Here is a 115,343-nt window from a genome sequence, read left to right on the forward strand (position 1 = left end):
CATCCAATTGATCTCCGCCAATTCTGATTGAATTGCAGGAAACCACGCCGCCATAAGAAATGATTGCGACTTCAGTCGTTCCGCCGCCGATATCAACGATGACATTGGCAACGGGCTCTTCGACAGGCAGGCCCGCACCTATTGCTGCCGCTACCGGTTCCTCGATAAGGTGGACCTGTTTCGCTCCGCAGCTTTTGACTGCATCCTGAATGGCCCTTCTCTCAACCGAAGTGGAACCTGATGGTGTACAGACCACTACACTAGGTTTGCGAATCGATAAACCTAGGGCCTTGCTTGCTTTTTTCATGATTTCCTTAAGCATTTGCGCGGTCACATTAAAATCCGCAATGACACCATCCTTAAGCGGACGGATTGCCACGATATTGCCGGGTGTTTTCCCGATCATGTTTTTTGCATCAACACCGACTGCCAATACTTTATTAGTCTCTATATCAATGGCCACCACAGATGGCTCATTAAATACGATTCCTTTATTTTTACTGTAAACTAGCGTATTTGCAGTTCCTAAGTCAATGCCTATTTCTGTATTTGATAACATCTAGTCACCCCTCCATAAGAGTTTGACCCCCTATATATATTATTCTACCTTTTATTGCGAGTTTGTGGGGGTGGGAAATCTAGTAAATGGTGGAAGTGCCATGCTGTTTCTTTTCATGGAGCGAAAACATGATTAAATATAAAAAATTGCACTGGAGAAGGTATCACTGCTGCGCTCCTCGCTCCAGTCGAAAACAAGCGTGGATGACAGCTTTGAACCAACTTATTTTATGTTAAGATATAGATGAAAAACCGCTTAGATAAAGAAGGTAATTTTGTGAGTGCAAATTTAATCGAGAGTAAGAGTTTTAGAATCATTTTTACAGCTTTTCTAGCATTCCTGGGTGGTTACGCGTTTAATAGCCTTGGCATATACCTGCCATGGATGCTAGGACCATTATTCGTCGTGATGATTGCGAAAGTGAAGTTAAGGAAGTACTTATATTGGTCCAAAACCTTTAGAAGTACTGGATTGGTCATTCTAGGTTTACAATTGGGCAGTTCATTCACGAAACAATCGTTAAATGAGATGATTGAATATCTGCCTGTAATGCTTTTTACCACAATCGCAATCATTTCATTTACAGTGTTGACTGGCTGGTTTATCGGAAAACGAATGAACTTATCCTTGGGCACATCCATGCTCGGCAGTTTCCCGGGTGGTCTTTCCCAGATGGTGGTCTTAAGTGAGGAAATGAAGGATAGTGATGAAACGGTTGTAGGTTTCATGCAAACACTGCGGGTCATCCTGGTAATTTCCATTGTCCCTTGGATTGTGACTCATGTAATGTCAGTTGAACCAGGTGCGGTAATGGCCGTAACGGAGCGGCCGTTTTTCTTTTTTGAATATGATGGGAAATTAGCAATCATGATGTTGTTAACCTTGATAGTGTTCATTTTCATCACAAAGAAAGCAAATTTTCCGCTGCCTTTTTTGCTAGGACCTCTCATGGCCGCAGCACTATTCAATTTAGCAGGCCCAGGTGCCCCGCAGATTCCTGACTTTTGGTTGAACCTGTCGCAATTGTTGATCGGCGCACATTTAGGCTACACACTGAAGGTAGATAATCCCCGACTTTTCAGAAAGATGTTCGGAGCCGTATTCGTCAGTAATGTCCTATTGATTGGATTTTGCTATTATCTTTCCATTCAGTTTGCCCCGACCCTATCTTTAAAGGCAAATGAACTTTTTTTGAGCATGGCCCCAGGCGGCGTCGCCGAAATGGCAGTCACAGCCATGTCTGTGCATGTGGATTTATCCGTTGTCACAAGCTTTCATTTATTCAGGATCTTATTCATTTTATTTTTTCTGTCCCCCATCATAAAATGGCTGGCCGGAAGAAATCATGGAAAACAAGAACAGGGACAAAGCTGACAGGCTTTGTCCTTTTCTTTCGGAAAAACAGAAGAGTGAGAAAAAATGTCAGCGATATGCGGAATCACGAGTAAAAGCATGAAACTCACGAGTAAAAGCGTGAAACTCACGAGTAAAAGCACGAAACCCACGAGTAAAAGCGTGAAACTCACGAGTAAAAGCACGAAACCCACGAGTAAAAGTGTGAAACTCACGAATAAAAGCGTGAAGACAACGAGTAAAAGTGTGAAACTCACGAATAAATGCGTGAAAACAACGAGTAAATGAGTATATTCCAGATGTTATGAGAAAATCATGTACGGAACATGCTTGAGGTTCCATTCTTGAAGGAATATTTTGTGCTGTTGATAAGCTCATGCAGGCAATAAGGTGGTGGATTTTGTGATGATTTAATGAAAATTGAAACTGAATAGTAAAATAATCCTCACTTTTTTTGAACTTCATCCGATATAAGGAGGAGACGAGACTTTAAATGAATGGGTGAGTATTATGGATATAACATCAGTTTTGGGCGTAGTTCTTGGTATTGTGGCCATCTTAGTCGGAATGGTGTTGAAAGGTGTTAGTGTAACGGCGCTGATTAATCCGGCGGCTATTTTGATCATCATTGTAGGGACGATAGCTGCTGTCGTAACGGCTTTCCCTTTGTCGGAATTAAAAAGACTGCCAAAAATATTCAAGATTTTATTCTTTGAACAAAAATTGGCAAAGCCGGAAGATTTAATAAAGACCTTTTCGGAATGGGCGGTCATTGCCAGGAAGCAAGGCTTATTGGCCTTGGAAAGCATTTCGGATCAGGTGGATAATGCCTTTTTGAAAAATGGCTTGAACCTTGCAGTCGAAGGTCAGAGTGCCGATTATATTCGTGATATTTTAGCAGAGGAAATAGACGCGATGGAAGAACGTCATTTAAGTGCGGCGGCGATTTTCAGTCAAGCCGGTACATACGCACCGACGCTTGGCGTATTGGGTGCCGTAATCGGGCTGATTGCTGCATTGGGGAATATGGCTGACACAGAGGCATTGGGACATGCCATATCTGCAGCGTTCGTCGCGACCTTGATGGGGATTTACACGGGGTATGTGTTATGGCATCCATTTGCCAATAAGCTCAAACGGAAATCACAGCAGGAAGTCAGGATCAAAGAAATGATGATTGAAGGGATTTTATCGATCATCGAAGGGGAAGCGCCGAGAACGATCGAACAGAAATTAACATCATATTTGCCTGCTGGAGATCGTAAAAAGTGGTTGGAAGGCGATGTGAGAGATAATGGCTAGGCGCAAAAAGAAACAAAGGCATGAAGAGCATATCGATGAATCATGGCTGGTTCCCTATGCCGATATCTTAACATTGCTTCTTGCGCTTTTTATCGTCTTGTTCGCTTCAAGTTCGGTTGATGCAGTAAGGTTCCAGCAATTGTCCAATGTATTTAACCAGGTTTTTACAAGCGGAACGGGTTTTATGGATTTTCCTAGTGATTCCCCCAGCAATGAGCCGACGTCGCCCGAACAAAGAACAGGTGCAGAAGATCTTGAGAAGCTAGGGAAAAACGAGCAGGAAGAACTTACGGAAGTTCAGGAGCGCGTAAATGCCTATATCGAAAAAAATGATTTAACGGATAAATTGGGAACGAACCTTACGGATGAGGGTATGTTGATTTCAATTAGGGAAAACGTGCTGTTCGAATCGGGTGTGGCTGAGGTGAGAAGTGAAAACCGTAAAATGGCTAAAGAAATCTCGGGGTTACTGGTCATGGACTTACCCAGAAACATCATCGTAAGCGGACATACCGATAATATTCCTATTAAAAATTCCAAGTATGAATCCAACTGGGACCTGAGTGTGATGCGATCCGTGAATTTTATGAAACTTCTCCTCGAAAATAAGGATTTGGATCCCGAAATGTTCAGTGCTAAAGGACATGGGGAATTCAAGCCGGTTGCTTCCAATGAAACGAAAAAAGGAAGGGCGAAAAACCGGAGAGTTGAAATCCTAATTGTTCCACGGACAGTGATAAATGAGTGAAAACCTGTCAGGAATTGATGGGTTTTTCTTTTTGAAGGAGAATATATGGAAAGAGAATACACAAATGTGATGGAAGAAATCGTTGTGACATGGGTGCAGGTTTTAATGTCAGGTATAGAATACCAAACATTTTGTTCGTGCAGGAAATGTAAAAATGACATCATCACATTATCATTGAATAACCTGCCTAATTACTATGTAACCACGGAAGTAGGTCGGATTAGGATATTTGGGAATTTGAATACAGAAGAAAACAGGAAATGGATCAATAAAAGAATCATCAATGCGATACACGTTGTTGGCCAGTATCCTAAACATTGATTCGCGGTATTTTACTCATGGACAAAGGGTCAACTATTAATTATGTGTTTTATTTATCGTGTAAGAGGGAACATAAATAAAGTGCAAAGTAGGTTCATTCGATCAAAAATTGAGGAGATGAATGATTATGGGTAAAAAAATCGCATGTGTAGTAACGAATATGTTTGAGGACTCGGAGTATAGTGAACCGGCAAAAGCATTTGAAGAAGCTGGCCATAAGGTAACGACGATTGAAATGGTGAAAGGGAAAACGGTTAAAGGGAAACAAGGGGAGGTGGAAGTCGAGATTGATGAAAGCATCGACTCGGTGAAACCGGAAAGTTTCGATGCGTTATTCATCCCCGGTGGGTTCTCGCCTGATCAACTGCGTGCTGACGAACGCTTCGTATCTTTCGCAAAATCGTTCATGGATGATAAAAAACCTGTATTTGCGATCTGTCATGGACCGCAGTTGCTGATTACGGCCAAAACACTTGAAGGACGCCACGCAACAGGGTATACATCCATTAAAGTCGATATGGAGTATGCAGGTGCCACATATTTGGACAAAGAGGTTGTGGTTTGCGGCAACCAGCTTGTAACCAGCAGGACTCCTGAAGATCTACCGGCATTTAACCGGGAATCGCTCAATCTATTGAAATAATGAAAAATCCCGGCGGCTGCCGGGATTTTTCATTTTAAAGGATTCATATACTTCAATCTTTGCAGTAAAATAAAAGGAGAGACGAATAAAAAAGGAAGTGTCACGATTGATCGTATTAAAATCTGCACGTGAAATTCAAGCGATGCATGAATCGGGTAAAATTTTGGCAGCTTGTCATAGGGAGATTGCAAAGTTGATTGTTCCTGGTGTGACAACATGGGAAATAGAAGAATTTGTTGAAGGATTCTTAAAGAAACATGGTGCGAAGCCGGAACAAAAGGGTTACAAAGGGTATGAGTATGCGACATGTGCCAGCATAAATGAAGAAATCTGTCATGGTTTCCCTCGTAAGACCCCTTTGAAAAACGGAGATATCGTAACGATTGATATGGTCGTCAATTATAATGGGGCCCTTGCTGACTCTGCTTGGACGTATACGGTCGGTAAGGTTTCAAAGGAAACCGAACATTTAGTGAATGTGACGAAGGAATCTTTATATAAGGCAATTGAAGTATGTGTGGAAGGCAATCGGATTGGAGATATAGGTCATGCCATACAAACATATGTCGAAGCGGAAGGCTTCTCTGTCGTTCGTGATTTCATCGGACACGGGATAGGGAATGTCATTCATGAAGAGCCTCAGGTTCCGCATTATGGACTGCCGAATAAAGGTCCACGTCTTAAGGAAGGAATGGTATTCACCATCGAGCCAATGGTAAACGTAGGTACATATAAAGCAAGCCGGAATCCGAATGGATGGACGGCATCCACAGCAGATGGGAAATACTCGGCTCAATATGAGCATACGATTGCCATAACGAAAAACGGTCCGTTGATTCTAACCGAACAGTGAACATTAAAAAACAGCATCGTTTATGATGCTGTTTTTCATTTTAATCAATGGGGCGTTCCAATGAATACAAATCCTCTTCGATATTTCCTAATCTGTCCTCCATGACTTTTTTAGCATCTTTGATCCCTTCATTGTAAATAAAGGGAGCGATATTTTCGAAAATGAACTGCAAGTGATTTTCAGCAGCAATTTCACCGATTTCCTTCCCATGTTCCTGATAAACATATTCTTGGATACTTTCGATCATTTTACGGCGTTTTTCTATGGGGAATTGAATGAACATTGTCCCACTCCTTCATATTTGTTCTAAAAACCATGTAATGAATTGATCCGAATCCAAAGGGAAGACAGGTACTGAAGCATGATTCCTGGTTCGCTCAAGACATTCGGGCCAAGCCACCGCTGCCTTGACATTGGTAAGCCGTTCCAATAACAGGAGGTCACTTTCTTCCTTGATTAAAATGACCTTGGGAAAATCCTCTTGCTTATACCCTTCAATTAAAATCACATCAGGGAGAAATAGACACAGTAATTGAATCAGCTCAGTGATAGGGGCGCTCCCCCTGAATTTGCCGAGCAGCTCGATTGTTCCATCTCCTTCAACAAGTGAAGCGGCCGCCCCGGCAAGAAAGTGTTTATTGGAATCCTTCGTGCCTGTAACATCTGGTTTTCCGCCATGTCCATGATGTTTTAAAACGGCTGTCTCTAATTTTGCTTCGCGCAGCTTTTTGATTAAATTCGTTATGAAGGTCGTTTTTCCTCTATTTTGGTAGCCAACCACCTGAAAAATAAAGGGCTTCACCAAGGCCATTTGGAACCTTCCTGATCATCGAGGAGCAGGATGTCCACGAAGTCTCCCGTTTGGAAACCACGTGTCCCCCCAGGTAAGACGGTCAGTGAATTGGCACCTGCCAAGCTTGTTGTAATATTCGATTTATCCACACCGCTTGGAATTACCTTTAACTGGCCGGATTCGTAAAATAATCTGGTGCGAAGCAGACGTGAGAATGGATTGGGTTTTAAGAAGTCCTCTGCCAATTGGGCCGTTTCTTTTCTTAAATGCGGATATTCCGAGAACAGCATGGTGCGGATGATCGGTCTTGCAAATAGTTCAAAGCCGACATAACTGGCGGATGGATTGCCGGATAAACCGAATAAAAATTTGTCATGATATACCGCTACGGTCGTCACGCTGCCGGGGCGCATGGCCACTTTGTTGAATAATACATCGGCGCCAATCTTTTGATAAATATCCGGGAGAAGGTCAAAATCACCGACAGAAACTCCTCCTGTTGTAATGAGCAGATCCACTTCCTCCAACGCAGTTGAAATGGCCTCGTAGCTTAATTCGAATTCGTCCTTAAGCTTTCCATAAAAACGGACTTCCCCCCCGGCCCTCCGAATTTGGGCGGAGATGGCATGTGAGTTGCTGTTGCGGATTTTCCCAGGCTGCAACGGTTCATGAACATCAAGCAGTTCCGATCCCGTAGCGAAAAATCCGACGACAGGCTTCCTGGCAACTGGCACTTCGGCATAACCGAATGTTGCCAGCAAGCCGATGATCCCTGGATTGATCGCTGTTCCTTTTTTTACAAGAACATCGCCTTTCTTTGCATCCTCGCCTTGAAAAGAAACGTTTTCGCCTTCCTTAAGTGAGCGTTTAAATGATATGTACTTCTTTCCGTCCTTTTCGAATTCCTTCGTAAGTTCAAGCATGATTACGGCATCACACTCAGCTGGCATTTGGGCTCCAGTCATGATTCTTGCCACTTGATTTTTTTGAACGGGAATAGTCGATACCATACCCGCAGCCAACTCTTCCACCACTTCGAACTCGAGGGGGTTATTTATGGAACCTTCAGAAGTATCCTTGGACCTGAGGGCGAATCCATCATATGGGGAGCGGTTAAAATGCGGAACATCATTTGTAGCTACAATATCCTGAGCCAAAAAGCGATCTTGGCTGTCCTCGAGGGGAATCAGTTCCACATGTCCTGTTAATTTATGCTTCATCACTTTTTCCACTGCTTCTGCGATGCTAATGGGCGTTCTTCTTTCTACCATGCCTACAACTCCTGTCCGTTTTCAATTTCTATATCAAATGTAGCAGAATTTTTTTGAAAATGAAAAAAATCCTCACCGGTATGGGAGGATTTGAATGTTACTTATTACGCAGTCTTCCAAGTTCTTCAGCGATCGCTTCCATTTCACGGACACTGAAATTCGTTTTTTTCATCACCATTGTATAAATATCGTGCAGTTCTTCGTACATTTCAATATCAAAATGAGTTGATTTGATTGCACCGAAGTTCATTACTTTTAATTTATCCTTGATTGCCTCGATCATAAACTCGACACTTTCGGCTGTGTTTTGTCTTAAATCCATTTCCTTCATCCTTTCATACGTTCCTAAATTATTTTCATCTTTGCATGATTACCGCTGGAAGTCAATGAGTATTCGGGTGGGATATGAAGCTTGACCCCCAATAATCTTGGTGATCTTTGCGTTTTAAAGTGAGAGAGTTTGGGAAAAGATAGGAAAAAACTTTTTTAAACATTGTATAATGGAGAGAGCTACCATTATCCATCAACTAATATATGACGAGGAGGAGAATATATGAGCAACATTCGAGAAGAATATAAGTGTGCCAAGAAAAGTAAGTTTATGCAAGCGGTCTTTATTGGGGCGTTAGCTGGGGCGGCAATAAGCCTTTTTGACAAGCAAACGCGTTATTCTGTATTGGAAAACAGCAAAAGCTGCATGAGTAATATGAAGGAATTCGTGAAGAATCCCAATGGGGTGCTTACACAAGTAAGTGAAACATCATCCAAGGTCCGTTCCACTGTTGAAAAAATCTCCGAAGATGTATCCTTCATTTCCCAAAAGGTTGAGGAAATGAAAGATATTCCATCACAAGTTGCCCAAGTGGTGATGGAGACGAAGGAAGTTTTTACTGCAGAGGAAGAAGAGCCGTCTTCTAGAAACCATGAACGAATTTCCTTAAATTAGAAAATGGGGTGGGGGTATGGCCAATAAAAAAGAATGGCTGAAAGGCTCATTCTTCAAGACTTTGGTAAAACGGTTACAGGTCGATGATGTGTCGGGGCTTGCCGCACAGCTGTCTTATTTCTTCTTACTTTCCCTGTTTCCGTTGCTTATTTTTTTATTCACTTTATTGGCCTATCTGCCATTTTCACAAGAAGATATATTAAATACCGTCCGTACATATGCACCTGACGATTCGATGAAAATTATTGAAGCTAACCTATCGGAAGTGTTGGAAGCGAATGGGACTTTATTGTCGTTTGGTGTCATAGGAACGATATGGTCGGCATCGAATGGGATGAATGCAATCATTAAAGCATTTAACCATGCATATGGTGTAAAAGAAAGTCGAACTTTCTTTATTTCCCGGGGAATGTCGATTCTTCTCACTTTAGCGATGATTTTTGTTTTTATTGTCGTTTTATTGCTGCCGGTATTCGGAAAACAGATCGGAGTGTTCCTATTTGCCGAAATTGGACAATCCGATGAGTTTCTTACGATTTGGAACCAACTTCGCTGGGTGGTCAGTACGCTTGTATTTTTAATTGTATTCACCATCCTTTATTGGATTGCGCCCAACATTAAGCTAAAGTGCATAACCGTACTGCCTGGTGCAATCTTTGCAACGGCAGGATGGAGCCTGGCTTCTTTTTTGTTTTCATTTTATGTGGAGAACTTCGCTAATTATTCCGCAACATATGGAAGTCTTGGAGGGATAATCGTATTAATGGTCTGGTTTTATTTATCGGGCCTTATCATCATACTGGGCGGGGAAATAAATGCGCTCATTAGTGAAAGGAAAAAGCCAGAATGTGCATGAGCTTCCTGGAGTTTCCGTAATAGCGGATTATCATGCTGCGGATACTATTCAAGAAATGACCACTTTTAAAGAGGAGGAGTTCTTTCATGAGTAAAAAGGATGGCGGCACAAAACAAAAAGGAAAAAATAAAGGATCGAACCATAAAACATCAGGTTCTGCAAACGGTAAGAACGGATATCATTAAATGAACATAAAAAAGGGAGCCTTGGATGGCTCCTTTTTCATGGTTTAGTTTCTCAAAAGTCTTAAGCTGTTCAGTATAACGAGGATTGTGCTTCCTTCATGGCCAATGACGCCATATGGGAGGTCCAGGAATTGAAGGAAATTGGATGCTATCAGGATCATGATGACCGAAATGGAAAAGATGACGTTTTGTTTGATGATCCGATTCATCTTCTTGGATAATTTGACTGCTTCCGCGATGCGCGGCAGGTCATTCTTCATCAGAACGACATCCGCTGTTTCCAAGGCAACATCCGTTCCTTCACCCATTGCAATTCCAACAGATGCTGTTGCCAGAGCAGGTGCATCATTGATGCCATCCCCAACCATCGCTACAGTGCCAAAATGTTCTTTAAGCTTTTTCACTTCAGTCACTTTCGTTTCTGGCAGGCATTCGGCAATATATGCATCAATATGGCTCTCCAAGGCAATAGCTTTAGCCGTTTTTTCACCATCGCCTGTCAGCATGACGGTATGGATGCCCTCATTCCTCAAAGCTTCGATGGCTGTTACGGTTTCATCACGCACGACATCTTTCAAAGTGAGTATACCGGCAATTCCGTGATCATCTTTAGCATACACGATTGTCTTACCTTGTTCAGCCAATGTCAGCGAAATGCCATTTTGGAATCGTTCTGCTTCACTGCGACCGACGAAATCAGCTTTTCCGACTTGCCAAAGCACGCCATTGATGTATGCTTGAACCCCATTACCTGAGATATCTTCCATGTTAACCGGTTTAATGATATCTCTTTGCAATTTCGTTTTGGCATAACGAACGATCGAAGTTGCCAAAGGGTGGTTCGAATAATTTTCAACAGATGCAATGTGAAATAAGAAATCTTCTTCGTTTAAATCTTCGCGGATAATGACATCCGTTACCTCTGGTTTTCCTTTTGTCAATGTACCGGTTTTATCCAAAGCAATTGCCTGAAGGTTACCTAGATTCTCAAGATGGATGCCGCCTTTAAACAAAATGCCATGACGAGCACCATTTGAAATGGCTGAAAGTGTAGCAGGCATAATAGAGGCCACAAGGGCGCAAGGAGAAGCGACAACGAGCAGGATCATCGCTCTGTAGAATGTTTCGGTCCAGCTCCACTCCAATAGGAAATGGGGTACGAACATCATCAAACCGACGATCGTCAATACCACTTTTACATAAGTTCCTTCAAACCGTTCAATGAACAGCTGGGAAGGCGACTTTTCACTTTGTGCGGATTGAACGAGAGTGATTATTTTTTGAAATAAAGTTTCACTTGCCGGTTTGGTGATTTCCACGGTAATCGTACCACGGAGATTAACCGTTCCAGCGAAAACTTCATCATCCAATGATTTACTGACTGGTATGGATTCGCCTGTAATGGCGGCTTCATCGATATTGGTACGTCCGTCCGTGATTTTTCCATCTGAAGGAACTCTTTCTCCTGGTTTCACTAAAATCAGATCCCCGACATGCAGTTGGGAAACGGACACGGTTTCTTCATATCCGTTAGTTACGCGCAGTGCTTCTTCAGGCTGTAAGTCCATAAGTGCCGAAATTTCTTTATGGCTCTTATTCATCGTGTATGTCTCAAGGGCGCCGCTTAAAGCGAAGATGAAAATCAATATGGCACCTTCCGTCCAATATCCGATGACCGCAGAACCGATGGCCGCAAAAATCATCAGCATCTCAACATTCAACTCCCGGTCGGCAATCGTATCTTCTATGCCTTCTTTTGCCTTGGCATATCCGCCAATCAAGAAAGAGGCTAAGTAAATGACGATGGAGGCGGACTCCATTCCGTTCTTTGAAAGGGCCCAGCCCAAAACTATTAATAAACCGCTGAATAATGCAGCAATAAGTTCTAAATGAGGTTTTGCTTTTTCCAACCAAGTGGTTTTGCATGTAGCCGGTTGGGTTAAATGTTTAGTATCTGTAGTCATAAGATTCCCTCCCACATTCTTCTCTATTTGTGTAAATGATATAGATTATCATTTACTTTATATCTAATTGAGAAAGATAATCAACGTCATTTCTCTGGATAAAATATGAAAGCTGCCACCGTAATTGCGATGACAGCAATGTTTTCAAAGGTTTATTAAGGTGATGTCCCTTTTGTTAATATTATATTACCACATATCCTATTCAGAAATAAAGAAGAATGATTCTAATCTAGTAAAAAATATAAAGTATCGAATCTCCATTATACAGGCACTTTTGATAAATCCGTTCAAATTGAATAATAAAAGAAGTAGTCCAGATAATAAACTATATTACATAACTGAAGCAGGCATTTTCTCCTTAAACATGGCCAATGAAATGAAGACAAGGATAAGCATGATGCTGATCATGTAGAAAAAATTCCCGCCTTTGATATGTTCAATGACCAGGCCGCCAAAAAATGGACCGCCGATGCTGCCGAGACTAAAGAAAATACTGCATAATAAATTTCCTGCAGGTAATAGGTTTCGAGGCAAAAGATCTGCCATATAACTGATTCCCAGCGAGAAAGTCGAACCAACCATCATTCCGCCAAACATAAAGCAGATGAGTAGACCAAGCACTGAATCGGAATAAATCCCTGCAAGCGTGAATATCGCAAACCCTGAAAAAAGGATCGTCAGCAAGGTCTTTCGCCGGCCAAAACGGTCACTGATCATCCCTAAGGGAATCTGGGTAAGCAGGGTCCCTGCGGAAAATGCCGGAATGATGATGGAAACTGCCGTTAAATCGATTCCGGAGCGCAGGGCGAATACAGGGAAATTGCTATTCAATGATGCCTCAAGCACGCCAAATGTGAACGGAAGTAAAAATGCGACCCAAGCTATGCGGCTTACTTTCGTAAACCTTTGGAGTGTGCCCATGAATGATGTGCTTTCAGAATCATCCTGTTCAGGAAGTTCATTTCTAATAAGGAAAACAGCAGACCAGGCGAGAAGGCTAAGTATGGATGTGATGATGAAAGGCAAAGACTGATTAATCTCGAGAAGCTTCGTCATCAGCGGGCCTACCATGAAGCCAAGACTGAAGAAAAGTCCATAAATGGCAAGATTCCTTCCGCGCTTCTTTATTGGTGAAATGGCAGTGATCCATGTCTGGGTAGCAAAGTGAAGTGTATGATCCCCGATACCAATGAAGAAACGAAGGACAAACCAAAACCAGAATGATTTCCAAACAGGAAATAAGGCAAGCGATAGAATGACCGTTATCCCGCCAAATATGATCAATGGCTTATAGCCGTATTTGCGGAGCGGTGCTTCCATAAAAGGGGAAATCAACAGAATTCCAATATAAAGCGAGGCTGCATGAAACCCGTTCAGTGATGAGCTAATTCCGTCATTTTCAAAAATGATGGCAATGATCGGCAGAAGCATCCCTTGAGAAAACCCCGATATGCCGACAATTAAGATTAAAACGCTAAAAAGCAATTTGTTATTCATAAAATCATGTCTCCTAAGAAATGTATACCTTCTTGATGTTACATCTTAGGAAGAGGATTAAGCAATAGAAATTTGGGTAAATATTGACAAGAAGAGAGAAGATGATAAAATTTTCCTTTGTCATCGCCCGAAGATTTTGTTTGATAGTTTTTGTTACATAAAAAGAACTATAGATTGTGAGGAGAAGTATCGTGAATAAAATATTTTTGGGACTTGTCCTGCTGGGCGTCCCTATATCAGTCATCGGGTCATTATTGCATTGGCCGAGTGTGATCATGTTCATCGTATATTGCTTAACAATCGTCGCGCTTGCAGGCTTCATGGGCCGGGCGACTGAAAGCTTAGCGATCGTCATGGGACCAAGGATTGGCGGTCTTTTGAATGCAACCTTTGGCAATGCGGTGGAATTGATCATATCCATCTTTTCATTAAAGGCGGGGCTTGTTGGGGTCGTGTTGGCTTCTTTGACTGGTTCGGTATTAGGGAACTTATTGTTGGTGGCAGGTCTTTCATTCTTTGTCGGAGGGACTAAATACAAACGGCAGAAGTTTAATGTATTCGATGCGAGGCATAATGCCGGTCTATTGATTTTTGCGGTTATTGTAGCCTTTGTCATACCGGAAGTATTCACACAAGACATGAGTGAATCAAGCACGATGTCGTTAAGTGTAGGAATTTCCATTATCTTGATCTTATTATACCTTGCTGCATTATTCTTTAAGTTGGTTACTCACCGAGGGGTATATCAGCATACGGAGAAACCCGAGGAACATGAAAAGGAGGTACCGGAGTGGAGCAGGAAAAAGGCAATTATAATACTTGCTGCCGCTACATTGGCCGTTGCGTACGTATCGGAAAAACTCGTCCATACGTTCAGCGAAGTGGGGGAAACCTTCGGATGGTCGGAGTTATTCATCGGTGTCATTATCGTTGCAATCGTAGGTAACGCGGCAGAGCATGCGTCCGCCGTCATGATGGCCTATAAAAACAAAATGGATGTCGCAGTGGAGATAGCCGTCGGTTCCACGCTTCAAGTAGCGATGTTCGTAGCTCCTGTACTCGTACTTATTTCGTTAATGTATCCAACGCATATGCCGCTCGTCTTCACACTGCCAGAACTGATTTCCATGGTTACAGCAGTCTTCTTGATGATCATGATTTCCAATGACGGGGAAACGAACTGGTTTGAAGGTCTTACCTTATTGGCCGCTTACTTCATTATGGGAATTGGATTTTATTTATTATAAGAAAGCAGGCCTTCCGATGTGGAAGGTCTTTCTTTTAATAAAATAAAAATGACTCTGCTCAGGTTAGATTTAGCAGAGTCATTTCTATATTAGTAAATTACCATTCATAAGTTATTCCAAAATTTTTCATCATGCTTTTGTAAAAGTTGAGAAAATATTCTAGAGTGTCACACCATCCTTTTACATCAGATTTAAGTATTGGCGAATTCGTTTTCTGTCATCCTTTAAAAGGGTGTCATGGATTGTTCGATAAGCATACCTCCTGAAGGTTTAATAGGTATGAACGATTTCGCCTCCTTTTTATAATGTAAATTAAGTATAACCGATTTGAAAAGAAAAGTAAATATTCTGAACTTTACAAATTCATTACAAAGTTGAAATCTGAATGAAATGTATAGAATGTTGGCTAAAAACAAAATCTATAAACAAATGATTGAACCCCTCAAAAGGAGTGCGACAGCATGAGAAGAACTATTCTTATTACGATGATTGCCCTAATTGCCTTCATACAGGCGAATGTAAGTTTTGCAGCAGATATACCAGAAGTCAAAGCAAATCCGAATAAGGTGAATATTCCTCCTTCCGTATTGAATATTGCAAAGGAGAATACGTATCCGAACCCGACCCAGGATCTTCCGATGCTACAGCCAAGTAATCTTGCCGAACAATTGATCGAATCGTCGGATATCAAGATTGAAAATCCAGAACTCATCCAAATGTTGAATGAATCCGCAATTGCAAAGGCCCCGCTTGCTTTTGGATACAGGGCGACCATTTACCTTGGTCATTGGGCCTTGAATTATGAGTCTTCGGAAACGGCACCAAACTGGGAATACCAAAAAATCAATACGAATTACTATGATAATCGCGGCGGTGAAGTTCCATATAAGATCCGTTATGTCCAGGAAAGTCAGAAGGCAGTAAGTGGCGGTCTGACGGCGAAAATTCCTAAGGCTGAGGATGTTCAAAAGATGATGCTGTTAAAAGCCACCGAGAAAACGAATTTGCCTTTGGCTTTTGAAACGATCATTGGAGCTGGTACGAAAAAAGATCAAGTATACAATGTTGCGTCAAATAGGATTGGTTACTTATCCAGTTTTGCTTCCGCCGTAAATGAAAAAGGCAAGGTCACATATGGGGAAGTGTATTTGAACCTAAAAGGAAATAAAAGAACCATTACGATAAAGAACATCACTTCCCAAGGCATCGGTGCATGGATACCGGTTCAGGACCATGTTTCCTTCAGTTTTACAGTCTCACAGCAACCCAGGTAAATTGAAAAACTCGCCGGATTGGCGAGTTTTTCTTCATATGGTTGACTTTCTGATCCTGAAGTCCTCTTTCGGGTAGTATGCATTTTTGACGAGTACATTCGGGCCAAGACATTTGACTGCCGGGCAGTGGCAATTCAATTCATTGGCCAGTTTCGAGTTCATCCATGTTTCATAGGATTCGGTCAAGGGCTGATCTTTGATATTCCCTAATGTAGGCGCGTCCCCAAAATCGGTCACGATCACTTCCCCGGTGAAAATATTGATGTTCAACCGTGATCGTCCATCAGGATCATTTCGCACAGTCACTTTATGTGAACCATAAAGGCGTTGAAGCAGCTTAATATCCTCTATACTGTTATTGCAAGGATAAAATGGCAGGGTACCGAAAAGCATCCAAACATTTTCATCTCGGATATCAAGCAAATGATGAATCGCTTCACGCATTTTGTCCAGTGATAAAGTTTCAAGTGCCGAAGCGAAATCGCTTGGATACATCGGATGAATTTCATGCCTTTGACATCCCATTTCATCGACGATCTGCCTGTGTATATGCTCAAGATGAGGCAATGTACGTTTATTAAGCATCGTTTCCGCAGATACCAGTACACCAGCCTTTGTCAGGGCACGGGAATTTTCGATCATTTTATCAAATAATTTCTTTCGCTGTTCCCGGGATGGTTTTCGGTCCATCATGGCAAAGCCGATATCAATGAATTCATCGATCGTTCCCCAATTATGGGAAATGTGGAGAACATCCAAATAAGGAATGATTTCCTCATACCGTTCCAAGTCAAGGGTCAAATTGGAATTGATTTGTGTCCGGACCCCGCGACTACGGGCATATTTCAATAGAGGCAAAACATAACTCTTCACTTGTTTTCTTGAAAGCATCGGTTCCCCGCCAGTAATGCTGAGCGAGCGAAGCAAAGGGATCTCATCAAGGCGCTGGATCAGTAATTCCAGAGGCAGTGCATCCGGGTCCTTGGGCTGGAGTGTGTAACCGACGGCACAATGCTCACAACGCATATTGCAAAGGGTGGTGGTGGTGAACTCCACATTGGTAAGGCTGAGTTTTCCATATTGTTCAACGTCCATATATGCTTCCCAAGGATCATACTTGGGTGTAATTGGTGTTAAAAGATCTTGCTTGATTATTGACATATTTAAAACTCCTTACGTAATAATGCACTAACCCATTATGAACAATGGGGACAAAAATTGTCAAATGGCGAAGAGCTGCATTTATAGCTTGCCATTGCACTTTCAAGCAGATTTCGTTACGATGAAAGAAGAACGGAAGGAGAGTGCCTCATGGGAAAATCCATTACAGGTAAAAACGAACAATTAACATACTTAAAAGAACGCCTCACGATGTTCATGGAAGTTCTTGATCATATCGAACCGGAAAATACGGAGTTGGAAGATATAGACCGTTTAATCGGCATGATAGATGATTTGGAAGGTAAAGTGGAACAATTCAAAACCCGCGAAGACTAATATCTGTTTCGATAGTATGATTTTTTCAATGTTAATATTCATGAAGGGATGACGAGAAACTTCGTCGTCCTTTTTTGATGGAAATGTTTGGTGATTAAATTTAACATATGGGCTATTTCTGGCGCTTTACTCATTTCTCTCTAAATTGCTGTTCATTAAGAAAAATAATTACTTGTTTTCGAAAGATTATGTTAGATGTATAATAAAACGGGTGTGAATCATTCACTATTTATAGAGAAGCAGGGAAATGATTAAATCTAATCTAGGGGAAATAAGAGGGGGAAGAGAAATTTGGATATTCAAAAATTCCAAGAAAGTATGTACAGTCTTATCGTTGAAACTTCAACGAATCTTCCAAAGGATGTTCGTCGTGCGGTCAAAAGTGCAAAACAACGTGAAAATGCAGGTACTCGTTCTGCATTGAGCCTGACCACCATCACGAATAATATTACAATGGCTGACGACAATGTATCACCGATTTGCCAGGATACTGGTCTGCCGACTTTCAAAATAAAAACTCCAGTTGGCGTGAACCAACTTGAAATAAAAAAAGCAATTCGAAATGCAATCATTTTAGCGACAAAAGGCGGAAAACTTCGTCCAAACGCAGTTGATTCTTTATCGGGTGAAAATAGCGGGGATAACCTTGGGGAAGGTCTTCCTGTCATTAAATTCGATCAATGGGAAAAAGACTATATTGATGTTCGTCTCATCTTAAAAGGCGGCGGCTGTGAAAATAAAAACATCCAATACAGTCTGCCTATGGAACTTGAAGGATTGGGAAAAGCGGGCCGTGATTTGGACGGAATCCGTAAATGTATCCTTCACTCTGTCTACCAAGCACAAGGACAAGGCTGCAGTGCCGGCTTCATCGGCGTGGGTATCGGAGGGGACCGTTCATCCGGATATGATCTGGCTAAGGCTCAACTTTTCCGCAGTAATGAAGATGTGAATCCGAATGAAGATCTTCGTCAACTTGAAGATTACATCATGAAGACTGCTAATGAATTGGGCATCGGCACAATGGGCTTTGGCGGCGAAACTACACTGCTTGGATGTAAAATCGGTGTCATGCACCGTATTCCGGCAAGCTTTTTCGTATCCGTTGCTTACAACTGCTGGGCGTTCCGCCGTTTAGGAGTGAAAGTCAATCCTGAAACGGGCGAAATCAATGAGTGGTTGTATCAAGAAGGCGAGAAAATCGACTTTGCTCTGGAAGCAGAAAAAGCAGCGAAGGATGAAGTGGCAGCCGCTGCAGAATCGGACGTTGAAGCTTCCCGTGAAATCACCCTGCAAGCACCAATCACGGAAGAACAAATCCGTGAATTAAAAGTGGGTGACGTAGTTCATATTAATGGCAGAATGTATACAGGCCGTGACGCTATCCACAAGCACTTATCTGAAAATCCTGCACCAATCGACCTGGATGGACAAATCATCTATCACTGTGGACCAGTTATGCTGAAGGATGAAGAGGGCAAATGGCATGTGAAGGCCGCCGGACCAACAACAAGTATTCGTGAAGAACCATACCAAGGCGATATCATGAAGCGATTCGGCATCCGTGCAGTTATCGGTAAAGGCGGAATGGGACCAAAAACACTAGAAGCATTAAGTGAACACGGCGGCGTTTATCTAAATGCAATCGGCGGGGCTGCTCAATATTATGCAGACTGCATCAAATCCGTCGAGGGTGTGAACTTCACTGAATTTGGTATTCCAGAAGCAATGTGGCATCTGAATGTTGAAGGATTCACTGCAGTAGTTACCATGGATTCACATGGAAACAGTCTGCATAAAGACGTTCAGCAATCTTCATTGGAAAAATTGGCACAATTCAAAGAACCGGTATTTAAATAAATGTTTGGCAAAAGACGCTCACCAAAGGTTGAGCGTCTTTTGCATATCTTACTCTTTGATTTCCGGCAGTGGATCGATCCTTGATGAATCCTCCAAATTCAATCCGCTTTTCACAAAATGAACAAACACTCCACCACTTAAACCAAGACAACCAACAAAGCCAAGAGTGATAACCCATTCCAGCATTACATTCCCCCCTTGGTACATGTATATGAAAAAAAAGGCGAAAATTACCTCAGAAAAGTACAATCTTTTGGAATGGTCGCACATACATTAGAAGAGAAAGGAGGGATTTTCATGCAGAATAACTACATCTTATTCTTTTTCGCCATGATAACTGGTTTTGCTTTCATCCAACTTCCTGTGGCAAACACGATTTTCTCCGGTCTTGAAACATTCCTTGACGTAGTCGGAATTGTAATCGTTCTCATTTTCGCTATCGCCATTATTTGGAAGGCGGCACAAGCGTTATTTAAAGGATAAACAAAACATGGAGGCCTATCCTTTTCGGAGGAAGGGCCTTTTTTTGTTTTGCGGAAGGAATTCGACCTTCACAATATCATGCATATAAATCTCCATGTTCCAAACAATAAGAAAAAAGACATGGGGGATGTTCCAATGAAAAAAATGGTGATTTTATCCGCTTTTATATGCTTGATATGCTCTTTGGCCAGTCCAGCTTTTGCAGAATCCTATAATTGGGGATTCAATAAAGGGAAAAATGGTACACCTGCCGATGCCGGAAAAAAATTCAATGAAATGCTGCCTGAATATGAAGCGATTTATAAGGGGGATACAAAGAAAAAAGTCGTTTATTTAACCTTTGATAACGGTTATGAAAATGGCTATACGGCCCAGATTTTAGATGTTCTGAAGAAACATGGTGCTCCTGGAGCTTTTTTTGTCACGGGTCATTACTTAAAAACGGCACCTGAGCTTGTTGTCCGTATGGCCAATGAGGGGCATATCGTAGGAAACCATTCATGGAACCATCCGGATATGACCAGCGTGACGGACGATGTGATCCGCACCGAACTTGAGCGGGTAAAAGAAGCAACGGAAAAATTAACGGGGCAAAAGGGAATGAACTATTTAAGGCCGCCTCGTGGCGTATTTAATGAGAGAACAATGAGGGTCGCAAAAAAAGAAGGATATTACCACATCTTCTGGTCACTGGCATATAGGGACTGGATTGTAGATCAACAAAAGGGTGCTGCTTTTGCACATGATGAAGTGCTTAAGCAGATTCATCCCGGCGCGATTTTATTATTGCATACCGTATCGAAGGATAATGCGGAAGCATTGGACTCAATTCTGACGGATCTTGAAAAACAGGGGTACACCTTTGGTAGCCTTGATGAATTAATGATTGAGAAACAGTTGCCGAACCGAATGCTTTATTAAAGTGAGAAGCGGGTCCTGTCGTAATATTTCAGGTCCCGCTTTTATCCATTCTTCTCAATTTCAAGTAATATTTCAGGAAACATGCTATAATACGTGGAAAACTGCTAAAGGATGGATCGCTTGTGTGGACAGAAAAATTACAGGTTCAAGGACCCTATAATTTCGATCTTGTTCTCGAACGATTATCGTTAGACCCACTTCAGGTAGTTGATTTTACTAACAGGACGGTAAAAGTTCCGCTATATATAGAAAAAGAACCGATCGTTTTGCAGGTTCAGGCAATAGGAAATATCGATGAACCATCTTTTATCATCAAAGGTCAATCAGAGGTGTACAAGTCAAAATCAATCGAACGGTTAAAAAAGGTTTTTCATTGGCATGAGCCATTGGAAGGCGTTTCCCGGCACTTCCGGGAATCCGATTTGCGGGAAATCTTCGAAGAGCACCGCGGTACTGCCATCGTCTTGGACTTCGATTACTACAGTTGCCTCGTGAAATGCATCATACATCAGCAATTGAACTTATCTTTTGCCCATACGCTCACGGAACGATTCGTTAAAACCTTCGGCTTCCAGATGGAAGGCGCCTGGTTTTATCCGACACCGGAAACAACCGCCCAACTACAAATCGAGCAATTAAGAGCCATTCAATTCAGTGGCCGGAAAGCGGAATACGTCATCGGACTTTCCGAGCAGATCATTCAGGGCCATCTCAACCTTGATATAATGGAAAAGCTATCCGATCAAGAGGTTATGGATACACTAATAAAAATACGCGGTATCGGTAGATGGACGGCTGAAAACTTCCTGCTTTTTGGACTTGGCCGGCCGAACCTATTTCCTAAAGCCGACATTGGCATTCAAAATGCCTTGAAAATATTATATGGCTTACCGCAAAAGCCAACCCAAGAAGAAATGGAGTTCTATAGTGTGAAATGGGCTCCATATCTAAGCTACGCTTCCCTCTATTTGTGGAGAAGTATTGAAAAACGGAGTGAAAAGAAATGACAAACATTCAAGATACAAAACTAGAAGTGAATCAAACCCTTCCCCTTACGATTAAACGGCTGGGAATTAACGGAGAGGGAGTCGGTTATTTCAAAAAGAAAGTCGTCTTCGTCCCTGGAGCATTACCTGGTGAGGAAATTGTAGCTTTGGTTACAAAGGTTCAGCCAAACTTCACCGAGGCGAAAATAAAAACCATCCGTAAAGAATCACCGCATCGCATTGCTGCGCCATGTCCGGTTTACGCTGAATGCGGCGGTTGTCAGTTGCAGCATTTGAGCTATGACCAGCAGCTTGTTGAAAAACGCGATATCGTCATTCAAGCGATGGAACGTCATTCGAAATTCCCAGTTTCTTCATTAAATATAAAAGAAACGATCGGCATGGAAGATCCTTGGAATTATCGCAATAAAAGTCAGTACCAAGTCGGCCAAAAAGATGGCAAGTTGATTGCAGGCCTTTATGGCATGAATTCCCATACACTGATCGATATCCCGAATTGCCTTGTACAGCATAAGGCAACGAATAAGGTAACTCGTACAGTGAAAAAGATACTGAAGAACCTGAACATCTCGATTTATAACGAAAGAAAAAGAAAAGGTGTCATCCGTACTGTCATTACACGGGTAGGATTTGAAACAGGTGAAGTCCAGGTTGTCCTTGTTACGGGAGCGGAGGAAATTCCACAAAAAGATCAGTTGCTAAAACAAATTCGTGACCAATTGCCAGAAGTGAAATCGGTCGTACAAAACATCAATAACCGGGACACATCACTAATCTTTGGCGAAAAAACGATTCACCTGGCAGGCGAAAAAGTCATCAACGAAACATTGGGTGACCTATCATACGAACTATCAGCCCGTACATTCTTCCAGCTTAACCCGGTTCAAACTGTTCGCTTATATGATGAAGTGAAAAAAGCAGCAGCCTTAACCGGCACGGAAAAAGTGGTTGACGCTTATTGCGGTGTTGGAACCATTGGGCTATGGCTATCTGAAAACGCCAAGGAAGTCAGAGGAATGGACGTCATCAAAGAATCCATTGAGGACGCCAAGAAAAATGCCAAAAAACATAAACGCAACAATGTATACTATGAAACAGGCAAAGCCGAGAATATCCTTCCACGCTGGACCAAAGAAGGCTGGAAACCGGACGTACTGGTCGTCGACCCGCCAAGATCCGGCTGTGACCAATCTTTACTGCAGACAATCTTGAAAGTTAAACCGAAAACCATAGTGTACGTATCATGCAACCCGTCCACATTGGCGAAGGACTTACAAGAACTGGGTTCATCATATCGAGTGGAGGCCATGCAGCCCGTGGACATGTTCCCGCAAACGAGCCATGTGGAAGTAGTAACGTCATTGAAGCTGATTAAAGAATAAGCAGAGTGATCCGGGAATCTGTAAAAGGTTCTCGGATTTTAATCTGCGTTTATTTCCAACCATTTGTGAAATAATGAAAGTACTGTGAAAATCGAGAAATACATAGGAGGGTTTTGGATGCATAATCATGATATATTAATTCGATTAAGATATGCGTTGGATATTAAAAATAAAGATATGGTTGAGATATTTAAACTTGGGGAGATCGAAGTGACAATGGAAGAAGTCATGCAGATGCTCACAAAACCAAAAGATGATTATTATGATGAATATGAAGAATATGATGATTTGGATGAAGCTGATGATGGGGTAAACTGCAATAACATGATGCTAGAGTCCTTTTTAAATGGTTTGATCATTTTTAAAAGAGGGAGACAAGAGCCAAAACCTGGTCAGCCTCAAAGTCAGGCACCGGCTGTAAAGCATAAGGAAAGTGTGAATAATATCCTTCTGAAGAAACTGAAAATAGCATTATCATTAACCAGTGAGGATATGATTGATATTTTGGAAGAAGCAGGAGTCATGATAACCAAAGGGGAATTAAGCGCTATATTAAGAAAAGTGGGTCATAGGAATTATAAAGAGTGCGGAGATCGATACGCCAGGAATTTCTTAAAAGGATTAACTTTGAGGTATAGGGGATAAGGGTTCGTTACTGTTTTTATCGTGCACATCATGATATTTAGGCCTTGATTTCGTGAAAAGTACTTTTCCGATTTCAGGGTCTTTTTCTATTCGAAGACATTAGGAAGTGAGAATTCATTTAAAAACAGAAGGCACCCCCAGGACACCCTCTGCATAGTAAATACGAGTTCATTAGCCTCTTAAAAAGTCTGGTTTTGCGAAATTGGGGTTAGGATATTTATAGAAGCCTTCTCCTGCTTCTCTTCCGATTTTCCCTTTATCGATATACTCCGTTTTCAATAGGTTAGCCAGCTTTTCAACTTCTGGATCACCTGTCGCTTTCGCTTTTGCAAGTGAAATATTATAAGCGGTATTGATTCCTACCACATCTATAATGGCGAAAGGTCCAAGAGGTGCTCCTGTTGCGACCATCCACGTTTTATCGATGGTTTCCGTATCAGCCACTCCTTTTAATAAGAGCATTTGGGCAGCATCCAAAAGAGGAACCAATAAGGAATTCAATATATAGCCTGGCTGCTCTTTATGTAAAGGCAGAGGAACCATTCCAATCGCTTTTGCAAATTCAATCACTTCCTCGAACACTTCATTATCCGTTCCAGGATGTTTCATGATTTCTGCGGTATTGTTTTTCCAGATTTCATTAGCGAAGTGTAAAGCCAGGAATTTTTTTGGGCGGCCTGTCGCTTCGGCAAATTGGCTTGGTAATAATGTAGAAGAGTTTGTAGCGAAAATTGTTTTTTCAGGAGCGACTTTTCCTAACTCTGTGTAAAAATCCGTTTTGATTTGAACCACTTCCGGAATCGCTTCAATCACAAGGTCAGCTTTGGCAACTGCCGTAGATAAATCACTGTGGAAAGATATGCGGGCATAAGCAGTATTAAGATTTTCCTCTGTAGCTCCTATGTCTTCTTTATAGTATGGCTTCAAATTAGTGATCCTATCTTTTGCACGTTCCAATGCTTCATCATTGATGTCATATACTGACACGTTGAACCCTTTGAATGCAGTTTGAAATGCGATCTGACTTCCTAAAACGCCGCTGCCGGCAATCGTGATATTTTTATCATGCATGGCCATTTCTCCTTTATTTCTCTGAATATCTCTTCTTGTTAATTATGCACTTAACTTGAATATAGATGCAGGAATAAACTTGAAATAGTTTTTTCCCCCTTTTAAAAGAACGGATAAACACGCATATAGGCAGACCATTTTAAATGGTTTTTACCATTCGTTTATGGGAAGAAGAGACATAGAGAAACTTGATGAATGAAAGATGGGTAAAACAATTTTCATTACTGGAGCGGGCAGCGGGCTTGGAAGAGGAGCTGCACTCGGGTTAGCAAAGCTGGGGCACCGTGTAATTGCCACAACGGAAATCACTTCCTAGAAAACGGATCTTATGAGGGAGGAGCGGGAACGGGGCTTGGATATGGAAGTCTTCAAATTGGATATTACAAATGAACGTGATCGAGCAAGAATTGATAATCATGACTTTGATGTATTTGTTGCAAATGCGGCGATCAATGAAGGAGGGCCGCTCGGAGAAATGCCGATGGACCGATTCAGGGCGATCTTCGAAGTGAATGTTTTCGCTACACTAGAATCCGTTCAGTTTGCTGCAAGAAAGATGGTCAAAAAAGGAAAAGGGAAAATCGTGTTCTTAAGTTCAATGGCTGGGATCATAACGACACCTTACGGCGGCCCGTATGCAGCAACCAAACATGCCATCGAGGGAATGGCATTAACTTTAAAGGATGAGCTGGAGGAGTTTGGGGTGCAGGTTGCGACCATCAATCCGGGTGCATACAATACCGGTTTTAACGACAGGGCAGCTGAGGAAAAATGGAAATGGTACGATGGAGAAAAGAATTTTACAAGAGCAGAGGATATGAAAAAGCAAGAAAAGGGATTAAAAAACCAATTCGATCCGGAAGATATGATAGAAAAGATGATCGAAATCATCCCGGCTGACCACCATAAATTCCGTACTGTTCATCCCGAGAAAACGGAAAAACAGATGAAGGAGGCCGAAAAGGAACGGTGGGACATGGAAATCTGATTTATGGGGAGCATTATTGTCATAGGATTAGTGCAGTAGAGGAGTAATTTTGTTAGTTATGCATCGATTGTGGACAAGGAAGAGAAATAGGCAAAATCCTTTTTCTTAGCGCCTTTATCCCATTCTTTTGCATGACTTTTTTGTTTTTTGGACGTGAGATTCAATTCAATATCCGAGCTGATCATCAGCTCATTTTGTATTGTTGTAATGGACTTAAGCGTCCATTAGTACAATGTAAAACAGACAAAAAAGAGGATAATTAATCCCCTTGCTGACTATGGACGAATTGGAAGAACTCGGGTTTGCCTGCGGTTTTTATCTTTAAAAACCAATCCAGTTGATTAGAGCGGGTGAACGGGACTCCTGCTTAAAAAAGCGACCCCTCAGGGCAAAGCCCCCGAGGAAAGCGATTGCCTGGAGAGGGAAATAAGCCCCAGTTCATGATCAGGAATGAACCATTCTGAACTTCCTTTTGTCAACAAACTGAAAGTGGATTTCTCCCCTTGGTTTACTTGTCTTCATTTGTTTGTTCATCAGGTTTTTGGATGATTTCTTTTAATTCTCCAATGTCACCTTTTGCATTGATAATCTCAAAAATCTCATTTAGGCCTTCTGAGGTTTTTTCATCTTCCGTTTTCACTATACCCCTCCTTAATTAGGTTAATGGTTAAGGTCTCCAAAAAACCAGTAGATATAACATCGTTTGCTTTGGAAAATTGATGAAATTCTCTTCGTGTTTTCATTGATATAAACGCATTTTAGACGGATGTTGATTGTAAGAACTACAAAAATTCAAATTTTTTTGTCCACACAATATGGACAACATTAAAATTATCCATTATTATGAGTGTTATAACACTTAGTATAAAGGGATTTGCACTAATACTGTGTGTGTTTTTGGAGAAGACACGTGTATTTTTGGAAAAAAGGGAAAAAATACAATATTTTTAAAATAGGTGTAAAATATAAAAAAATCCTGCATTTATTCCAACCATCAATAAGGGGGTATATTAAATGTCAAGTGAAATATTAAATGAATTTTTGAAAGAAAATTTGGAAGATTTAAAAGAAAAGGGACTTTACAACGTTATTGATCCAGTGGAAGGTGCTAATGGTCCGGTTATCACGATTGCGGGCAGGGAGCTAATTAATTTATCATCCAATAATTATTTAGGTTTAGCAACAGATAGACGATTAATAGAGGCTTGCATAGAAGCGACGAAAACATATGGCGTCGGTGCAGGTGCCGTTCGTACGATCAACGGAACGTTAGATATTCATGTCAAATTAGAAGAAAAGCTCGCCGAGTTTAAGCATACAGAAGCAGCCATTGCTTATCAATCTGGATTTAACTGTAATATGGCAGCGATTTCAGGAGTGATGGATAAAAATGATGCCATTCTTTCAGATGAACTGAATCATGCTTCAATCATTGATGGATGCCGACTTTCCAAGGCAAAAATCATTCCCTTTATCCATTCCGACATGGATGATTTACGGACAAAAGCACGTCAAGCAAAGGAGTCCGGATTGTATAACAAGATCATGATCATTACCGACGGAGTGTTCTCGATGGATGGGGATATAGCCAAACTTCCTGAAATTGTGAAGATTGCCGAAGAGTTCGACTTAATTACGTATGTTGATGATGCGCATGGTTCGGGTGTATTAGGTAATGGTGCAGGAACGGTTAAGCATTTTGGGTTATCGGATAAAGTGGATTTCCAAATTGGGACATTATCCAAAGCCATTGGTGTTGTGGGGGGCTATGTAGCAGGAAAGAAAGATTTGATTGATTGGTTAAAGGTGAGAAGCCGTCCATTTTTATTTTCAACGGCTGCCACACCGGGAGCAGTTGCAGCTAGCATAGAAGCCATCAATATTTTGATGAATAGCTCAGAACTTCAAAATAAGCTTTGGGAAAATAGCGATTACTTGAAAAAAGGCCTAAAAGAAATAGGGTTTGATATCGGGGAGAGCGAAACACCGATCACGCCTTGCATTATAGGTGATGAAGCAAAAACGCAGCAATTCAGCAAGAGGCTGAATGAAGAAGGTGTGTATGCTAAATCCATCGTATTCCCTACCGTTCCAAAAGGTACAGGAAGAGTGAGGAATATGCCTACTGCGGCTCATACAAAAGAGATGTTGGATAGCGCATTGGCCATTTATAAAAAAGTAGGAAAAGAGATGTCGATCATATAAGTAGATTGCTTGTTTCGGAGTTTAAAACATGGGGAGGGATTTTTGATGAAAAAGGTCTTGGTAACGGGAGCTTTAGGTCAAATTGGTTCAGAACTGACGCTAAAAATGAGAGAGGTTTATGGAGCTGACAATATCATTGCGACAGATATCCGAAAAACGGACAGCGATGTTGCTCAATCAGGTCCATTTGAAGTTTTGGATGTTACGGATGAAAAAGCGATGTTTAACATGGCAAAAAAACATGAAGTGGATACGATCATACATTTGGCCGCTTTATTGTCGGCAACAGCTGAAAAGAAGCCGCTTTTAGCTTGGCATTTAAACATGGGCGGATTGGTCAATGCTTTGGAAACGGCACGAGAACTCGATTGCCAATTATTCACACCTAGTTCCATTGGTGCGTTTGGTCCAACCACTCCTAAAGATTGGACACCGCAAGACATCATTCAACGGCCGAATACGATGTACGGCGTGAATAAAGTATCCGGAGAGTTATTATGTGATTATTATCATCATAAATTTGGGGTTGATACGAGGGGGCTTCGATTCCCGGGACTGATTTCGTATGTCACACCTCCTGGCGGCGGAACTACCGACTATGCAGTTGAAATTTACTATGAAGCGATTAAAAACAAGCGATATACTTCTTACATTGATAAGGGAACGTCTATGGACATGATGTATATGCCGGACGCTTTAGCTGCCATCATTGCTTTAATGGAGGCAGATGCTTCAAAATTGAAACATCGGAATTCTTTCAATGTTTCTGCCATGAGCTTTGATCCGGAGCAAATTGCTGCCGAAATTAAAAAGCATATACCGGAATTTGTCATGAATTATGAAGTCGATCCTGTAAGACAGTCCATTGCAGACAGTTGGCCAAATACAATTGATTCAACATGTGCAAAGGAAGAGTGGGGATTCAAGGCGGAATATGATTTGGAGAAAATGACCAATGATATGTTGTTAAAGCTGAGATTAAAGTCCCTTTTGGTAACAGCGTAATAAACCTGCAAGCCGAATAAAAGAGTTGCAAAACTCTTTTATTCGAGTTATTTTATACAGGGGAATTTTTACGTTTAAGGGGTGAACTTGTTATACCGGTAAAAAGTAAGCGCTTTCTATGGCACCTCGGACAGAATAAAGAATTAACATGAAAATGGATAGTAATCTTTCCAACTGTCAGGAATGCTTAAAAGTGAAGAGTGATTTTATGAGGCGGCTTTAAGAAAGATTAAATAAAGTGGTGCCTTCTATATCATTTCTATACTAAATAGGGAGTGTAATAAGCATCTTGCATAAAATTTCGACTATTAGTAGTGTAGGGGGAAATGGAATGGCAAACAAAGATTTGAATAGGGACTTGAAAGGTCGTCATATTCAGATGATCGCTTTGGGCGGAACGATTGGTGTCGGTTTATTCATGGGTTCAGCCAGCACGATTCAATGGACAGGTCCGTCTGTAATGTTAGCTTATGCGATCTCTGGTTTATTTATATTCTTGATCATGCGCGCAATGGGGGAAATGTTGTACTTAGAGCCAAGTACAGGGTCATTTGCAACATTTGGTTATAAGTACATTCATCCATTGGCAGGGTATATGACAGCTTGGAGTAACTGGTTCCAGTGGGTTATCGTCGGGATGGCAGAAATTATTGCAGTGGGGACGTACATGCAGTATTGGTACCCTGATCTCCCTGCTTGGATTCCAGGTTTAATTGCAATGGTGATTCTTGGAGTAGCGAACTTAATTTCCGTTAAGTCCTTTGGGGAAATTGAATTTTGGTTTGCACTGATTAAAATCGTAACGATTATTTTAATGATCGTTGCAGGGTTTGGACTGATTTTCTTTGGGATCGGTAACGGTGGGGAAGCTTTAGGGTTATCGAATCTTTGGGAACATGGCGGTTTATTTACAGGCGGCTGGAAGGGCTTCTTCTTTGCTCTCTCACTTGTGGTTGCCGCTTATCAAGGTGTAGAATTAATCGGGATTACGGCTGGTGAAGCAAAAGATCCGCAAAAAACGATAACCAAAGCGATTCAAAGTACCATTTGGCGTATTTTAATCTTCTATATCGGTGCGATCTTCATTATTGTAACCGTTTACCCTTGGGATCAATTAAGTTCGATTGGCAGTCCATTTGTTGCGACCTTTGCGAAGGTTGGTATCACGGCAGCAGCCGGAATCATTAATTTTGTCGTAATCACGGCTGCAATGTCTGGCTGCAATAGTGGTATTTACAGTGCAGGACGCATGCTTTACACATTAGGGGTGAATGGGCAAGCGCCAAAGTTCTTTGCAAAAGTATCTAATAGCGGTGTCCCTTTATTCGGTACGTTCGGAGTGATCGTCGGTTTAGCGATTGGGGTTGTTTTAAGTTATATTGCACCAGAAAATTTATTTGTGCATGTATACAGTGCGAGTGTACTTCCTGGAATGATTCCATGGTTTGTCATTCTGATCAGTCAAATTAAATTCAGGAAGGTCAAAAAAGCTGAAATGCACAATCATCCATTCAAGATGCCGTTTGCACCTGTTACAAACTACCTGACCATCGCTTTTTTGATCATGGTATTGATCGGTATGTGGTTTAATGATGACACACGTATATCTCTTATGGTTGGAATAGGTTTTCTGGCTATCGTAGCAATCAGTTATTTCGCTTTTGGAATAGACAAGCGTGTACAAGCAAATGCTCAAACAGAGGCTAAGAAGGAGGACAAAGTGGGTTAATCCATCATTCACTTTGCGTTTTGCAAAGGGTTGCTGCGGCAGCCCTTTTCCAATGAAATTAATGATAAAATGGATTAAAATGGTTGCTTCATTGTGAAGGGTGAACTTTTTATGTTTGGACTTAAAATTCAGAAGAAAAGGAGAAATTGACAATGACCACTTCAAAGAAGAATTTGAGGACTTGCGAAAAGGGACACAAATACTATAAATCCAGCGACTGTCCGACCTGCCCTGAATGTGAGCAGGAACGAAAACCTGATACAGGATTCCTTTCAGTGCTCTCGGCACCTGCCAGACGTGCATTGGAAAGCAATGGGGTAACCTCTTTACAACAGCTATCAGCATATAGTGAAAAAGAGATTTTGAAATTCCACGGTATGGGACCAGCTTCTTTACCGAAACTTAGGGAAGCTTTGGAGACAGGTGGGTTATCATTCAAAGCTTAATCAATTTAGTGAATAAGGGATCAGGAACTTCTTTTTTATGGACATCATCCTTGTTAAACTGATAGTAACTCTAAAAAGTGAGGTAACGAAAAATCATGAGTTCCTATACTCCCTATTTTGAATTCAATCGAAAAAAGTGGGCATCTTTGCGAAACCATACCCCTCTTCCTTTAACAGAAGAAGAATTGGATAACTTAAAAGGAATAAATGAAGAAATATCCATTCAGGAAGTGGAAGAGGTTTATTTGCCCTTGACCCGTTTGATCAATTTACATGTTGAGGCATCTCAGCAGCTTAACACAGCCACTTCTTCATTTCTAAAAACTGATGCTAAAAAAGTACCTTATATCATTGGGATTGCAGGGAGTGTTGCTGTAGGAAAGAGTACGACTGCAAGGTTGCTTCAGACTTTATTATCCAGATGGGATAATCACAGAAACGTAGGTCTTGTCACTACCGACGGTTTTTTGTACCCAAATGATCTTTTAGAAGAAAAAGGATTGATGAAAAGAAAAGGGTTTCCTGAAAGTTATGATACCCAAAAATTAATCAATCTTATCGGAGATGTAAAAGCGGGAAAAAATAAATTGGAAGTTCCAATCTACTCACATTTGAAGTATGACATTTTGCCAAATGAAGTGCAGACGATCTGTAATCCGGATATTTTAATAGTGGAAGGTGTTAATGTTCTTCAAGTTGACAAGGAAAATCAAGTATTCGTCAGTGACTTTTTTGATTTCTCACTCTATGTAGATGCAGATGTTAACGACATAGAGCGGTGGTATGTCGAAAGGTTCCTTTTACTTCAAAAGACTGCATTTCAAAGTCCCGAATCCTATTTCCATCGTTATATTGACTTTTCTAAAGAACAGGCCATAAAAAAAGCGACTCAAATTTGGGAAGAAATTAATTTGAAAAATTTACATGAAAATATACTGCCGACAAAAGGACGGGCAAAACTCATCTTGAAAAAAGGGTCGGAACATAAAGTTGAAAATATCTTTTTGCGAAAATAAGAGAAATAATGTTTTTTTGTAATAGCAATAAGTTAAGAAATTATATTAATGAGGGACTATGAGATAAGTCTTAAAATTAAGAATATTACCGGTGATATTACCTTATACTGGTTTAATTTTCAGTAATTATTGGTATTGTTATAATATCTAATAATTGGGTGGAATTTATGATACTAGTTAAAAAGTTAAGAGTTTAGCAATTTCAGGAAGTCCCTAGTTTTTTAGGGAAATGGTTACAGAAAGTTCTAATTTTCCTTCTGTTTTTGTCAATAAATGTGTATTTTCCTGGCTTTTTCGAATCTGTCAATATTATTTCACTAACAGTTTCTTCCTTCAATGATGGGGAGTTACTGAAGAAATCTTTTAATGCGACTATCGGGGCGGATAAGTTTAAGCTAATTTCTTTTCAAAATCAACATTTTAACAAAAAAAGTAATAGTAGAATATTTTAATCTATGAAATAATAATAATAGATTATGATATAGTTATAAGGAGACAGAAAAGGTGTGTTCCTAGTTCGTGCCGGGCTTTTTTTGACACCTAAGCAGGAGCGCCTACATCTTTTTTGCAAATATAGGGGATAAGGAAGGTTATAATGAGCAACATACAGAAACAAACAGACGTTATCTTAATTGGCGGCGGAGTCATGAGCGCGACTTTGGGATCATTACTGAAAGAGTTAGCACCGGAATGGGAAATCAAAGTATTTGAGAAGCTTGCAAACGCAGGAGAAGAAAGCTCTAACGAATGGAATAATGCGGGTACGGGACATTCTGCGCTGTGCGAGCTTAACTATACATCCGAAAAAGCTGACGGATCTATAGATATTAGCAAAGCAATTAAAATAAATGAACAGTTCCAAGTTTCATTGCAGTTTTGGTCGTATCTTGTAAACTGTAAGCTGATTGATAATCCGCAAGACTTTATCATGCCATTGCCTCATATGAGTATGGTGCAAGGGGATAACAATGTAGCGTTCTTAAAGAAACGTTTTGAAGCGCTGTCCAAAAATCCTCTGTTCCAAGGTATGGAGTATTCCGATGACCCAGCAAAACTGATGGAATGGATTCCACTTATTATGCAAGACCGTCCATCGAATGAATCTATAGCGGCAACAAAAATTGATTACGGTACAGACGTTAACTTCGGTGCTCTGACACGCATGTTGTTTGACCACTTAAAGGCTCAAAACGTCGATATCAAATATAAACATAGTGTTGATAATGTTAAACGTGCCAGTGATGGCTCATGGGAATTAAAAGTGCGTAATGTCGATACCGGTAGCGTAGAACGTCATAATGCTAAATTCGTCTTTATCGGAGGCGGGGGCGGAAGCTTGCATTTATTGCAAAAATCCGGCATTCCTGAAGGGAAACATATCGGAGGATTCCCGGTAAGTGGATACTTCATGGTATGTAATAATCCGGAAGTTGTTGCACAGCATCATGGGAAAGTATACGGAAAAGCTAAAGTTGGTGCACCACCAATGTCTGTTCCGCATCTTGATACACGTTTTATCGACAATAAAAAATCGTTGCTATTTGGACCATTTGCGGGCTTCTCACCGAAGTTCTTAAAAACAGGTTCAATGTTCGATTTAATAACTTCCGTAAAACCGAATAATGTTTTAACTATGTTGGCGGCAGGTGCAAAAGAGATGCCATTGACAAAATACTTGATCCAGCAAGTTATGTTATCGAAAGAACAGCGCATGGAAGAGTTACGAGAGTTCATCCCGAACGCTAAGAGCGAGGATTGGGATTTAGTAGTAGCTGGCCAACGTGTACAAGTTATCAAAGATACTGCTGAAGGCGGCAAAGGTACACTTCAATTTGGTACGGAAGTTGTAAGTGCATCCGATGGCTCTATTGCAGCATTGCTAGGTGCTTCTCCAGGGGCTTCTACTGCTGTTCACGTTATGCTTGAGGTAATTAATAAATGCTTCCCGCAACGCATGAAAGAGTGGGAACCGAAAATTAAAGAAATGATTCCTTCTTATGGAGAATCACTAATGGAAAATACAGAGCTTTTGCACGAAATTCAAACTTCAACATCAGAGACGCTTGGTCTGAGCAAAAAAAAAGAGCTAGTTTATAGTTAATTTTTGGATATCAAAGCATCAATGAAATTAAAAACAACAGAACCTTTAATCGATCTTTGATTGAAGGTTCTTTTTTTGTTTTGGCTCTTTTCGTAAAGATTGTTGTTTTTAAAACAAAACTATTTTAGGTTGATTGGAGCGGAAGTGCGAGACTCCTGCGGGAGCAGCGGGACAGGTGAGACCCCACAGGCGTTTACGCCGAGGAGGCTCACCGCCCGCACCAAGGAAAGCGAGCACCTGGAGGGGAAATCAACCACACTGCACTACTTCGTAAATAGCAACAAAATATGCGAAAACAGCCTTTGTTTTAAAGCTTATTCATTTAAGGATGCATATTTGCAGGCAAGTTGATTGGGAACGAGATGCACTCGCTTTTCTAAGCAGGAGGCCCGAACACCCGCTCCAATCAACTTAGTTTTAACTTTAGATAAAACCCTTTTGCCTACAAACTGAGGGATGCTATTATAGCATCCCTAAAGATTCCTGATTCTAATGTATTTTTGAATTTATTTTGGAAATGGTCTCTTTATCGCAAATAATGAAAAGCTGTGCATCATCAGGAATTCGTGCATCTAATTTTTGGTTTATGTTAAGATCACCACGATCTGCTACCAGTGTGGCCCCTTTATTAAGAAGGTACATGAATGCATCACGATAGGTTCGCCATTCATCTTGTTTAGAAATCTCATACATCGCCTCTTCATACTTTGAGCTCATGAGTTCTGAATACATGTGAGTGACTCCATGAGAAAATAATGATCGTACTGCTGCGTGGGAGATCATTTCTTGTGTAGGAATAAACTCATCCACCTTTACACGCTCAAATAAACGAATATGCTTTTGATTGATTACCTCAGCGGTGACGTGTATTGGCGTATTGGTTTTTTCTTCAATGGACGTTATGGCAGTGGCAACTAATAATGTCTTTCCATCGACAAGTAACGGATCCTTTGTAGCATAATTATCTTGTGTTATTTGGTCAGCAAAAATGATAACGCCTTTTGCTTTAGGCAGATTTGCACGGAGTAATGTTTCTTCATCGGTGGCATCCCCGCGAACATAAAACAGACGCTCCTCCATCATGGGTGATTTTTCCAGGTTATCAATGATAACAATATCAATGGTTTCATCAGATTTAAAAATTTCTTGAATAGCTGATTTTGACTTTTCACTCCATCCAATCAGAATGATATGATTTTTACCTGTATATTTCATTTTTCCACCAACTTTACGTTTTTCGATAAGATATACAGATTTAATGATTTTTCCAATAAAAAGACTAACAAGCCCAATACCCGTTATGTATAGACCGATGGTAAATGCTTTTCCAAGATCGGTGACCGGTGCATAGTCACCAAAACCAACCGTAGCAAGCGTTGTAAGAACCCAGTAAACTGAAGTTAAATATGATTCGAACGTCTTTGGCTCTATAGAAAAAGCAATATATGCTGCAACTAATATGTATAAAATGGCAAATGGTATAAAGATTTTCCCTCTTAATTTAATCAGGTAATATATTATTTTTTTTACCTTAATTCTCATCATACCCATCCTAGTTATAAAGTCATCGTCGATTGAATTATATTTCCCCAATTTAACAGATAATTAAACGTAAGTGTATGAACTATTTATTCCCAAGTTGGGAGCAAAAAAGCATATAAAAGAAAGTTTGGTTGGATGTGTGACGTTTAGCTCTGTTTCTTATGCACAAAAGGGGCAGGAACACTCCTGCTAAATCAGCAACCATATCAACAGCTGAACGCCCCGGCGTTTTAAATATCGGCCTCATGATCGGCTGCATCAGTACACCTGAAAATTCGAGAAGCCCGTATCCAATGAGCAGCGCCAAAAGGAACGACAAGACCTACAGGTATGAGCTATTCCATTGGTATGCTTATTACGAATCGACTATATAAAGAAGGAAAATACACCCTTGAAGAAGCAGCTATTATTGCAACTGGCTTTTCAACGGTTTCAGCAACGTTTATGATCGTTGTAGCAAAAACCCTCGGGCTTATGGACCTATGGTCGCTTTTCTTTTGGGTTTCTTTAGCGATCACGTACCTTGCCATTACCGTACGTTTTTGTCCAATAAATAAAATGAGCGACGAATATTATTCGGATAATGTGGACCCAGAAGAAGTTTTCAAAGAAGGACTTTTCCGAAGTGTCTGGAACAGTGCGATGGTAGGAGCAAATAATTAAGTAAGTCTTGGCAGAAATTCATGGAAAAACTTAAAGGACGGTTTTCTTATGACAATGAGCCATTCTGCCGTCCATTTTATCCGTTGGTCTCATCAGCATTGTATTAGCGGAGTACACTTCAGTATTTAATTTACTTGGCTATCTTTTACCCATTTACCTGGGCATTGCAAATACCTGAACCATTTTTGGCTGCAAAAGCTTCAGCTATAGGAATTGCAGAAATGTTCCTGCCGGCGCGCTTCTTGTAGTTGATGCACCACTGGTAACTAAGTTCATCATTGCCGTGGTTTCTGTTTCATCCATATTGTTCTTTTCAGCGGCGATACCTTGTATATCCTATCAACCGAAAGTCCCGATCAGCATTACGAAGTTGATTGTTATCCGGTTTGAACGGACACTCATCACGTTAATTATTATGCCACCCATCGCAATATTGCTGCTTTAGTGCAAATCAATGAATCTTAATTCGATCACAAATCGAACGGATGCGTTCGTATTATAAGGTCGACCAGTAAAAATTACTGGTTGGCCTTTTTTGATAGAAGTAGACATGGGAGGACTCACGGTTGCGTGGGACATTTGAAGCAGGGGGAGTGGAAGGAGGAAAAATAATTCTAGCATCCAAAAGTTAATTGATTTAGGTTTTTTCTTATCCAACTTATTAGGGATGCTAACGGACCCTGGTGAATACCACCTTCCAATGGTCTTGTTTTACAGGTATTGATGACATGATCGGCTATTTTTATCGAGAAGGATCCCATAGCCTTTTTGTGTTTTCCATCACTGTAACAATAATAGGAAAAACGTCCATAAAAATTATTTAAAGAAAATAATATTTATTCTAAAAATTCATATTATAATACTTTATTCTTATGCTATATTATAGGGAGAATTATTTATTATCACGTATAATTAAGAATTGGAGTGATTTAAATGAAGAAACTTGGTTTATTGAGTATGTTTTTGATTTTAACTATCTTTATCTCGGCTTGTGGAACCAATGAAGGAAAAAATGCAGGTGAGGAAAAGAAACCTGAAAAGGTATATAAAGTTGGTGTGGATACGACTTATCCTCCTTTTGAATTTAAAGAGGGGAACGACTATAAAGGTATCGATATCGAATTGATCAATGCAATCGCGAAAGACCAGGATTTCAAAATCAAATTGTCTCCAATGGATTTCGGTGGAATCATTCCGGCTATGCAAGCCAATCAGCTTGATGTGGCCATTGCAGGAATGAGCATTACAGAGGAAAGAAAAAAGGTAGTGGATTTCTCAACACCGTATTTTGATGCAGGGTTAACAATAGTTGTTAAGAAAGATAATACAAGCACTAAAAACGTTAAGGATCTTAAAGGAAAAACCATTGCAGTGAAAAAAGGAACAACAGGTGCTAAATATGCACAGGATAATGCTACGAAACTAGGAATCAAAGTTGTTCAATTTAATGATAGTCCAGCGATGTTCCAGGAAGTGGCCAACGGTAATGCGGATGCTCTTATAGAAGATTATCCTGTCATCTCATATGCAATCGCCCAAAAAGATCTTGGGTTGAAAATCGTAGGTGACCGTTTGAATGGTGACCAATATGGAATTGCTGTATTGAAAGGGCAAAACGGGGATTTATTGAAAAAAATAAATGATGGTCTTGCCAATCTTAAAAAAGACGGCACATATGATGAAATTATAAAAACGTATCTTGGTGAATAAGGTTAATAAACAATAGATTAAAGCTCATTAGGCGCGCTTATGGCGCGCTTTCTTTTTCAAAGGGGTGAAAGAAATGGATATAATTGTTGCGGCGTTGCCACTTTTATTAAAAGGACTTCAGGTGACACTTTATATCTTTGTGATTGCCATTATCCTAGGTTTTTTGATTGGTTTACTTGTCGCATTGCTGCGACTTGCCCCCATCAAAATCTTGAATTGGATTGCAAAGGTTTATGTGGATGCAATACGAGGGACACCGTTCATCGTTCAGTTATTTTTTATCTATTTTGGTGTGAATTCATTGAATTTGATTTCTTTGGACAGTACAACAGCTGGAATAATTACCGTTGCAATCAATGCAGGGGCATATTTTGCTGAAATAATAAGGGCGGGGATACAATCAATCGATAAAGGGCAAACGGAGGCGGCAAGATCCATCGGGTTCACTGGAGCTCAGACAATGAGATATGTCGTGCTTCCGCAAGCCTTTAGAAGGATGCTCCCTACCATTACGAATCAATCGATCATCAGCTTGAAGGACACTTCTCTATTATCCGTAATTGGTATAGCCGATTTAACCCAGCAAGGTCAGATTCAAGCTTCGGCAACCTTTGAAGCATTCAAGGTTTGGCTGGCCGTGGGTGTAATTTACTTTATCATCATCTATTTGTTAACCCTAATTGCTAATTTCATAGAAAGGAGGGTACAAGTTCGATGAGCATCATTACAGTAAAAAACCTAAGAAAATCTTTTGGAACTGTCGAGGTTTTAAAAGATATAAATGCAGAAGTGCAGGAAAAGGAAGTAATTTGCGTAATAGGCCCTTCTGGATCTGGAAAGAGTACATTCCTGCGTTGCCTGAACCTCCTTGAGGAAGTTACCGGCGGCGAGGTGGTCATTAACGGACATGATATTACCGATCCTAAAAGGAAAATCAATATAAACAAAGTCCGGCAAGAAGTTGGAATGGTTTTTCAACATTTTAATCTATTTCCACATAAGACCGTTTTGGAGAACATAACCTTGGGCCCAATTAAAATTCGTGCCACCGATAAAGCGGAAGCAGGAAGATTAGCGCTTGAGTTATTGGATAAGGTTGGTCTAAAGGAAAAAGCAAATAGCTATCCGGGGGAACTTTCCGGCGGACAAAAACAGCGGGTCGCCATCGCAAGGGCATTGGCGATGAATCCGAAGATCATGCTATTTGATGAACCGACTTCTGCCCTTGACCCTGAAATGGTCGGTGATGTTTTGGAGGTAATGAAACAACTTGCTAAAGAAGGAATGACAATGGTCGTCGTTACGCATGAAATGGGCTTTGCCCGGGAAGTCGGGGACCGGGTGATATTCATGGATGGAGGGTATATCGTGGAAGAAAATGAGCCGAATGAATTATTCGGTAACCCTCAGCACGAAAGAACCAAAGCATTCTTGAGCAAAGTGCTTTAACGGGCTGCTTTTAAGATCGTAAATCATGAATGAAGTTGTGCATAAAGTGTGGACAAAGCAATGCGGGAAATGAGGGGAAACCTCAAACGCATGAGCCTTTCCCTCATCTTTGTGCATAACTTTTTTTGTTTTTAGAGCAGGAACCTATCAGTCAGGAGATGTTTTTATTCATATAGCTTCAATCGGGCAAACGTCACAGAAAAGAAACCTATGCATTTAACACATGCATAGGTTTCTTTTTATTTATTTGGTACCGTAACTAATCAAGTTCGTCATGATTCGATATCCGCCTGGAACCTGGCCTTGAATTTGCCTGTATAGGACAAGGTTGGTATAGAGGTATGTGCCATTACCGTATTTAGCCATAAGGATACCGCCATCAAATGGTTCTTCATTCGGATCAGCCATGGAAATGAATGTTTCATACCGTTCATCCCATTCCATTGGGAAATACAATCCTCTTTCTTGGACCCAATTGCTCCAGTCATCACTTGTTATTTTATTTGGATAGGTAAAAAGCGCCGATTCTGGTTTCGACACGTTTACTGTGGCTCTTTCATCGGTTACCCGCCAGCGAATCGAAGGATTCCCGAGGGTAAGAGGATATGGAGCCGTCTTCAATGCATCCCATCCATCACCCGGTTTATGGTATTGCACGACGAGATGTCCGCCGTTTTCCACATACTCAAGTAAGCGCGCGTTATATGCCTTTAAATCTTCCCTCGATAGATAGGCACGGATGCCTGTAACGATCGTGTCATATTGACTTAAATCACCTTCAGCTAAATCAGCTGCAGTTAACTTCGTAATGTCCAGCCCTGCATTGCTTAAATAATCTGCCACTTTATCGAATCCGCTTTCAATGTACCCCACTTTTAATGAAGCTGGCTTCAAAAGCTCAAATGAAACGGTATTGATAGCTGCTGGGTATTGGTAATAGAATGTTCCGATATGGTCATAGGAAATCTCCTGAATGGTCGAATCAAAGGTTTTCCCATTGACAGTGGCAGTAGCCTTCACCTGATATTCGCCTTTTTGGATGGCCTTTGGCGGTCTGAGGGTGAACTTCACTTGTTTTTCTTCTGATTTTTCATTAAATGATACAGTGGCATTTTGGGGATGGACTCCCCAATTTTCAGGGACTTTTAAAGCGACCTTTGCAGATGCTTTTCCTTCTGTATAGTTTTTCAAGGTCACCGCCACTGGGATTTCCTCTTTTACATCTGCTGTATTTACGACGATATCTTCAGGAGATAAGGTAAGGGCAACGTCGGGAAGGACGGCGATCGTTCCATCCAATTCTTCCTTGATGGAAGTTTTTGTGCTCCCGTATTTATAAGAAATGCTGGTCGTAATGGTTGATTCATCATAGGCATGGTAATAAGCTGCATCTTCAGGGACTTCAACCAGGTAGGTCATTGTCGCAGATTTATTAGGTGCCAGATTGACATCTTTTGATTTTATTTTTGTCTTCCATCCTTTAGGCACGTTCAATGCAGCAGCGACTTTTTTCAATGTTTGTTTCCCGTTATTCTTCATGGTTATGGTTACGTACGTATTTTGACCTTTAGTAAGAATCTTTGAAGCTGCTTCAGCTTGAACCTCGAGCCCTGAGGAGACATAACTGACGTTTTGCAATTGCTCTTCTTTTAATGAGAGCTTATGAAGCAAGTCGTTTTTGATGCCAGGGCTTAGCTTTGCCTTTTTGACTTGCGCAGTCATTGAACGAACATTGGAAAGAGCTTTTTGGGATGTTGAAAAAACACGTTTAGCATGGGGATAAGACTCAATAACAGCGTCCAGATTCCGTTGCAGGTACCTAAATTCACCTTTTAATTTTGAAGCTGAGCGAGGGAGTTTTTCAGCCCATTCAGTAAAATTGTAAGGTACACCTGCAAAAAGGTCCGACTCGCTTTTTGTATCAACCGCGCTTTGCTTCAAATCCAAATGGATCTGGCGCGGTGCTGCAGGGATATCAGAACCCATGCCTTGGCTTTTGTGCAGATAGCGGGATTGTTCTCCAAGCTGTGGGTAAGTCATTTTGTATATTGGGTCATATTTACCGATTTCTATCGAAGTGGTTGCTTGATCTGCCGAGGAAACGGGCAAATATAACTTTTTCACTTGCCATACCGATAGACCTTGTTCCAATTGTTGTGGAAACACAGTTGGGTCGGCGGCATCCGTAAAGGCACGTTCACTTAGGATTGTCATTGTTCGATGATGTCCATGCTGGGTATCATCATTTTGAAAGGATGGCATCAATATATCTGGCTGATACGTCCGAATAAAGCGGATAAGCCGTTCATATGTGAGTTCCTCGCCCCATTTTTGTAATGTTTCCTCTGGTGTTTTAGAGAAACCGAAATCATAAATGGGGTCAGAGGTGGTTTCGCTTAGATGATAGGCTTTAACCCCGGTGATTTTTGCAGCTTCTATCATTTCCCTAGAACGGATGATTCCAAGAGCGTTGTCCAGTTCATCCCCAATTTCATTTTGTCCTCCCTCACCACGGTTTGCAATCAGGCTGGATGTTTTCACCCCTAACCCTCTCGATAGATAAGAGAGAAAGTCACTGCGTTCATCATCGGGATGGGCACCGCTGTTCAAGAATGTCACAGTCGTTTCGAGCGGCTTGACCGCATTCCATAATTCGACGTTGGTATCATCAGCATTTGCAGCGCTGCCTCCAAGCGGCAATGATGCAAGAACCAACAAAAGGGAAAACAACGATAACAAAGCTTTTTTCATTCTTCTTTTAACCCCCTTCAACTTTTATAAAAAAAATGTGGGTTAGTAATGTTTTCTAACTAACCAGATAAAAAAACCTATCTAATAAATAGCACCAATGGTTATAAATGTAAATAATTCGAAGTAACTATTAAAAATCGAACATTTTAAATGTTCCGAAAAAAACTTGTGCGTTGAAATTATTTAAGTTATATTTTTACTTAATTAGGAAGATTTACTAACCAAATAATGTAAGGCCGTGATGTGATGAGTTTTAAAAGGACACCCAGTCATCAAAAATATGTAAATAAAAAAAGAATTATTCAATGCATCCAAGAATGTTCACCCATTTCAAGAGCTGAAATCGCCGTTAAGCTTCAGCTAAGTAAACCAACTGTTTCTCAGGCTGTGGATGAACTTATACAGGAGAAATGGGTATTCGAGAAAGGAATAGGAGTATCCTCATCTCAAGGCGGGAGGAGGCCCATCCAGCTCTTTTTTAATGAAAAGGCTGCCTATATCATCGGTGTCGATATAGGCGGGACGAAAGTGAAAATCGTTTTAAGCGATTTAAGCGGCAACATCCTTGCTGACACTAGTTTTTCAACAAACATTTATTTAAATTCAGGGCTGCTTAAACAAATGGCGATTGAAACGGAGCGGTTAATTGCAAAGAATCAGATTGCGAAGGAAAGGATATTGGGGATGGGAGTCGGGATCCCTGGCATTACGCAAACGGCAAGCGGATTAGTAATAGAGGCACCGAGTTTAGGCTGGGTACAATATCCATTTATAGCAGAAGCGAAGCGTTATTTTGATTTCCCCATCTTTCTGGACAATGATGTAAACGCGGCTGCACTAGGTGAACAGTGGCTGGGTAATGCACAAAATAAGCGGAATTTACTGTTCATTGCGGTTGGCACGGGAATCGGAAGCGGCATCATCTTGAATAACCAGTTATACAGAGGAGCTTCCAGTGCCGCTGGGGAAATGGGATATATGGTGACGGACAAAGAGGATATAAAACGTGAATTCAAGCCGATTTTCCATAGATACGGCTATTTGGAAAGTGTCGCAGGAGGCAAGTCGATTGGCGGTCACTTCACCAGGGAGGTCCTCAAGGATCCTCACCATTTTTTATTCGAACGGGCCAAATCTTCCGAACTATCGGGGGAGGATGCTTTTTTGGCAGCAAAAAAAGGAGACACTGCAGCTATGGCCATCATAAATGAAGCCATCGAACATTTAGCCTGCGGAATTGTCAATGCGGCTAGTTTGCTAAATCCGGAGGTGATCATTTTAGGAGGTGGTGTATTAAATTCTGCTGAATACATTTTACCTAGAATTCGGGAGGTCGTTGATCGATATCTTCCAAGTTTAGTAGAAATGAAAACTTCACAACTGGGAGAAAACGCAGGGGTGCTTGGAGCGGTTTCCCTATTTTTAAGGGAACATGATGGCATTTTGAATTTTCGCGATGAGGGGGAATATTAATGAAAAATAGGAAAAAGTCGCTTGTTTCAGTACTGACCTTATCGGCAGCACTATTAATTTCGGGATGTAACGGTACAGATACGAAAACGAATTCGGATGCTGGCGAAAAGGGCGAGCTCGAAGATAAAATCGTTGTTTATTCACCGCATGGCAAAGATATTTTATCAAAATTCGAAAAGCAGTTCGAAGATAAGTATGGTATTGATGTTGAGTGGCTTGATATGGGGTCTCAGGAAATCCTTGACCGTGTTCGTTCAGAGAAAAGTAATCCGCAGGCAGACGTTTGGTGGGGTGCACCTTCCACGAACTTCAATCAAGCAAAGGATGATGGGCTGCTGGCCGCTTATAAGCCTAGCTATTCCGATAGTCTCGATGAAGGATTCCGCGATCCGGAATGGTATTGGACAGGGACGAGCCAGACACCGGAAGTCATCATGTATAACAGCAAAGAATTATCAAAAGACGAGGTACCGAAAGATTGGGATGAGCTGCTTGATCCGAAATGGAAAGACGAAATCATCATCCGCTATCCGTTAGCCTCGGGAACGATGAGGACAATTTTTTCTGCGATGATCTATCGTACGTATAAGGATACAAATGATCCGAAAGAAGGGTATGACTGGTTAAAGAAGCTCGACCAAAACACGAAGGAATATTCCGCGAATCCGGAAATGATGTATAACAAGGTAGCCAAAGGAGAGGGCTCACTTTCCGTTTGGGCAATGCCGGATGTCGTCATGCTGAAGGAAAATAAAAATTATCCATTTGAGTTCGTCATTCCAGAAAGCGGAACGCCAGTATTGACAGAAGGTATCGCCATCGTTGAAGGTGCCAAGCATCCAAAAGCGGCTGAAGCCTTTTATGAATTCGTGAATTCACAAGAAGCCGCAAAAACTTTGGCAGAAGAATTTTACAGGATTCCGACCAGAAGTGATGTGAAGGGTTTACCTGAATGGATCACGGAAACGGAAATTAAAGAGATGGATATTGATTGGAATGCATTCCAGGAAAAAGGTGACGAGTGGATGAAATACTGGGACGAAAATATTAAAAGTGGAGATAAAGAAATTAAAGAATAAGGAAGTGTCGTTTGGATGGCGTCAATAAAAATAGAGAATGTCCAAAAAGCCTTCGGGAAAACGATAGCTGTTGACCAGTTAAATCTGGACATCAAAGAAGGCGAGTTTTTTACCTTTCTTGGTCCAAGCGGCTGCGGTAAAACGACAACACTTCGGATGATTGCCGGTTTTTATTATCCAACTAAAGGTGTCGTCCGATTTGGCGACAAAGATATGACGCGTGTACCTCCGGAGAAAAGAAATACAGGCATGGTTTTTCAAAACTATGCCCTCTTTCCCCATATGACTGTTTTTGAAAATGTAGCGTTTGGCTTACGTGTGAGAAAGGTTTCTTCTGCTGACTTAAAGAAGAGAGTGCTGGATGCCCTCCAAAAGGTCAGGCTGGAGAGCTACTCGGATCGTCAAGTGAGCCAGTTAAGCGGAGGACAGCAGCAGCGGGTGGCCCTTGCGAGAGCACTGGTCATTGAACCGGAAATATTACTGCTGGATGAACCATTAAGTAATCTGGATGCCAAGCTTCGTGATGAAATGAGAGTGGAAATCTTAAGGCTGCAGCGTGATTATAAGATTACCACCATTTATGTCACTCATGATCAGGCTGAGGCATTATCCATGAGTGATCGAATCGCTGTGTTCAATTATGGTGTATGTCACCAGGTCGGGACGCCAACAGAAATTTATAATCGGCCGGCCAATGATTTTGTGGCGAGTTTTATAGGCGAGATTAATCTTTTGCCCGTTCAAGTTGAAAAAGTTCAACAAGATAATATAGAGATTGTCCTTAAGACTAGTGAAAAACCGATTAAATTGAAGGTGGAAAATCAAGCTAGGGACGGAATTTCAATCATACAGAGTGATGCTGACCTTGCTGTTTCGATTCGTCCTGAAGCAATCAGGATTCTGGATGTGATCGAAGAAGGAACGAATATCTTTAAAGGTAAAATAAATTCCGTCCAATTCTTTGGATCTGTTGTGAATGTCATGGTGGATGTTCAAGACGTGTTACTAAGGGTCGACGTATTTAACACCCATGATTTTGGATACTTTTATCAAGGAAAGGAAGTGTATGTCCAGCTTCCCGAGAAACAGCTGCGTCTTATCCCTGTCATAAGCGGTGATGCGCCATGATTAAAAATCGTGATACGAGATTGACGGTTTGGCTCCTTATACCAGTTGTATTGGTGCTCATAGCATATGTACTCTACCCGTCATTGAGGACCTTTATTGAAAGTCTGCAAAAAGACGGAACGATATCCCTTGGAAATTATCAGGACTTCTTCGTACAGGAATCGAAAACGAACTTAGAGGCTCTTTGGAATTCTGTTTATATATCCTTTTTGAGTGTATTGGTCAGTGCCTTGATTGGCATTCCGCTCGCTTTCATTTTTAACCGTTACGATTTTCCCGGCAGAAGCTTCTTTTCATCAGCAGCGATTTTGCCGATTGTTCTTCCATCATTGGTAGGGGTAATGGCCTTTATGTTTTTATATGGAGAATCGGGATTGATTCCAAATGCCATCAAGGACCTGTTCGGTCTCGATAAGGTTCCATTCAAGATTGGCGGGGTACCGGGAATTCTTATCGTGCATGCCTATACGATGTATGTTTATTTTTATATGACCGTATCCGCTGCAATCAATAAAATAGATCCATCACTTGAAGAAGCCGCTTATAACTTAGGAGCAAATAAATTAAAGGTTTTTTGGAAGGTGACATTTCCATTATTGACACCTGCAATCGTTGCCGCCTCTTTACTTGTTTTCATGATATCGATGGCTTCTTTCAGTGCTCCGTTTTTATTAGCTGGCGGATACAGGGTGTTAAGCCTGCAAATTTATTTTTCAAAAATCAATGGTGATATGGAAATTGCCGCTACCCAATCGGTCATTCTATCCATCGTTTCGATTTCATTTCTATTATTCATGCGTTGGTATCAGAATAGGAAGGATTATCGAATGGCCTCGAAAGGGATTGGGGCACACAGGAGTGAAGTGAAGAACCCGGTTATGAAATGGGTGATGGTCGTAACGGGGGTCATCGGCGTAATTATTCTGCTTTTACCGCACTTTACGATTCTTTTGCTTTCACTTGTGCCGGATGGAACCTGGACATTTCAAACGTATCCCACAGTATTTAATGTTGAAAATTACAGGCTTTTGTTTGAAGACCCTAATATCTTCAAGCCGTTACGAAATAGTTTACTGATGGCGTTTATTGCTACGTTGGCAAATCTGGTGTTTGGGGTCATAGCGTCCTATGTACTTGTCAAACGGAAATTCGTCGGGAAAAGCTTTGTCGATATTCTAGTCATGATTCCTTGGGCGTTGCCTGCAACGGTCATAGGGATGAACTTGATATTCGCATTCAATGAACCTAGCATTTTTTCTTTCGGTCAAATCTTGGTAGGCACATTTTGGATTTTGCCGCTTGCCTATTTCATCAGGCATATTCCACTCGTTGTCCGGTCGACTAATGCCGTTCTGGAGCAGCTGGATGATTCGATTGAGGAAGCAGCCAGAAACTTGGGGGCTAAGTGGTTTTATACCTTCAGAAGGGTAATATTTCCGATTATTATGCCTGGTGTTTTATCAGGGACATTATTGGCATTTATCGAATCTGTGGGGGAATTCCCGACCTCGGTCCTGTTGTACACGATTTCAAACAGGCCCATATCCATTGAAATCATGAATCAGCTTCGGATGTTCAATATGGGGCAGGCCGCTGCCTATGGGATGATTCAAATCACGCTGATTGTAATCGTTCTCTTTATTTCGAACAAGTTTTTTGGAATCAAAGCGGAAAAAGCTTTATAAATCGGAGGTTCAAAGATGAGCAGGCTTGAACAATTTATCAAAAATGAAGGTAGTGTCTTTCCCGGAAAAACCTATGTTAGAGAGCTGCTGATGCCTGTTTTTAATGATCAAAGAGATTACTTATTTGATGCAATGTTCGATATTCATCGGGCACATGTCATCATGCTTTCGGAACAAAAGATCATTAAAGATGAAGAGGCGAAAACCATGCTTGATGGGATTCGGAAAGTGGCCCAAACAGATCTCGCTCAGTTGACCTATCAGCCCCAATTCGAAGACTTATTCTTCATGATGGAGGCAAAGATCGGTGAGGAAATCGGCCATGAACTTGCTGGGAAGATTCATATCGGCCGCAGTCGTAATGATATGGGGGTTGCGATGTACCGGCTTGTTTTGAGAGGTCATCTGCTCCAATTGGTTGGCTATGCAAACCAATTGAGTGAAGCATTCTTGGTGCAGGCTGAAAAACATACAGAAACCTATATTACAGGTTACACACATACCCAACCGGCTCAGCCGACTACAATAGGACATTACTTTTTAGCCATTTATGATGTGCTTCAAAGGGATATTGGCCGGTTATGGGCAGCCTATGAAACGGTTAACCAATCCCCTTTGGGTGCAGCCGCGTTAACGACCACCGGTTTTCCGATCAGTCGGAACCGTACGGCTGAACTGCTTGGATTTGATTCGGTGATTGAAAATTCCTATGACTCGATTGGCGGGGCAGATTATTTATTGGAAACCGCAACTGCCATCATGACGTGCATGGTCAATACCGGAAGGTGGATCCAAGATTTCCTGCAGCATGTGACAAGGGAGTTTGGTACATTTCACGTGGCGGACCCTTATGTTCAAGTGAGCAGCATCATGCCGCAAAAAAGGAATCCTGTCTCCATTGAACATTCCCGTTCGATTGCAAGCAGTGCGTATGGTGATGCACTTGCTGCAATGAATATGATTCACAATACACCATTTGGTGATATCGTCGATACGGAAGATGATTTACAGCCACATTTATATCGGGCTTTTTCGAATGCAGGCCGTGTCATGAAACTAATGTATGCCGTCATGTCGACTTTGAAAGTAAATGAAGAACATACAAAGAAAATGGCCGCAAAATCCAGTATAACGATTACTGAATTAGCGGATACCCTTTCGAGAGATTACGACATATCCTTTAGAAAAGCCCATTCCATAGCAAGTACAATTGCAAAAAAGTCGATTAGTGAAGGGAAAGAGCTATATGATTGGGACACACAAGAAATCAATAAGATCATCAATGAATTCGTATCAGTGAACATAGCAGAAGATGAATGGAAAAAAATAATCTCTCCCGAATATTTTGTGGAAATCAGAAGCATTCAAGGCGGGCCCTCCCCGAAAGAGGTTACGAGAATGATTTTAAATAGAAAACAAAAACTGGAACAAGAGTTGCAGAAATATAAGAAAGTGATCAAAGAATTGAATGATGGCAGGAAGGCTTTAGTGGATTACTGAAGGTACGGGCTAAAAAGAAAATGAGCTTTAACCTTCAAACTCACGAATAAAAGCATGAAATTTCCGAGTATTTGCTTCAAACTCACGAGTAAAAGCATGAAATTCCCGAGTATTTGCTCCAAGCTCACGAGTAAAAGCATGAAATTCCCGAGTATTTGCTCCAAACTCACGAATAAAAGCCCGAATCTTCTGAAGAGAGTATTTTTTGTTGGCTCGGAAGCAATACGATGCATTTTACTAAGAAAGCTTCATATTTTATGATACATAGTCATTCTTTATCAGGGTGGCTATTTATTTTGGATTTTTAATGCAACTGAGTCATCCCCAGTGACCATGAATGTAGATTATCCCTAAAAACAATGCTATTATTTGGAAAAAAATATAATGTGAGGCGGAATGTTAATGTCAAATAGATCTCAGTTCGGTGTTATCCTGATTTTAATAGCTTTCGTAATATCGATTACTTTTTGTTTGAATCCGGAAGTCTTATTAAGAGGTGGATATGATTTAGCTATGGATGGTCTGGTAGTATCCAGAACCTTGATGATTATTTTTTCGTTGTATTTATTAGTTAAAATAGGAGATTTGTTTATAAACAGAAAAGATTAATAGTCTAAAATAAGGTTTCCCATCAACAATATTGAGGTAAAGGACATCATGCTTGGAAGCCGAGAATAAGGAAGGCTCAGTCTTTTGACTGAGCCTCCAATGTTTATTGATCCATAACCAGTTTCAAAATTTGCTTCATATATCGTTAACGGATTTAGGTTCCAACTGAACCGCGTGCTTTCTGAAAGCAATACTCACCGTGATCATTACAATGAAATTGACTGCCAATGCAATGATTCCCACATTCAAATCTTTTGCTGCTTGCGGCAAGGATGGAAACAAGGTCCCTATTGTCGATTGACTGAGTGTAATGCAGATTACGATGGCCAATCCGGTAATGATGCCGGCGATTGCGCCAAATTTATTGATCGGATTATTCCTTTTCAGACTAAAGAGAAGGGATGGGAAGAGCTGTGTGATGAGACTGTATCCCATAAGAATTAATGCCGACATCGTTTCGCCGCCGTTTAAGGTGAAGTAAACGGCTATAAGGGCAATGATTGGCACAAGGAACTTTGCCAATCGTACAATATGGCGATCGGATACGTCAGGTGCAAATTCCTTATAAACGTTTTTCGCGAGCAGTGTAGCGACGCTCATCAAAAGCATGGATCCCGGCACCAATGCGGTCAACAATCCAGCGCCGCCGATTATGCCTATAAACCATGGATCAAAGGTCTCGATCGAAAGGCGCAGCAATGAGAGGTCCGCATCTGCACCAACGAGTCCGGGCACTTTCAATATAGCTGTAAACCCAACGAAAAAGACGAATAACAGCATGAGTGTATATAAAGGACTGATGATGGCGTTCTTTCGAAATACCTTGCCGCTGCGTGCTGAATAAACAGCGCTGAAAACTTGCGGCCACATATAGAAACCGAATACGAGCAATATTACCGTGGAGATGAACCATGATACGCTAAGCCCCTGATCAGGGAACTTTAGAAAATCAGGCTTGGCGGCATCAACCGCTTCAAACATCGGCTGAAATCCCCCAAAGTAATGTATCGGCAGATAAATCCCCAAAAATCCTATTATGGCGACCATCATGATATCTTTAATGACCGCGGTCCAAACTGAACCGTGGATACCGGAGATCATCACATAAATGGTAAGGCTGATCGCCCCCATCCAAACTGCCTCAGACATTGAGATGGCACCATAAGATGCTTCTGAGACAATGATCCCCAATCCTTTCAGCTGCACGACGATCACTGGGATCATCGACACCACACCGACAAGTGCAGCCAAAATTCCTAAACTGGGACTCTTATATTTGCTTACAAAGAAATCGGATTGAGACATCAGTTTATTTTCTTTGGCATATCTCCATATTTCCGGCAGGAGCCAATAGGATAATACGTAAGACAAAGTAATGTAAATTAGAACATATAGAGCGGGTGCGCCCTTGCCATAAGCCCAGCCGCTGCCGCCAAGGAAGGAGAAGGTCGTATAGATTTCCCCAGCCATCAGCAGAAAGACGAATATCGCACCAAAACCGCGTCCGCCCACCGTCCATTGTTCCAAGTCCATATCTTTTCCTTTTGAAGAGCGTATTCCTAAAAATATCGATAGAAGTAAAAATGCTAAAATGATTAAGAGAGCAATATTCATTCCTGGTCACCTTCCCGATTCCTGGGATCCAGCTTATACATGATGCCGAGTATGGCAGAGGTAAGGACCACCCACATAGCCATCCAGAACATATTGAAAGGCATCCCTAATACATATGGTTCTATTTTATTAACAAAAGGTAGAAATCCCAGTATGCCTATAAAAGGAACTAGTGTAAGAATATATATAATCTTCATTAAAAAACCCCCTCCGTTTTAAATAAAGTGAAACGCCCACCAATGGGGGTTCATTCTTCAATGCCACTGATGGATGGGTGAACCAAACCGGATGGAAAATTCATACATGACGGAAAAGGTCCGATAGTATATATTAGCTTACACTATTTTGATATAAAATTTAATGCAGTTGCCTGATATATTTTAGCAAAAGTGTGCAGAAAGCCGAAGGCCTAATATGTTCATATGCAGATAAAGCCTTGAATTCATATTGAGTTCAAGGCTTTATTTCCTTTAGCTATCTTTTTTTTCGATAATTATATAGTATCACCAAGAGGATGAACCAGATTGGGGTCAAGAGCAATGATAGCCGTGTAGCTTCAGCGAATAGCATAACAATAAGGATGAACAGGAATAAGCCTAAAATGACGTAATTGACAAAAGGTGTAAAAGGAGCCTTGAAAGTCGATTTGGCTCTTAGGTCAGGCCTTGTTTTCGAATATTTGATATGGGAGATCAAGATAATGCTCCATACCCATATGAAACAGATGGCACTGATGGTGGTCACGACAGTAAATGCCTGTTCCGGTATCAGCTTGCTTAATAATGCCCCTATTGATACAACGATTGTGGATGTGAATAAGGCATTGCTCGGAACAGCCTGTTTATTTAATTTTTCCAGCTTAGCTGGGGCTTCACCATTCCTGCTTAACGTATAAAGTATTCGGCTCGTTGAAAATAAACCGCTGTTGCATGCAGAAGCAGCGGAGGTCAAAACGACGAAGTTGATGATCCCTGCAGCGACTGGAATGCCGATTAACGCAAAGACCTCTACAAATGGACTGCTTGTGGCATCCAGTTGTGTCCATGGGTTGACGCAGAGAATGACGAATAGTGCACCAACGTAGAAAAGCAAAATCCGGACAGGGATTTTATTGATGGCAGATGGAATGTTCTTTCGCGGGTTCGCCGTTTCTGCTGCAGAAACCCCGACCAATTCGACACCGACAAATGAGAAGACGACCAACTGTAAAGATAACAGGAATCCGGAAATGCCATTGGGGAACATGCCGCCATGATTCCAAAGGTTCGTTAGGGAAACCGTTCCGGTATTGGTATTGAAGCCGAGGATCAGAAGGAAAATTCCTACGATGATCAAGGCGATGATCGTGATTACTTTAATGATGGCAAACCAGAATTCCAATTCGCCAAAGATCTTAACGGTCAATAGGTTCAATCCTAACAGAATGACCAGACAAAGCAGAGCCGGAATCCATTGAGGGACATCAAACCAATATTGCATATAAACACCGACAGCTATGATATCGGCCATTGCGGTCATGATCCAACAAAACCAATATGTCCAACCGGTCACGAAGCCGGCCCATGGACCGACATATTCAGTTGCGAATTCAGTGAATGATGTGTACCCTGCATTGGATAAAAGCAATTCCCCCAGGGCCCTCATCACAAAAAACAAGGCAATCCCTATTATCATATAAGAGAATAATATGGAAGGACCTGCTAATTGTATGGCTTTTCCGGAACCTAAAAATAAACCGGTGCCAATGGTTCCCCCTATTGCGATCAGTTGTACATGTCTATTTTTTAAATCTCTTTTTAATTCTTGTTTTGCCAATTCTTACGCCCCCGTCTTTTTATAGTCTTGGTAGTGAATGAGTTTACCTGCATGGTCTTGGAGAGAGGGACGTAATTTTTTCGTCCAGCTTGCCTTTCCCATTGGTTTTAAAGTTGTTGTTTTTAGTCCAACCACAAAATGGACAATAAAAAAAGAGATTGGATAATACCAATCTCTTAAAGGGTTCAGAATAACAATATATCATTCGTTACTCTTCTGTCCTTTTGCCTGAGATTGTGAATCCTTCGGCGCTGCATCTTGTACAGTCTCTCCAGAAGCTGCTCCTGCTATAGTGTCATCCATAGCATTCATCGCTTGCTTGTATGCGGTTGTGAAGAAATGTCAGCCAGTGATGATTTTCCACTGCTTGATCATTCATTATGCTTATAAAATAATATTGGAATTCTATCATCTATTTTTCGGTAGGTCAACAAATTTTTTGAAATGAAACAGGCATTATCTGTAGTTTAATAGTGGTCTGTATTTAACTTAAGGTCTAAGCAGAAGTGATTGTTTTCTACTCATTATGAACGATCACTATAATAAAATACTGAACATCATTTTTTTAAAATGATATTTTCAGATTAGAAAAATCAACAAGATATTATTGGCAACTGTTTATTTCAAAAATACAATTGTATTTTTACAGAATATTTACTATTATAAGATAAGAAAACATAAATGAAGTGTTATTGGTATTTTTTCGATAGAGCATTTCTAACTGCAATAATTAATAAGTTCGTGGTAAGGATAGAAAAGCATTACCGATATTGCATCTGGAGGAGTTAATCATGTCGAACAAGGAATTAAAGAGAGGGCTGGAAGCACGTCACATTCAAATGATAGCTTTGGGCGGAACCATCGGAGTCGGCTTATTCATGGGATCTGCGAGCACGATCAAATGGACCGGGCCCTCTGTAATGCTTGCTTATGCCATTGCAGGTATTTTTATATTTTTCATCATGCGTTCCATGGGTGAGATGCTTTATTTAGAACCGACTACAGGTTCTTTTGCAACCTTTGCGAGCAGCTATATACATCCTTTGGCAGGTTATATGACTGCTTGGAGCAATTGGTTTCAATGGGTAATCGTCGGAATGTCTGAAATCATTGCGGTTGGCTTGTATATGCAATATTGGTTCCCGGAGTTACCGGCCTGGATACCAGGTGTGGTCGCCATGATCATCTTGGGAGCGGCCAACCTCATTTCCGTTAAATCCTTCGGGGAATTTGAATTCTGGTTTGCACTTATAAAAATCATAACGATTATATTGATGATCGTTGCCGGCCTGGGCCTTATCTTCTTTGGAATAGGGAATGGCGGGGATGCGATTGGATTATCGAATCTTTGGGAAAATGGCGGCTTCTTTACGGGAGGCTGGACAGGATTCTTCTTTGCGCTTTCACTTGTCGTGGCTTCCTATCAAGGCGTTGAGCTTATCGGCATCACAGCAGGGGAAGCGAAAGACCCAACGAAGACCGTAACAAAAGCGATTCAATCAATTATATGGCGCATTTTAATTTTCTACATTGGTGCCATTTTCGTCATCGTGACTGTATTCCCTTGGGATCAACTGGATGACTTAGGCAGTCCGTTTGTTTCGACCTTTGCCAAAATAGGTATCACTGCAGCGGCAGGCATCATTAATTTTGTGGTCATCACTGCGGCGATGTCTGGATGCAACAGTGGGATTTTCAGTGCAGGTCGTATGCTTTACACACTGGCATTGAATGGCCAAGCTCCGAAAGTCTTTGCTAAAGTATCTAAAAATGGAGTTCCGGCATATTGCACGATCGCTGTACTATTAGGATTGGGCATCGGAGTTATCCTGAATTACCTTGCACCGCCGCAAGTATTCCTTTATGTGTACAGTGCGAGTGTTTTGCCTGGGATGATTCCATGGTTTGTCTTACTGATCAGTGAGCTTAAATTCAGAAAGGTAAATGCCGCTAAAATGGAGAAACATCCGTTCAAAATGCCGTTGGCCCCTTACAGTAACTATGCGACAATAGCCTTTTTACTGATGGTGCTGGTAGGTATGTGGATCAATCCTAGTACAAGGATTTCCTTGGTTGTCGGGATCGTTTTCCTAGCCTTGGTAATAGCAAGTTATTACATGCTGAAAATGGATAAACGAACACCATTGGATGTTAAATCCGATGATGAGATTTCAGGATAAGAAATTCTAGTAAAAAGCCCTTCTCTAATTCGAGAAGGGCCTTTTTTTTCCTTGTAGATCAATTGTGGAATTCACGAGTAAGACAGCGAAACTCACGAGTAAAGTCGTCGAATTCACGAGTAAAATAGCGAAATTCACGAGTAAAGTCGTCGAATTCACGAGTAAAATAGCGAAATTCACGAGAAGTTGTTGAATTCACGAGTAAAACAGCGAAACTCACGAGAAGACGTTGATTTAACGAGTAAAACAGCGAAACTCACGAGTGTAGCTAATTTGACCTCGTAACAAGGGAGGGACAGCAAGCGGACTGTATCTTCATGCCAGTTTTTTTCATAGGATGTTACATATTTACCCGAGGAAGGGGTTATCTTTTGGAAAGAACAAAGCTTACCGGTCGTATCGTTACACCTAATGATGCTGAGTATGAGCGTGCCAGGATAAATAATAACTTAAGTTTTTCTAAATTCCCAAAGGTCATTGTGTTTTGTCAAAATTCCGATGATGTGTTGAATTCATTGAAGTGGGCCCGGGAAAATCATGCACCTTTCCGGGTTAGGAGCGGCAGGCATAGTTATGAAAATTTTTCATTAGTGAATGGCGGTCTAGTCATTGATATTAGTGAAATGTACAATATCAAGGTCAATCGAGAAAAAATGATCGCAAAAATTGAAGCCGGAGCTGATTTAGGGCGAGTATATAATACGTTATGGAACTATGGCACGACGATTCCGGCAGGGACCGAAAGCAGTGTTGGTGTTGTAGGTCTTACGCTTGGCGGTGGAATAGGTATGTTAACGAGGCGCTTTGGACTTACTTGTGACAATCTACTTGAAATAGAAATGGTAAGGGCTTGTGGAAAGAGGGGAGCCAAACTCATTAAAGCGAATAGGAAAATCAATAGTGATTTATTTTGGGCATGCTGCGGGGGAGGAGGGGGAAACTTTGGCATAGTCACTTCTCTTACTTTCAGGGTAACCCCCGTATCAAGGGTTTCCGTTTTCTCCGTCACATGGGAGTGGGAAGATTTCGAAGCGGTGTTTGAAGCCTGGCAGGATTGGGCCACTCAAGCTGATGAAGGCTTAACTTCAGAAATAGAATTCAAGGCAAAGGAAGCAAACGAAATTTTTGCTAAAGGTGAATTTGTGGGAACGTCACATAGATTGAAGCAGCTATTAAAGCCTTTGACAAAAACCGGTTCACCAATAAATGTCATGATAAAGGAAGTCCCATACATTGAAGCCGTAAGATTCTTTGATTATCCAGCTGGAAATCAACCGGCGCATCGAAAGAGGTCAGGATCTTTCATTGAAAAAACTTTTCCACAGCAAGCAATCGCAACTATGAAACATTTTTTAGGAAATGCTCCAAATGAAAATGCAGCCATTTGGCACCAATCCCTAGGAGGAGTGGCGGGCCTTAAAGATCCAAAGGAGACAGCTTTTTATTATCGGGATGCCATCATCGCCCAGGAGTATCAGGCTACATGGACCAATCCAGAAGAAGAGCGGCTAAACATTCGTTGGATCAAGGACCTGAAGCATGCCTTGTCACCATTTACTACCGGTGACTATGTGAATTGGCCGGATACTCTAATCAAAGATTGGCCAACTGCGTATTATGGAGAAAATTTCAAACGGCTTAGGGAAGTGAAAACGAGGTATGATCCATACAATGCGTTTAAGTTCCCACAAAGCATACCGCCATTAAATAAGTGGGGTTGAAAAAGCTTGGCTTCACCAAATACATTCGTTATATAAAGGCCTATTCCTGAATTTGGATATAGGCCTCTTTATTCTTGTTTTGAATCAATTAATCGAGATAATCCCCAGAATCATTCCGCTTGCTGAGCTTGTACTGTATTGTAAACCTGATTTACGGAAGATTGGGCTTGGGCAATTTCTTGAGCAGTTTGTTTGATGGCTTCTTGTACCAAAGTTGGATCAGAGGAAGATTTTTCAATTGCTTGTGAAAGTAAAGTTGCGTAAGAGTAACGTTTGCTTGATTTAATTGATTGATATCAATTTGTTGTTGAGGCATGTAGTTTCCTCTCCTTATGTCATTATTGCTCCATTAGGATGACCGTTCTTTTCTATTTTATAAGGAGAAAAAAATATAACGTTGACAGGATGGACAGCTTGGAAAAGTTCAATCCAAATTTTAAAAAAAGATACACACTCAGGGCTGAAAAGCGGGCAGAGAGAGAATGGGATTATTCGTTTTATTTACTTAGAATCCTTAAATTTTCATCTGCATAATAGATTGCGTCCCTTGAATGATTCTTTGTTAAGTTAATTAAATTATACTTTACTTATTGGTTTTATCAGATTAAAATCGGAGAAAGAATTATTATAAGAGGATGAGCTGATTGGATAACCGAAAGCTCCTGAACGCGATAAGCGAACAGGAGCTTTTTGCGTTCATTTTGGAAAAAGGAGTTGGCTAAATGAATATTGATCATATTGAAGCGTTTATGTATGTTGTTCACCTTAATAGTTTTCATAAAGCCGCAGAGGCGATGTTTTTATCACAGCCAACGGTTTCGGCAAGAATTAAGACGCTTGAGAGTGAACTCGATTCAGTACTATTTGAGAGGCAGGGAAGAGGGATTATTTTAACCGAAAAAGGGAAAGCCTTCATTCCATTTGCGGATCAAATTATTCGTACCTTTCACCAGGGGAAAAAGCAGTTGAAGACAGGAAGCGAACTGGAGGAAATAACGATAGGGGCTAATATCATTACATCGCAATACTTTATTCCATTTGCTCTTCCTCTATGGAAAAAGGAAAACCCAAATTTACGCTTTAAATTCATTTCAGCAACAAATGATGCATTAATGGAAAAATTGCTTCAGAAACAGGTTGATATAGCCTTTATGAAGGATGTTACACATAGTGGTCTGCAAAATTACAAAACCCTTGATAATTCAATTCGTTTAGTCGTGTATCCAGGACATCCATTTCAACTTCGAACTGGGCTAACAGTACAGGAATTAGCAATGGAGCCGTTGGTATTTTTTGAGTGTGGTGCGCTTGACTGGAACCACGTTCATAAAATTTTTGAAGTATCGAATGTAGAGCCGCGCATTGATTTTCAGGTTGATCACCTGGAAGTGGCGAAGTCGCTAATTCTTAGCAGAAGCTGTATCGGATTTTTACCGTACTTATGTATTAAAAAAGAGTTAGAACAGGGAACTTTGATTGAAGTGGATGTGTCACATTTAATCAAGATAAAGCAGCACATCTATCTGACGCATTTAAATCACGGGATGGAATCCCCTTTATTATGGAAAGACATTCTTTTATCAATTCAGAAATTTGAGAAAACCCATCAGCAATTACAGATACAATCTAATTGATAGATATTTTCTATCAATACAATATTTTTTTCTATTAGTAAAACCATTGCCATTAACATGTTTTAGGTGATAGGATATGTCAAAATATAATTATTCGCATAAGTGAACTTTGAATTAAATCGGAGGAGAGAATATGAGTTATAAGCTTGGCATTTTAGACCAGAGCCCGATATTTCCAGGAGCTTCAGCATTTGATGCACTGCAGCAAACCATTTACCTGGCTAGACATGCAGAAGAGTGGGGTTATACCCGTTTCTGGGTATCCGAACATCATCATGCCGAACAGCTGGCGGGGTCCTCCCCGGAAGTATTGATTTCTTATTTATTAGCCCAGACAAAATCGATTCGGGTAGGGTCCGGAGGTGTTATGCTTCAGCATTATAGTCCATATAAAGTGGCGGAAAACTTTCACGTATTATCGAATCTTTCGCCAGGCCGGGTAGATCTTGGCATCGGAAAGGCACCAGGTGGGCTCCCCTTATCAACGAAGGCGCTACAGTTTGGAACTGTGAATGATGGAAAAGATTTCGAAGAGCGGTTATCTTTCCTGCAAGAAATAATTGAGAATTCAGTTAATGAAACTCACCCGCTTGCAGGCATTCAAGCGACACCGCTACCTTCCGAAAAGCCTAAGATGTTTCTGCTTGGTGCAAGTGCTGATAGTGCCAGGTTAGCAGCCGAACTTGGGATAGCTTATGTATTTGCTCGATTTATCAACAGTAATGAGACTGTACTTGAAGATGCTGCACGCATTTATCAAAGTATCTATCCAACTGGTAGCTTTAAGGTATCGGTTTCAGTGATTGCTGCTCCTTCACAACAAGAAGCGGAACAGTTAACAGGTGATCAGAAGATTGTGAAAGTTCATCTCAAAAGCGGTCGCTCTGTCACAGTCCAAACCTTAGCGCAAGCAGAGTTATTCGGGAAGCAGTCTGGGGAGCTTTACGAAATAGAAGAACAGGATTCCAATATTATTGCTGGAACTCCTTCTTATGTAAAAGAAGTCTTAGCAAATTTACATGAAAAGTACGGGGTAGATGAGTTTATCCTACATTCGCCGATTTTAAAGGAAGCAGAAAGGTTCAGATCTTTTCGATTGTTGAGTCCACTTCAATTAGCCTTATCTGAAGAGAAACACGTTACGAGCCAAAATTAAAAAGGCCTCAGCAATCAGGGGAGATGTGGGATGAAGCTATAAGCCGATTAATTAAAGGAGGAGTATCGATGTCTGAACAGAGAAAGTTAAAATTTGGAGCGCTTATTCATGGAGTAGGAGGGAGTATATCCGGTTGGAGACATCGAGACATTCAAGCAGATGCCAGTGTAAGTCTTGAATTTTATAAGGAGCAGGCCCAGAAGGCTGAAGAGGGAAAGTTCGATTTACTTTTCATTGCTGACGGATTGTTTATCAATGAGAAGTCAATTCCGCATTTTTTAAATCGATTTGAACCACTTACCATTTTATCCGCACTCGCTGCTTTTACATCAAGAATAGGGCTTGTCGGAACAGTTTCCACCTCATACAGTGAGCCATTTACTGTAGCCCGGCAATTTGCTTCACTTGATCACATTAGTCAAGGTCGTGGCGGATGGAACCTTGTTACTACCCCTCTTGAGAGTACGGCCTTGAACTATAACAAAACGATTGAAGAACACCCTGATCATGCCAAACGCTATCGGATTGCATCAGAATATATACAAGTCACCAAGGGACTTTGGGATTCATGGGAGGATGACGCGTTTACTCGGGATAAAGAGTCCGGTGAGTTTTTTGATCCTTCTAAAATGCATCAATTAAAGCATAAAGGAGAATTTTTTTCCGTGCAAGGACCACTCAACATTGCCAGATCAAAACAGGGGAGACCAGTCGTTTTTCAAGCAGGTTCATCAGAAGCTGGAAAAAACCTTGCGGCTAAAGAAGCGGATGCAATCTTTACAGGTCAACCAACTTTGGGAGATGCCAAGATTTTTTATCAAGATGTGAAAAACAGGGCTATTGCATTCGGGAGAGATCCTGATGAAATTGTTATTCTGCCAGGTATCGCGCCAATCATTGGTGCAACTGAGGAAGAAGCGGAGCACAAATATCAAGAACTCGCTAACCTGGTTTCTATAGATAAGGCGCTTGACTATTTAGGACGATACTTCGATCATCATGATTTTTCCCAATATGAACTGGATGCACCTTTCCCAGATCTCGGAGACATCGGAAAAAACAGTTTCCGAAGTACAACTGATCGAATTAAACAGGAAGCCAAGGAGAAACAGTTAACGCTCCGTCAAGTAGCAGTTAAAGAGACTACACCCCGGACTTCTTTTATTGGAACTCCCGAGAAAGTGGCGGGTTTGATACAGCAATGGTTTGAAGAGAAGGGGGCGGACGGATTTATCTTTGCTTCAAGTGTTCCAAATGCTTTAAGTGACTTTGTAGACGATGTGGTCCCTATCCTTCAAAAAAGGGGAATATACCGTACAGAATATGAAGCAGAAACATTAAGAGGCAACTTGGGGCTTCCATTCCCGGAAAATCGTTATGCGAAAGAAAGCATTAATCAATGATTGAAGAATCAATTTAAAAATTGAAGGAGGAATAAGAAATGGGAGAAGCGTTATCTGTCGTCGTTTGGTCAAAACAAGGATGTCACTATTGCGAAGAGGTTAAACAATACTTAAAAGAAAAGAAGATCGCTTATCAAACGGTGGATGTTACCAATCATGATGATCGGCGAGATATTTTAGAAATCAAATATGGAGTTCGGTATGTGCCCATTATTGAAATTGGGCGAGGTAGTGTATATGAGAGCGTTACGGAAATTGGAATTCCTCATCTTGAAAAAGTACTCAAACGAGTACAATAACAAAAAAAATCACGCGCTTAAATGTCTATAAGTATGACTGATTGAATTAAGGAAAGATTGCAAAAATAAATCCGACTATTCTTGTATAAATAATATGTTATAGAAAAGGGGAGTTAATCATGACACAGTTAATCCGTCTTGCCACTGTAAACGATGCTCCAGAAGTGCTAAACGTCACACTTCGGGCTTATGAACCAATCAGGGAATTGAATATTAACTTTCTGGCTGCGACAGCTGATTTGCAGCTAGTGACGAATAATATTAGGCGGAATCTCACTTATGTTTTAGAGGAGGAGGGCCAAATTGTTTCTACCGTGACAGTTCGTCATCCATGGAATGATCCTGATCATTTCAGTCCGTACCCATTCATTTGGTGGTTTGCAGTCGACCCCCTTTATAAACAAAAAGGTTTTGGCTCGACTTTGTTAACCTGGGTGGAAGAAAACATACTTCGGAAACAGGTGAAAGCGCCGGCCGTCTATTTGGCGACAGCTGAACGTCATCCTTGGCTTGTTTCCATTTATGAAAGAAGGGGCTATGAGATTTTTGCAGAACGAGATCACGATGGAGAAAAAATTGTGTATCTTCGTAAAATTCTAGATGAAACGCTGTATCGCATTATTGAAAATAAAGAACCAATTGTTAGTAATTAAAAATATTCGGGGGAATTGAGATGAAGAAAACGTTATTAATTGTCATGGCACTGCTACTAACTTTTTTAGGAGCTTGCTCTTCAGAAGAAACAACCAGTACAGCAAAATCTGGGGATTCAAAAGATAAAGAAGTTCAGAAAATCATTGTTGGAACAGGGACGCAGTTCCCTAACATTTGCTTTTTGGATAGTAATGGTAAGCTGACAGGGTATGATGTCGAGTTGGTTCGTCAAATCGATGAAAAACTGCCTGAGTATGAATTTGAATTTAAAACGATGGAATTTTCTAATCTATTATTAAGTTTAGAAACGAACAAAATAGATTTTGTTGCTCATCAAATGGAAGTGAATGATGAACGGGAAGAAAAATTTCTATTTAATAAAGAACCATACAATGTCTTTCCGCTTCAAGTTACAGTTCATCAGGACAACAATGATATCCATTCCATTAAAGATTTAAAAGGAAAAAAAGCGATAGTGAGTGCAACGAGCAATTCTGCTGTTTTTCTTGAAAAGTATAATAAAGAAAATAATGCCGGTATTGAAATTGTCTATTCTGGCCAAGGCGCAGATGATACGAAGAATCAAATCAAAACTGGCCGGGCCGATGCTACCATTACTACACCATTTGCCGTCGACTTCTTAAATAAACAAGCAGATGCACAGCAAAAGGTTGTGGGTGAGCCGCTTCTAAATTCAAAAGTATACTTTTTGCTAAGAAAAGACGAAACGCCTTTACAGAAGAGAATTGATGAAGCACTTGTGGAACTGAAAGAAGAAGGGGTAGTTAGCGAACTAAGTAAAAAGTGGCTGGGCGCAGACTATTCAGTGGGATTTTAATTAGATAGTAGTAAGCGCGGAGGTGCTAAAGCATGGGGAAAGCATTTGATCCTTCATTAATCGTCGATTTCATTCCGACATTAATATATTATCTTGGAGTAACATTGCAAATTCTGGCAGTATCCGTTTTATTAGGAATGGTCATCGGGATAGCGGCAGCCATCCTGAGAGTATTTCGTATCCCTGTCTTGAATCAATTTGTCATATTATATATTTCATTCATTCGGGGAACGCCTATTTTAATACAATTATTTCTGGTTTTTTATGGACTGCCTGCAATCCTGTTATTCATTAATATTGATATTTCAAGAATGGATGCTCTATATTTTGTCATTATTACGTATGCATTAAGTAATGGGGCACATTTTGCAGAAATATTCCGGGGAGCGATTAAGGCTGTCGATTATGGGCAAACGGAAGCAGCCTATTCTGTTGGAATGAATAATAGTCAAAGCTTTTTTAGAATTGTGCTTCCTCAGGCCATACGGATTGCTTTTCCGAATATCGCAAACTCTATTATCGGATCCTTAAAGGATACCTCACTTGCCTTTACCATTGGCGTAATGGATATGATGGGGAGGGGAGAGACATTGATTGCCGCAACTGCACATGCTCTCGAAGTCTATCTCTCATTGGCCGTTATCTATTATGCAGTCGTGCTATTGTTCGAGAAGATATTCAGACTTTATGAAAACCGCATTAATCGGCATCAATCTGTAGATGTGTCTGTTACTGGATAACAAAGGGAGGAGGGAAGGACTTGACGATTGATATATTATTCATTTGGACTGCTTTTAAGGAGATTATTAGAGCACTTCCGATCACACTTATCTTAACGATTCTTCCTCTTCTTGCAGGTTTTATTATCGGCCTCGCTGTTGCCTTGATTAGGATTTATAAAGTGAAATTTCTAAGTGGAATTGCAAATGGCTATGTTTCCTTCTTTAGAGGAACACCGATTATCATGCACATAATGCTCATCTATTTCGGTTTTCCATTATTAATCGATCAAATTTCTAAAAAGTTTGATTTGGGTATACAATCTAATTCCATTCCGATCATTTTATTTGTCTTAACCGCCTTATCGTTGAGTGCGGGTGCTTATTTATCAGAAATATTCAGATCGGGTATTATCAGTGTCTCCAATGGCCAAATGGAGGCAGCCTATTCCGTGGGGATGAATTCGTTTCAAGCCATGACGCGAATTGTTTTGCCACAGGCCATTGCTCAGTCCATCCCGAATTTCACGAATATTTTCATTGGATTTCTGCATACGTCATCCATTGCTTTCATTGTATCCCAAAAAGAAATGACAGGAGCAGCCAATGTTGTTGCATCCACCAATTTGAAATTTTTGGAGTCTTTTATCGCTGCTGGTTTAATTTATTGGGGTCTCACAATCATTGCAGAGGGGCTTTCGTTTTTAATTGAGAAAAAGGCCACTGCCTATAATCGAGGAGGAGTACAATGATTTATTTAAAAGATATAAAAAAATCATTTAACCAGCAGCCTGTTTTAAAAGGGATTAATTTGAAAATAGGCAAGGGAGAAGTAGTTACCATTCTAGGACCAAGTGGATCTGGGAAAACGACCTTGCTTAGGTGCTTGAATTTTCTTGAGAAACCAGAAGAGGGTATCGTTCAAGTGGGAGATATACAGGTGAAGTCCAAGAAGGCGACGAAAAGGGAAATCTTGTCCCTTAGGAGACAATCGGCAATGGTTTTTCAGCATTATAACTTATTTGCTCATAAAACTGTTTTGGAAAATGTAATGGAAGGGTTAATTGTTACCAAAAAATATAAGAAAGCTGAGGCGAAACGGGAAAGTGAGCTGTTATTGGAAAAAGTAGGTTTGGGAGATAAGCATGACCATTTCCCTTCGCAATTGTCAGGAGGTCAACAGCAACGTGTTGGAATTGCCAGGGCACTTGCTTTAAATCCGGAGGTCATTCTATTTGACGAGCCAACGTCGGCACTCGACCCTGAGTTGGTTGGGGAGGTGCTTTCTGTCATAAAAGCAATTGCACAGGAAGGCATCACGATGGTGATTGTAACCCATGAAATGAGTTTTGCTAAAGAGATATCGGATCGTGTTCTTTTCATGGATGGCGGGGTGATTGTAGAAGAAGGTTCACCATTGGAAATTTTCAATGCTCCAAAGGAAGACCGAACACGACAATTTTTAAATCGGATATCAAGAGATTTTTCCGTATCGTTTTTAGAAGAAAGGGCCAATTAAAGGAAGGGGCCAAGGGAGGACGTATGATTAATACAATCGTAGTCGATGAATTGATTAAAGCAGATAAAGAGACGGTGCGCCGCTTATTGGTAGAAAGTTATCAACAATATGAACATGAATATTCGAACCCGGAAGCTTGGAAAGGATATTTAAAAAATATTGAATCCTCGTTGGATAATCCACATGTTGATAAGGTGTTGGTTGCAAGGTGCAATCAGGATATCCTTGGCACATTACAGCTTTTTCAATCATCTGAAAAAGCATATGAAAAGCCGGAACTTGGGATTTTTGCACCAATCATTCGGTTGTTGGCCGTTCATCCCGAATCAAGGGGACGCGGTATCGCTCAGGAATTATTAAAGGCTAGTGTAAATTATGCAAAATCGCAAGGTGCGTCCAGTTTGTATCTACATTCTACTGATAAGATGCATAAGGCCATTAAACTATATGAATGGTTTGGCTTTAAAAGGGATCGAACGAAAGAATTTCAAAATCAGGATATTTTAGTAAAATGCTATCGCTTGGATTTATAGAAGGAGGCGACTGTATGAGTCGAGAGCTGGAAAAGCGCTTAATATCGATACGGCGCCATTTACATCAATATCCGGAATTATCAAATGAAGAATTTGAAACGACAAAATCTATACAAACGTGGCTCGAGGAAGAGGGCATTGAAATCCGTCATACAGGATTGAAAACAGGTGTTTTTGCAGATATAAAGGGTGGCAGACCCGGACCGACAGTAGCCATAAGGGCGGATATTGATGCTCTTCCAATTGAGGAACGAACCGGGCTTCCATTTGCTTCGAAAGTAAAAGGGGTGATGCATGCTTGCGGCCATGATTTTCATACGGCAGCCGTTATAGGTGCTGCCTACCTTTTGAAAGAATATCAATCAGAGTTGTGCGGGACAGTGCGATTGCTTTTTCAACCCGCAGAAGAATTAGGCGGCGGAGCGGTACATGTGATAAAAGATGGTCAAATTGACGATGTAGCGGCTGTGATTGGGCTGCACAATAAACCCAATTTGCCTGTAGGCACCATTGGGATAAAAGATGGTCCGTTAATGGCGGCAGTAGACCGTTTTCATATTGTTCTTCAAGGGAAGGGGAGCCACGCGGCCATCCCTCAACACGGAAAAGATCCAATAGCAGCAGCGGCTCAGCTTATTACCGCTCTTCAAACTATCGTCAGCCGGAATGTATCCCCTTTAGAAAGTGCCGTGGTAAGTGTTACGAGAATAACAGGTGGAAACACGTGGAATGTAATTCCGGGTGACGTCATATTGGAAGGAACGATTCGAACCTTTAGTTCTGAGATACGCGAAGAAGTAAAAGAAAAGTTTTATTCGATTGTGAATCATATCGCCGCCGCTTTTTCACAGGAACCTGTGATTGGTTGGTTTCCTGGACCACCCGCGCTTCATAATCATCCAGCAGTCACAGAGATGGCCCGCTTGTCTGCTCGGCAGCAATCATTGCATGTAATCAATCCAGAACCTTCAATGGGTGGTGAAGATTTCGCTTATTACCTTCAACATATCCCCGGTACCTTTGCCTTTTTTGGTACAAACGGAAACGAAGACTGGCATCATCCAGCTTTTACTATTGATGAAAATGCCATTATTAAGGCCGCTTATTTTTTATCTGAAAGTGCCAAGGATTTATTATATAACCATGGTAAGTGGTGAATATACATGACAAAGGTGCCAGACACAATTTTGTGCCTAGCACCTTTGTTGTTGTAATTCCTAAGGTTTCAGTCCAATTTGATTTCAAAGCATATCCATGATGCGTACATTCCTCCCAACTTTAGCTTCCATACATAGTCACTCTTCATTTTTTTATTCCAGCTTAGACTCCTCTCCCTCTCATTGATTAATTCTATTCTGATAGCGGTAAGAAGAATAAATCTCAAACCATGATAGGCGAGAGCATGGTTAATTATTAAGCAAAGGCATTCCAAATTCATAAGCAATTAATAGAATTTTTTTATCAATTAAATAAATTTTTCTATCAAATAAGGTGTTGTCAAGTGCTTGTTTACAATGTTAGGATGAATTTCAATTACATCAAAAACAACTAATTCGATTTGTTAACTTGGTATTAATGATTGGAGAGAAAGTCATATGAGTTTTAAGCTTGGAATATTAGATCAAAGCCCTATTTTTCCTGGGGAATCGGCAGTTGATGCACTTAAGCAAACCGTAAACCTAGCTCAAAAAGCTGAAGAATGGGGATATACCCGTTTTTGGGTATCGGAACATCATCATATGGAACAAGTTGCTGGGTCTTCACCGGAAGTATTAATTTCTTATTTATTATCGAAAACCACGACCATTCGTGTAGGTTCGGGAGGTGTCATGCTTCAGCACTACAGCCCTTATAAAGTCGCTGAAAATTTTCATGTTTTATCCACTCTTGCCCCGGGCAGGGTAAATCTTGGCATTGGTAAAGCACCAGGTGGATTTCCTTTATCAACAAAGGCGTTACAATTTGGAACAGTGAATGATGGAAAAGATTTTGGGGAACGTGCAGCCTTATTGCAAAAGATAATTGAAAATTCAATCGATGATATTCACTTGCTCTCTGGTATTCAAGCAACACCGATACCGCCTGAAAAGCCAGCAACCTTTCTGCTTGGTGCAAGTTCAGACAGCGCTCAACTAGCCGCTAACCTCGGAATGGATTTTGTATTCGCCAGATTTATCAATAGTGATGATACCAAGCTGTATGAAGCGTCTTCTGCTTACCGAAGCGAGTACCCAGAAGGTCGCTTTATCGTATCATTAGCGGTTGTGGCAGCTCCTACCCAACAAAAAGCAGAGGAGCTGGCAAGCGAACACAAACTATTTAAAGTTCATCTACAAAGTGGCCGGACGCTGACAGTTCAATCACGTGAGCAGGCTGAGTCATTTGAGAAGCAGGCTGATGAAGCTTATGAAATAGAAGAGCAGAACGCAAGTATTATTGCTGGGACTCCAGGATATGTTAACGGGACTTTAAAGGAAATTCAGAAAGTTTTTCAAGTGGATGAATTTATTTTGCATACACCGCTTCGAAGAGAAGCAGAACGGATCCAATCCTTTCAGTTGTTGAGTCCGCTTCTCTTAGGGGAAGAGACCAACATATAGAAAAGATCCAGAGGGCATGAAGCAGCTGATAAATATTTGTTATTTCCAATATAAAAGGATAAAAAAGGAGCGAGAAACATTGAAGAAAATTAAATGGCTGTCCGTTACGGTTTTAACAGTAGTATTGCTGGTATTAGGAGCTTGTGGAAGTAATGAGCAAACATCATCGGAGAGTAAAGGAGACAAGGATGAGGAAGTGACTTTGAAAATTGGTGCAGCCACAATACCACATGCAGAAATTTTAGAGTTTATCGCACCGGATTTAGAAAAACAAGGCGTGAAACTGGATGTAGTGATTTCTACGGATGGTATTCAAACGAATCAACAAACAGCAGACAAAGAATTGGATGCAAACTTCTTCCAACATACCCCTTACTTAGAGCAAGTAAATAAAGATAGTGGTTTGAATTTGGTCAATGTGAAGGGTGTACATATTGAACCATTTGGTGTCTATTCCAAAAAAATTAAGTCTATAGGTGAATTGTCAGACGGAGCGAAAGTAGCCGTACCGAAAGATCCAGTAAACTTTTCGCGGTCGTTACAGCTTTTTGCGGCAAATAATATCATTGAGTTGGATGCTTCCAAGTCAGGGGATTATACGATTGAGGACATTACAAAAAATGATAAAAAAATAGAATTCATTCCAGTCGATTCCCCTCTTTTAGTTCACTCGCTAGATGATGTGGAAGCATCGGCCATTAACACAAACTATGCTCTGGAAGGACGGTTAAAACCTCTCGATGATGCACTGATAATTGAAGGGAAGGATTCACCATATGTAAACATTTTAGTTGCTCGTCCAGACAATAAGGACGATAAAGCGATCCAAAAGCTTGCGAATGCATTAACGACGGAAAAGGTCAAAGAATTTATTCTTGATCAATATGAAGGAGCCGTCGTGCCCGCGTTTTAAGGGGTGTCTATACCAAGCTAGTTAATAAGAGGAGGTGGCCACTTTGATAGAATTTCGTCGGGTTTCAAAAGTTTTTGATGGCGGAGAGAAGAAAGTTGAAGCATTAAAGGAGATTAATATAACCGTTGAAAAAGGGGATATATTCGGGGTTATCGGTTTTAGTGGAGCCGGAAAAAGTACACTCATCCGAACGGTCAATCTACTTGAATATCCTACTTCAGGTGAAGTGATTGTAGAAGGAAAAGACCTTGCCAAGATGTCTGAAAAAGATTTGCGTCAAGCTAAGAAAAATATTGGCATGATTTTTCAGCATTTTAATTTACTTAATTCCAAAACAGTCTTTGATAATGTGGCGATGCCATTATTGTTAGGTAAAAAAAAGAAAAAAGAGATTGAAGAACGAGTTAATGAGATTCTCCGTTTTGTTGGTCTAGAAGACAAAGCAATGAACTATCCAAATCAACTTTCAGGTGGACAAAAGCAGCGTGTCGGGATTGCCCGTGCTTTGGCTACAAACCCTTCGATTTTATTATGCGATGAAGCAACATCGGCATTGGATCCACAAACAACAAAATCAATCCTGAATCTGTTGAAACGGATAAATGAAGAATATAAAATTACCATTCTAATTATCACGCACGAAATGGAAGTGATTAAAGAAATTTGTAATCGGGTTGCAGTGATGGAGGATGGGAGCGTGATTGAATCAGGAAATGTGATCGATATTTTTGCCCGTCCACGAACAGAAACAACACGTAACTTCATTCGATCGGTTGTTCGCGATGAAGTGCCATCAAGTGTATATGGATTGCTCAATGAGGATGCCTATTTTAGTCGAATTTTTAAAATTGATTTTTTGGGATTGAGCTCTGGGCAGCCTATCGTTTCAAAAACAGCGAAGAGGTTTAATGTGGAAATAAACGTTCTGTTCGGCAATATTACTGAGTTACAAGGCATCCCATTTGGTAATTTGATTGTTGAAATAATAGGAAATGAAGATGAAATTGATCGGGCATTACAGTTTATAAAGAATCAAAATGTCAAAGTGAAGGAGGTTACGAAGGATGGAAGTAAGCAAAGAGCTCATTTTAAACGCCTTGTGGGAAACGCTGTACATGGTTAGTATTTCACTTTTTTTTGGAAGCATCATTGGAATATTCTTAGGCATTTTATTGGTTGTAACAAGAAAAGGTCATATTTATGAAAATAGATTTATTTTTTCTATCGTGAATCCGATTGTGAATATCTTCCGATCGATTCCGTTTATTATCTTGCTAGTGGCGATTATTCCATTTACAAGACTAATGGTTGGTACGTCGATTGGTACAACAGCAGCTATTGTGCCACTCGTGCTTCATATTGGCCCATATATCTCAAGACTTGTGGAGAATTCGCTATTGGAAGTGGATGAAGGCATTATTGAAGCCGCGAAAGCCATGGGAGCAACGCCGATACAAATTATTTTCAGGTTTTTAATGCCTGAGGCTTTTGCGTCATTAATTCTAAGTATAACAACTGCAACAATTGGTTTAGTGGGCGCTACAGCCATGGCAGGAGCTATAGGTGGCGGTGGACTTGGAGATGTAGCGATAACTTATGGCTATCAACGCTTTAGTACTATTACGATATTCGTCACCGTTGTAATTCTAGTAATTGTTGTTCAGGGAGTACAAAGTTTAGGAAATATATTCGAACGGAAAATTAGAAGAGTGTAGTGGCGGTAGTGTACAAAGGGAGAGTGGAATGAATGATGAAAAAATGCATTTTACCTATACTGCTTATCTTGGGGGTGTTATTGGCAGGTTGCTCAAGTGATTCAACGAATGCAGGAGGGAAACAGAAAGTGAAGGTAGGGATTAGAAACTCTGAACTTCGAACATGGGAATTTTTAAAGGAACAGGCTGAAAAAGAAGGGGTGGAAATTGAACTTGTTAATTTCTCTTCGGCATATGATCCGAACGAAGCGCTGGCAGAAGGGGATATTGATATCAACGCCTTTCAACATGTTGCCTATTTAGATTCATTTAATGCGAACAATAATACAGACATCGTTCCAATTGGGACTACAATTATTGCTCCTCTCGGTTTGTATTCAAGCAAATATAAATCGGTGGAAGAGATCCCAAATGGTGCACAAATTGCTGTGCCCAATGACCAAGCTAACTGGGGAAGGGCTTTATTGCTATTACAAGAAGCAAAACTCTTAGAGGTTGTGGATGACTTTGACGGGAATGGCGGACAGGACAAAATAAAGGAAAATCCGAAGAAAATCAAAATTGTTCCTGTCGATGGTGCCAGTGCCCCGCGTGTGATGGAAGATACAGCTGGTTCGGTGATTAATAATGGAGTTGCGGTAGAAGCGGGACTAAATTTAAAAGATGCTCTTATTTATGAAAGCAGTACTGCAAAGCCTTATATTAATATCATAGCGGCTAGGAGTGAAGATCAAGACAATGAAATTTACCGAAAATTAGTTGATCTCTATCAATCAGAGAAAACGGCTAAATTTATTGAAGAGACTTACAATGGAAACTATATTCCAACATTCATTACCTTGAAAGAATTGAGCAGTTATAAGGAGATTTATTCTAATAAATAAGAAAGGAGAGATTAGAAATGGCTCAAGACAGACAGATGAAGTTAGCTGCTTATCTGATTGGAACAGGTATGCATGTTGCGTCGTGGCGGCATCCGGCATCAAATCCCAATGCAAGTATTGATGTGAAAGCCTTGCAAAGACTCTCGAAAATTGCAGAAAAAGGGAAATTTGACCTTGCCTTTGTGGCAGATAGTTTGGCCATTAATCATGAATCGCATCCTCAGATACTTAATCGATTTGATCCGATTGTACTAATTACAGCATTAGCTGCAGCGACAGAAAAAATCGGCATTGGGGCGACAGCTTCTACAACGTATAGTGAACCATATGTACTCGCTCGCCAATTTGCTTCTGTTGACCATATAAGCGGCGGACGGGTGGGATGGAATGTTGTTACTACAGCTGATGCGACCGGAGAGACGGCCTTGAATTTCAGTCGTGATAAACATTTGGCGCACGATCATCGTTATGAACGAGCAGAGGAGTTCATCGACGTTGTCCAAGGATTATGGGATTCGTGGGAAGATGATGCGTTTGTGCATAACAAAGAAACGGGACAATTTTTTGATCCTGATAAAGTGCATGAGCTTCGGTATAAAGGCAACTATTTTTCGGTAAAAGGTCCATTGAATATCGCACGTTCGGCGCAGGGGCAGCCGGTTATCATTCAAGCGGGTGCGTCTATACCAGGGCAGCGATTAGCCGCTCGAACAGCCGAAGTCGTTTTCACACATTGGGATAACATTGAAGAATCCAAACGATATTATCAAGAATTAAAAACGTCTTTATTGGATTTTGGAAGAAGCGTGGAAGAGCTCCACATCCTTCACGGCATTTCCCCTATTATCGGAGAAACCGAGGAAATAGCCATTCAAAAATACAATAAACTCCAAAGTCTCGTCGACCCTAATGAGAGTTTGAAATTCGTTTCCGGTTATATGGGCAACGTGGATTTTTCAAAATATTCTTTAGATACACCAGCGAAGGATGTTGAATTTCCATTAGTAAATAGCATACAAAGTAACTTTAATGAAATGAAGAAAATTATTGGTGAAGAAGACATAAAAGTGGGTGAATTATATGCGAGATTTTTCAGTCCTGCCAGACGAGATAGATTTGTCGGTACACCAACTCAAGTAGCTGATGAAATGGAGGCATGGTTTACTGAAAAAGCAGCAGATGGCTTTATGCTTCAATTTCCATTGTTACCAGGCGACTTAGAGGATTTTGTCGAGAAGGTTGTTCCAATTTTACAGGAGAGGGGTTTGTTCCGTTTGGACTATGAAGGAGACACTCTCCGTGATCACCTTGGATTAAAGAATCCAAAAAATCGCTTTGCTAATGAAGAAATATCAAATTATTTGGAATAAGGAATATCTCGCATTTTCATTAGAATCATTAAAGTCATATATAATGGGAGTAAAAAGGAATGAGGGACATAGGAGAAATCCTAGTCCCTCAAATTCTTTTCTCCTAAATATCAATCGCTACTAAAACTAACAAGTTAAGTTCAGCCTTTTCCTGCTTGGAAACCTGGATATTTGGTCATTCCGCCATCAGCATATAAGGTCATTCCCGTTACATAGCTCGATTCGGCGGAAGCAAGCCAAGCGGCACAAGCGGCAATTTGTTCCGGTTTTCCGATGTATCCCATCGGTATCAGGTTGATTACTTCTTGTTTAGCTTTCGGGTCATTGAATTTTTCGGCATTGATGGGTGTGTCGATTGCACCAGGTGAAATATTATTAATGCGGATCCCTTTAGGAGCATATTCTAGTGCAAGGGTTTCTGTCATCATCTTGACTCCGCCCTTACTTGCTGCATAGTGGACAAAATGAGGCCAAGGTATCCGGTCATGAACGGAAGACATGTTAATGATATTGCCCTTAATGCCATGATCGAGCATATAACTGATTGCTTCCCTGCTTGCCAGGAACATCCCCGTTAGATTTACATCGATGACTTTCTGCCAATCTTCAAGAGTCAATTTTTCGCTGGGCACTTCATTTTCAATACCAGCATTGTTGATCATGATGTCGATTGTACCAAAGGTGTCCACAGCGAAAGAAAGCAATTTCTTCACATCCGCTTCCTTTGAAACGTCACCTTGAATGGCTGCGGCTTTCCCGCCTGCTGCTTCAATCGTTTTGATGATTTCCTTATGGTCACCATTTTCAGTGTGATAATTTAATACGACATGTGCTTTTTCTTTACCGAACCTTTCGGCCATGGCTTTTCCTAATCCTTTTGCCGCGCCAGTGATCACGACCACTTTTTTCTCTAAATCTTCATACATCGTTCAGCTCTCCTTTGACTATTCTTTTGTAAAGCCAATCATGATTCCGCCAGCAATTACGAGTACACACCCGATGATGACAAAGGCCATTTGCTTTTGGGATTTTTTCTCTCCTAAAAGAAAGATGCCGCCTAAAGTGGAAATGACGATTCCCATTTGGGAAAATGAGAATGCTATGGCCACGCCTACTTTAGGATTAGCGAGCAGGAGACCGATATTACCGACAGCCCACATCATTCCGGTAAGGATATTCCGTCCGGCATACTTATTAAACGGTTTATGTTTGATGGAAAGGAGCAAGGCAGCCAGGAACATGCCAATTGCTTGCGGCAGGATCGCCGACCATCCGTCAACCTCATTCCATCTGACGACGATGACATATGTAACATAACCCACAGTAGAAATGGCAAGGTAAAAAATCCCTTTTTTCATGCTTCCTTCTTTTTTGTTATCACCATCGCCATAGCTTGTCAGCAAGACACCTGTAATCAAACAGATGATTGCAACAATGCCGATGATGATTGTCATCTTGTCATTCCATTCCCTGAAAATGATGACCGCAAAAAATGTATTTCCTAGAATTTGCAGTCCTGTTGAGATTGGAACGGTTTTCGATACCCCGATTTCCTTGACGCTATTGAATTGAAATAACTGCCCGAATGCCCAGCCTATCCCGGAAATGATGCCGACAATCCACACTAGACTGCTCCATTCCGGCGGATTGATGAAAGTCATCATGATGGCGAACAGTAATGAACCGATTGTAATGCCAAGTGTTTGATTATAAGAGTTGCCTCCGAGTTTTTCGGAAACAAGCACTAAGCTGCCCCATGTCAATGCAGGGAGTAGCGCAAAGAGAAAGCCTTCCACAAAATTTCATCTCCTAAACTAGAAAACAATGTTTCTATCAATATAAAATAGTTAGTAAGCTATTGAATGTAAGTATAGTTTTCCCTTTACACGGAAAAGAAAACATGGATTTAATTTACCAATTTGTCATTTTATTTTTCGGGATGGAAACAATGAAATAATAAGTGGTTTATGGTACTTTTAATTTAAAGAATAGTTAGGAGAAATACGATGACGACACTGAATGAATGGTTTGAAAAGGGGATTCCTGCTCAAGAATTTGTATCTTCGATGAAAGTTCATAAAGAAAACTTACAATCGATCCAGCAAGGTTTTTCCACTTCTGCAGAGGACCAAGACTTTTTTGATGTATTAAAGAAGAAGGAACTTCGAGTTATTGTCATTACTGAAGACTGGTGCGGGGACGCGATGATGAATATTCCTATTCTGCTGAATATATCTGAAGCGGCAAATATCGAAACTCGCATGATTTTACGAGATCAAAATCTTGAACTGATGGATCAATATTTAACGAATGGAACAGCGCGTTCGATTCCCATTTTTATATTCATTGATAAGGATGGTGAAGAAAAAGCTGTTTGGGGACCTCGTGCACCAAAGGTACAAGAGTTCGTAATGGAGTTAAGGTCTGACCTGCCTGCCAAGGATGATGAACGTTTCGAGGCAGAGCAAAAAGCAGTTATTAAAAAGATAACTGCGGCTTTTGCTGAAGAAAAACACCTGTGGGACGAAGTATACAGCAGTATCAAGGAAACATTGGGGAACTGCTGATTGCGGGTGCATCACTTTTAGTCATGTCCCATAACGGGTGGTAAGCCCATTATGGAATTATTGGGCTGTTTCAAAACACGGACTGCAACCTGACTGGTTGGTGAATATATAGATATGTTTCCTAACGGTTATTTGTATAATATTCGTTTTTGAGTCCAAGGTTTTGGAACAGCCTTTTCATTTTTATGATTCTGGAATAATTGTAACGCCGATTGTTCGAATAGGAGAGTCTTGTTTCGCACTTTGATTCGTTGCTTTGTAGTATTTTAACATTAGATCGTTCAATTCATTTTGGAAGTTAAGGAAGCTTTCATCATCAAGCTTTAGTTCTAAAAGGGAAAAGGTTGAACCATCTTCTGCGCAGTCTCTTTCTTCCAATTTAGTAAGATAGTTTTGATATTGGGTCATAAGGGATAATTGATAATAAGAAAAATAGTTCACCTTTTTTTCATTAGAGGATTTTTTCCATTCTTCCCCGCTAAGTCGTGCTTCTTCTTCATTTAAAACGTAGTATTTTTCGGAAACGGACCTCACTTTTTTTTCTTTTACTATGCGAATGACCCCTGAATCCAAAAGAACCTGTATATGTCTATATAATGTTGCTTGGGGTACATCTTTAATGATTTTTAACATTTCTAATGGTGTTAAACCATTTTCCCTATTTCTCATTAAAGCTTGGGTAATCTTTATTCTTACTGGGTGCATTAAAATTTCAGCTTTATTAATCATCGTATTCTCCTCACATTGGAAATTATAACTGGATAATTTTTAGTGAACTTTCCTGTTGGTCATGAATAATACGTTTAATTCTTCATATATTGTAATGTTTGAATCATTGTCATTTACATGAAAATGACACGGTTCGAAAAATAATAGTACCGAAATATTTTTTCTAAGTAAATAATAAGGTATTTTTTAATTATTTTAATTTTTAAAAAAATGTCTACATTTAATGAAAATTAATAAATATCGCTATATTTTTATTATTATTCATTATGATAATATTATCATTATAAATAACAATAAAAACTAAAACAATATTTTGTTAAGAAAAAAATAGGTGCAAAATTCCAAATTAGATGTTATCATTATCGATAATGATAATAATATTTCGTTACCAAAGGAGTGGTATATATGGAATTGCATTATGGATGGAACGAATTGAAAGATATTGATTTCATGTCTATTCTGCCGATCATTTTACCGGTAATTGCAATTGGAATGATTTTAGTGCTTATAGCATTAATTGATTTATACAGAAATCGAAAGACGAGGAAAAATGTTTTATTGTGGACACTCATCATTATTTTTGCAAATACTATCGGTCCAATTCTGTACTTCGTTATCGGTAGAAAGGACAGTGAAAGAATATGAAATTAGAAATTAAAAATGTTACAAAAAAATTCAAAGAAAAAACAGCGGTCAATAATTTTTCAATGGAATTGCAATCAGGGGAATGTGTTGGATTGATTGGGCCAAATGGGGCTGGTAAATCGACACTGATAAAAGTGATTGCAGATATTATAGATCCAAGTACGGGAGAAGTATTGCTTGATGGTAAGAAAATTTCAAAAATGAAAAAGGAAATAGGCTACTTACCACAATACCCTAACTTCTTTCAATGGATGACAGCCAAAGAAACCCTTACTTTCATGGGGCAGCTTTCGGGTATCAAGAGGGAAGAATTATTAAACGGCATCCCAGAGATATTGTCGAAAGTTGGGTTGAGCGGGGAAGAGAATTCAAAGGTGCGGACTTTTTCGGGCGGAATGAAACAAAGGCTTGGTATTGCACAGGCGCTGTTACATAAACCGGCATTGATTGTCATGGATGAACCGGTTTCGGCATTAGATCCCATCGGCCGGAGAGAAGTGTTGAATATCATAAAAGAGATAAAGAAAGATACGACAATTTTATTATCGACGCATATATTAAGCGATGCAGAAGAAATATGTGAGAGGTTTGTCATTATAAAAAGCGGTAAAAAAATTGAGGACACAACGATGTCAGAATTATTGAACAGGAATAGCGGAAATAAAATCAATGTCGACATAACCTCTAAAAGTCAAAAATGGATTGAAAACGTTAAAAGCTTGAATTTCGTCAAAGGTGTAGAGGTAATGGGGAACAAATTGAAGATAGAAGTGGAAGATATTGAGTCAAACAAGAATATGTTACTGGCGAATGCTTTGGAGCATAATGTTGATCTTGTCAGGTTCGAAATAGATAACGATACATTGGAAGAGATATTCTTAAAATTGGTGGTGGAAAAATGAATAACTTTGCCGTTTTAGCTAAAAAGGAATTTGTTCAGATGGTACGTGAATTTAAAGTGATTTGGCTGCCGCTCGTATTTATATTTTTAGGAATAACTCAACCAGTTGTAAGCTATTATTTACCTTCAATATTAGAGGCACTGGGCGGGGGCCAAGGGATCACCATTGATCCAAGCATGGCTGCCCAAAAAGGCGGCGAAGTTCTTGCCAGTACTCTAGGGTCTCAATTTGATCAGTTAGGGGTCATGATCATCATCGTTTCCATGATGGGAGTCGTTCAATCCGATAAAGCAAATGGGATGCTTGCTTTCATACTTACAAGGCCTGTGACGGTTGGATCTTATATAAGCGGGAAAATCATTTCCAATTACCTGTTTGTTGCCTGCAGTGTGGCATTGGGATATTTGGTTTCATATCTGTATGTAGTTTTTTTGTTTACGAGTGTTGATTTTGGGGATTTAATAGTGGCTTTACTGTTCTATCTGCTGTGGATCCTATTCATCGTTTCATTCACGACGATGATCAGTACCATTTTTAATAGCCAGGGTATCATTGCATTAATTTCGATAGTATTTCTCCTCGGCTGCAGAATCATAGTTGGATTAAGTCCGGTAATAGACAATGTGAATCCGGCAAGCATGAGTAAGCATGCCATGGAAGTACTGATTTTAGGCACAGTCAATTCACAAGCGGTTTGGGGTGCATTAGCTGCACTTGCATGGACGGCAGTAACGATATTGATAACGAACATATGGATTTCTAAAAAGAAATTCAATAATGAATAAGTTGAGGATGGAAATGTGTTAATCATGAAGTGATGGGAGGATGATAACTTTGTTAAGCATCACAGATTTGGAGAAAAGCTACTCGGCTAAGAAGATTTTGAATGGTGTAAATCTAGAAATCAAAAAAGGGGAAACCTTAGGTTTTATAGGAGCAAATGGTGCAGGGAAAACCACGACGCTGAACATCATTACAGGCATTTTAGATTCAGAAAATGGAAAGGTTGAAATAAATGGCCTGACCAAAGAAGACGGCATAGAATATAAAAAACAATTTTTCTTCATTCCTGATACTATCAATGTGTTTAACAATGTTTCGGGATTTGATTGGATTCGTTTCTTGATGAACCTATATGGAAATGATGACAAAGAACGGTTGGGGAAATATATCAATCGGTTTGGGATGCAGGAGTCCATTAAAAAGCCAATGGGAAGTTATTCTTATGGAATGATGCATAAGATATCCCTGATAGCGGCTTTTACCATTAATCCCCCGATCATCATTATGGATGAACCATTGAACGGATTAGATCCAAACGCTGTTTTAGTTTTTAAGGGGTTAATCAAACAATATGTTGAAATGGGCGGTACAGTGTTTTTCTCGACGCATCTGCTGGATGTGGCAGAGAAAATTTGTAATACAGTGGCTATTTTAAAAGAGGGAAAAATCATCCTGCATGATGAGATACAAAATATAATAGGTGAAAGTTCATTAGAATCTACCTTTATGGAGGCTCAGGTATATGAAGGAAAAACTTCAGTTAACTAGATTTTTCGTTTCTTCCTTCTATAAAATGCCCAAGCAGACAATGTTGCAGGCTGTCCTGATAATAGCCGTTTTTTATATGTTTTTGCAGCTGACTGTCGTTAACGCCTTTGTTTATTTTCTTGGAGATACCCAGGTCTTCCTGTTTTATAATTTAACGATTTCCAGCATTCTGGTCTTTGCGTTGGTTTGCTATTTGTCCACATCACAAATATTTTCTTATGATGAATTTAAAGTATTGGCACCTCTGCCACTCACCTATAAGGAAATATCAAGGGCAAAAGTGTTAAGTAGCTTATGGGTCCCGATCATTTTATCAATGATGATCCAAGTGCCAACATTAGGCTTCCTGATAGTCGATCTAAAGTTTATCGAAGCGATTAAATTAATCACGTTTTTACCAATTGTCAATGGTTTAACGGCTTTGTTCCTGCTTTTTATCCTATCGTGCATGAATAGGCATTATTATAGATTCAAAAGTAAAGTAGCATACTTAATGGTTAACATTGCTATCATCCTAACGCTTATGATTATTTCCATTGTATATTTTGCAGGAAAATCATCAGTTGCCATTTCAAAGGTCATCTCGGAAATAGATTTGAATTCTTTTGAAGGGCTAAAAAACTCGTTGGAATTGTTGATGAGACATATATTTGAAACCGCAAATATGATTCCAGTGATCAAATGGATATTGGATGCTTTTGTATCAAATGAAATAACCGTTCAATTTTTCATTATTTATATTTCGATAATGGTAATAGGTTTCCTTTTGTATTCAATGATTATAGAGAACATTTCTGTTCATTACTTTAAAAATGGGATATTGGGAAACAACAAAACGAATATGAAAAACTCAAAGGTTAATATATCAAAAAATCAATGGAGTAACTATTTACAAAGAGAGATATGGATCATTAAGTCTGAAGCATATTTTAAGATGCAAATCGCTTTAGGTCTTCTTTTGCCTCCGATCTTTTCACTTGTCATGTTATTGCTGATTCAGAATGAAGTATTCCCGAATTATTTGAATATAACGAAAGAGGGATTCTTCGATAAATACTTTTCCTATTCGGTCCTTTTCTTGTGTTGTATAAATAATATAAGCGGAACCCCATATTCAAGAGAAGGTAAATACCATTATTTACTAAAAAGCGTCCCGTTTGATGAAAAATATGTTTATTTTTCTAAAGTGATATTTTCATCAATAATCAGTATTATAGCCGTGGTGATCAGCTTTTTGATATTTGCCCTATTTGGCTATTGGGAAATGGAAAATGCAGTCATGTTATTAATCACTTCTTGTTTAGTAGTTTGCTATAATCTTCTAACACCATTATATGATATGAAAAATCCTAGTATTGAATGGGAGAACCCATCTGCTGCAATTAAATCCAACCCCAATGTATTAATAAGCCTGCTTTATGGATTACCATTATTGATCTTGGTAACAGCGATTCATTTTGGCTTGGTTTGGTTCAGTGTCCAACCCCTGATTGGAGCGCTAATGATTTTAGTGATCGCAATAGCGATCAATTCCATTTTGATTAATAGATTGAAATTAAATTTATGAAAGTCTTTATATTAGAAAATCATTTTCGTTTGATAAAGGAAGTACAGAAAATCGGCACTAAATAAATTTAAAAAAGGAGTGTCTTATTATGGGGAAGCACCATGATAAAGATTTTAAAATTTATGCTGCTCGATTAGTATTGGAAGAAGGCAGAAAGCCTAGAGAATTGGCCGAAGAACTTAACATATCCATACCTACATTAAGAAATTGGATCAATATCTATAAAGAAACAAATGAAGTTGGCTCGGCGGACTCCAGTAATGGTTTTTCAGGGCTTAGTATGAAAGAGGAAAAGGATAAAATAATTAAAGATCTACAAGAAGAGAATGAGATATTAAAAAAGGCCATGCACATTTTCATTAAACAACCAAAATGATTGAACAGTATTAAAGCCATATTTTATTTTTCACAAATTATAGTGAAAAATAAAATATGGCTTTTTTAATTAGAAAATTTCAAGTTGATTTTTTCATTTTAAATTTCACACGATAAGTCCTATGAAAATACTACTAAAGTAGAAAAATAATAAAAAATGGTAAAGTTATTATGTAATGTAGATAATTTACAAATTTTTAATGGACTCGGCAAAATTGTTGTGATAAAGTGTTATCGATAATGATAATAGGTAATATTTGACCCGGAAAATGAAATATTTGTTTAAAAAAAGAAATTTTAGAGGAAAAAAATGGAGAAAAAATGCAGATTTCTAGAAAAAAGAGGGGAGGAAAATTATAAATGATTGAATACTTTATGAATAAGAAAAAAATTTATAAATCTTATATCAAGTATTATGAAGCGAATTCAGTCAATTTGGACTATATTGATGATATTTTTAACGAAAAAGAATGGAATTATTTAAATTTGCATAATGGTCCCAAAAGATCCATCGAAGCAAAGAAAAGTTTGTACTTTGGAAAAAAAGCAATTATGGAGTTTTTTGGTATTGGTTTGGATGAAATAAAAAATGTATCCCTGTTGAAAGGAGTCTTTGGACAGCCGGTCATTGTTACAAGCTTGTTCTTTTTAATGAACATAGGTATATCCATCACACATACGGATAAAACATTCGGAATATTGCTTTTTGATCAACTGCATCCAATGGGAATCGATATTGAGACTAAAACGAAATCCGATTCTGAATTTTTAGAAACCTACTTAACGGAATCCGAGAAAAAAATGATCAAGGAAAGCGATGGTGTTTTAAGTAAAGAAGTTTTCTTTAGTGCAAAAGAAAGTCTATCAAAGATACTAAAAACAGGATTGACCTCTCCACTTGAAATCTATGAAATTTCCAAGGTTGACATGGATCATGATAACATCTCACTTTTCTATAAAAATTTCACCCAATATAAATCAACGGTTGTACTCGTGAATGATGAAATAAGAAGTGTTACCTTTCCGATAAATTCTACGAAAATAATTGAGGGGGAATACCAATGGAATTAAAAATGGCAGCAAATGCTGAATTAAAAAACAAAAACAAATTAGTGCAATATCTTTTTAAAAAAGAGAATAGAGTTCACAAGTTAATCATTTCGTTATTGTTACTCAGTTTAATAGCAGGTATCGAAACGACGCTTTTGTTATATTCTGCAGATCAAAAAGGGATGAACGTATTAAATGGCATGTCCATTTCAGAGATCGGAGCCCTTAGTTTTGCCATTAACACAATTGTAATGGGAGCTCTTGGATTATTGGTTACATTCATCATTCAAATATTAATTGTGTGCCTATTATTTTTAGTTTTAAAAGAAAGACCGGTAAATATAAAAGGGGTTTGCCAAGCTGTCATAAATGCAGGGGTATGCATCGTGATTGGATCCGGTGTTAATGCGATCATCGCATTATTGGTTAAGAGCAAGGAAACGACATTCACTAGTTTATCCTTACTGGTGCATGATAAAAGCTCCATCCTTCACACATTCATGGCTGAGTTTGAGTTGTTTTACATTGTCAGTTTAATTCTATTCAGCTATAGTCTGGAAAAATTGGCGCTCATTAAGAGAAGAAATGCATGGATCATAACGATTGTAATCGCTTTGGTTTCTTTGGTTTTTCATATGTTGACAGTTGCATCAGGCACATATTTAAAATAATGGGGGAAAATGATGAATATGAATTCTTTAGCGAATTTATTTGAAGAAAGTGTCAGGCAATATGGGGACAATATTGCAGTAAGAAATAAGGGTATGCAATTTACATATAAAGAAACGAATATCTTGGCAAATAAAATGGCAATGTACATAAAGGACATAGGGATAAATAAAGGAGACAATGTCGGAATCTATATTGAAAAATCCGAGCAGGTTTTATTTTTGATCATAGCCCTGCTTAAATCGGGTGTTACTTATGTACCTATCGACCCTAAAAGTCCAGATGAAAGAGTAAAGCATATAATAAAGAATTCAGAATTGAAGTTATTAATTGGGGATAAAAGCCGGATTAGCGACATTGGTTGTAATTATGTATCCATTGATGAAGTGATGGATAAATCAAAAGGTATGACAGGTGAGAATGTACATACTTTAATTGAACCAGAAGATCCAGCCTATATCATTTTTACATCGGGCTCAACAGGAAAGCCTAAAGGGGTTTGTGTTTCACATGAAAACGTCATGAACTTGTTTGATGGCTGCGACGATTTGTTCGAGTTTACTAATAAAGATAAATGGACATTTTTCCATTCCTACGCATTTGATTTCTCCGTATGGGAGATGTGGGGGGCTTGGATATATGGCGGAGAAGTTGTTGTGGTTTCATTTGAAGAAAGCAGAAATCCAATATCCTTTGTTGAATTATTGATAAATACACAAACAACCGTTTTTAACTGTACGCCAAGCGCTTTCTTCGAAGTGAGTGGTGAGCTCATAAATCGTCAAAATGAATTAAGTTTAAAATACATTATTTTTGGAGGGGAAGCATTAAACTTCAAGAAATTGGCGCAGTGGTTTTCACCCGAAAATTGCAGGCTGCCAAAGCTAATAAATATGTATGGAATAACTGAAACCACCGTTCATGTAACCTACAAAGAAATCGCTAAGGGTGATGTTGAAAAAGGAATGACCAATATCGGAAAAGTCCTGCCTCATCTTGGGTTCAAAGTGATGAATCAAAATGGAGAAGAAGTAACTGGAGATGAAGAGGGCGAGTTATACGTTTCAGGAAAAGGTGTATCGCTTGGCTACTATAAAAACCCGATGATGAATGAGATGAAATTTACGGATATCGATAATGTCCGCTACTATAAGTCAGGGGATATAGTGAAACTGTTGGATGATGGTGATCTGCAATATATCTCCAGAAATGATGAGCAAGTGCAGCTAAGAGGTTTCAGGATTGAATTAGGGGAAATTGAGAGCGCGTATAATGAATTGCAAAACATCAAGAACGCAGTTGTTACGATGGATAAAGCGTTTAATGATGATATGCATTTATTTTTATACTATGTTGCTGATGAAGAATTAGCTGCTGATTATTTGAGGGAAAGTGTAAAAAGCTCATTGCCAGCGTATATGATACCAAGCTTTTTTATCAAGGTGGACAACATCCCCCTAACTGTAAATGGAAAACTGGATAAATCTTCATTACCAAAATTTATAATAAAAGACCGTGAAACTACACCGAATTTCAAGAATCCAGCAGATGAAACAATAAGCGAAAAAGTAAGGGAATTAGTGGGTAGCATCTTAGGCAATGGGGTTATAAAAAATAATCAGTCGCTACTTGAAAGTGGAATGAACTCATTATCGATAATGAGATTGATTGTCAATATTAAAAATCAATTTCATATTGAAATTGCTCCTTCCGTTTTATTGGAAAACGATACGATTATGAAATTATCCGAAGTCATAGAAGCTTGTCAAAAAGAAGAGGTAAAGCAAGATTATACACCTATCCATATCAATGCCAGAAATACATATCCTTTAACATATGAGCAAGAAAATTTGTGGTTCATTCATCAAACCAATGTAGACAAATCATTATATAACATCGTTTTTTCGTATGAAATAGCAGGTGAAGTGAATGAAGGAAACCTGGAATTATCGTTAGATAAGCTAAGCAATAAACATCAAATCTTAAAAAGTGTCATTAGGGAAGAAGCTGGAGCGGGCATCTTGGTTTTCGATGAGTCGATTCATCATGATATTAATTATTTCGATGTTTCGGATCTTCCTTTAGACATGCAGGAAGAAAAAATGAATCACTTTGTGAAGGAAGAAACGGAACGGCAATTTGATTTAGTAAATGGTCCCCTCCTATCAATGACGCTAGTGAGGAATGAAAGTGAATATCAATTATTATGTAACATCCACCATATTATTTTTGATGGTTGGTCGATTCCATTATTGATCAATGATTGGTTTGCCATTTATGAGGAAATCGAGAATGGCGACCGAAATGATAGAGATAACCAATCAATCCAATATGGAGATTATGCTTTATGGCAAAAAAATTCACCAAATTATGTAACAGATAAAGATAATGAGTTCTGGAGTAATGAAATAACGGCATTACGGCAAAAGTCTTTTTTACAATATGATCATCAAAAAACCGGAGAAGGTAAAAGCACGTCCGATATTATCAGCTTTTTGTTACCTAAAGAAATTCAAGACAACCTGGAAAGTCTTCATAAAAAAACGAAATCGACTTTGTTCATGAGTTTACTTACCGCCTATCAAACCTTTTTATCAGTTTACTTTGATGAAGAGGAAGTTGTCGTCGGCAGCCCTTTGGCGAAGAGAAACCATGTGGATACTGAACAATTGATAGGATATTTCGTCAACACCTTGCCCTTTAAATTACATGTATCCCAGGAAGATTCATTTGAAGGGATTTTGCGAAAAAACATAAAAAATATTGCAGGTGTTTTTGACCATCAAAATTTACCTACTAAGGAGATTTTGAAATATTTATCGGCAGAAAGAACCATGGAAAATACGCCATTGTTCGATACAGTATTCGTCCTGCAAAATAACCAAAAAGAAAAGCTGGCATATAGGAATTTCAAGTTAAAACCGAAAAAAATCAATACCTTTAAAGCTAAATTTGATTTGGTTGTTCAGGCAGAAGAAATGGATGAGGATGAATTACTCATTTCGTTTGAATATAACAAAGCATTATTCAATAAAACGACGATTCAAAGAATGGCTAGTAATTTTCAGCATTGGCTGTTAGAGATTACAACCAAGGAAAGCAAGCGGATAAAGGACATTACCTACTTAGAGCCTGCACAGTTGCGATCATTAATCGAAATGGGGACAGGCAATGTAACTCAAGAAGCGGAAGATCATCGTTTTGAAGATGTAATAACCAGGTTTGAGAATAAAGTTAGTACAAATTTCAATGATGTTGCCATTGTTCATGATGATGATCAAGTGACGTATAGCGAATTAAATGTCCGGGCAAATCAGGTGGCACAACGCTTATTCCTAAATCATGTAGGTGTAGAGGATAGAATTGGGATTTTTATGGATCGATCGATCAATATGGTTACGGCCATTTTAGCCATTATGAAAGTTGGGGCGGCATATGTGCCATTGGACCCTTCACAGCCAGTGTCACGATTGAAACATATGATTGAGGATTCTCAAATCACATATTGTTTAAGTAATGAAGAAGGACTTCCAATGTATCCCGGTGATGAAGGAAAACTTTTATGTATCGAAGACATACTAAAAGAACCAGAAATTGAATGCACAGTATTCGATTCAACAAAGATATCGGAAAGTGATCTGGCCTATATCATCTACACTTCAGGAACAACGGGAAAACCTAAAGGGGTCATGATTGAACATGGAGGGTTGGCCAACCTTTGTAATTGGCATATCAATTATTATTCAGTAGATGGAAAGGATGCAGCAGTACTGGTTTCGAATACATCTTTTGATGCTTCCGTTTGGGAAATATTCCCTTATCTTACGAATGGGAATAAACTCCTGATACTGGATTACTATGATTTATTGGATGTAGAGGTCCTTTCGGAGAAGATGGAAAAGGAGAAGGTCACACTCGCGTTTTTTTCAACGGGGCTGCTCGAGCAATTATTTATTAACGATATGAAATTTCCAGAATCAATCAGAGCTATTTTGACAGGGGGAGATCGTTTAAAAACGATACCCGATCGTTTGAGCTTTGATTTATATAATAATTATGGTCCAACGGAGGGCACTGTCGTTGCAACAGCATATAAGGTACTTCCAAGTGATGATACAGTGATTCCGATCGGAAAGCCAATCTTAAATGCAGAAGCATACGTGTTCAATTCCAGGATGAAGCCTGTTCCTAAAGGTCAAATAGGCGAGCTGTATATCGGCGGGAAAGGCATTGCAAGGGGATATATAAATAATCCGGGGAAAAACGATGAAAGCTTCATTCAAAATCCGTTCAATCCCTCAAGGAAACTATATAAAACTGGAGATTTGGTTAAGTATGCCGAGGATGGAAATCTACTTTTTGCAGGCAGGGCTGATGACCAAGTGAAAATACGCGGATATCGTATCGAACTTGGGGAGGTCAGTGCAGTTCTAAATAAATGCCCTGGTATAAAGGATTGCTTCATAGCGATAAAAGATGAATCTAAATCGAAGAAATTCATCATAGCCTATTATATCTCCGACAATGACCTTGAAGAAAATTATATCCGGGATTATATGAAGAATCATCTTCCCCATTATATGATTCCTTCTTATTTCATTAAAATGGAGTCTTTTCCGCTAACCGTTAACGGCAAAGTGGATGCGAAGAGCTTGCCGGATACAAAAATGAACCCGGAAGGAACTAACAGTAAAAGTGTCATGAATGGAACGGAACAAAAATTGTTAAAGATATGGAAAGAGGTACTGAATAATCAGGAAATAACCATCTTTGATAACTTTTTCGAATGTGGAGGAGATTCCATCCTAAGCATTCAAATTTGTTCACTTGCCAAGAAAGAAAATCTTCTCATCACATCAAAAAATATCTTTGAAAAACAAAGTATCGAAGAGCTGGCAAAGGTTGTGGAATTGACGGGCGATGTAACGATAAATCAGTCTGATGTTTTTGGAAAGGCACCATTTACACCTATTCAAAGTTGGTTTTTTACTCAACAAATAAATAATTTTAATCATTGGAATCAATCTGTAACGTTAAAGGGCTACCCGCAATTGAATGAGAAACGGCTGCAAAGAATCATGGCCCATATCGTCAGACATCATGATGGGCTCAGATCAAGGTTCAATAGAGAAGAATCATTTTCGCAGGTGGAGAAAATCGGCCCTTCAGAAAATTGGACTTTGAATTACGTAAATCTATCAAACCTGAATAAGGACAAACAGGGACGGGAAATAGCTAGACTCGGGATCGAAGCACAACAGGGCATCAACATTTCAAACGGACCACTAATGAAAATAGTATGCATCAATACTGGGCAAAACGAGCATGTAATCATTTGGATCATTCATCATTTACTTGTTGATGGGGTTTCCTGGAGAATCTTGATCGAAGATTTTGACCGGCTATATATTCAAGATATACACAATCAGGAACTAAAACTGGATAATAAAACGACATCATATAAGGAATGGGCGAATAACCTCAATGAATATAAAAATCGCATTCCTTTAGGCATTAAAGAGTACTGGCTGAATGAACATGAAACGGTATATGAAAACGCCCTGGTCAAAACAGGAAATGTTTACGATGGAAAATCATTTGAAATGAAACTGAATAAAGAGATTACAAGCAAAATCTATAATGATATGACAAAAACGTATAAAGCATCTATCGATGAAATATACTTATCCATTTTCGCAGCGCTAATCGGGAAATATTTTAATAAAAAAGATATTCATTTTACTTTGGAAGGACATGGTCGCGAAGAGTTATTTGCAGGTGTCGATCTGTCCAGGACAGTAGGCTGGTTTACGACCATGTGCCCGGTTTATATAGAAAATAAAGAATCGATTTCGAACACCATTCAAGGTACAAAGAAAAAGTTGAGGACCCTGCCTAATAAAGGGATTGAGTATGGGATCATAACCGAATTATGCAACGAGACATATATGAAACAAAATAGGCCGATCATCAGTTTCAATAATCTAGGTAGATTTCACCAAAACAATGAATGGGCTGCAAAAGAGGTCACCTTTTTTAGTGAACAAGATATTCAACATAATTCCTATACCGAACATGAAGTCGATATCGAATTGCTTGTAGTGAATGAGGAGCAAACCATAAAAATAAACTATAACAGACATTTCGTAAGAGAAGATTTTGAGCAATATATGCAACTCAATATGCAGGAATTGTTACGGACATTGGAAGAAGAAACAAGGGGAAAACAGATGTACCGTCCGGAAGACTTTCCATTGGTGGATATGCCCGAAGAGGAACTTAACCAGCTCTTGCACAACGAAACAGGCATTATTGATATTTATGAATTGACGGCTTTGCAAAAAGGGATGTTGTACCATAGCTTGTTTGATAGTGAAAGCAGCCAGTATAAAGTGCAGCTCATTTTTGATATTAAAGGTTTTCTGGACGTCGAAAAATTAACCAATGCCATTGTGACAACTGCAGGGAAACATGACATTTTAAAAACCAAATTGTATTCAAGCAGAAAAGGGGTATTCTACCAACTGTTAATGAGTTCCATGGATACCGAGATTGAATATGAAGAAATGATCGATCATCAAGAGAAGTTGGAAAAGTTGTTAGCAGATCAATATAAGATCATAGATATCGAGAATAATAAGCTGAATCGCTTCATGATCGTTAAGCTTACGGAAAATCAATACCAATTAATATGGACATTCCATCATATTATTATGGATGGCTGGAGTTACTCGATGGTGATTAATGACATTTTTGCTGCTTATCATTCAATAACACCAACATCATCCGTGAGTCCTTCATTTAAAAAGTATGTTGAATATATGAAAGATTATACAAGTAATAAGGAACTGCGGGACTATTGGGCAGGGAAATTGGAAGGTGCCCGGAATTCCGGATCCAGTTTAATGGGAGTGCAAGAAGGCGAAGGGTACATTGAGAATAGCTATTTGAAAGTATTGGATGAGGAATTAAGTGATTCCATTCAACGATTCTGTCAGGAATACAAGATTACCATGAATACTTTCTTTCTAACCATTTGGCTAGCCACTTTGAAAGAAGTAAAAGGAACGGAAAATGTATGCTGCGGCGTAGTGACATCCGGCAGGAATATTCCTATCCAAAATATTGAGGCAATGGTTGGTCCATTTATCAACACTGTGCCGTTCATCAAGCGTATCAGCCACGAAAAGACCTACATGGAAATACTGGATGAGGTTCAAAATGAATTTTTGGAATTAAGTGCCTATGAGAATACACCTTTATCAGAGATTTATGAGTGGGCTAATTTGGAAAACCAACTATTTGAATCATTATATGCTTTTGAAAACTATCCGATGAAACTAGCTAATAATGATGAAATCAATGTGAGTTTGAAAGAAGGACGGGAAACGACCCATTATCCAATCGTCATCATCATCACCCCTGGTTCAAGTGTTCAAATTAAATTTAATGAGGCAGCGGTCAATCCAAAGTTAAGGTCATCCGTACTTTCTATATTTAATCAAATCTTAAGTGAAATGCTGGAAAAATCGAAAGTGAAATGAGGGGAAATATATATGGAGATAACAATTGCGGTGAAGGAAAGGTTAATTGAGGAAAAACTTATTGGATTTTGGAAAGAAATTTTAGAACAAGAGACAATAGATACAGATTCCAACTTCTTTGACTTAGGTGGGAATTCCCTTTTAGCGATGCAATTTATTCAAATGGTGAAGAATAACCTGGGAGTGAGATTACCAATCAAGGTGATGTTCGAACAATCCACCATAAAGGAACTATCTGTACTCATCAAACAATTGGACGATATGCATAAGTTAAGTTGAATGGAAAAGAATTGAGGTGTTTTTCTATGAACAGGATGATCAGTGAAACGGAAAATAGGCTATTAAACTTGATTTCAATTGTTATTGAACCTTTAAAACTATCACTAGTAGAGGACATGAATGAATCACTAAGCACAAATGAAAAAAAAGATGAGTTTTTGTCTTCGATAAAACAGGAGTTTGGTATTCAATTAACACCGGAAATCATTTCAAGCCAATGGAATATAGAAAAACTGGCAAGTTTTCTGGACATGCTCCTCGACATGAGGGAAGACGAGGTAAATAAGCCTTATAAACGTGGGAAAAGTGAAGGAATGCTTTCTCATAATCAAGATAGAATGTATCTGTTCGACAGCCTGGATGAAAGGAAAATGCTCTATAATATGCCATTTAAATTCATTTTAAATGGCGTTGTGGACATTGATGACCTGCAACAGGCATTAGATTTCATGATTGAACGCCATGAAACTTTGCGAACTAATTTCAAAGGAGAAGAACATCAAATCCTTCAATTCTTATCAAAAAAAAGCCGAAACATGATTGCCTATGAAGACTGTCGGGGATTAGATCCAGAAGTCAGCGATATAATGGTCACCTCCCATCTTACTGAAGAAATGGAAAGATGCTTCGACCTGGAAAATGATCATTTATTTAATATGAAACTATTTCGAGTTGATGAAGAAAAACATTATTTGGTATGCAATTTTCACCATATCATTTTTGATGGAGTATCGTTTGTCACCTTTTTCGAAGAGTTATTGGAGATTTATGAAAGAATTCAAACAGGCAGGGTTGGGGATATTCCCCCTCTGGACATGCAATATTTAGATTATGCTGTCTGGCATAAGGAGTGGGTCAAGGAAAGTACGCCAAGCCAAAGGAGGTTTTGGGAAAGTTATTTAGATCAAGAGGAAGAAGCATTAGAACTTCCGTTTGACTTTCAACGTCCAAAATCACCTTCTTACTCAGGCGAAAGACTGGAAATGGCCATAACGAATGAACTTCGTTTATTGATTGACAGGGTTTTAAAGGAGAAGGGTACGACTTTATATGCTTTTATGATGACTGCCTATCAAGTGTTTTTAAGTCGGTATACCGGGAAGAATCAAATCATTGTCGGGAGTACCGTGGCAAACCGCGGCCAAGAAGAATTTGCCCGGACAGTTGGATGCTTTGTCAATACGCTGCCATTGAAGCTGACCGTTGATCCATCAGAATCATTTCATGAAATATTGAACCGGAATCGTAAAGTGATTTTGGATGTATTGGAACATCAGGCTTTTCCATTTGAAAAAATCGTTGAAATCATTAATCCAGACAGGGATCTCAGTCATTCCCCATTGTTCCAAACAGCCTTGGCAATGGAAGAAAGCTTTGATGGGAACTTTAGCAACGCATTCTTCACTCTTGAACAAGACAAATTCGAAATTCCTTATTCAAATTATGACCTGACTATAAAGGTGAAGGGTTCTCATGACTTAATCCTGGAATTCGAGTATTCCGATGAACTTTTCAGGCGGGAGACAATTGAAAGACTCATGCTAAGTTTCGAAAAATGGTTATTCCAAATTTGCAGAAATGCGGATAAACCTATCTGTCATTTGGAGTATTTAGATGACAATCAAATGAATCAATTGTTATTTGAGTGGCAAGGTGAGGTTTCGGATGCGCATCAAAATGAGACGATCACCTCCATATTCAAAAGAATCGTCAAGAAGCATTCAAACAAATTAGCCGTAGCTGATAATGGTCAGGCCATTACTTATTCGGAATTAGATCAAAGATCGAATGTGATTGCGAAATTGGTCAGAAATCATATCGAAAACGGTTCTAAAAAGGTAGGCCTGCATGTAAACAGATCGATTGATATGGTAATCGGCATGTTGGGAATTATTAAAGCCGGGTGTGCATACGTTCCGCTTGATCCTATGATGCCAGCTGAAAGATTGGAATATATCATCAATGATTCGAAAATGGATATATGCATTACGAATCAAATTGAGGCTCCTGCCATTAAAAAAATAGCAAAGGTGATTGATCTTGAATCCGTACATTACGTGGCTACCAAGTGCTGTAACGAATCTATTGCACCTTCCGATCTAGCTTACATAATCTATACTTCGGGAACGACAGGAAAACCAAAAGGTGTCATGTTATCCCATAGAGGCGTAGTGAATTTAATGATAAGCCAAAACAAGTATTTACAACTTGATGAGACCTCAAAGGTATTACAATTTGCCACTTTTAATTTTGACGCTTCTATATATGAGATTTTTGGAAGCTTATTAAATGGTGCAGAGCTGCATATCGGGAATAATAAGGAGGAAATGTTTGATTTATTCGCATTGGAAAATCAAATCAAAAGTGAAAAATTAACACATCTAGTATTGCCGCCAGCAGTATTGCAAGAGCTCAATATAGAGGGCTCCCATGTGAAATTCGTCGGTTCAGCCGGGTCTGAATGTCCATTAATCTTGCTGGATCGCTATCAAAGTATAAATTTCTATAATGCCTACGGTCCAACGGAATATTCAGTATGGACCACGTTTGAAATGTTTAAAGCGAATGAAAACAATGGGATTACCAATAATAAAGTCTCGATAGGCAAACCCATCCTGAATACTGACGTCTATTTATTGAGTCCTGAGCAAAGACTCGTACCAATCGGTGCTGCAGGGGAAATATATATTGGCGGTGAAGGGTTAGCTGTTGGATATGTGAATAATGATGATTTAACAAAAGAAAAGTTCATTGAACATCCTTTTAAAGCTGGAAAGCGTTTATATCGCAGCGGTGACCTTGCAAAATTCACGAGCGATGGTGAGTTGATTTTTCTGGGGCGTAAAGATAATCAAGTGAAAATCAGAGGTTTCCGTGTCGAAGTGGATGAGATTTCGGTCAACCTCAATGCGTATCCGCAAGTAAGTGACTCATTCATTAAGGTTCAGGAACAGCCAAACTTAAATAAACAAATAATCGCTTATTTCACATCCAAACAACAAGTTGATTACGATCACTTAAAAGCATTTTTAAAAGAGAGATTACCAAGCTACATGATTCCTTCATTCTTTATGCAAGTGGACAAATTCCCGTTAAATGCAAATGGGAAAATTGATTCAGCACTTCTTCCGGTACCAGTAACCAGAAGCAATACATTGGAAGAACCTGAGACGTTCAATGAGAAAGTGCTTCTTCAAATATTCAAAAGTGTCTTAGGGTTGGATGACATCAGTATCCGGGATAACTTTTTTGAACTTGGCGGCGATTCCATTCAGAGCATTCAAATATGTTCACTAGCAAGGCAGGAAAGTATAATCATCAGTCCAAAATCAATTTTTGAAAATCAAACGGTAGCAGAGCTGGCTGCGATAGCGAAAACTGAAAACAAGGTCATGATTCAACCTATAGCCACTAGAGGGAATGTGGAACTGACGCCCATCCAAGAATGGTTCTTTGCGGAGCACACTGCTTCCATCAATCATTGGAACCAGTCCATTGTTTTTAGTAAAGATTCCTGTGCTCAAATGGAGGACATTGAAAAAATTCTATCACATATCGTGGAACATCATGATGGATTGTTAACCCTATTTGAAAAACATGACGATAAATATATCGGGAATATAGATTCCGAACACAAAACATGGGAGTTAGTCTATAAGGATATACATCATTTGGATGAGGAAACGCGAATAAGGGTGAGAGATGAATGGGAAAGTAACGCTCAAGGTTCATTGGACATAAGTAATGGACCGATCATGAAAATGCTTGTTTTAAAAGAACAGCCGAACAAGTATCGCTTCTTTTGGGTAATCCACCATTTATTGATTGATGCCGTTTCCTGGAGGATTTTACTTGAGGATTTCAATACCCTCCATGATCTCGCATTAAACAATCAAACAGGAAGGCTTGCTCATAAAACGTCATCATTCAAAGACTGGTCAAACTTCTTGAAGAAATACAATGAATCGTTGATGGACCCTGAAACACTCCGTTATTGGGAACAAAAAACAAAAAGTGAAATAACGGATTTTAAGATAGCGGAAGACTTTATAGCTAAAGAAGAAAGAACGATGGAGAAATCATTCAGTGAGGAAGAAACTGAATTCTTGATCCAGGAATTATCAAGGCAATCAAAAGCGACTGTGGAAGAAATATTGTTGTCATTAATCGCAAAGGGTTTGAAACAATCTTTTGAAGTGAAGAACTTCTGGTTGGAAGCAGAAGGGCATGGCAGGGAAATGGTGGATGAAACACTCGATGTTACTAGGACCGTTGGCTGGTTTACTGCGATGTATCCAATATTGCTGCATTCAGATGGGACGTTTGACGATACTTTAAAAAACACGAAGAATGCTATAAGGGAAATCCCAAATAAAGGTTTTGATTATGGCGTCATCAAGTATTTACGACCTGGGGTCATTCAGGAGCCGGATATCTACGTTACTTTTAATTACTTAGGAAGATTGGATTCCCAATTTGAATCATCCAATAGCAGGGACTTTGGTGAGTTTGAAAATAAACCAAAATTGCATTTCCTGTCATTTATCCAGGATGGAAAACTAACCATAAAAATAATTTCAAAATTAGCCGAAGAAAAGATGAATCTAATAATGGAAGCTATTGGTGATGTTGTCATGGAAATCAAGGGAACTGAATTTGACCAAGGTTCTTTAATAGAAAGTGATTTCCCGGATGCAATGCTCACTGAGGAAGATTTGTTTCATATATTGAATTCTAACAAATAAGGTGATTACTGGTTTAATAGAATGATTGTGGTCAGCGGGTATGGATGACACGAAGATAATGGAATCGGGAGGCGCAAAATTGGAGAAATCTATTCAGAATATCTACTCATTAACTCCGCTTCAAGAAGGAATCCTTTATGAACTGGAAATGAACAATTCAACAGAGAACCTTTACATTTCTCAAATGCGAATCAGGATAACGGGCGCTCTTGAAGTAGATGCATTGTTCGAGGCGTGGAGTCAGGTTGTAGAACGACATGAAGCATTAAGAATGAAGGTCATCTCTAAAAATATTGAAAATAATGTTCAGGTTGTCTTCAATACAATGGATTATCAACCAGAAATGATCGATATGACAGAGTTGAGTGAACATGAACAATTAATGGAAATTAAAAGAGTGACTTCCGAATCCCAGGAGATGGATGTTAATAACTCCAATTTGATGAAACTCCAATTAGTGAAAATTGAAGAAAATCAGTTTATCTTGATTTGGACTCATCACCATATAATTTTGGATGGCTGGAGTACCAGCATAGTCATCGATGAACTCTTTGTTATTTACAGCCGAATTGTAGGAAAAGACTCCAAAGGACTTATTGAAAAGCCAAAGCAATATGGAGATTTTATCCGGTATATGAATAAAACAGATGCGGAAGATATAAATCGTTTTTGGAAAGAGCTTGCAAAGGATATTGAGCAGCCGACGATCACATTTCCCGTCTTGAAACATGTGAAGGAAAACCACCAGGACAATGATCTCTTCTGGGAGCTGGATAAAACACAAAGTAAGCTTTTAAGAGAATTTGCCGCTAAAAACCATGTAACGCTTAATGTATTACTGCAGTTAATTTGGTCAATTGTCCTAAAGGAAATGTCCAATCAAAATCGAATCGTCTTTGGAATCGTCAGCTCTGGCAGGTCGAACAACTTATTCAAATCGGAAGAAATCGTTGGGATGCTCATTAATACGATTCCTATGATAGCTGAAATAAACGATACAGACAGCGTTACCGATTTACTGAAACGATTCCAGGAAACATTGAACAATATGCTGGATTACTCTCAAATTTCTTTAGTTGATATCAAACGGCATACGAAATTAAAGAAGGAAGATCCGATTTTCGAAACCTTATTTGTTTATGAAAATTATCCGGAAGCGAAAGATGAAGGCTTTAGCATTAACTGGGAGGTCGAAGGCGGAAAAGAGTCACATAGCTTCCCGTTATCGATACAAGCCCAGGATAATAAAGAAACGATTACATGCAAATTGTACTTTAATACCTGCTTCTTACAGCGTTCACTAGTATATGATATCCAATCAGCCTTCATGCAGATTGCCCATCAAATTACTGAAGCTCAGCAAATTGATGAAATATATGTGGATATTGACTTTTCAAAACTAAAAAATAATGTGGGTAAAGACGATCAAGCAACGGATGCCCATTCGATCACATCCACATCCGTTAATCAAGGACTTAAAGAAATTTGGCAAGAGTTTTTCTTGAACAGCGATATTAATGGTGATTCTGATTTCTTTCAATTGGGCGGGCATTCGATAACAGCCATGAAAATGGTGTCTAAAATAAATAAAAGACTTGATGCGAATATGAAATTAGCTGATTTGTTTGAAAATCCTACATTGAAAATGCTAAATCATAAGATCTTTCCGGAAATGAGTACACCTCCAAGAAATGGAACGCAGGTCGTTTCTTCTTTCGTGGAAAAGACATTTTTGGAAGTCTTATCAACAAGTCAAATCGATAAAGATGCCGATTTTTTTGAAATGGGCGGACACTCGATTTTAGCCATGAAGTTATTGACCAAATTAAACAAAGAATACAATCAAATTCTAACTTTGAAAAATATTTTTCAAAATTCAACAATCGATTCGTTGACAGACTTCATCATTAATGAAATTTCAGATCATGACAAAGAGCACATAGAAGCGCAACAAGAAAATCATGTTTTATCCAGTAACCAAGAGGCTTTATGGTTCAACGAAAAACTCAACGGTAAGACAGCCAATTATAATATCCCTCAGAAATATAAAATTACTGGAAGAGTGGATACTTCAATGCTGGAAAAAGCCTTAAATCATGTCGTTACTAGACATGAGATTTTGAGGACCACCGTCCGTGAAAAAGCCGGTAAAGGCTATCAGGAAATCAGGGAAGATTTGTACATAAAAATAGATGAAATCGATCTCTCTGCGTTAAAGCCCGAACTGCAAAAGACTCGTATACTACAAATTGAAGACGATGTCCAATCGGAAACCTTTGAAATTGAAAAAGGTCCTCTCCTGACAGTGAAACTTGTTAAATTGAGTGAAAAGGATTTTGTTTTATTTGTGAATCTCCACCATTTCGTTTTTGACGGATGGTCAGTGAGTATATTTTTAGATGAATGGTTATCGTTTTATGACAGTGAAGTGAATGAAAAGGAACTTATCCTTGGAAATGACTTTAAACAATATAAGGATTTTGCATTAGAGCAGAAAAACTGGCTGGAAAATAACATGAAAGAAGAATCGCAATTTTGGGAAACAAACTTATCTGGGGAATTACCTAAATTGGAGCTTCCTTTAGATACGGTTCGTACAAAAGAAAATCGCAACGATGGCAATAGTTTTATAGTGGAACTAACGAGGGAAGAGCTCCAGGGGTTAAAGCGGATGTCCCTGGAAAAAAACTCGACATTATTCATGACACTGCTAACGATGTACCAGTCTTTCCTAGCAAAATATACAGGTCAAAACGATATCATCGTTGGTAGTCCTTTGGCGAATAGAATGATTGAAGGGACAGAAAAATCGATAGGTTATTTTGTCAATACACTGCCCTTTAGATTAAAGCTGGGACATGAGGAAACATTTGAAGAGATACTTCAAAGAAATACAGGCCATATCATCGACATCTATGATCATCAGCAAATGACATTGGAGAAGATCGTTGAAGTCATTAACCCTGAAAGAAATTTAGCAAGCACTTCTTTATTTCAAACCGTCTTCATTTTACAAAATAATGCCAAAGCTGCATTGGAAAGTGAATACATAAAGATAACGCCTGAAGTAATAAAATCAAAGGCAGCAAAATTCGATTTGAGTTTAGCTGCAGAAGAATATGAAGATAAGCTATTATTCGCCTTTGAGTATAATTCAGGGATCTTCAATGAACAAACCATTCAATCATTAGCTGAAAATTTCCTGGAGTGGATCAGGAATATTACTTATCAGCCTGAACAATCCATTGACAAGGTATCCGTCGTGAGTAAGAAGCAGGAGAAAGTATTATTGGAAGAATGGCAGGGAGAAACCATTCGCTTTGAGGGGATCAATGACACAATCCCACAAGCCTTCCATAAAATTGTTGAGCGATTTCCTGATAAGGTAGCCATTGTTGATGGTTCCAAAACCATTACATATCGCGAATTGAATGATAAGAGCAATCGGCTTTCACACTATTTACTAAGCAAAGGGATTTCTAAAGAAGAAAGAGTCGGAATTTATGTGAATCGATCAATTGATATGGTGACGGGGATGTTGGCAGTAATTAAAGCAGGTGCTGCGTATGTTCCATTGGATCCTCATTATCCTAATGAACGATTAAGCTACATGGTTGAAGATTCGTCCATTTCCTATTGCTTGAGTCACAAAGAACTCGGAAAGAGTGGTTTGATTGATCCATCCAAAATAATATATTTTGAAAATATTGAAAATGAATCGGATTTGTTAATGACAGAGAATCTTCACATTGCAGATCAGCGGGACTTAGCATATGTCATTTATACCTCTGGAACGACAGGCAGGCCAAAAGGAGTCATGTTGGAACATAGAGGAATCATTAACTTGGTTCATAACCAAAATAAAATGATGTGTTTAGATACATCAGCTAAAGTGCTGCAATTCGCTACGTTTAATTTTGATTCATCCGTCATAGAGATTTTCAGCACACTATTGTTCGGTGCGGAGCTGCATATAAGCGTAGATAAAGAAAATCAATTTGACATGAATAAACTTGTTGAACAAATTAAGCGTGAAGGAATTTCTCATATCATTTTACCGCCTGCTGTGTTGAAGGAACTGCCAATCAATGAATTGAGCACGATTAAAGTGTTGGGATCTGCAGGTTCTGAATGTCCAGTCGAGCTCGTTTCGAAGTTTAAGCATATATCGTTTTTCAATGGCTACGGGCCTACTGAATATTCGGTGTGTACAAGTTTTAAAATGTTTCCCCCGAATGAGGATGCAACAGATGAATTCGTTGTTTCAATTGGGAAGCCACTGACTAACACAGTTGCACTTGTGTTGGATGAAAACCGGAAACTAGTGCCGGTAGGAGCGGTTGGTGAACTTTATGTCGGAGGAATTGGATTAGCGAGGGGATATCTGAATAATGAGAGCCTGACAAATGAAAGATTCATATCCAATCCATTCAACCCTGCTGAAAAAGTATACAGAACCGGGGATTTAGTTAAGCATAACAAAGCTGGGGAATTAGTTTATATAGGCAGAGCGGACGACCAAGTGAAAATAAGAGGATACCGTGTTGAACTATCGGAGGTTAATGTTTCATTACGAAAACTAGCAGAAATCAAAGATAGTTATGTAACGGCAATGGAAGATGGATTTGAGAATAAAAGGCTAATTGCTTATTATACGGTGAATGATGAGGCTTCGGTGGATTCAATCAGAAGAAGACTGAATGAAACACTGCCTGCTTTCATGATTCCTGCTCATTTTATGCAACTGGATAAATTCCCTTTGACGCCGAATGGGAAAGTTGATCGGAAATCCCTGCCGAAATGGAAGGAACAGTTGGATGAGAGGAAGAAAAAAGTGCCGGATGTGCAAGAGCTGTCCAAAACTGAAACAGAGCTTCTGACAATATGGAGAGATGTATTAAACGATCCCGCTATAGGACCGGAAGATAACTTCTTTGAATGTGGCGGTGATTCAATCATCAGCATTCAAATATGCTCGGCTGCAAAAGAAAAAGATCTATTTATAACGCCTAAAGATTTATTTGAATACCAAACGGTCCGTGAGCTAGGGAATATTGTAAATGAGCTGGAACAAAAACAAGTGGTCCAAGAAAAAATATCAGGTTATGTTCCGTTGACGCCTATTCAATCTTGGTTTTTTAATGAAAATCATGACAATATCCATCATTGGAATCAGTCAGTCGTTTTGATGAAGGATCATGCATTGGCGACCGAACAATATAAACAAATCATCATGAAATTAATTGATCAGCACGACATATTAAGGACATTATTTGAAAAACATGGTGATTCTTATATTGGCAATATATCAAATGCTGATAAGGCATGCGGTTTTCATGAGTATCATGTTTCCAGTTTTACAGATGAAAATAGTCTGAAAGTAATTAAGGAGCTGGAAGAAAACGCCCAACAAAGTTTAAACATACACAACGGCCCCATGATGAAGTTCCTTCTATTCAGGGATCAAAAGGAGGTAAGGATTTTTTGGGTGATTCATCACCTTGTGGTTGATGGTGTTTCGTGGAGGATACTTCTTGATCATTTCGAAAGATGCTATCAACAGATAAAGAATGGACAAGAACCATCACTGCCTTTAAAAACGACTTCTTATAAACAATGGTCCGAGAAACTGAACGAGTATCAGAACACTGGCCTACCGGAAGATGCCGTTCAATATTGGGAAAAGGAAATGAATATTCCAGTTTCTCCGCTGGCGCATAGCTTAGGTGAAACATGTGATTTTGAAAACATGTACAAAATACAAGTGGATGAGGACCAAACACAAAACCTCATTAAAAACACTTTAAGAAAACATAAAACGACAATTGATGAGGTTTTATTATCCGTTATTGCCCATTCGATTTCCAATATAATGGGAATTGATGAATTTTGGCTTGATTTAGAAGGTCATGGCAGAGAGGATATTGAAGATGATATTGATCTATCAAGCACAGTAGGGTGGTTCACCTCCATTTATCCAGTAAGGATTAAAGGAATGCCGTCTTTGGGCTCAACCTTGAGAAATACAAAAAACAGATTAAGAAGTGTGCCAAACAAAGGGTTTGACTTTGGAATCCTAAAGTATATTTCCACTCGGAATCATAACTATCCAGACAGCCTTGTGAGTTACAACTATCTAGGTCAATTTAATAACACTGGTGATATGGAACAAACCAATAGCAGCAATATCGATTTGAACTATACATTTCCATATAAGCTCAATTTTGTCGCCAGCATCGTAAACAATAGGCTCATGCTGAATATTATTGGCGATAGCAGCAATGAAAACTACCAAATGATATGTAAAGAAGTTGAAGTACACTTAAACAATATTTTAAGTGGAAGCGCAGATTTGAATGACTCCATTGTCGAAACGGACTTTCAAGCTGAGAAGATAGTCGATGGAAGTACGATTACCCATTTCATTAATAAGTTTAATAACATTGAAGAGATTTACCCAGTGACATCACTTCAAGAAGGGATGTTATTCCATAGTGAAGTAACTCAAAGTCCTGAATATATTTCACAGCTATCCATTGATTTAATAGGTGATCTGGACTTGGACAAATTGGAAGAAGCATGGAATGAAACCTGTAGAAAATACGACGTTCTTAGATCCGTTTTCAGGCGCAATCAATTGGGGGACCGTTACCAAATCATCCTTAATGACATTTATTATGTGTTTAATCATGTGGATCTAACGATGTTTAGTGAGGACGAATCGGCATCCAAGATAGAAAATCTTTTAGAGCATAGCAAAAACAGACAAATGGATTTAGAGAATGGTCCGCTCATGAACATCACCTTAATCCAGCTATCGGATCATCGCTATAAATTCATATGGACACATCATCATGCTTTAATGGATGGCTGGAGCCTGCAAATCGTCATTAATCATTTTTTGGATAATTATCGAAACCCATCCAATATGGTAAAAGACAGTGATGAACATAAGATTGCCTATAAGCAAGTCATGAATCATGTCAGGAATATGAATAAACAGGATGAAGCAGCTTTTTGGAATGAAGAATTAAGGGATTTTGAACAAGTAAAAGCACTAATAGGTAAGAAAACGGATAAGGAAGCTTTTACAGCGGATAAAGTTATTGAATATAGCCTGCCTGAAGAGCTTACCGATAGATTAATAGAATTATCCAAGCGGCATAGAAAGACGATCAATACCGTTGTTCAAGGAGTTTGGAGCATCGTTCTATCGTGCCTAAGTGAGAGCGACTCAGTATGCTATGGGGTGACAAGCTCAGGAAGGAACCTCAGCATTCCGCATATTGAAAAAGCTGTAGGCTTATTGATTAATACTCTGCCATTCTCGTTGAAAATCGATTGGGAAGATGATTTGCAATCCTATCTTACTGCGATTCAAAACAAGCAATTACAAATGAGAGAGTATGAGTTCAGTTCACTTACGGATATAAAGCGATACGCTGAAATTCCATGGGATAAGGAATTGTTCCAACATATATTTGTATTCGAAAATTATCCGAGCACAGAATCGGCAGAGGATTCGCGAATCATGATTGAAAATTCAGTCGGAAGTGAATCGACCAATTTTGATCTTACGTTCTCTGCGGCTGTAATGCAATCCAAGCTGCATTATAAAATCATTTATAAAGACAGTAAATTCACCGAATATGAAATTTTACGTTTTATGGATTCCATGCAGGAAATATTCTTAAAACTAACAGAAAATGAAACACTGCCACCTATTGGAAAATTAATAAATCACTTGAAAGTTGGGGCCCGATGATAAGTAAATCGATGACGACGAATAAATTGATATCAATAACTGAAGCTTTTAAAAAAATCGCGGAAGATAATCAATCAAAAGCGGCACTTTGCGAAAATGAACGTCAAATTACTTATAAAGAACTAGACATGCTTTCAGATAAGCTTGCGAAAAGGATCATAGATCTGGGGATTCAAGAAGAAACAATGATCGGTATTCCAAGCAAAAGGTCCATGGAACTGATCATAGGGATGCTTGCCATAATAAAGTCAGGCTGTTGCTATGTTCCAATCGACGAAAATTACCCATTAAAAAGATTGGAATATATGCTTGCAGATACGGATATGAAGTTCTTCTTATCGTTTAATGGTCAAGAAGGGAAGCTCCGGGAATTGAATATTGAACCAATTCCATTTGAGATGAATGTACTAAGCAGGGACTGCCATATCCCCGTTAACCGTTCCTCGGAGAATGGTCTCGCATATGTTATCTATACATCAGGTACGACTGGAAAGCCAAAAGGTGTAATGATTGAGCATAAAAGTGTAGTCAATTTAGTATTGAACTCTGAAATACTAGAAATTAACGAAAATAATAGAGTGGCCCAATTTTCCAACCCATGCTTTGACGCCGCAACCTTTGAGATATGGGGAGCCTTATTGAATGGAGCGACTTTATTCCTGATGCCGAATGAGTTCACTTCTTTTGATGATTGGAAAGAAGCGATATCGATTGGAAAGGTGGATGTAGCCTTTTTTACGACAGGTCTTTTCAATGCAATGGTAGATGAGGATCCTATGATTTTTGAAGGATTAAAGAAAATTGTGGTTGGCGGAGATAAGATCTCGGTTTCCCATGTGAGGAGATTGAAGCAAACAATCGGTCACTTCTCCTTGATTAATGGGTATGGACCAACTGAATGCACCACTTTTGCCATTTGTCATGAGGTCGAAGACAAAGATGCAGATGTTATTCCCATTGGAAAACCATTGAGCAATGTAGAAATCAAGATTCTATCTGAAGGACTAGTCGAGGTAGCAGATGGGGAAATAGGCGAAATCTACATTGGCGGTCAAGGGGTCATGAGAGGCTATTTAAATCAGACGCAATTAACGGAGCAAGCGTTGATCAAGGATGATTTGAATCAGACGAAGTGGTATAAAACAGGTGATCATGGCATCCGGTTACAAAATGGTGAGATCCTGTATAAAGGTCGGAAAGACAGTCAAGTGAAAATTCGCGGTTTTAGAATTGAACTGAATGAAATTCAAGACAAGCTTGATAAATACATGAAGATTGAAAGTTCAGTCGTTGCTGTTAAAAACATCAATGATGAAAATTATGTGATCGCTTATTACAAACATGAAGGTGAAAAAGCGGAAAACGCTGAAAAGGATATTAAAGATTATCTGAACAATGAATTGCCGAAATATATGATTCCCCATTTTTTTGTCAGGGTGGATGATTTCCCGCTTAATGCCAACGGTAAAGTCGATAAAGAGAAATTATTGGAAATGGAGATCGTGCAAAATAAAACTTCCTTAGCCAATCAAGAAACTGGAAAGAAAAAAGAAGTATTGGAGATTTGGAGAAATGTATTAGGAAATCAAAGTCTAGGATTGGACGACAACTTTTTTGAACATGGAGGCCATTCCATTTTAGCTACCAAACTGGTCTATGTAATGAAGGAAACTGTACTTCCTGAAGCCACTTTACAAATCTTATTGGAAAATAATACAGTGAATAAATTTGTTGAGGCACTTGAAGTCGACTATTCTTGCAGCATGGAAGCAGTGATGGAGAAGGATTCCGTGCTCGATCGAGAATTGATGGAGAAAATAAGGGAAATATCCGCTAAACCCGTTCAAATTGAAAAAAATATGATGATTACAGGTGGAACAGGTTTTTTGGGAGCACACCTATTAAACAAATTATTACTGGAATTGGAAGATGTCAAAATCTATTGTTTGGTTAGATTTCCATCAAGAAATAGATTGAAAGATACTTTAATGAAATATGGTCTTTGGCAGGATGAATTCGTAAGTAGAATCGTTGTAATTGAAGGGGATCTTAGTAAACATCATTTCGGTCTGGATGATGTGACATATGAGAAATTAAGCAATGATGTCTCTCACGTGTATCATGTCGGTGCTGAAACGAATTTCTTCGAGCCGTATAGCAAATCAAAAATATCGAATGTGGATGGTGTAGTGGAAGTCATTAAGTTTGCTTCATCATGCAATCGTAAAAACATTTATTATGCATCAACGCTTTCTGTCTTGACCGGAGAAAGGAAATGGGACGAGGAAGACGAATTGGTTTATTCCCCCGATTTAATGATCGGATACAGCCAGTCCAAATGGGTTGCCGAGAAATTGCTTCTTCAAGCAAGGGAACTTGGACTGACAATCGATATTTTCCGATTAGGCAGGATTTCATCTAATTCAAATGGGGTTTGGAACGAGAAGGATATGTTGTACAAGGTTTTTGAATCATTTATTGAACAAAGGATATTGCCATTTAAAGAGGAAATTCATTTCGAATTGATGCCAGTCGATTTTGTAAGTGAGTTTATTTACAAAATATCAAGATTGAAAGAGAATCAGAAGCTCGGGATCTATCATATGTTCAATGATCAGAGAGTTTCAAGTGAATTCGTGACCTCCTTCTTCGAAAAAAATGAAATACCTTACTCCAATATGGATTTGGAAGAATGGTTACAATCTTTAAAAGAAAAGACACAATCTAACGAGATTCATTCATTAAGTGCTTTGTCCCAGTTAATAGATGAATCAACAAAATTAAAAGAGTCGGAAATCCTGCAATCAAAAACGAAGAAGGAAATGGAACTACTATCAATGAAAATGCCGGAAATCGATTCAAGGTATGTTGAAAGCTTTATGAAGTACATGTTGAAATAATGGATCGTAAGAGAAGGGGGGTGGAAGGACTGAAGAAAACACTTTTTTGTTTCCCTTATGCTGGGGGAAGTGCATCTTTTTATAGAGGATGGAAATTTGAGGATGACGTGATAGAGGTAGTCCCGCTGGAATACCCTGGACATGGCAGTAAATATAGTGAACCATTATGTGAACATATGACGGATTTGACGGATATATTATTGAAGGAAATGGAAAAGAAACATCAAATGAATTCACTGGAAAACATCTCTTTGTTTGGACATAGCATGGGTGCGATCGTAGCCTATGAAATTGCGGCAAAATTAGAAGAGAGAGATGATAATAAAGTTGAACATTTATTCATTTCAAGTAAGTCATCCCCAGAATATAAAGTAGATCAAATCGATTGCTCTAATACAAAACATTTAAAACAATCGCTTGAAAAAATCGGGGGAACAAACAAGGAACTCCTGGAAATGGAAGATTTCATGAATATATTCCTTCCGATAATCCAGTCCGACATGAATGTATTAGCCAACTACCACCATGAAAAAAAGCGCGAGAAAAAGGTGGGAAACAAAGCCGTTTTGCTATTGGGATCGAATGATACCGTGACGAAGGAAAGTATCGAAAGCTGGAATGAATACATTGAACATATTGAAGGATTGCATATATTAAAGGGTGATCATTTCTATATAAAGCAAAACCAGGATATCGTTTTAAAAATCATTCAAGAGTATGTACTAAAAAGTCGTTGTGAAGTTTTGATTTAAGAGAGCGGACTGACTCTAATGTAAGCATCCGTTCGGATACCAATGAAACCCATTCTTCATCTAAAAAAGGACTGATTTATTTCAGTCCTTTTTACTGTAGACAAATTTATAAAGCTCCAGTTGCTTTCAGAAATCCGCTCCCACGGCCGACTGTCTGCTAAGCCTCCTCGACGGAAGCGCCTGTGGGGTCCCGGCTAGCCAGTTATTCGGCAGGAATGTCGCTAATTTCTTCGATCAATGATGGGTCCATCAAAAAACAATCGAACCTCCTTTTAGGAGTCCACACAAATCGGCGCAATTCGATTAAATGAGAAACATTGCTACTATTGTAGTCACTGCTAAACCAATGGTTACCGGAAGCAGATTCCGGCGGGCAAGTTCAAAGGGACTGACATTACATATGGCAGCTGCCGGAATCAGTGCCCATGGAATGAGGGTACCTCCGCCAACCCAAATCGCGGTTATTTGCCCGAGTGCAGTCAAGGTGGCGGTTCCTCCTCCGATTGCCGTGCCAAAGAGTTTAGCGACAGAACCCGCTAGAGAAATGCCTGAGAAGCCCGATCCATCCAAGCCGGTGATGGCACCGATGCCGGTTAATGTGACAGCGGCTATTTCTTTCGTTAAAGGAACGGAGGCCGCCAATGCGGCACCGAGGTCATTGACGATGCCGAGGGATGTTTTCGGTAAGTAGTCACCGATGATCTGATTGAATCCAGAATCACCTAAATAGAAGAATGCGGCGATCGGAATGACCGGTCCGAATACTTTGAAGCCAAATTGAAAACCCTGGATCAAATAGGCCGTTGATTTTTCAAGCCCTTGCTGCTTATGTGCGACAAGGGATAAAATCAGCAAAATGAAAACGGCTGTACCGCCAACCAACGCGGTGGCATCTCCGCCTTGCAACTTCAAAATCGACAATGCCACAACATCCAACAGAAAGGCGATCGGAATGAAGACGGCAAAAAATTTCTTTTGTCCCAGTGTAAGCAGATTTTCACTCATTGTTTGATCTTGGACAAATCCCACATTATCCGCCTTGATTCTTCCAAGCTTCATATCCCGCTTTAAAAGGATAAAGGCGGAGAGGGTGGTGACAACCCCCATCGTAATGACAAGGGGTATGCTCGCAGCGATGACATCACCGACTGGTATCGAAGCCGCATCACCCGTAAGTTTAGGGGCAGCCTGAATGATGAAATCTCCTGATAATGCGATTCCATGACCAAAAAGGTTCATCGCCATCGCCACGCCGAGTGCAGGTAAACCAGCCCGTAAGGCAACTGGGAGCAGGACTGCACCAAGTAAGGCAACGGCAGGTGATGGCCAGAAAAACCAGGATATCACCATCATGACGATTCCAATTACCCAAAAGGCGAGTGTAGGGTTCTTAATGAATTTCGCAAATGGTGCAATCATGACATCATTAATGCCCGACTTCGTCAAAACCGTACTCATGGCAACGATGATGGAAATGATTAATATCGTGGACATTAATTCCGTGATTGCGAAAATGAAGCTGTTGAAAATCCCGCTTATGGAAGAGGCTAAACTGCCTGTAGCCACTAAGGCCAAAAGGAAAATGCCAATTATGCAGATGAGGGTAGTATCACGACGTTTTACCATAAACCCGATTATCAATGCAATAAAAACAACATAAATCCAATGGAGTGCCGTTAATTCCATCTCCATGATCCGTCCCCCTCATAAATTTGCCTAGTTACAGATTATGAAGGAGGTACGGGGTGGTGAGTTGTTTCATAAATTTTAAAGGCTTATCTTCTTTATTTTCAACAATAGTTCAAGTATCCTTAATTTGAATAGCTACTACTGTAAATGAGGGATAAGCCGTGAAGCAAATATATAGTGATGTCATACAATTTCGGGGTACACATTATGAGTTTGGATACATGCAAGGGGAGGAATTAAAAGATTCACTAACGGTAAGGAACCGTGAAGATCAATGGAAGATCAGGCAGCCGAGGTTTACGGTTGAAGAAGAAGAGGTCAAGAGAGCCATTACACAATTCGCCCCTGGAGTTTGGGAAGAATTACTCGGATTGCAAGAAGCATTGAAATGGCCAATGGACCGCGTGCTGCAAGAGTTCGGTGGATACCGATTGGATTATGTCCGGTCGGGCTGTTCAATCATGACAGGCAATGATTATCTCATTCGCAATTATGATTACCACCCGAAGACTTATGAAGGACGCTATGTCTTATTCCAGCCAACCGATCAAGGTTATTCAAGCATCGGCCCTAGTCAGCGAGGGACTGGCCGGATGGATGGAATGAACGAAAAAGGGTTGGTGATAGGCTATAACTTCATGAATCGCAAGAACCCTGGTGATGGTTTCATCTGCTGCATGATTGGCAGACTGATTGTTGAATCTTGTGCGGACGTTCAGGAAGCGGTGGCGATGCTGAAGGAAATCCCGCATCGTCATTCTTTCACTTACGTCGTCTATGATAAAAGCCGAAGTACCTATATTGTGGAGACCTCCCCAAGAAATGTAGAGGTGCGCACGTCAAATGCCTGTACCAATCACTTTGAAATCATGAAAAATGAAAACCGTAACCATCTTATCGATTCGAAACGCCGATTGGAGATCATCCAAGATCATGAAGGGAAACTTTCTTCAGCCTACGATGCTTATCGGTTGTTTAATGATACCAATCAAGGTGTCTTCTCGGATTTATATAGCAGCTGGGCGGGAACGATTCATACATCCGCTTATTTACCTAAAGAGATGAAAGCTTGGATTGCCTTGGGAGGGAACCAAGAGCCCACTTCCATAGATTTTGCGAAATGGCTCGAAGGGGAAGATGTTGATTTAGAACGAATCAAAGGTGTAATTGATACGGATATTCCCTTCGTGCACATGGATGAGGGAGCGAATTGGTTTCGCATTTAGCGTCTTTAAGTAAATTACAACCATACGTTATTGACAGGCCCAATCCTTTGATTGGGCTTCTTTTGTTGTTCTACTTTTAGGAAAACCTGGTACTATTTATTAGTGGGTGTCACCGTAATATTATATGATAGAGTAACGGGCTTTGGATTGGGACAGGAAGTTGAATTTGTATGCCATACTTGGACAATAAGGGGATGAGTGAATGTTTTCGACAGCTATTGGATGGTTTCGGTTTATTACAATAATTGAGGGAATCTCATATATTCTATTGCTTGCCATTGGTATGCCCATTAAGTACATATTGGATATTGGGGAAGCAACACTCATTTTAGGCAGCATCCATGGTTTCCTGTTTGTCGTGTTTGGGCTTTTATTACTTTATGTGAGCATCATATCAAAATGGTCCTTTTTAAAAATGGCGATGATTTTCATCGTTTCATTCATTCCATTTGGTAATTTTGTTATCGACCGCAGGCTTCTGAAGCAAAGTTAAATACTTTTACTTTAACGTCTTCCATAAGTGGAAGGCGTTTTTTTGATGGATTTAAGCTTGCTGTAAGGTTGGCACAAAGATGCTGTAAGAATGAGCATGTAAGATAAATGTATCAACAATACTGAAGAGGTGAAACAAATGGAACCATTATTAAAAGTGGAAAATATAAAAAAAACATATGGTAAATCAAGCGCTGCCTATACGGCGTTGGAAAATATATCTTTTGACATTCATGCAGGGGAGTTTGTAGGAATCATGGGACCTTCTGGAGCGGGGAAATCGACTTTGCTCAATATGTTGGCAACTATCGACTCGCCGACTGAGGGGAAAATTTATATGAATGATACGAGCATTCACGATATGAAAGGGGCGGACTTAACGGATTTCAGACGTGAAAATCTGGGTTTCATCTTCCAAGACTACAATTTGCTAGACTCATTGACTGTGAAGGAAAATATATTATTGCCACTGGCGATTGCGAAAATTCCAGCGAAAGAAATTACTGCATTGGTGAATCGTATTGCTAAAGTATTTGGGATTGAAGATTTATTAGCTAAATATCCATACCAAATCTCCGGTGGGCAAAAGCAAAGAACAGCTGCAGCCAGAGCGCTTGTGACAGAGCCGGCATTGATCCTGGCAGATGAGCCAACAGGTGCACTTGATTCAAAATCTGCAACAGGTCTGCTGGAAAGCTTAAGTGAACTAAATGAAAATAATAATTCCACCATCATGATGGTGACACATGATGCATATGCCGCAAGCTTCTGCCGGCGGATCATTTTCATCAAGGATGGTACACTTTCAACAGAAATTTATCGTCGTGGCCAATCACGTAAAGCTTTCTTCCAAGAAATCATGGATGTCCTTGCAACAATTGGAGGTGAGGTAGATGACGTTATTTAGTCTGGCGAGAAAAAATATTGCCCGGAACCTTTCCCAATATTTTTTATATATCGCATCCATGGTATTTAGCATTATCATCTACTTCACATTTGTAACATTGAAGTATAGTGATGCAGTTGCAGAACAAACGGCTTCATCACAGAAATTAGGTTCATTAATGAGTGGTGCGGCCGTCATCCTGATTCTTTTCGTTGCCATTTTTATTGCCTATTCCAATTCATTTTTCATGAAAAAACGTAAAAAAGAAGTGGCATTATATGCACTGCTTGGCGTACGTAATCGCCAGATTGGCTTTATGCTCTTCTTTGAAAATCTATTGCTAGGCTTGGTTTCATTAGTTGTAGGGATTTTTCTTGGATTTCTATGTTCAAAAGGGTTCATGACGATCTTGATCTATTTAATGGGCTATGATGTCATCGCACCTTTTACATTTTCAGGATCTGCAGCTTTGAACACCTCTATCGTATTTCTTATTATTTTCTTGGTGACATCATTCCAGGGCTATCGTTTAATTTACCAATTTAAACTAATTGATCTTTTCCATGCATCGAAAAAGGGGGAAGCGGCTCCGAAGCCATCTATGATTGTAGCCTTTCTGGGAATTTTCCTGATTGTCATCGGATATTGGTTGGCGATGCAAGATCTTTTTACTTCTAAAGTGTGGGAAAAGATTGGATTTTTGATGACGGCACTCATTATTTTGACAACTGTTATTGCCGGTACATTTTTATTGTTTCATAGCGTGACAGGCTTTGTGTTAGCCGTGATCAAGAAAAATGAAAAATGGCTATGGAAAGGCCTGCATCTGATGACGATCTCGCAATTGCTTTATCGCATTCGGGGGAATGCAAGGACATTGACCGTAATTGCGGTGTTAAGTGCTACAACGGTAACGGCTGGAGGTGCGGTTTATGGTCTTTATTACAACGCGAATGACCAAGTTATGACCGTTGATCCGAATACCTTCATGTATCAGCAAACGGATGCTAAAAGCGATCATCAAGTCACCGCCGTTTTACCAGATACAAAGTATGATGAAAATGTCGAAGCGCTATCCATCACATTTAATACGAAGGAACTTAGCGAGGAATCAGCATTCGATAACTCGGATAAAAGGATTTACACGGTAATCGATGAAAGAACATATAACAAATTGGCAGATGTACAAGGTAAGGAAGCATTGCATGTGAATCATGGCAAAGCAGTCATTTTAGATATTGGATATGACAAAAGATTCTCACCTGAATACAAGGACAAGACGATAAGGACAGAAAACAACACGGCGATAACATTCCAAAGCTTTAAAACACAAACGGTTTTAAATGCCAAAACAGCAGGCATTGCAGTGGTTGTATCGAATGATCAATTTAAATCATTGCAAAAAGAAGGGGAAGCCCTGAACTATCGTGCTATCGGTGTTGATCAAGCCTCCGTGGATTTATCTGAAAAAATATCAAAACAAATACCTGAAGAAGCTCTATTTTCCAGTGCGCCTCAAGATTTTCAAGCAAGCATTGAAAGTGTAGGATCATTGCTCTTTATCGGCAGTTTTCTTGGTCTGGTTTTTTTAGCGGCAACAGGCAGTATCATTTACTTTAAAGTTCTAACGGAAGCTGAGGAAGATAAATCACAATACAATATGCTTCATAAAATGGGCGTTAACGCAAAAGAAATGCGGAAATCCATTGCATCCCAAGTGTTTGTAATCTTTTTCGTCCCGCTGGCAGTCGGGCTATTGCACAGTGCGGTTGCGTTAAAAGCCTTCTCGGGCTTATTGATGATGAATCTGGAAAAACCTGTATTGATCTGGATGATCGCTTATACGATTATTTACGGTCTGTATTATATCTTAACAGTAGCTTCTTATAATCGTATTATCACACAAAATAATAAAACAGAAGGATAATCTAAATGAAGAAATTTTTTATGGCAGTTGGCATATTGTTCATACTTGGAGCGGCAGGAGTATTCGCGCTTACTAAAATTGACTTTAATCGCATGAATGCCGATAATTATTATTTGCAAATTACAGAGGATGGGGTGCAGCATGAAACCAAACTGGATGATGGTACAGTGATGACTTCCTATTCTTATAAACTTGACGCCAAAAATGCAGATGGTGAAACGATACCGCTTGAATTCACGGCACAAAAAAATCTTCGAAAAGATGCTTACTTAAAGATGTACGTGAAAAATGGTGATGAAGTTTCGTCATATGATGAAGTGAAATTTGAAGATATTCCAAAAAAGGCACAACCAAAATAAATAGGAAAGAAGGGCTGTCTGTTATGGACAGCCCTTTCTCTGTAGGAAAAATAAATTATATAAGTATCGTGATGGTTGTTCCCTTATTTTCAATGCTAGTCAAATCCAGTTTACCTTTATGAGCCAGGATAATGTCCCTTGCAATGGCCATTCCTAAGCCGGTCCCATGTTTACTGGCAGTATTCGTACCTCGATAGTAGCGTTCAAAAACCTGATCCAAATCTTTGGAGGGAATACCGCGGCCATTATCGGCAATGGTAATCTGGGTATGATGTTCTGATTGTAGATGAATATCATCAATTTGTATTTTCACGACGACATTTTCATCATTATGTACGAGCGCATTGTAGATAAAGTTAAAAATTGCCCGTTTCAGTAAATTTTTATCGACTTTATGCATTGCTTTATCCACATTTGCCTCAAGTTCGACCTGTCGATCACCAAATTGTGAATCATTTAAGAGCTCTATCGTCATTTCTCTTATAAACCCAACGATATCAACATCTTCAAATTGCAAGGGAAGTCGTTGGTTGCGTAAACGCATCGTTAAATTGAGATCATCCAACAGATTTTTCATATATACGGACTGTCTATTAATAATGGATGTAAACTCATACAATTCTTGTGGTGTTAATTCAGTGGCATTGTCTTTCATCAATTCTGTATAACCATGGATGGATGCAAGTGGTGTCTTCATGTCATGAGAAACATTGCTAATCCATTCCTCACGCATTAGGTCGAGTTGATCACGTTCTTTTTCATACTGATCTAACTTTACCGATAGTTCATTCATATTGTGAAATACATCTTCATAGACGCCTTTTGGTATACTCATCTTTTTAAAACGTCTTTCACGAAGCTGCTGAATTCCCTCTATTAAAGTGTTAAGTGGTGTCGTTAATCTTTTACCAAATAATAGTCCAATGACTAGGGCAATAATGATATCCACCGTTAAAAACAGTAAAAGTATGATGTTGAAGTACTTTAAAATGTGAACATAATTATAGGACAGTACATAGCGGCCTATTCCTCGATCTTTAACCCCTACAAAATAGCTGAAATCATGAGCTTCGCCGGCAAAAACAGTCGTATCTGCATCAATTTCTTTATACTTATACATTTGGACGATTTCAACTGGAGAATATACGGTTTGCAATTTTTGAGGTGTGTAATAGGCTGCTACTTGTTCACCCTTATCATTCAAAAATTGTATCCAGGCGTTCGTGTTCCGCAGTTTTTCCAGCCCTTCTTCATTTACCATTGGTTTGTCATCTATTAGTTCTACATATTGTGAAAAAGATCGGCTAAAGTTTTCCGCAGATTCCTCTTCCGTGTCGAAATGAACAAAGAGTAAGCATAAAAGTAAAATTGTATTTACGATTCCTACGATTACAACAATT

The 115,343-nt window shown here is 39.6% G+C and carries 93 protein-coding genes, 3 pseudogenes and 1 riboswitch (2 of these 97 running past the window's edge); of the genes and pseudogenes, 72 read left to right on the top strand and 24 right to left on the bottom strand.

The window, feature by feature from the left end:
* Window positions 1-559, bottom strand: partial view of a rod-share determining protein MreBH gene (mreBH, locus tag OTG27_RS12910; RefSeq protein WP_057278618.1) — the 5' portion only. It extends 449 nt beyond the left edge of the window; 559 of the gene's 1,008 nt are visible here — the first part of the coding sequence; its start codon is at window positions 557-559; the stop codon falls past the left edge of the window.
* 276 nt (window positions 560-835) lie between these two features.
* On the opposite strand from mreBH, the gene OTG27_RS12915 reads away from it, so the two are divergent.
* The 6 genes from OTG27_RS12915 (at window position 836) to map (ending at window position 5,779) form a co-directional block, all read left to right on the top strand.
* A complete protein-coding gene (locus tag OTG27_RS12915) occupies window positions 836-1,933 on the top strand; it encodes an AbrB family transcriptional regulator (protein ID WP_268937140.1) in 1,098 nt (365 codons plus the stop codon).
* 489 nt (window positions 1,934-2,422) lie between these two features.
* Window positions 2,423-3,214 (top strand): flagellar motor stator protein MotA, encoded by a 792-nt coding sequence (motA, locus tag OTG27_RS12920; RefSeq protein ID WP_268937141.1) that lies wholly within the window; start codon window positions 2,423-2,425, stop codon window positions 3,212-3,214.
* Window positions 3,207-3,962, top strand: a complete 756-nt coding sequence (motB, locus tag OTG27_RS12925) for a flagellar motor protein MotB (protein WP_268564041.1) — start codon at window positions 3,207-3,209, stop codon at window positions 3,960-3,962. Before motA ends, motB begins: the two co-directional genes overlap by 8 nt.
* 45 nt (window positions 3,963-4,007) lie before the next feature.
* On the top strand, window positions 4,008-4,283 hold the full coding sequence (locus OTG27_RS12930) for a late competence development ComFB family protein (RefSeq protein WP_057278620.1): 276 nt from the start codon (window positions 4,008-4,010) through the stop codon (window positions 4,281-4,283).
* Window positions 4,284-4,410: 127 nt separating this feature from the next.
* Window positions 4,411-4,926 carry a type 1 glutamine amidotransferase domain-containing protein gene (locus tag OTG27_RS12935; RefSeq protein ID WP_034305681.1) on the top strand — a complete coding sequence of 172 codons (516 nt, stop codon included), beginning with the start codon at window positions 4,411-4,413 and terminating at the stop codon, window positions 4,924-4,926.
* Window positions 4,927-5,032: 106 nt separating this feature from the next.
* The gene (gene map / locus OTG27_RS12940) at window positions 5,033-5,779 is read left to right on the top strand and encodes a type I methionyl aminopeptidase (protein ID WP_034305678.1); all 747 of its coding nucleotides are present in this window, start codon (window positions 5,033-5,035) and stop codon (window positions 5,777-5,779) included.
* A gap of 40 nt (window positions 5,780-5,819) precedes the next feature.
* Here map and OTG27_RS12945 read toward each other — a convergent pair whose 3' ends face one another.
* From OTG27_RS12945 to OTG27_RS12960, 4 genes are all read right to left on the bottom strand, one after another.
* On the bottom strand, window positions 5,820-6,062 hold the full coding sequence (locus OTG27_RS12945; protein ID WP_034305676.1) for a DUF2164 domain-containing protein: 243 nt from the start codon (window positions 6,060-6,062) through the stop codon (window positions 5,820-5,822).
* Window positions 6,063-6,074: 12 nt separating this feature from the next.
* Window positions 6,075-6,590 (bottom strand): molybdopterin-guanine dinucleotide biosynthesis protein B, encoded by a 516-nt coding sequence (gene mobB / locus OTG27_RS12950; RefSeq protein ID WP_268937142.1) that lies wholly within the window; start codon window positions 6,588-6,590, stop codon window positions 6,075-6,077.
* Entirely contained in the window at window positions 6,578-7,843 is a 1,266-nt protein-coding gene (locus OTG27_RS12955; RefSeq protein ID WP_268937143.1) for a molybdopterin molybdotransferase MoeA, read from the bottom strand. The genes mobB and OTG27_RS12955 overlap by 13 nt, the downstream gene beginning before the upstream one ends.
* Window positions 7,844-7,940: 97 nt before the next feature.
* Entirely contained in the window at window positions 7,941-8,165 is a 225-nt protein-coding gene (locus OTG27_RS12960; protein WP_057278623.1) for a DUF1128 domain-containing protein, read from the bottom strand.
* 231 nt (window positions 8,166-8,396) lie between these two features.
* Between OTG27_RS12960 and OTG27_RS12965 the strand changes: the two genes are divergently transcribed.
* On the top strand, window positions 8,397-8,789 hold the full coding sequence (locus OTG27_RS12965) for a YtxH domain-containing protein (protein WP_098865699.1): 393 nt from the start codon (window positions 8,397-8,399) through the stop codon (window positions 8,787-8,789).
* 16 nt (window positions 8,790-8,805) lie between these two features.
* Window positions 8,806-9,645, top strand: coding sequence for a YihY/virulence factor BrkB family protein (locus OTG27_RS12970; protein WP_063577426.1), 840 nt, complete (start codon window positions 8,806-8,808; stop codon window positions 9,643-9,645).
* Between the two features lie 229 nt (window positions 9,646-9,874).
* Here OTG27_RS12970 and OTG27_RS12975 read toward each other — a convergent pair whose 3' ends face one another.
* Together OTG27_RS12975 and OTG27_RS12980 are read right to left on the bottom strand one after the other, a co-directional pair.
* A complete protein-coding gene (locus OTG27_RS12975) occupies window positions 9,875-11,794 on the bottom strand; it encodes a heavy metal translocating P-type ATPase (protein WP_268937144.1) in 1,920 nt (639 codons plus the stop codon).
* Between the two features lie 330 nt (window positions 11,795-12,124).
* Window positions 12,125-13,291 carry an MFS transporter gene (locus tag OTG27_RS12980; RefSeq protein WP_268937145.1) on the bottom strand — a complete coding sequence of 389 codons (1,167 nt, stop codon included), beginning with the start codon at window positions 13,289-13,291 and terminating at the stop codon, window positions 12,125-12,127.
* Window positions 13,292-13,479: 188 nt separating this feature from the next.
* Here OTG27_RS12980 and cax point away from each other — a divergent pair, with 188 nt between their 5' ends.
* Together cax and OTG27_RS12990 are read left to right on the top strand one after the other, a co-directional pair.
* A complete protein-coding gene (cax, locus tag OTG27_RS12985) occupies window positions 13,480-14,538 on the top strand; it encodes a calcium/proton exchanger (RefSeq protein ID WP_057278739.1) in 1,059 nt (352 codons plus the stop codon).
* A 461-nt stretch (window positions 14,539-14,999) separates the two neighbouring features.
* Window positions 15,000-15,812, top strand: coding sequence for a YfkD famly protein (locus OTG27_RS12990; protein ID WP_034305665.1), 813 nt, complete (start codon window positions 15,000-15,002; stop codon window positions 15,810-15,812).
* Between the two features lie 33 nt (window positions 15,813-15,845).
* Here OTG27_RS12990 and yfkAB read toward each other — a convergent pair whose 3' ends face one another.
* Window positions 15,846-16,973 (bottom strand): radical SAM/CxCxxxxC motif protein YfkAB, encoded by a 1,128-nt coding sequence (gene yfkAB / locus OTG27_RS12995; RefSeq protein WP_268937146.1) that lies wholly within the window; start codon window positions 16,971-16,973, stop codon window positions 15,846-15,848.
* Window positions 16,974-17,123: 150 nt separating this feature from the next.
* On the opposite strand from yfkAB, the gene OTG27_RS13000 reads away from it, so the two are divergent.
* Window positions 17,124-17,309 (top strand): SE1561 family protein, encoded by a 186-nt coding sequence (locus OTG27_RS13000; RefSeq protein WP_034305661.1) that lies wholly within the window; start codon window positions 17,124-17,126, stop codon window positions 17,307-17,309.
* A gap of 291 nt (window positions 17,310-17,600) precedes the next feature.
* Window positions 17,601-19,169 (top strand): fumarate hydratase, encoded by a 1,569-nt coding sequence (locus tag OTG27_RS13005; RefSeq protein WP_034305659.1) that lies wholly within the window; start codon window positions 17,601-17,603, stop codon window positions 19,167-19,169.
* Between the two features lie 48 nt (window positions 19,170-19,217).
* Here OTG27_RS13005 and OTG27_RS13010 read toward each other — a convergent pair whose 3' ends face one another.
* Window positions 19,218-19,355 (bottom strand): hypothetical protein, encoded by a 138-nt coding sequence (locus OTG27_RS13010; protein ID WP_164468808.1) that lies wholly within the window; start codon window positions 19,353-19,355, stop codon window positions 19,218-19,220.
* A gap of 111 nt (window positions 19,356-19,466) precedes the next feature.
* Between OTG27_RS13010 and OTG27_RS13015 the strand changes: the two genes are divergently transcribed.
* From OTG27_RS13015 to OTG27_RS13035, 5 genes are all read left to right on the top strand, one after another.
* Window positions 19,467-19,652 (top strand): hypothetical protein, encoded by a 186-nt coding sequence (locus OTG27_RS13015; protein WP_034306471.1) that lies wholly within the window; start codon window positions 19,467-19,469, stop codon window positions 19,650-19,652.
* Window positions 19,653-19,787: 135 nt separating this feature from the next.
* Window positions 19,788-20,573 carry a delta-lactam-biosynthetic de-N-acetylase gene (pdaA, locus tag OTG27_RS13020; protein WP_057278630.1) on the top strand — a complete coding sequence of 262 codons (786 nt, stop codon included), beginning with the start codon at window positions 19,788-19,790 and terminating at the stop codon, window positions 20,571-20,573.
* 122 nt (window positions 20,574-20,695) lie between these two features.
* Window positions 20,696-21,580: a DNA-3-methyladenine glycosylase family protein gene (locus OTG27_RS13025; RefSeq protein ID WP_268937147.1), complete on the top strand. Its 885-nt coding sequence runs from the start codon at window positions 20,696-20,698 to the stop codon at window positions 21,578-21,580.
* Entirely contained in the window at window positions 21,577-22,962 is a 1,386-nt protein-coding gene (rlmD, locus tag OTG27_RS13030; protein ID WP_057278632.1) for a 23S rRNA (uracil(1939)-C(5))-methyltransferase RlmD, read from the top strand. Before OTG27_RS13025 ends, rlmD begins: the two co-directional genes overlap by 4 nt.
* Window positions 22,963-23,079: 117 nt before the next feature.
* Window positions 23,080-23,607, top strand: a complete 528-nt coding sequence (locus OTG27_RS13035; RefSeq protein WP_034305651.1) for a YehS family protein — start codon at window positions 23,080-23,082, stop codon at window positions 23,605-23,607.
* A gap of 171 nt (window positions 23,608-23,778) precedes the next feature.
* Here the strand turns inward: OTG27_RS13035 and OTG27_RS13040 are convergent, their stop codons facing one another.
* The gene (locus tag OTG27_RS13040) at window positions 23,779-24,678 is read right to left on the bottom strand and encodes a 3-hydroxyacyl-CoA dehydrogenase (protein ID WP_268937148.1); all 900 of its coding nucleotides are present in this window, start codon (window positions 24,676-24,678) and stop codon (window positions 23,779-23,781) included.
* 202 nt (window positions 24,679-24,880) lie between these two features.
* Between OTG27_RS13040 and OTG27_RS13045 the strand changes: the two are divergent.
* Window positions 24,881-25,666, top strand: a pseudogene (locus OTG27_RS13045) (SDR family oxidoreductase).
* A gap of 508 nt (window positions 25,667-26,174) precedes the next feature.
* On the opposite strand, the gene OTG27_RS13050 reads toward OTG27_RS13045, so the two are convergent.
* A complete protein-coding gene (locus OTG27_RS13050) occupies window positions 26,175-26,306 on the bottom strand; it encodes a hypothetical protein (RefSeq protein WP_255256744.1) in 132 nt (43 codons plus the stop codon).
* A 374-nt stretch (window positions 26,307-26,680) separates the two neighbouring features.
* On the opposite strand from OTG27_RS13050, the gene OTG27_RS13055 reads away from it, so the two are divergent.
* From OTG27_RS13055 to OTG27_RS13080, 6 genes are all read left to right on the top strand, one after another.
* Window positions 26,681-27,871, top strand: coding sequence for a glycine C-acetyltransferase (locus OTG27_RS13055; RefSeq protein WP_268937149.1), 1,191 nt, complete (start codon window positions 26,681-26,683; stop codon window positions 27,869-27,871).
* A gap of 45 nt (window positions 27,872-27,916) precedes the next feature.
* Window positions 27,917-28,876, top strand: coding sequence for an L-threonine 3-dehydrogenase (locus OTG27_RS13060; protein WP_268937150.1), 960 nt, complete (start codon window positions 27,917-27,919; stop codon window positions 28,874-28,876).
* Between the two features lie 331 nt (window positions 28,877-29,207).
* A complete protein-coding gene (locus OTG27_RS13065) occupies window positions 29,208-30,605 on the top strand; it encodes an amino acid permease (protein ID WP_268937151.1) in 1,398 nt (465 codons plus the stop codon).
* Between the two features lie 152 nt (window positions 30,606-30,757).
* Window positions 30,758-31,051 carry an RNA polymerase alpha subunit C-terminal domain-containing protein gene (locus tag OTG27_RS13070; RefSeq protein ID WP_268937152.1) on the top strand — a complete coding sequence of 98 codons (294 nt, stop codon included), beginning with the start codon at window positions 30,758-30,760 and terminating at the stop codon, window positions 31,049-31,051.
* Between the two features lie 95 nt (window positions 31,052-31,146).
* Window positions 31,147-32,067: a type I pantothenate kinase gene (coaA, locus tag OTG27_RS13075; RefSeq protein WP_268937153.1), complete on the top strand. Its 921-nt coding sequence runs from the start codon at window positions 31,147-31,149 to the stop codon at window positions 32,065-32,067.
* 595 nt (window positions 32,068-32,662) lie between these two features.
* On the top strand, window positions 32,663-34,168 hold the full coding sequence (locus tag OTG27_RS13080; protein WP_034305633.1) for a malate:quinone oxidoreductase: 1,506 nt from the start codon (window positions 32,663-32,665) through the stop codon (window positions 34,166-34,168).
* 489 nt (window positions 34,169-34,657) lie between these two features.
* Here OTG27_RS13080 and OTG27_RS13085 read toward each other — a convergent pair whose 3' ends face one another.
* Window positions 34,658-35,710, bottom strand: a complete 1,053-nt coding sequence (locus OTG27_RS13085; protein WP_268937154.1) for a potassium channel family protein — start codon at window positions 35,708-35,710, stop codon at window positions 34,658-34,660.
* A 151-nt stretch (window positions 35,711-35,861) separates the two neighbouring features.
* Window positions 35,862-36,026, bottom strand: a pseudogene (locus OTG27_RS26705) (nucleoside recognition domain-containing protein); the annotation flags it as partial.
* 17 nt (window positions 36,027-36,043) lie between these two features.
* Between OTG27_RS26705 and OTG27_RS26710 the strand changes: the two are divergent.
* From OTG27_RS26710 to OTG27_RS13110, 4 genes and pseudogenes are all read left to right on the top strand, one after another.
* A pseudogene (locus OTG27_RS26710) lies at window positions 36,044-36,818 on the top strand (YjiH family protein); the annotation flags it as partial.
* Window positions 36,819-37,306: 488 nt separating this feature from the next.
* Entirely contained in the window at window positions 37,307-38,083 is a 777-nt protein-coding gene (locus tag OTG27_RS13100; protein ID WP_268937155.1) for a transporter substrate-binding domain-containing protein, read from the top strand.
* A gap of 73 nt (window positions 38,084-38,156) precedes the next feature.
* On the top strand, window positions 38,157-38,801 hold the full coding sequence (locus tag OTG27_RS13105) for an amino acid ABC transporter permease (protein ID WP_034305627.1): 645 nt from the start codon (window positions 38,157-38,159) through the stop codon (window positions 38,799-38,801).
* On the top strand, window positions 38,798-39,532 hold the full coding sequence (locus OTG27_RS13110; RefSeq protein ID WP_048685183.1) for an amino acid ABC transporter ATP-binding protein: 735 nt from the start codon (window positions 38,798-38,800) through the stop codon (window positions 39,530-39,532). Before OTG27_RS13105 ends, OTG27_RS13110 begins: the two co-directional genes overlap by 4 nt.
* A gap of 243 nt (window positions 39,533-39,775) precedes the next feature.
* Here OTG27_RS13110 and OTG27_RS13115 read toward each other — a convergent pair whose 3' ends face one another.
* Window positions 39,776-42,283, bottom strand: a complete 2,508-nt coding sequence (locus tag OTG27_RS13115; RefSeq protein WP_268937156.1) for an NEW3 domain-containing protein — start codon at window positions 42,281-42,283, stop codon at window positions 39,776-39,778.
* A gap of 246 nt (window positions 42,284-42,529) precedes the next feature.
* Between OTG27_RS13115 and OTG27_RS13120 the strand changes: the two genes are divergently transcribed.
* Genes OTG27_RS13120 through argH form a run of 5 tightly spaced genes read left to right on the top strand, consistent with a single transcriptional unit; the run spans window position 42,530 to window position 49,148 of the window.
* A complete protein-coding gene (locus OTG27_RS13120) occupies window positions 42,530-43,756 on the top strand; it encodes an ROK family transcriptional regulator (protein WP_268937157.1) in 1,227 nt (408 codons plus the stop codon).
* Window positions 43,756-44,835, top strand: coding sequence for an extracellular solute-binding protein (locus OTG27_RS13125; RefSeq protein ID WP_268937158.1), 1,080 nt, complete (start codon window positions 43,756-43,758; stop codon window positions 44,833-44,835). The genes OTG27_RS13120 and OTG27_RS13125 overlap by 1 nt, the downstream gene beginning before the upstream one ends.
* A 15-nt stretch (window positions 44,836-44,850) precedes the next feature.
* Window positions 44,851-45,963 carry an ABC transporter ATP-binding protein gene (locus OTG27_RS13130; protein WP_268937159.1) on the top strand — a complete coding sequence of 371 codons (1,113 nt, stop codon included), beginning with the start codon at window positions 44,851-44,853 and terminating at the stop codon, window positions 45,961-45,963.
* Window positions 45,960-47,648, top strand: a complete 1,689-nt coding sequence (locus OTG27_RS13135) for an ABC transporter permease (protein WP_063577414.1) — start codon at window positions 45,960-45,962, stop codon at window positions 47,646-47,648. The genes OTG27_RS13130 and OTG27_RS13135 overlap by 4 nt, the downstream gene beginning before the upstream one ends.
* Window positions 47,649-47,663: 15 nt before the next feature.
* A complete protein-coding gene (argH, locus tag OTG27_RS13140) occupies window positions 47,664-49,148 on the top strand; it encodes an argininosuccinate lyase (protein ID WP_268937160.1) in 1,485 nt (494 codons plus the stop codon).
* 744 nt (window positions 49,149-49,892) lie between these two features.
* Here argH and OTG27_RS13145 read toward each other — a convergent pair.
* From OTG27_RS13145 to OTG27_RS13155, 3 genes are all read right to left on the bottom strand, one after another.
* On the bottom strand, window positions 49,893-51,371 hold the full coding sequence (locus OTG27_RS13145; RefSeq protein ID WP_268937161.1) for a sodium:solute symporter family protein: 1,479 nt from the start codon (window positions 51,369-51,371) through the stop codon (window positions 49,893-49,895).
* On the bottom strand, window positions 51,368-51,568 hold the full coding sequence (locus OTG27_RS13150; protein ID WP_048685209.1) for a DUF3311 domain-containing protein: 201 nt from the start codon (window positions 51,566-51,568) through the stop codon (window positions 51,368-51,370). Before OTG27_RS13150 ends, OTG27_RS13145 begins: the two co-directional genes overlap by 4 nt.
* A gap of 277 nt (window positions 51,569-51,845) precedes the next feature.
* Window positions 51,846-53,186, bottom strand: coding sequence for an amino acid permease (locus OTG27_RS13155; RefSeq protein WP_268937162.1), 1,341 nt, complete (start codon window positions 53,184-53,186; stop codon window positions 51,846-51,848).
* A 206-nt stretch (window positions 53,187-53,392) separates the two neighbouring features.
* A riboswitch (glycine riboswitch) is annotated at window positions 53,393-53,471 on the bottom strand.
* Window positions 53,472-53,977: 506 nt separating this feature from the next.
* Here OTG27_RS13155 and OTG27_RS13160 point away from each other — a divergent pair.
* Complete coding sequence (locus OTG27_RS13160) at window positions 53,978-55,366, top strand: amino acid permease (protein WP_268937163.1); 1,389 nt, start codon at window positions 53,978-53,980, stop codon at window positions 55,364-55,366.
* A 58-nt stretch (window positions 55,367-55,424) separates the two neighbouring features.
* On the opposite strand, the gene OTG27_RS13165 is transcribed toward OTG27_RS13160, so the two are convergent.
* Window positions 55,425-55,565, bottom strand: coding sequence for a hypothetical protein (locus tag OTG27_RS13165; protein ID WP_268937164.1), 141 nt, complete (start codon window positions 55,563-55,565; stop codon window positions 55,425-55,427).
* A gap of 172 nt (window positions 55,566-55,737) precedes the next feature.
* Between OTG27_RS13165 and OTG27_RS13170 the strand changes: the two genes are divergently transcribed.
* Window positions 55,738-57,087, top strand: coding sequence for an FAD-binding oxidoreductase (locus tag OTG27_RS13170; RefSeq protein WP_268937165.1), 1,350 nt, complete (start codon window positions 55,738-55,740; stop codon window positions 57,085-57,087).
* Between the two features lie 151 nt (window positions 57,088-57,238).
* Here OTG27_RS13170 and OTG27_RS13175 read toward each other — a convergent pair whose 3' ends face one another.
* The gene (locus OTG27_RS13175) at window positions 57,239-57,403 is read right to left on the bottom strand and encodes a hypothetical protein (RefSeq protein WP_268937166.1); all 165 of its coding nucleotides are present in this window, start codon (window positions 57,401-57,403) and stop codon (window positions 57,239-57,241) included.
* Window positions 57,404-57,809: 406 nt separating this feature from the next.
* Here OTG27_RS13175 and OTG27_RS13180 point away from each other — a divergent pair, with 406 nt between their 5' ends.
* From OTG27_RS13180 to OTG27_RS13260, 17 genes are all read left to right on the top strand, one after another.
* Complete coding sequence (locus OTG27_RS13180; RefSeq protein WP_106028092.1) at window positions 57,810-58,721, top strand: LysR family transcriptional regulator; 912 nt, start codon at window positions 57,810-57,812, stop codon at window positions 58,719-58,721.
* 133 nt (window positions 58,722-58,854) lie between these two features.
* Window positions 58,855-59,877, top strand: a complete 1,023-nt coding sequence (locus OTG27_RS13185) for an LLM class flavin-dependent oxidoreductase (RefSeq protein ID WP_268937167.1) — start codon at window positions 58,855-58,857, stop codon at window positions 59,875-59,877.
* Between the two features lie 68 nt (window positions 59,878-59,945).
* On the top strand, window positions 59,946-61,280 hold the full coding sequence (locus OTG27_RS13190; RefSeq protein ID WP_268937168.1) for an LLM class flavin-dependent oxidoreductase: 1,335 nt from the start codon (window positions 59,946-59,948) through the stop codon (window positions 61,278-61,280).
* Between the two features lie 38 nt (window positions 61,281-61,318).
* On the top strand, window positions 61,319-61,579 hold the full coding sequence (locus OTG27_RS13195; RefSeq protein WP_098187108.1) for a glutaredoxin family protein: 261 nt from the start codon (window positions 61,319-61,321) through the stop codon (window positions 61,577-61,579).
* 119 nt (window positions 61,580-61,698) lie between these two features.
* Window positions 61,699-62,232: a GNAT family N-acetyltransferase gene (locus tag OTG27_RS13200; RefSeq protein ID WP_268937169.1), complete on the top strand. Its 534-nt coding sequence runs from the start codon at window positions 61,699-61,701 to the stop codon at window positions 62,230-62,232.
* 20 nt (window positions 62,233-62,252) lie between these two features.
* On the top strand, window positions 62,253-63,071 hold the full coding sequence (locus OTG27_RS13205) for an amino acid ABC transporter substrate-binding protein (RefSeq protein WP_057278661.1): 819 nt from the start codon (window positions 62,253-62,255) through the stop codon (window positions 63,069-63,071).
* A 32-nt stretch (window positions 63,072-63,103) separates the two neighbouring features.
* Complete coding sequence (locus OTG27_RS13210; protein WP_268937170.1) at window positions 63,104-63,811, top strand: amino acid ABC transporter permease; 708 nt, start codon at window positions 63,104-63,106, stop codon at window positions 63,809-63,811.
* A 20-nt stretch (window positions 63,812-63,831) separates the two neighbouring features.
* Complete coding sequence (locus tag OTG27_RS13215; protein ID WP_268937171.1) at window positions 63,832-64,542, top strand: amino acid ABC transporter permease; 711 nt, start codon at window positions 63,832-63,834, stop codon at window positions 64,540-64,542.
* Window positions 64,539-65,309, top strand: a complete 771-nt coding sequence (locus tag OTG27_RS13220; protein WP_034305572.1) for an amino acid ABC transporter ATP-binding protein — start codon at window positions 64,539-64,541, stop codon at window positions 65,307-65,309. Before OTG27_RS13215 ends, OTG27_RS13220 begins: the two co-directional genes overlap by 4 nt.
* Window positions 65,310-65,332: 23 nt before the next feature.
* On the top strand, window positions 65,333-65,842 hold the full coding sequence (locus tag OTG27_RS13225; protein WP_268937172.1) for a GNAT family N-acetyltransferase: 510 nt from the start codon (window positions 65,333-65,335) through the stop codon (window positions 65,840-65,842).
* A gap of 14 nt (window positions 65,843-65,856) precedes the next feature.
* A complete protein-coding gene (locus OTG27_RS13230; protein WP_034305569.1) occupies window positions 65,857-66,999 on the top strand; it encodes an amidohydrolase in 1,143 nt (380 codons plus the stop codon).
* Window positions 67,000-67,437: 438 nt separating this feature from the next.
* Entirely contained in the window at window positions 67,438-68,442 is a 1,005-nt protein-coding gene (locus OTG27_RS13235; RefSeq protein ID WP_268937173.1) for an LLM class flavin-dependent oxidoreductase, read from the top strand.
* Window positions 68,443-68,521: 79 nt separating this feature from the next.
* Entirely contained in the window at window positions 68,522-69,355 is an 834-nt protein-coding gene (locus OTG27_RS13240) for a MetQ/NlpA family ABC transporter substrate-binding protein (RefSeq protein ID WP_268937174.1), read from the top strand.
* Between the two features lie 43 nt (window positions 69,356-69,398).
* The gene (locus tag OTG27_RS13245; protein WP_098187112.1) at window positions 69,399-70,478 is read left to right on the top strand and encodes a methionine ABC transporter ATP-binding protein; all 1,080 of its coding nucleotides are present in this window, start codon (window positions 69,399-69,401) and stop codon (window positions 70,476-70,478) included.
* Entirely contained in the window at window positions 70,420-71,070 is a 651-nt protein-coding gene (locus OTG27_RS13250) for a methionine ABC transporter permease (protein WP_057278667.1), read from the top strand. The genes OTG27_RS13245 and OTG27_RS13250 overlap by 59 nt, the downstream gene beginning before the upstream one ends.
* A gap of 35 nt (window positions 71,071-71,105) precedes the next feature.
* Window positions 71,106-71,954, top strand: a complete 849-nt coding sequence (locus OTG27_RS13255) for a MetQ/NlpA family ABC transporter substrate-binding protein (RefSeq protein WP_082609436.1) — start codon at window positions 71,106-71,108, stop codon at window positions 71,952-71,954.
* A 17-nt stretch (window positions 71,955-71,971) separates the two neighbouring features.
* On the top strand, window positions 71,972-73,324 hold the full coding sequence (locus tag OTG27_RS13260; protein ID WP_268937175.1) for an LLM class flavin-dependent oxidoreductase: 1,353 nt from the start codon (window positions 71,972-71,974) through the stop codon (window positions 73,322-73,324).
* Between the two features lie 140 nt (window positions 73,325-73,464).
* On the opposite strand, the gene OTG27_RS13265 is transcribed toward OTG27_RS13260, so the two are convergent.
* Both OTG27_RS13265 and OTG27_RS13270 read right to left on the bottom strand, forming a co-directional pair.
* Window positions 73,465-74,250: a glucose-1-dehydrogenase gene (locus tag OTG27_RS13265; RefSeq protein WP_072272388.1), complete on the bottom strand. Its 786-nt coding sequence runs from the start codon at window positions 74,248-74,250 to the stop codon at window positions 73,465-73,467.
* Window positions 74,251-74,268: 18 nt separating this feature from the next.
* The gene (locus OTG27_RS13270) at window positions 74,269-75,120 is read right to left on the bottom strand and encodes a GRP family sugar transporter (protein ID WP_268937176.1); all 852 of its coding nucleotides are present in this window, start codon (window positions 75,118-75,120) and stop codon (window positions 74,269-74,271) included.
* A 210-nt stretch (window positions 75,121-75,330) separates the two neighbouring features.
* Between OTG27_RS13270 and OTG27_RS13275 the strand changes: the two genes are divergently transcribed.
* Window positions 75,331-75,891, top strand: a complete 561-nt coding sequence (locus tag OTG27_RS13275; protein WP_268937177.1) for a thioredoxin family protein — start codon at window positions 75,331-75,333, stop codon at window positions 75,889-75,891.
* 183 nt (window positions 75,892-76,074) lie between these two features.
* On the opposite strand, the gene OTG27_RS13280 is transcribed toward OTG27_RS13275, so the two are convergent.
* Window positions 76,075-76,620 (bottom strand): helix-turn-helix domain-containing protein, encoded by a 546-nt coding sequence (locus tag OTG27_RS13280; RefSeq protein ID WP_034305549.1) that lies wholly within the window; start codon window positions 76,618-76,620, stop codon window positions 76,075-76,077.
* 405 nt (window positions 76,621-77,025) lie between these two features.
* Here OTG27_RS13280 and OTG27_RS13285 point away from each other — a divergent pair, with 405 nt between their 5' ends.
* The 14 genes from OTG27_RS13285 to OTG27_RS13350 all read left to right on the top strand — a co-directional run bounded on the left by OTG27_RS13285 (window position 77,026) and on the right by OTG27_RS13350 (window position 107,364).
* Window positions 77,026-77,265, top strand: a complete 240-nt coding sequence (locus OTG27_RS13285) for a PLD nuclease N-terminal domain-containing protein (RefSeq protein ID WP_034305547.1) — start codon at window positions 77,026-77,028, stop codon at window positions 77,263-77,265.
* Window positions 77,262-78,167 (top strand): ABC transporter ATP-binding protein, encoded by a 906-nt coding sequence (locus OTG27_RS13290; RefSeq protein WP_034305544.1) that lies wholly within the window; start codon window positions 77,262-77,264, stop codon window positions 78,165-78,167. The genes OTG27_RS13285 and OTG27_RS13290 overlap by 4 nt, the downstream gene beginning before the upstream one ends.
* Window positions 78,164-78,952: an ABC transporter permease gene (locus OTG27_RS13295; RefSeq protein ID WP_054397906.1), complete on the top strand. Its 789-nt coding sequence runs from the start codon at window positions 78,164-78,166 to the stop codon at window positions 78,950-78,952. Before OTG27_RS13290 ends, OTG27_RS13295 begins: the two co-directional genes overlap by 4 nt.
* Window positions 78,953-79,001: 49 nt before the next feature.
* On the top strand, window positions 79,002-79,718 hold the full coding sequence (locus tag OTG27_RS13300) for an ABC transporter ATP-binding protein (protein WP_170946889.1): 717 nt from the start codon (window positions 79,002-79,004) through the stop codon (window positions 79,716-79,718).
* On the top strand, window positions 79,693-81,285 hold the full coding sequence (locus OTG27_RS13305; RefSeq protein WP_268937178.1) for a hypothetical protein: 1,593 nt from the start codon (window positions 79,693-79,695) through the stop codon (window positions 81,283-81,285). Before OTG27_RS13300 ends, OTG27_RS13305 begins: the two co-directional genes overlap by 26 nt.
* Before the next feature lie 88 nt (window positions 81,286-81,373).
* The gene (locus OTG27_RS13310) at window positions 81,374-81,661 is read left to right on the top strand and encodes a transposase (protein ID WP_034305533.1); all 288 of its coding nucleotides are present in this window, start codon (window positions 81,374-81,376) and stop codon (window positions 81,659-81,661) included.
* A gap of 359 nt (window positions 81,662-82,020) precedes the next feature.
* Window positions 82,021-82,731, top strand: coding sequence for a 4'-phosphopantetheinyl transferase family protein (locus tag OTG27_RS13315; protein ID WP_268937179.1), 711 nt, complete (start codon window positions 82,021-82,023; stop codon window positions 82,729-82,731).
* Window positions 82,722-83,381, top strand: coding sequence for a hypothetical protein (locus OTG27_RS13320; protein ID WP_268937180.1), 660 nt, complete (start codon window positions 82,722-82,724; stop codon window positions 83,379-83,381). The genes OTG27_RS13315 and OTG27_RS13320 overlap by 10 nt, the downstream gene beginning before the upstream one ends.
* Before the next feature lie 12 nt (window positions 83,382-83,393).
* Window positions 83,394-90,923 (top strand): non-ribosomal peptide synthetase, encoded by a 7,530-nt coding sequence (locus OTG27_RS13325; RefSeq protein WP_268937181.1) that lies wholly within the window; start codon window positions 83,394-83,396, stop codon window positions 90,921-90,923.
* Window positions 90,924-90,935: 12 nt separating this feature from the next.
* Complete coding sequence (locus tag OTG27_RS13330) at window positions 90,936-91,202, top strand: phosphopantetheine-binding protein (protein WP_048679062.1); 267 nt, start codon at window positions 90,936-90,938, stop codon at window positions 91,200-91,202.
* A 26-nt stretch (window positions 91,203-91,228) separates the two neighbouring features.
* On the top strand, window positions 91,229-95,947 hold the full coding sequence (locus OTG27_RS13335) for a non-ribosomal peptide synthetase (RefSeq protein WP_268937182.1): 4,719 nt from the start codon (window positions 91,229-91,231) through the stop codon (window positions 95,945-95,947).
* A gap of 79 nt (window positions 95,948-96,026) precedes the next feature.
* Window positions 96,027-103,712, top strand: coding sequence for a non-ribosomal peptide synthetase (locus OTG27_RS13340; protein ID WP_268937183.1), 7,686 nt, complete (start codon window positions 96,027-96,029; stop codon window positions 103,710-103,712).
* Window positions 103,709-106,612, top strand: a complete 2,904-nt coding sequence (locus tag OTG27_RS13345) for a non-ribosomal peptide synthetase (RefSeq protein WP_268937184.1) — start codon at window positions 103,709-103,711, stop codon at window positions 106,610-106,612. Before OTG27_RS13340 ends, OTG27_RS13345 begins: the two co-directional genes overlap by 4 nt.
* Window positions 106,612-107,364, top strand: coding sequence for a thioesterase II family protein (locus OTG27_RS13350; protein ID WP_268937185.1), 753 nt, complete (start codon window positions 106,612-106,614; stop codon window positions 107,362-107,364). The genes OTG27_RS13345 and OTG27_RS13350 overlap by 1 nt, the downstream gene beginning before the upstream one ends.
* A gap of 303 nt (window positions 107,365-107,667) precedes the next feature.
* Here the strand turns inward: OTG27_RS13350 and OTG27_RS13355 are convergent, their stop codons facing one another.
* Window positions 107,668-109,056: a hypothetical protein gene (locus OTG27_RS13355; RefSeq protein ID WP_268937186.1), complete on the bottom strand. Its 1,389-nt coding sequence runs from the start codon at window positions 109,054-109,056 to the stop codon at window positions 107,668-107,670.
* Between the two features lie 158 nt (window positions 109,057-109,214).
* Here OTG27_RS13355 and OTG27_RS13360 point away from each other — a divergent pair, with 158 nt between their 5' ends.
* From OTG27_RS13360 to OTG27_RS13380, 5 genes are all read left to right on the top strand, one after another.
* On the top strand, window positions 109,215-110,279 hold the full coding sequence (locus OTG27_RS13360) for a C45 family autoproteolytic acyltransferase/hydrolase (RefSeq protein WP_268937187.1): 1,065 nt from the start codon (window positions 109,215-109,217) through the stop codon (window positions 110,277-110,279).
* 202 nt (window positions 110,280-110,481) lie between these two features.
* On the top strand, window positions 110,482-110,772 hold the full coding sequence (locus OTG27_RS13365) for a DUF3817 domain-containing protein (protein ID WP_063577372.1): 291 nt from the start codon (window positions 110,482-110,484) through the stop codon (window positions 110,770-110,772).
* Window positions 110,773-110,910: 138 nt separating this feature from the next.
* A complete protein-coding gene (locus OTG27_RS13370; RefSeq protein WP_191929783.1) occupies window positions 110,911-111,678 on the top strand; it encodes an ABC transporter ATP-binding protein in 768 nt (255 codons plus the stop codon).
* On the top strand, window positions 111,665-113,584 hold the full coding sequence (locus OTG27_RS13375) for an ABC transporter permease (RefSeq protein ID WP_268937188.1): 1,920 nt from the start codon (window positions 111,665-111,667) through the stop codon (window positions 113,582-113,584). The genes OTG27_RS13370 and OTG27_RS13375 overlap by 14 nt, the downstream gene beginning before the upstream one ends.
* A 5-nt stretch (window positions 113,585-113,589) precedes the next feature.
* The gene (locus OTG27_RS13380; RefSeq protein ID WP_268937189.1) at window positions 113,590-113,943 is read left to right on the top strand and encodes a YxeA family protein; all 354 of its coding nucleotides are present in this window, start codon (window positions 113,590-113,592) and stop codon (window positions 113,941-113,943) included.
* Between the two features lie 55 nt (window positions 113,944-113,998).
* Here the strand turns inward: OTG27_RS13380 and OTG27_RS13385 are convergent, their stop codons facing one another.
* Window positions 113,999-115,343: the 3' portion of a sensor histidine kinase gene (locus OTG27_RS13385; protein WP_268937190.1), read on the bottom strand. The gene runs 44 nt beyond the window's last position; 1,345 of the gene's 1,389 nt are visible here — the last part of the coding sequence; the start codon falls outside the window, past its right edge; the stop codon is at window positions 113,999-114,001.

It is taken from the genome of Peribacillus sp. AS_2, assembly GCF_026891895.1.
Taxonomy (GTDB): domain Bacteria; phylum Bacillota; class Bacilli; order Bacillales; family DSM-1321; genus Peribacillus; species Peribacillus frigoritolerans.

Coding starts and splice junctions, on each gene's coding strand:
- argH (WP_268937160.1), top strand. CDS start 47,664: ATGAGCAGGCTTGAACAATTTATCAAAAATGAAGGTAGTGTCTTTCCC.
- OTG27_RS13290 (WP_034305544.1), top strand. CDS start 77,262: ATGAAATTAGAAATTAAAAATGTTACAAAAAAATTCAAAGAAAAAACA.
- OTG27_RS13350 (WP_268937185.1), top strand. CDS start 106,612: ATGGATCGTAAGAGAAGGGGGGTGGAAGGACTGAAGAAAACACTTTTT.
- OTG27_RS12980 (WP_268937145.1), bottom strand. CDS start 13,291: ATGAATAACAAATTGCTTTTTAGCGTTTTAATCTTAATTGTCGGCATA.
- OTG27_RS13335 (WP_268937182.1), top strand. CDS start 91,229: ATGAACAGGATGATCAGTGAAACGGAAAATAGGCTATTAAACTTGATT.
- OTG27_RS13135 (WP_063577414.1), top strand. CDS start 45,960: ATGATTAAAAATCGTGATACGAGATTGACGGTTTGGCTCCTTATACCA.
- OTG27_RS13110 (WP_048685183.1), top strand. CDS start 38,798: ATGAGCATCATTACAGTAAAAAACCTAAGAAAATCTTTTGGAACTGTC.
- OTG27_RS12965 (WP_098865699.1), top strand. CDS start 8,397: ATGAGCAACATTCGAGAAGAATATAAGTGTGCCAAGAAAAGTAAGTTT.
- OTG27_RS13115 (WP_268937156.1), bottom strand. CDS start 42,283: ATGAAAAAAGCTTTGTTATCGTTGTTTTCCCTTTTGTTGGTTCTTGCA.
- OTG27_RS13060 (WP_268937150.1), top strand. CDS start 27,917: ATGAAAAAGGTCTTGGTAACGGGAGCTTTAGGTCAAATTGGTTCAGAA.
- OTG27_RS13100 (WP_268937155.1), top strand. CDS start 37,307: ATGAAGAAACTTGGTTTATTGAGTATGTTTTTGATTTTAACTATCTTT.
- OTG27_RS13380 (WP_268937189.1), top strand. CDS start 113,590: ATGAAGAAATTTTTTATGGCAGTTGGCATATTGTTCATACTTGGAGCG.
- motA (WP_268937141.1), top strand. CDS start 2,423: ATGGATATAACATCAGTTTTGGGCGTAGTTCTTGGTATTGTGGCCATC.
- OTG27_RS12960 (WP_057278623.1), bottom strand. CDS start 8,165: ATGGATTTAAGACAAAACACAGCCGAAAGTGTCGAGTTTATGATCGAG.
- mobB (WP_268937142.1), bottom strand. CDS start 6,590: ATGGCCTTGGTGAAGCCCTTTATTTTTCAGGTGGTTGGCTACCAAAAT.
- OTG27_RS13295 (WP_054397906.1), top strand. CDS start 78,164: ATGAATAACTTTGCCGTTTTAGCTAAAAAGGAATTTGTTCAGATGGTA.
- OTG27_RS13145 (WP_268937161.1), bottom strand. CDS start 51,371: ATGAATATTGCTCTCTTAATCATTTTAGCATTTTTACTTCTATCGATA.
- OTG27_RS13195 (WP_098187108.1), top strand. CDS start 61,319: ATGGGAGAAGCGTTATCTGTCGTCGTTTGGTCAAAACAAGGATGTCAC.
- yfkAB (WP_268937146.1), bottom strand. CDS start 16,973: ATGTCAATAATCAAGCAAGATCTTTTAACACCAATTACACCCAAGTAT.
- OTG27_RS12955 (WP_268937143.1), bottom strand. CDS start 7,843: ATGGTAGAAAGAAGAACGCCCATTAGCATCGCAGAAGCAGTGGAAAAA.
- OTG27_RS13325 (WP_268937181.1), top strand. CDS start 83,394: ATGAATATGAATTCTTTAGCGAATTTATTTGAAGAAAGTGTCAGGCAA.
- OTG27_RS13315 (WP_268937179.1), top strand. CDS start 82,021: ATGATTGAATACTTTATGAATAAGAAAAAAATTTATAAATCTTATATC.
- OTG27_RS13345 (WP_268937184.1), top strand. CDS start 103,709: ATGATAAGTAAATCGATGACGACGAATAAATTGATATCAATAACTGAA.
- OTG27_RS13070 (WP_268937152.1), top strand. CDS start 30,758: ATGACCACTTCAAAGAAGAATTTGAGGACTTGCGAAAAGGGACACAAA.
- OTG27_RS12930 (WP_057278620.1), top strand. CDS start 4,008: ATGGAAAGAGAATACACAAATGTGATGGAAGAAATCGTTGTGACATGG.
- OTG27_RS12990 (WP_034305665.1), top strand. CDS start 15,000: ATGAGAAGAACTATTCTTATTACGATGATTGCCCTAATTGCCTTCATA.
- OTG27_RS12970 (WP_063577426.1), top strand. CDS start 8,806: ATGGCCAATAAAAAAGAATGGCTGAAAGGCTCATTCTTCAAGACTTTG.
- OTG27_RS13225 (WP_268937172.1), top strand. CDS start 65,333: ATGATTAATACAATCGTAGTCGATGAATTGATTAAAGCAGATAAAGAG.
- OTG27_RS13375 (WP_268937188.1), top strand. CDS start 111,665: ATGACGTTATTTAGTCTGGCGAGAAAAAATATTGCCCGGAACCTTTCC.
- OTG27_RS13320 (WP_268937180.1), top strand. CDS start 82,722: ATGGAATTAAAAATGGCAGCAAATGCTGAATTAAAAAACAAAAACAAA.
- OTG27_RS13220 (WP_034305572.1), top strand. CDS start 64,539: ATGATTTATTTAAAAGATATAAAAAAATCATTTAACCAGCAGCCTGTT.
- OTG27_RS13255 (WP_082609436.1), top strand. CDS start 71,106: ATGAAAAAATGCATTTTACCTATACTGCTTATCTTGGGGGTGTTATTG.
- OTG27_RS13035 (WP_034305651.1), top strand. CDS start 23,080: ATGCATAATCATGATATATTAATTCGATTAAGATATGCGTTGGATATT.
- OTG27_RS13285 (WP_034305547.1), top strand. CDS start 77,026: ATGGAATTGCATTATGGATGGAACGAATTGAAAGATATTGATTTCATG.
- OTG27_RS13105 (WP_034305627.1), top strand. CDS start 38,157: ATGGATATAATTGTTGCGGCGTTGCCACTTTTATTAAAAGGACTTCAG.
- OTG27_RS13190 (WP_268937168.1), top strand. CDS start 59,946: ATGTCTGAACAGAGAAAGTTAAAATTTGGAGCGCTTATTCATGGAGTA.
- OTG27_RS13160 (WP_268937163.1), top strand. CDS start 53,978: ATGTCGAACAAGGAATTAAAGAGAGGGCTGGAAGCACGTCACATTCAA.
- OTG27_RS13080 (WP_034305633.1), top strand. CDS start 32,663: ATGAGCAACATACAGAAACAAACAGACGTTATCTTAATTGGCGGCGGA.
- OTG27_RS13010 (WP_164468808.1), bottom strand. CDS start 19,355: ATGCTGGAATGGGTTATCACTCTTGGCTTTGTTGGTTGTCTTGGTTTA.
- OTG27_RS13235 (WP_268937173.1), top strand. CDS start 67,438: ATGAGTTTTAAGCTTGGAATATTAGATCAAAGCCCTATTTTTCCTGGG.
- OTG27_RS13150 (WP_048685209.1), bottom strand. CDS start 51,568: ATGAAGATTATATATATTCTTACACTAGTTCCTTTTATAGGCATACTG.
- pdaA (WP_057278630.1), top strand. CDS start 19,788: ATGAAAAAAATGGTGATTTTATCCGCTTTTATATGCTTGATATGCTCT.
- OTG27_RS13365 (WP_063577372.1), top strand. CDS start 110,482: ATGTTTTCGACAGCTATTGGATGGTTTCGGTTTATTACAATAATTGAG.
- OTG27_RS13305 (WP_268937178.1), top strand. CDS start 79,693: ATGAAGGAAAAACTTCAGTTAACTAGATTTTTCGTTTCTTCCTTCTAT.
- OTG27_RS13355 (WP_268937186.1), bottom strand. CDS start 109,056: ATGGAGATGGAATTAACGGCACTCCATTGGATTTATGTTGTTTTTATT.
- OTG27_RS13055 (WP_268937149.1), top strand. CDS start 26,681: ATGTCAAGTGAAATATTAAATGAATTTTTGAAAGAAAATTTGGAAGAT.
- OTG27_RS13260 (WP_268937175.1), top strand. CDS start 71,972: ATGGCTCAAGACAGACAGATGAAGTTAGCTGCTTATCTGATTGGAACA.
- OTG27_RS13275 (WP_268937177.1), top strand. CDS start 75,331: ATGACGACACTGAATGAATGGTTTGAAAAGGGGATTCCTGCTCAAGAA.
- OTG27_RS13265 (WP_072272388.1), bottom strand. CDS start 74,250: ATGTATGAAGATTTAGAGAAAAAAGTGGTCGTGATCACTGGCGCGGCA.
- OTG27_RS13040 (WP_268937148.1), bottom strand. CDS start 24,678: ATGCATGATAAAAATATCACGATTGCCGGCAGCGGCGTTTTAGGAAGT.
- coaA (WP_268937153.1), top strand. CDS start 31,147: ATGAGTTCCTATACTCCCTATTTTGAATTCAATCGAAAAAAGTGGGCA.
- OTG27_RS13120 (WP_268937157.1), top strand. CDS start 42,530: ATGAGTTTTAAAAGGACACCCAGTCATCAAAAATATGTAAATAAAAAA.
- OTG27_RS12975 (WP_268937144.1), bottom strand. CDS start 11,794: ATGACTACAGATACTAAACATTTAACCCAACCGGCTACATGCAAAACC.
- OTG27_RS12945 (WP_034305676.1), bottom strand. CDS start 6,062: ATGTTCATTCAATTCCCCATAGAAAAACGCCGTAAAATGATCGAAAGT.
- OTG27_RS13085 (WP_268937154.1), bottom strand. CDS start 35,710: ATGAGAATTAAGGTAAAAAAAATAATATATTACCTGATTAAATTAAGA.
- OTG27_RS13180 (WP_106028092.1), top strand. CDS start 57,810: ATGAATATTGATCATATTGAAGCGTTTATGTATGTTGTTCACCTTAAT.
- OTG27_RS13280 (WP_034305549.1), bottom strand. CDS start 76,620: ATGATTAATAAAGCTGAAATTTTAATGCACCCAGTAAGAATAAAGATT.
- OTG27_RS13000 (WP_034305661.1), top strand. CDS start 17,124: ATGGGAAAATCCATTACAGGTAAAAACGAACAATTAACATACTTAAAA.
- OTG27_RS13230 (WP_034305569.1), top strand. CDS start 65,857: ATGAGTCGAGAGCTGGAAAAGCGCTTAATATCGATACGGCGCCATTTA.
- OTG27_RS13370 (WP_191929783.1), top strand. CDS start 110,911: ATGGAACCATTATTAAAAGTGGAAAATATAAAAAAAACATATGGTAAA.
- OTG27_RS12935 (WP_034305681.1), top strand. CDS start 4,411: ATGGGTAAAAAAATCGCATGTGTAGTAACGAATATGTTTGAGGACTCG.
- OTG27_RS13200 (WP_268937169.1), top strand. CDS start 61,699: ATGACACAGTTAATCCGTCTTGCCACTGTAAACGATGCTCCAGAAGTG.
- OTG27_RS13125 (WP_268937158.1), top strand. CDS start 43,756: ATGAAAAATAGGAAAAAGTCGCTTGTTTCAGTACTGACCTTATCGGCA.
- OTG27_RS13330 (WP_048679062.1), top strand. CDS start 90,936: ATGGAGATAACAATTGCGGTGAAGGAAAGGTTAATTGAGGAAAAACTT.
- OTG27_RS13310 (WP_034305533.1), top strand. CDS start 81,374: ATGGGGAAGCACCATGATAAAGATTTTAAAATTTATGCTGCTCGATTA.
- OTG27_RS13205 (WP_057278661.1), top strand. CDS start 62,253: ATGAAGAAAACGTTATTAATTGTCATGGCACTGCTACTAACTTTTTTA.
- OTG27_RS13015 (WP_034306471.1), top strand. CDS start 19,467: ATGCAGAATAACTACATCTTATTCTTTTTCGCCATGATAACTGGTTTT.
- rlmD (WP_057278632.1), top strand. CDS start 21,577: ATGACAAACATTCAAGATACAAAACTAGAAGTGAATCAAACCCTTCCC.
- OTG27_RS13130 (WP_268937159.1), top strand. CDS start 44,851: ATGGCGTCAATAAAAATAGAGAATGTCCAAAAAGCCTTCGGGAAAACG.
- motB (WP_268564041.1), top strand. CDS start 3,207: ATGGCTAGGCGCAAAAAGAAACAAAGGCATGAAGAGCATATCGATGAA.
- OTG27_RS13175 (WP_268937166.1), bottom strand. CDS start 57,403: ATGCCTCAACAACAAATTGATATCAATCAATTAAATCAAGCAAACGTT.
- OTG27_RS13210 (WP_268937170.1), top strand. CDS start 63,104: ATGGGGAAAGCATTTGATCCTTCATTAATCGTCGATTTCATTCCGACA.
- OTG27_RS13185 (WP_268937167.1), top strand. CDS start 58,855: ATGAGTTATAAGCTTGGCATTTTAGACCAGAGCCCGATATTTCCAGGA.
- OTG27_RS13065 (WP_268937151.1), top strand. CDS start 29,208: ATGGCAAACAAAGATTTGAATAGGGACTTGAAAGGTCGTCATATTCAG.
- OTG27_RS13250 (WP_057278667.1), top strand. CDS start 70,420: ATGGAAGTAAGCAAAGAGCTCATTTTAAACGCCTTGTGGGAAACGCTG.